Genomic DNA, 113842 nt, shown 5'->3' on the forward strand with positions numbered 1-113842 from the left:
AGGCGGTCGCCCGCCAGGCCCGCAGCACCCTCGCCCTCGCCTGAGCCTCGGTGCGGGGCTGGGGCGGGCGCGGCGTGGATCAGCTGGGTGCACCACCGGCCGTCCTGGCGCGCCGGCGTCGGCGCGCCAGGACGGAGGTGGATCAACCCAGCTGATCCACGCCCAGCAGCGCGACGAAGTGGCCGAACGCCGCGTCGGTGCGGGCCGTGTCGCCGGTGGCGTCGAGGTCGGCCAGCAGCCCGCGGATCACCGCCAACGCCAGGGTGGCGGGCCCGGGTCCGCCGAGGCCCTCGTGCAGCGGGGCGAGCCAGTCCGTGGTGGCCACCTGCCGGAAGCCGGGCCACAGCTCGTCGACCGCGCCCTCGCGCCGCTCGCCGAAGATCCGCAGGTAGGGCCGCCCGGCGGCACCGCTGATCCCGTCCCACGCCCGCTGCAGCGTCACCGGGTACGCCTCGCCCGCGCGCACCCGCAGCAGGTCGCCGAAGACCGCGAGCTGGCGCTCCCGCGCTCGGCGCAGGACGGCCCGGAGCAGGGTGTCCCGGTCGCCGAAGTGGTAGACGAGCATCCTGGTCGAGGTACCGGCCGCGGCGGCCAGCGGGCCCATGCGGTCGGGCAGGCCGTGCTCGAGGGCGTGGTCCGTGCACGCGTCGAGCAAGGCCTCTCGCAGGTGCGGCTGCGGTCGTCGTCCCACGGTCCGCATCTTTTCGCGTAACAACCGTTACGTCTACCGTTCCCGGCAGGGTCGAGGACGGGAGATCGGGATGCGGATCGTGTTCGTGCACGGGGCGTGCGTGCGGGACGGCGACTGGTGGTGGCACCGCACGGCGGCGCTGCTGGCCGAGCGGGGCGTGCTCAGCACGGCTCCGGCGCTGCCCAGCTGCGGGGAGACCGGGCTGGCCGTCGGACCCGGAGGCCCGGGCCTGCCCGAGGACGTCGCCGCCGTGCGGTCGGTGCTCACCGCCTCGGACGAGCCCACCGTGGTGGTCGCGCACAGCTACGGCGGCGTCGTGACCGCGCAGGCCGCAGCCGGGGTGCCGGCGGTGGCCCACCTGTTGCTGATCTCCAGCTACCTGCCCGAGGTGGGCCAGGGCCTGGCCGACTTCGGCGACGACGCCCCCGCGCCGTTCCTGGACGTCGACCCCGACGCCGGCACCCTCGCCGTCCGGCCCGAGCTGCTGGTCGAGACCTTCCTCGCCGACTGCGACCCCGACGTGCAGCAGCAGGGAGTCGACCACCTGGCCCGGCAGTCCCTGCAGGTCGTGGGCCAGACGGTCACCGCCGCGGCGTGGCACGACGTCCCCTCGACCTACCTGGTCTGCGCGGGCGACCGCGGCACCTCCGCCGCCCGCCAGCGGCGCTACGCGGAGCGGGCCGGCACCGTGGTCGAGGTCGACGCCGGTCACCACCCGTTCCTGTCCCGCCCCGAGGTGGTGCGCGACCTGGTCCTCGGGCTCTGACGCCGCGCGGCGTGGATCAGCTGGGTTCACCACCGTGCGTCCTGGCTCACCGGCGTCGACGAGCCAGGACGGAGTTCGATCAACCCAGCTGATCCATGCCGCCCGGGGCGGCGAGGGCGGGCACCCCGGCCATCGCCACCGAGACGTCCCAGATGCGGGCGGCGTCGTCCGGGCTGGTCAGCCGGCCGTACAGCTGCTGCTCGGCCGGGTGGCCGCCCAGGTGACCCGGGCCGGCCGGGCCGAAGAACCGGCCACCGGCGCCCGGGGCCGTGGCGGCCAGCAGTGCCGGCTCGGCCGCGCTCTCGACGGTGCCCACCAGGCCGATCGCCGACAGCGCGCGCACGGCCCGGCGGCCGACGGTGTCGCGGCTGCGGCCGAGCTCGGGCCGGGCGGCCAGCAGGTTGGTGGGGGCGATCCCGGGGTGGGAGAGGGTGCTGGTCAGGCCCCAGCCGTGCGCCCGGCTGCGCCGGTCCAGCTCCAGCCCGAACAGGCCCATGGCGATCTTGGAGGAGCTGTAGGCGCGTCCGCCGCTGTAGTCGCGAACCCAGTCCAGGTCGTCCCAGTGCACCGCCCCCTGGTTCGCGGCCACGCTGATCTGCCACACCACCCGCGCCCGGCCGGCCTGCAGCAGCGGGAGCAGCTGCCCGACCAGGGCGACGTGGCCGAGGTGGTTGGTGCCGAACTGCAGCTCGTGGCCGTCGGCGGTGGTCTGCCGCTGCGGCGGGGTCATGACGCCGGCGTTGTTCACCAGCAGCCCGATCGGCGTCCCCTCGTCCCGCAGTACCCGGCCGAGCTCGGCGACCGAGGCCAGCGACGAGAGGTCCAGCTCGCGCAACGAGACGTCGACACCGGGCACCTGGGCCCGGATGCCGTCCACGGCAGCGCGGCCCTTCGCCGGGTTGCGCACCGGCAGCACCACCTCGGCGCCGGCGGCGGCCAGCCGGGTGGCGATGACCCGGCCGGTGCCGTCGCTGCCGCCGGTGACGACGGCGCGGGTGCCGGTGAGGTCGGGGATCTGGATCGGGGTGCGGGCCACGGGGAGCTCCTCGGTGTCGGGGGACTCCAGGCTGGGTGCGCGCAGGCACCCGCACCACGGCCTCCTCAGCCGGGGATCGGCAGGCCCTGCCTGCGCGGACCCCCGCCCGGTAGAACGGGGGGACACCGACCCGGGGAGCGCAGCGTGGACATGGACCGCAGCGGGCTGGCGGACTTCCTCCGCCGGTGCCGCGAGTCGCTGCAGCCCGAGGACGTCGGCCTGCCGCGCGGGCAACGCCGCCGCACGTCCGGCCTGCGCCGGGAGGAGGTCGCCGCGCTGGCCCACATGTCGGTCGACTACTACGCCCGCATCGAGCGCCAGCGAGGCCCGCAGCCCTCGGGGTCGATGGTGGCCTCGATCGCCCAGGCGCTGCACCTGTCCCTCGACCAGCGCGACCACCTGTACCGGCTGGCCGGCCACCACCCGCCGGTGCGCGGCGGCGCCGGCGAGCACCTGAGCCCCGGCGTGCTGCGCATCCTCGACCGGCTCGACGACACCCCGGCCGAGGTGGTCACCGAGCTGGGGGAGACCCTGCGCCAGACCCGGCCGGGCGTCGCCCTGCTCGGCGACGCGTCGCTGCGCACGGGGCCGGCGCGCAGCCTGGGCTACCGGTGGTTCACCGACCCCACGACCCGCGACCGGTACCACCCCGACGACCACGACCTGCTCGGCCGCGCGTGGGCGTCGGGTCTGCGGCACGTGCTCGCCCTGCGCGGCCCGGGCTCGCGGGCCGCCACCCTGACCGAGGACCTGCTGGCCCGCAGCGCGGAGTTCCGCCGGGTGTGGGAGCTGCACGAGGTCGGCGTGCACCCCGGCGAGCGCAAGCGCCTCGTGCACCCCGAGCTGGGCCTGCTGGAGCTGCAGTGCCAGACGCTGCAGGACCCGCACCAGGGCCACTCCCTGCTGGTCTACACCGCAGCGCCCGGGACCGAGACCTACGAGAAGCTGCAGCTCCTGGCGGCGGTCAGCACCTGACCGCGCTGCTGTGCGGCCGATGGGGCCGCTGGTGCGGGCGGGTCCCCGTGCAGCCGATGGACCCCGGAGACCGCCGATGACCAGGGGGACCAGGCGCCTGCCGGTCGGTGGACCCGAGGGGGAGCGATGCGGCTGCGCAGCATCGGACGCGCTGTGCTGGTCGGCACGCTGACGGCGGTCGTCGTCGGCATGGCCGGCCCCGCCTCCGCGGGTGTGTCGGGCAACGGGCCGGTGGGGTCCGGATCGTTGCTGGTGGACGAGACCTTCACCGGCGCCTCGGTGGACGACCCCGAGCTGCGTGCGCTGGGCGATGCCTGCCTGACCGCCGCCACGGCACCGGCCACCGGCACCGGCCCGGGGTCGTGCACGTCCACGACGCCGGCGGCCGACGGCCGGGGCGGATGGCTGCAGTTGACCCCTGCCGTCGACTTCCGCTCCGGTGCGGTGCTGGCCAACCGTCCGCTGCCGGCTGGCAACGGCCTGGTCGTGCAGTTCGACCAGCTCCAGTACGGCGGGTCGGGCGGCGGCGACGGCATCGGGTTCTTCCTGGTCGACGGTGACACCGAGGTGACGGCCCCGGGCTCGAACGGCTCCGGCCTCGGCTACGCCCAGCGCACCTACGGCGGCGTGCAGTACCCGGGCGTGGCCGGTGGGTACCTGGGCGTCGGCGTCGACGCGGTGGGCAGCTTCGCCGTCGACGACGAGGGCAAGGGCGCGGGCTGCAGCACCCCGTCCCCGGTCGCCTCCCGCATGCCCAGCAGCGTGTCGGTCCGCGGGCCCGGCGACGGCATGACCGGGTACTGCTACCTCGCCAGCGCCGCGATCGGCGCGCCCGGGGTGCGGGGCTCCTCGCCCGCGGATGCCGTGCGCACCATCCGGGTCACCGTGTCCCCCGAGGCGCTCCCGCTGGTCACCGTCGCCGTCGACCAGCACGACGGCACCGGCCTGCACACCGTGCTGTCCGTGCGCACCACGCAGGCGCCCCCGCCCACCTACCGGTTCGGTCTGGCGGCCTCGACCGGCACCTTCAACGACGTGCACCTGGTCCGGGACCTCCGGGTCAGCAGCGTCGACCCCCTGGGGGACCCCGACCTGCTGGGTCAGGTCGTCTCCACCCCGGCCGACGGCAACGCCTACACCGCCGGCGAGACCATCCGCACCCGGTACGTGGTCACCAACACCGCCCCGGCGGCCGTCAGCGGGGTGGGTGTGGCGCTCTCCTCGCCCCGGGGGGCGGCGGCCGACCCGGTCACCTGCCCGCGGACCACGCTCGGCGTCGCCGGTTCCGGCACCGCCTCCATGGTGTGCACCGCCGGCCACGTGGTGACCGCCGACGACCTCGCCCACGGCCCTGCGTGGCGCACCACCGCGACGGCGTCGGCGTCCAGCGGCGGTGGTGCCCCCACCCGCGCCTCCGCCCCTGTCGAGCTGTCCGCGGTCGTGGTGGTGGGGCCACCGGTGCCGCCGGGGTCGACCGGCACCACCGGGACGACCAGCGCCACGGGGACCACGGCTCCCGTGGCGCCACCGGTGCCCCAGCTGGCCGCCACGGGAGCCACCCCGGGGCCGGCGCTCCTCGCGGCGGGGCTCATGCTCGGCGCGGGTGCCGTCCTGCTCGGGGCCGGTCGCCGCTCGGAGGGAGCCAGCCGGCTCCGACCTGGGTCTCGTACCGGTCCGTAGCCTGCGGAGGGTGAGCGAGCGGTCGCAGGGATGGGGACGGCTGCCCGAGCGGGCCCGCCGGGCGGTGTCCGGCTCCGGGCCGCCCACCGAGCCGCTCGCGCTGCGGGCCGCGCCCAGCGGGGTCGACGCCGCCACCGCCCGGTCGGCGCTGTCGCTGGGCCTCCGGGTCGGCGAGGCGATGATGGCCGTGGGCGCCTCCGCCGCCGACGTCACCGCGACCGTGCTGCGGGTGGCCGCCGCCTACGGGCTGACCAGCTGCCAGGTGGACATGACCTTCACCTCGCTGACCATCGGCTACGACCCCGACGACGTGCCGCCGATCGTGCTCATGCGCATCGTGCGGCCCCGCGGGGTCGACTACGAACGGCTGCAGGGCATCACCGACCTCGCTGCCCGGGTCACCGGCGGTCGGCTGGGGCTCGAGGACGCCCACCGCGGTCTGGACGAGGTCCTCTCCGCCCCGCACCCCTACCGGCGGGCCATCCACGCCCTGGGCTGGCCCGGCGTCGCGGCCTGCGTGGCCTTCCTGCTGGGCGGGAGCTGGCTGGTCGCGGTCGTCGCCGGCACCACCACGGCCGTCGTCGAGCGGACCATCCGGCTGCTCAACCGGCGCGGGCTGCCGGTGTTCTTCCAGCAGGCCGCGGGTGCGGCCATCGCCACCGGCACCGCCGTCCTCCTCGTGGTGGCCGGGGCGCAGATCCGCGCCTCGCTGGTGGTCGCCGCCGGCATCGTCGTCCTGCTGGCCGGGCTCTCGCTGGTGGGCGCGGCCGAGGACGCCATCAGCGGGTTCCCCGTCACCGCGGCGGCCCGGGCGTTCGAGGTGGTCACGCTGACCACCGGCATCGTCGTCGGCATCGCCGCGGTGCTCGACGTCGCGCGGCGCTGGGAGGTGCCGCTGCGGGTGATCGACCCGGCCACGGTCACCGTGCCGTTCGCGGTGTCGCTGGCCGCCGCCGCGGCGATGGGCGGCTCGTGGGCGCTGGCCTCGTACGGCCGGCCGCGGGCCATCGGGGTCGCCGTGGCCGCCGGGGCGCTGGCCTGGGCCACCGCGGCCGCCGCCGACCTGGTCGGGGCCGGGCCCGCCGTCGCCGGGGGAGCCGCGGCGGCGGTCGTCGGCTTCTGCGGCGAGGCGCTGGGCGACCGGCTGCGGGTGCCGGCGCTGCTCGTCGCGGTCTGCGGCATCGTCCCGCTGCTGCCGGGTCTGGCGATCTACCGCGGGCTGTTCGCCGTGGTGGTGGACGGCGACGTCGCCGGGGGCACCGCCGGTCTCGTGGGGGCCGCCGCCGTCGGGTTGGCGCTGGCCGCGGGCGTCGTGCTGGGCCGCTACCTCGGCCGACCGCTGGGTGGCGGGCTGGACCGCTTCGAGCGTCGGGTGCGCCGGCGGGCGTCGCTCGTCGACTGATACCGGCCCGGCCGTCTACTGTTCCCGTCGCCGGGGGACCGGCGGGCGACGGGATCCGTAGGGGGAGACATGGGCGAACGGCAGCCGGTGGTCCTGGACGACACCTCACGCGCGATCATCGAGCAGCTGCAGCAGGACGGCCGCCGTCCCTACGCCCGGATCGCCGAGGCCGTGGGCCTGAGCGAGGCCGCCGTCCGGCAGCGCGTGCAGCGGCTGCAGGACGCCGGGGTCATGCAGATCGTCGCGGTGACCGACCCGCGGCAGGTCGGCTTCCCGCGGCAGGCGATGGTCGGCATCCGGGTGCGCGGCGACTCCCGCGTGGTCGCCGACGTGATCGCCACCTTCGACGAGGTCGACTACGTGGTCATCTCCGCCGGCTCGCTGGACCTGCTCGTCGAGGTGGTGTGCACCGACGACACCCAGCTGCTGGACACCGTCAGCCGCATCCGCGCCGTCGAGGGCGTCGAGTCCACCGAGACGTTCCTGTACCTCGGCCTGGCCAAGCAGACCTACGCCTGGGGGACGCGGCGCGTCGAGCCCTGATCCACAGGCTGCGCACACGTGCACATGGGTTGATGGGGGCCACCCGTCACCACGCCCGGAGGACCCTGTGCCCGAGACCCTGTTCGGCCTGCCCGCGCACCCGCTGATCGTGCACGCCACCGTGGTCCTCGTACCGCTGGGCGCGTTGCTCGTGCTGCTGCACGCCCTCTGGCCGGCGGCCCGCCGCCGGCTGGGCATCGTGACCCCGCTGGTCGCGCTCGTCGGCCTCGTGCTCACGCCGTTGTCGACCGCGAGCGGCGAGAACCTCGAGCACGCGCTGGGTCGCAGCGAGCTGATCGAGAAGCACTCCGAGCTGGCCGACGGCCTGCTGCCCTGGATGATCGGCCTGTTCGTCGTGGCGGTGGCCGTCTACGTCCTGGGCCGACGCGCAGTGGGCCCGCGGGCGCTCGGCATCGTCGCGGCCGTGCTCGCGGTGGTCGCCGTCGTCGGGGTGACCCAGCAGGTCGTGCGGATCGGCCACTCCGGGGCCGAGGCCACCTGGTCCGACGTCGACACCAGCGCGCCGGCCCAGGGCGGGGACGGCGACTGACCCCGCTGAGCCCAGGCTCGCCTTCGTGGCAGGGGGCGCGCGGACGCCCTACCGTCGCGCCGTGACCGAGCTGCCCGTGACCCACTCGAACGAGCCGCACGCCGGTGCCCTCGGCACCCGGTTGAACTGGCTGCGGGCCGGTGTCCTCGGCGCGAACGACGGGATCGTGTCCACCGCCGGCCTGGTGGTGGGCGTCGCCGGCGCGACCACGGCGCACGCCCCGGTGCTCACCGCCGGGGTCGCCGGTCTCGTCGCGGGCGCGGTCTCCATGGCGCTGGGCGAGTACGTGTCGGTGAGCAGCCAGCGCGACAGCGAGCAGGCGCTGCTGGAGAAGGAGCGCCGCGAGCTGGTCGAGATGCCCGAGCAGGAGCTCGCCGAGCTGGCCGCGATCTACGAGACCAAGGGGCTCTCGCCGGCCACCGCGCGCACCGTCGCCGAGGAGCTGACCGCCCACGACGCGTTCGCCGCGCACGTCGAGGCCGAGCTGGGCATCGACCCCGACGAGCTGACCAACCCCTGGCACGCCGCGGGCGCCTCGGCGCTGGCGTTCACCGTCGGCTCGCTGCTGCCGCTGGCCGCGATCCTGCTCGCCCCCACCGGCCTGCGGGTGCCGGTGACGTTCGTCGTCGTGCTGCTCGCCCTGGCCCTCACCGGCGCGGTGAGCGCCCGGCTGGGCGGCTCGCGCACCGGCCGCGCCGTCGTCCGGCTGGTGGCGGGCGGTGCGGTGGCCATGGCGGTCACCTACGCCATCGGCGCGCTGGTCGGCGGGGTCGGTCTCTGACCGAGGTGATCACGGACCTGGGGGAGGGACCATGCCGGTGACCGATGACCCGGGGTCCGTGCTCGCCGACGTGGCCCGGCGGTGGCGGCACTTCGCCGAGCTCGAGGCGCCGGTCCGGTCGCCGCACTACGCGCGGCTGGCCGCGGGTCTCGCCGGGGACGACGACCTGCTCGGCTTCCTGGCCGCGCTGCCCCCGCTCAAGTGCCAGCCGAACCTGCTGCTCGGCGTCCTGGCGCTGCTGCACGGTCGCGCCGCCACCGATCCCGACGAGCTGCGCCGGTGGGTGCTGGACGACGCCGACCGGGTGCGCGCCGAGGTGCTGGCCCGGTCCACCCAGACCAACGAGCCGGCCCGCTGCGCCGCGCTGCTGCCGGCGATCGCCGACCTGCCCGGTCCGCTGGCGCTGATCGAGGTTGGCGCCTCGGCGGGGCTGTGCCTGCACCCGGACCGGTACGCCTACGACTACCGGCCGGGCGGGTCGATCGGCGACTCCCCGGTGCGGATCACCTGTGCGGTCACGGGCTCCCCGCCGCTGCCGGCCCGGCTGCCCGAGGTCGCCGTCCGGGTCGGCATCGACCTGAACCCGCTCGACCCCGCCGCGGACGCCGACTGGCTGCGTGCCCTCGTGTGGCCCGGCCCGGGGCACGACGAGCGGGTGCAGCGGCTCGGTGCGGCCGCCGGCATCGCCGCGCAGGAGCCCGCCCGCATGATCGCCGGCGACCTGGTCGACGCGCTGCCCGCGGTCGTCGCCGGGCTGCCCGCCGGGGTCACGCCCGTCGTGCTCCACACCGCCGTGCTCACCTACCTGCCGGCCGACCGGCGCTCGGCGTTCGTCGACCTCGTGCGCGGCCTGCCGGTGCGGTGGGTGTCGCAGGAGGGCCCGGGGGTGCTCGCCGAGATCCCGGTGCCGGACCGGGCGGAGGACGACGAGCGGTTCCTGCTCGCCGTGGACGGCTGCCCGGTGGCGTGGACCGCCCCGCACGGCGGCGCGCTCGACTGGCTGCCCGGCTGATGACCGACGTCGTGCTCGGGGCGGACTCGGGCACCAGCGGGCTGAAGCTGGCCGCGCTGGACACCACCGGCGCGGTGGTGGCCGAGGCGGAGGTCGGCCACGACGTCGACACCCCCGAGGTCGGCTGGGCGCAGACCGACGTCGCCGTCTGGCGGGCCGCGTTCGACGCCGCGCTGGGCCGGCTGGACCTCGCCGGGCACACGGTGCGGGCGCTCGGGCTGGCCGGGCAGATGCACGGCGCCGTGCTGGTCGACGGCGCGGGCGCGGCGCTGGCCCCGGCCCTGCTCTGGCCCGACCAGCGGGCCGCCGCGCAGGTCGAGCGGTGGCGCGGGCTCGCGGACCACGACCGGGCCGCGCTGGCCAACCCGCTGGTGCCCGGGATGACCGGCCCGCTGACCGCCTGGCTCGCCGAGCACCGGCCCGACCTGGTCGCGCGGGCGGCCGGCGTCCTGCTGCCCAAGGACGCGCTGCGCGCCACGCTGCTCCCCGACGCCCACCCGCTGGTCACCGATCGCAGCGACGCCTCGGCCACCCTGCTGTGGGACGTGCCCGCCGACGACTGGTCGGCGCCCGCCCTCGCGCTCGCCCGCGCCCGGGCGCCGGAGGTGCGGCCGTCGGACGAGGTCGTGGGGACGACGGTGCTCCGCGGGGTCGGCGAGGTACCCGTGGTGGTCGGCGGGGCGGACACACCGCTCGCGCTGCTGGCCACCGGCACCGCGTCCGGTCTGCAGGTCAACCTCGGCACCGGCGTCCAGCTGCTCCGCCCGGGTGCCACCCCGGCGCCGGTGCTCGACCCGGTGGTGCACACCTACGCCGACGCCGGCGAGGGCTGGTACGCCATGGCCGCGCTGCAGAACGGCGGCCTGGCCTGGGACTGGGTCCGCCGGGTGCTCGGGTTCGACTGGGCGGAGCTGCTGGCCACCCTGGAGGCTCCCGGCGCCGGCGGGGTGCGGTTCGCGCCGTGGCTGACCGGTGAGCGCGGCGGGGTCGCCGGCCCCGACGACCGCGGCGCCTGGACCGGCCTGCACCCCGGCACGACCCGCGCCGACCTGGGCCGGGCCGCGCTGGAGGGCGTGGCCACCGCCGTCGCGGCGGCGGCCGACCTGCTGGGGACCGCCGACGACGCCCCCGTGGTGCTCACCGGGGGTGGGGCCCGCACGCCGGCGGTGCAGCAGCTGCTGGCCGACGCCCTGGGACGCCCGGTGCAGCACGTGCAGGTGCGCAGCGCCTCGGCCACCGGCGCCGCGCTGCTCGCCGCCCGCGGGGTCGGCCTCGCCGTCGCCCCGCACCGGCAGCTCGGCCCGGTGGTCGACCCCCGGGTCAGCGGTTGAGGGCCAGGACGCTGAGCAGCTCGTAGGCGACGTGCGAGGCGGCGACCGCGGTGAGCTCGGCGTGGTCGTAGGCGGGGGACACCTCGACGACGTCGGCGCCGACCACGTCCAGCCCGACCAGCCCGCGCAGGGTGTTCAGCAGCTCGCGGCTGGTCAGCCCACCGGCCTCGGGCGTGCCGGTGCCCGGGGCGTGCGCGGGGTCCAGCACGTCGATGTCCACCGAGACGTAGACCGGGCCGTCGCCCAGCCGCCGGCGCATGCGCTCGACCACGCTGGCCACGCCGTCCACCTCGTAGTCGTCGCTGCGCACCACCTGGAAGCCGAGCACGGCGTCGTCCTCGAGGTCCTGCTTGGAGTACAGGGGGCCGCGGATGCCCACGTGCATCGACCGCTCGAGGTCGATCAGCCCCTCCTCGCTGGCCCGGCGGAACGGGGTGCCGTGCGTGTACGGGGCGCCGAAGTAGGTGTCCCAGGTGTCGAGGTGGGCGTCGAAGTGCAGGACGGCGACCGGGCCGTGGTCGCGGGCCACCGAGCGCAGGATCGGCAGCGCCACGGTGTGGTCGCCGCCCAGGGTGAGCACCTGGGCGCCGTCGGCCCGCAGGGCCGAGATCCCGGCGTCGATGGTGCCGATCGCCTCCTCGATGTCGAACGGGTTGACCCCGAGGTCGCCGGCGTCGGCGACCTGCTGGGTGCCGAAGGGCATCGCGTCCAGCGCCGGGTTGTAGGGCCGCAGCAGCTTCGACCCCGCCCGCACGTGCCCCGGGCCGAACCGGGCGCCGGGCCGGTAGCTGACGCCGGAGTCGAACGGGATGCCGACCACGGCGACGTCGGCCCGCGACACCTCGTCCAGCCGGGGCAGCCGGGCGAAGGTGGCCGGGCCGCCGTAGCGGGGGACCTGCGTCGCGTCGACGGGGCCGATCGGGGTGCTCACTGCGGGTCTCCTGAGGGTGAGAGGTGCTCGTGCGCGACCAGCCAGCGGTCGCCGTCCCGGGTGAGGACGACGGTCTCCCGCTCCTGCGTGGTGGCCTCGCCCTCGTGGGTGGCCACCGTGGTGGTCACGTGGTGGGTGAGCACCGGAGTCTCCCCGACCCACTGCAGCTGCTGGTCGGTCGAGGTGCAGGCCAGCACCCGGAAGCCGTCGTCGGCCACCCAGCTGCGCCAGGCCGCGCGGTACTCCTCGCGCGAGCCGAACCGCGGGCTGCCGGGCAGCACGAAGGTGGCGTCGGGGTGCAGGCAGGCGAAGTAGGCGTCCTCCTGCGACGACGCGAACGCCGCGACCAGGGCGTCGAGGGCATCCAGCGGGCTCATGCCGGCAGGTCCGCGCCGGGCCGGCGGACCGGGTCGGTGATCGGCGGCGCCTCACCCGGCGCGCTGGGCACCCAGCGCGGGCCCTGCGGGCCGAAGACGTAGCGCGGCTCGGGGAACAGGAACAGCGACCCCAGGTAGATCACCGCGGCCAGCAGCAGCGCCACCGGCAGGCTGACGTCCACCCCGCCGAACGCGTCGGTGAACGGCCCGACGATCAGCGGCGGGTAGTTGGCGAACAGCAGCCCGATGACCGCCGAGGGGATCCAGGCGACCATGCCGCGCCAGTTGACCCCGCCGGAGAACCAGTAGACGCCGCCCTCGCGGCCCTGGTTGAACACCTGCACGGCGGCGGGGTCGTAGAACCCGCGGCGGGTGACGTAGCCCAGCGTCATGATCACCATCCACGGCGTCGTGCAGATGACGATGGCGCCGATGAAGGCGTTCACGCTGCCGACCAGGTCGAACGCCAGCCGGCCGACCACGATGAACACGAAGCTGATCGCCCCGATGACCAGCGAGGCCCGCACCCGCGACAGCCGCGGCAGCACCGAGGAGAAGTCCAGCCCGGTGCCGTAGAGCGAGGTCACACCGGTCGAGAGGCCACCCAGGACGGCGACCACCATCAGCAGCAGCGCGTACCAGAGCGGCGAGGCCTGGACCAGGGCGAACACGTAGTCGGCCTCCCCGGCCACCAGCGTCGCCGTCCCCACGCCGAACAGGAACGGGACCAGCGTGGCCAGCTGGGCCACCACCGTGGCCGACAGTTGCGACCGGCGGGAGGTGTCGGCCGGGATGTAGCGCGACCAGTCGCCGAGGAAGGCGCCGAAGGAGACCGGGTTGCCCATGACGATGAGCACGCTGAGCACGAAGGTCGGGGCGAACGAGCCCAGCGCGTAGGCGTCGGGGCCCGGGTCGTAGGAGAGGTCGAAGACGCTCGCGTAGGCCACCAGCCCGAGCAGGATCAGCACCGTGTTGCCGACCACGACGACCTTGTTGACCAGCAGCATGAACTGGTAGCCGTAGACCACCACCACGATCACCAGCGCGCCGAGCACCGCGTAGACCAGCGCGCGGGTCAGGTCGCCGTCGGGCAGCCCGAACAGCCGGTTGCCGGCCGCGACCAGGGCGTCGCCGGAGACCCAGACCGAGATCGAGTAGAACGCGATCGCGGTGAGCAGCGACAGGAACGAGCCCAGGATCCGGCCGCGGACGCCGAAGTGCGCCGAGGAGGACACCGCGTTGTTCGTGCCGGTCCGCGGCCCGAACAGGCCCATCGGCGAGAGCACCAGCCCGCCCAGCACGACGCCGAGCACCGTGGCGAGCACGGCCTGGCCCAGCGACAGCCCCAGCAGGACGGGGAAGGTGCCCAGGATGATGGTGGCGAAGGTGTTGGCCCCGCCGAACTGGATGCGCAGCAGGTCCAGCGGCCGCGACGTGCGTTCGGCGTCGGGGATGGTGTCGATGCCGTGCTGCTCGACCTCCAGCGCGCGGGGGCGCTTGGTCGGGTCTGCGCTGCGGGCCATGGCGCTCTCCTCGCTCGGGGGTGACGGGGGCCACCCACCGGTACCGTAGAGCCTGGGTTGCACCAGAGGCAACGAATGTTCACCGGGACGAAACGAGGACATGTGCGCGTCACACGGCTGGTCGACCTCTCCGTGCCGGTCGACGCCGGCACGCAGGTGTTCCCGGGCGACCCCGTGGTCGCCTCGCACCCGCACACCACGGTGGCCGCCGACGGCTACAACGTGCAGGCGCTGACGATGGGCTCGCAGTCGGGCACGCACGTCGACGCCCCGTTCCACTTCGTCGAGGGCGGGCTGCGGGTCGACGAGCTGGACCTCACCCGGCTGACCGGCTCCGCCGTGGTGGTCGACGTCCGGGGCCGGGCGCCGCGCAGCCGGCTGACCTGGGCCGACCTCGAGCACGCGACGATCCCGCCCGGCGCGCTCGTCCTGCTGCACACCGGCTGGTCGGCGCACTACGGCACGCCGGCCTACTTCGACCACCCGTTCCTGGACGCCGACGCCTGCCGCCGGCTGCTCGACGACGGGGTGCGCACGATCGGGCTGGACGCCCCCAACATCGACCTCACGCCCACCGCCGACGACCCCGGCGAGGGCTACCCGGTGCACCACCTGGTCGCCGCCGTCGACGGGGTGGTCTGCGAGAACCTGACCAACCTGGCCGCGGTCGACTTCCCCGACCCGTTCGTCTCCCTCCTGCCGCTGCGGCTGACCGGCGCCGACGGCGCCCCGGTGCGCGCGGTGGCGATGCAGGTCCGCCCGTGAGTCGCCCGACCCCGCCCGAGGCGCGGATCGGCGGCCGGCTGCGGGCCGCCCGGCAGGCCCGCGGGCTGACCCTGGACCAGGTGGCGTCGGCCACCGAGCTGACCAAGGGCTTCATCAGCCGGCTCGAGCGCGACGAGGTGTCGCCGTCGGTGGCCTCGCTGGTCGCCGTCGCCGGGGTGCTGGGCCTGGGCATGGGCGAGCTGTTCGACCCGCCCGCGACCCAGCTGGTGCGGGCCGGCACGGGCACGCCGATCGCGTTCGGCGGCCAGCGCGTGCACGAGACGCTGCTGACCCCCGGCCCCCAGCGCGAGCTGCAGGTCATCCACTCCGACCTGGCCCCGGGCGGCACCGGGGGCACCGACCTGTACACGCTGCGGTCGGCCGTGGAGTTCGTCTACGTCGTGGCCGGGGCGCTGGACGTCGTCCTGGGCGACGAGACCGTGTCGCTGTCCGCCGGCGACGCGCTGACCTTCCCGGGCCGGACGCCGCACACCTGGCGCAACGGGTCCGACACCGCACCGGCCGAGGTGCTCTGGGTGCTCAGCCCGGCGCCCTGACCCCCCGTGCGGGTCGGGCCAGGCCGTTCGCCCGGGCGACGGCGCCCGTCGGCTGGTCTACTTGCCGGTACCAGGTCGGGGCGAGGAACGGGGGGTGTGCGTGGCGCTGTCGTTGAACGCCGCCGCGCGCTCGCACACCGGGCCCCGGCCGGACAACCAGGACTCCGGGCTGGTGTCGCCCTGCCTGGTCGCCGTCGCGGACGGCGTCGGCGGCAACGTGGGCGGGGCCGTCGCCTCGTCGCTGGTCATCGGGTGGCTGGCCCCGATGGGCCGCGAGCTGAGCGCCGACGAGCCCGACGGCGATCTGGCCAGCCTGGTCGCCGCGTGCAACGAGCGGATCCGCACCGCGGTGGGTCACCGCCCGCGGCTCGAGGGCATGGCCACCACGCTGTCGGCGATCGGCGTGCTGGGCGACCGGGCCGTGCTGGTGCACATCGGCGACTCCCGCGCCTACCGCTGGCGGGCCCCCGAGCTCGTGCAGCTCACCCGCGACCACACCCTCGTGCAGGCCCTGATCGACGCCGGCTCCATCACCGAGGCCGAGGCGCTGGTGCACCCGCAGCGGTCGGCGGTCTACGCCGCGCTGCACGGCGGCACCGACGACGTCGAGGGCCTCGAGGTGCTGTCGGTCGACCTGCTGCCCGGCGACCGGCTGCTGGTCTGCTCCGACGGCCTGTCGGGGGCGCTCCCGCCGCAGGTCATGGCCGAGCTGCTGGCGGTCGCCGAGAACCCCGACCAGGCCGCGGCCACCCTGCTGGGCGCGGCGCTGGCCGCCCCGGCGTCGGACAACGTGACCGTCGTGGTCGCCGACGTGCTCGACGACATGGTCGACGGCATCCCGCCCACCCGGTACCGCACGGTGGGCGCGGCGTCCTCGGCCCGCGACGAGACCGTCGAGGTGCTCGAGGCGCTGTGGCCGGGGCCCGCCACCGGTGCGTTCCGCCCGGTGACCGCCCCGATCGGCTGAGCCCCGCTACAGCTCGGGCGGGTTCCCGCCGACAGTGCCTGCGTGACCACGCTGCTGGAACGCCCCGCCACGGTGGAGCTCGACGCCATCACCCTGCTGCCCGGTCGGGCCGCGCTGCTCGACGTCCTGGCCCTGCGCCGCCCCGCCGCCGGCCGACCCGCCGACACCGGGGTGGTCGTCGTCGGCCTGCTGTCGGCGACCGTGGTGCCGCTGGGCGCCGCCCTCCTGCTCGACGTCACCGCCGCGCTGTCCGGTGCGCTGGTCGAGGGCGAGTGGCTGGCCCGCTACGGCCCGGCCGCGTTCGCCGTCGTCACCGACGAGCCGCTGCCCGCGGCCGCGGGCCGGCTGCTCGCCGCGCTCGACCTGCCCGCCGCCGTCGGGCAGTGCCCGCTGACCCACGACCTGGACGCCGTCGCCGTCCTGCAGCGGGCCGCCGCCGACCTCGTGGCGACCCGCTCCGCCTGACCCCTAGTGGCAGTGCGGTGCGCCGGAGGCCGACGGGGGCATCGACAGCGTGGGGTTGCGGTCGAAGAAGCCGGTCGGCTTGAGCTCGAACCGCACGACGTCCACCGGCATGACCGGCCAGTCCTCGACCCGCGGCACGTGGTGCAGGCCGAACACGTGCCACAGGACGACGTCGGTCGCCTCGGTGGAGCGGCCGGCCTGCGTCCACTCGGGCAGCCCGGCGTCCCGTGAGCTCTGGTTGCAGAACTCGCCCGAGGGCCAGCGCTCCTCGGCGTCGAACGGCGTGACCCACACCGGGTGCGCCACCACGCCGGCCCGCTGGATGAGCGGGGACTCCGGCCCGGCCAGTGCGGGGATCGCCGCGGTCGGCACCAGCTTGTAGCTCGTCGGCGCACCCCACGCGTTGCGCCGCGAGGCCGAGGTGACCGAGAAGCCGCGCTGCGAGGCCCAGTCCAGGTCGAACCCGCCCTCGGTGGTGATCGGCGCCTTCCGCGGCGTCAGCGCCATGCCGTAGGGGTTGCCCGGCCCGATGGGCGGCACCTCGGTGTGCGACTGCACGACCGTGTTGTCGGGGGTGTCGACCTCCATGTCCAGCCGCGCCACGATGAAGTGCTGGTGCACCGGGGCGTAGGTGTGGTCGTCGACGACGGTGCCGTGCTCGGGCGGCGTGTCCTCGAACGCCGAGGTCACCATGATCCCGGTGGCCCGCACCTCGCACTCGATCTGGCCATCGGGGTAGAAGCGCCAGTAGACGAGGTACTCGTAGTTGGCCACGGTCGCGTGGAAGCTGACCACCAGCCGGCGCGAGCGCCGCACCTCGGCGCCGGCGTGCTCGTCGACGTGCTTCCAGAGGACGCCGTCGTCCTCCTCGTGGATGCAGATCGCGTTGGTGATCGTGTACGGCTCGCCGTGGCTGTCGTGCAGCACGGCGTCGAGGTAGGTGATCTCGCCCAGGCAGTCGCAGCCCAGCTCGAGCGAGGTGGTCATGAAGCCCAGGCCCCACTCGCCGATGTCGAAGGCGGTGCGGCGGTAGTGGTCCTCGCTGGGGTCGCGGTAGGGCACGACCATCTCGGCGAAGCTCATGCGGTGGGCGACCGACCGGCCGTCGATCGAGACCCGGTGCAGCACCAGGCCCTCGCGGTGGTTGAAGCCGATGCGCATCGACCAGTCCAGCCAGCGCAGCTCGTTGCCCTCGACCGACAGCGAGACGCCGTCGGGCTGGGTGAGCTCGAACTTCTTGACGTCCGTTCGCTCGACCAGGCCGGGCACCAGGGCGGGGACGTACTCGCCCATCGCGTTCGCCGGCGCCGGCACCGAGAACGTGTCCTCGACGTCCAGCAGCTCCATGGTGTTGAGGTCGACCACGTGGTGCAGGCCGTTGACCGGGTGCGCGTAGGGGTTGCCGTTCGGGGTCTCGCGGACCCAGACGTCGGTCCAGCCCACCCGGCGGTCGGCGAACTGCTGCGGGATGAGCGAGTGCCCGTAGGCCCAGGTGTCGATGAGCACCAGGTCGAGATCGGTGATGCCGCGGGCGGCCAGCGACTCGATGACCTGCGGGTGCGCGATCAGCGCGACGTGCGCCTCGTGCCACTCGTCGACGGTCATGTTCGGCTGCTCGCCGGGGACCGGCGTCCACTCGAGCACGGCGTCGTCGGTCAGCGACACGACCGCCTTGTACGCCGCGTTCGCGGCGGTCTCGAAGCAGGTCACCCGGGCCTCGCGCGGGTTCGGGTCGCCGGCCGACCAGGTGCGGACGACGTCCTTGGCCGGCTCGCGCAGCTCGATGCTCGCGAACCGCCACCCGTCGCCGACCCCCTTCTCGCGGCGCAGGATCGCCGCCGCGGCGCGGAACTCGTCGGCGGACAGCGGGTCGAGCGGGTGCGCGGTCATGGCAGGTTCCGATCTGCGAGCAGGGGGAGCGAGGGGTCGAACGGGGGGAGCGCCGAGCGGCGCCGGGCGATGGCGCTCAACGCCTCGAGGACGACGCGGTTGGCCAGGGCGGCGGTGATGTCGGCGTGGTCGTAGGGCGGGGAGACCTCGACGACGTCGATGCCCACGACCGGCAGCTCCAGGCAGATCCGGCGGACGGCGTCCAGCAGCTCGCGCGCGGTCAGCCCGCCGGGCTCGGGGGTGCCGGTGCCCGGCGCGTGCCCGGGGTCGCAGACGTCGATGTCGACGGAGAGGAAGACGCCGTCGCAGTCGTCGGTGGCGATGGTGAACGCCTCGGTCAGGCAGGCGGCCAGGCCGCGGTGCCCGATCTCGGTCATCTCGTAGGAGCGCATGCGCTGCTGCGCCATCCAGTCCAGCGTCTCGGGCGGTGGCCAGTAGCCGCGCAGCCCGACCTGCAGGAACCGGTCGCCGCGCAGCGCGCCGCTCTCGATCAGCCGGCGCATCGGCTGGCCGTGGCCCCACAGCGAGCCGAACTCGATGTCGCCGGTGTCGGCGTGCGCGTCGAAGTGGATCATCGACACCCGGCCGTGGCCCAGCACGTCGGCCACCCCGCCGGCGTCGGGGAAGGCGATGGAGTGGTCGCCGCCGAGGACCACCGGCATCGCCCCGGCCCGCACGACGTCGGCCACCGCCGAGCGCAGCGCGGGCAGTGCCACCTCGATGTCGCCGGAGTACATCTCGACGTCCCCGGCGTCCAGCACCTTCAGGTCGCGCAGGCCGTCGGTGCGCAGCGCCAGCGAGGGCCGCGAGCCGTCGTGCGGGAGGTAGTCGGTCATCCGGATCGCCTGCGGCCCGAACCGGGTGCCGGGGCGGTGGCTCGTCCCGCCGTCGAACGGGGCGCCCAGGATCACCACGTCGGCACCGGCCATCGTGGCCGGGTCGGTGTGGTCGCACCGGTCGACCCCGAGGTAGGTGATGTCGGGGCCGAACTGCGAGCCGTAGCGGACCATCTCTCCCCCTCGCGCACGACGGAAACCGTCGATCGGATGTGCTGCGGCGACGCTATCCGTTGTCGGCGGCCGCGTCGAGGTGTGCCCGCATGCCGGCGACCAGGGCGGTCAACCCGAGCTCGAAGGCGGCGTCGGCCCGCTCGCGCCCGCGGGGAGCGGCCCGCACGGCGGCGTCCATGCGCGGGGTGGGGCTCGCCCCGCCCGCCGGGGCCGAGGGCAGCCACACGTCGTCCGGCGCGGCGAGGTCCAGGGCCGAGCCGAGGGTGAAGTTGTCGACCACGCTGAGCCACAGCACGACCTCGTCCTCGGCGAACCCGCCGCGCAGCAGCATCCCGGTGACCTGCTCGTACGAGGCCAGCACGGCGGGGTCGGTGATGGTCTGCCCGGTCAGCATCGGGATGAGGTTGGGGTGGGCGGCGAAGGCGTCGCGGTAGCGGCGCAGCCAGGTGGCCAGCCCGGCGTCCCAGGGCTGGTCGACCGGGATCGGCCCGATGTCCTGGCCGAGCCGGTCGCGCAGCGCCTCGAGGATCGCGTCGCGCCCGGGCAGGTGGTGGTAGATCGACGACGCGCTGCTGCCCAGCCGGGTCGCCAGCTCGGTCATCGTCAGCCGGCCGTTCTCGTCGACCAGGGCCAGGGCCGCGCCGAGGATCGCGTCGACGCTGAGCAGCCGCCTGCGCCGCCGCTTCGGGACGTCGTCGGGATCTGGCACGACGTTCACGTCGTCGCAACCCTTGACGGTGATGCTGCCCACACCCCACAGTAACCGAACGTCATTCGGTTAAGAGTGCCCAGCGTCCCCGGGAGGACCCCGTCCATGGCCACCGATCTCCCTTCGTCCCCCGCCGTCGCGGCGCCCGATGCACCGGGTCTCCGGCGCAACGCCCTCGGCACCGGCGGCATCGTCTTCCTGGTCGTCGCCGCGGCTGCCCCGCTGACCGTGATGGCCGGGGTCGCCCCGCTGGCCCTCCTGGTCGGCGGGATCGGCGCCCCGGTGGGGTACCTCGCCGCCGGCGTCGTGCTGACCATCTTCGCCGTCGCGTTCACCGCCATGACCAAGCACGTCGGCAGCGCCGGCGCGTTCTACTCCTACGTCACCCGCGGGCTGGGGCAGACCGCCGGCCTCGCGGCCGCCGTCCTGGCGCTGGTGTCCTACAGCGGGCTGCAGGTCGGGGTCTACGGGCTGCTCGCCCAGCAGACCCAGGCCACGCTGCTCGACGTCTTCGGCATCTCGCTGCCGTGGCCGGTCATCGCGCTGGTCGGCATCGCGATCGTCACCGCGGTCTGCTGGTTCGGCATCGACGTCGGCGCCAAGGTGCTCGGCGTGCTGCTGGTCGCCGAGACCGCGATCCTCGCCCTCATGGCCGGCGGGGTCATCGCGCGGGGCGGCGCCGAGGGGCTGTCGGCCGGGTCGTTCGCGCCGTCCAGCCTGACCGGGCCCGGCATGGCGGCCATCCTCGCGCTCTGCTTCGCCGCGTTCATGGGCTTCGAGTCCACCGCGATCTACCGCAGCGAGGCCCGACGTCCCGAGCGGACCATCCCGCGGGCCACCTACGTCGCGGTCGGCTTCATGGCGGTCTTCTACTGCGTCGTCGTGTGGTCGGTCGTGCAGGCGTTCGGCGAGGCCGGCGTGCAGGGCGCCGCGGCGGCCGACCTGCCGGGGCTCTTCTTCCAGGTCATCGCCACCTACGTGGGCCCCTGGGCAGCCACGCTCATGCAGCTCCTCGTCGTCACCAGCGTGCTGGCCTCCCAGATCGCCTTCCACAACGCCGTCACCCGCTACGCCCTCGCGCTGTCCGAGGACGGCGTCCTCCCCGCCGGCGCCGGTCGGCTGCACCCCCGCCACCAGTCGCCCACCACCGCGGGCCTGGTGCAGAGCGGCATCGCCGCACTCGCCGTGATCGCCTTCGGCCTGGCCGGCGCGGACCCCTTCCGCGGTCTGCTCGTCTGGATCAACACCCCCGCGGTCGTCGGCGTCCTGCTGCTGCAGGTGCTCACCGCCGTCTCGGTCGTCGTCTTCTTCACCCGGGCCGACCGGCCGACCCGGCACCCCGTCGCCGTCGTCGCCGGCGTCGTGTCCGCGGTGCTGCTGGCCGGTGCCACCGCCCTGCTGGTGGACAACATCGGCCTGCTCACCAACACCGAGTCGGCGGCGAACTGGATCGTGGTGGGGCTCGTGCCGGTGGTGCTGGTCGTCGGGGTCGTGGTGGCCCGCTGGCTGCGGACGGCCCGCCCCGAGGTCTACGCCCGGATCGGCCGCGGCACCGCACCGACCGCCGAGGCGCACTCGTGAACCCCGACCTGGTGGTGCTCGCCGGCACCGTGCACACGATGGACGGCGACTCCGCGGTGCAGGCCGTCGCGGTGACGGACGGGCTCGTCACGGCGGTCGGCTCCGCCGCCGACGTGCAGGACTGGCGCGCACCGCGCACCGAGGTGCTCGACCTCGGGACGGCGACGCTGATGCCCGGCCTCACCGACGGCCACCTGCACCCGGTCAGCGGCCTGCAGATGGCCGCCGGCACCGACCTGTCCGCGGTCACCGACCTCGGCCACCTGCGGTCGGTGCTCGCCGAGGCGGCGCGCGGACGCCGACCCGACGAGTGGGTGCTCGGCTGGGGCCTGGACCCCAACGTCTTCGGCCGCACCCCGGTCGCGGCCGTCGAGGTCGAGGAGGCCCTCGGCGGGCGCCCGGCGCTGCTGCGGCTGTTCGACGCGCACGGCGCGCTGGCCACCGCCGCGGCGCTGCGGATCGCCGGGGTCGACGGCCCGCGGGAGTTCGACCAGCGCGCCCGGGTGGTCTGCGACGCCGACGGCGTGCCCACCGGGCTGCTGCTGGAGTGGGCCGCGATCGAGCTGGTCGCCCAGGTCGCGCCCGTGGCACCGGTGGCCGAGCGGGCCGCCGAGCTCGGCGAGCTGCTGCGCGGCATGGCCGCCAGCGGGCTCACCGGCGGCCACGTCATGGACTTCATCGGTGACAGCGCCGAGGTGCTGGCCGCCGTCGAGGCCGCCGGTGACCTGCCGTTGCGGCTGCGGTTCGCCCCGTGGTGCATGCCCGGGGTGGACGACGACGGCCTGGCCGAGCTGGTGCACCTGCAGGCGACGGCGGGCCGGCGCTGGCAGGTCGGCGGGGTCAAGTTCATGGTCGACGGCACGATCGACGGCGGCACCGCCTGGCTCGCCGAGCCCGATGCCTTCGGCGAGTCCACCGAGTCGTTCTGGCCGGACCCGCAGGCCTACACCCGAGCGGTGCGGCACCTGGCCGAGGCGGGCGTGCCCACCGCCACGCACGCCATCGGCGACGCCGCGGTCGCGCACGTCGTCCGGTCGCTGGCGGGCGTCGCGGGCGGGGCCACCCACCGGGTGGAGCACCTGGAGACCCTGCCGGGCGAGCTGGTGCGCCGGTTCGCCGCCAGCGGCCTGGTGGCGAGCATGCAGCCCAGCCACTGCACGCTGTACTCGAAGGCCGACCACAGCGACAACTGGTCGCACCGGCTGGGCGCCGAGCGGGCCGACCGGGCGTGGCGGTGCGGCGACCTGCGCCGGGCCGGGGTCACCCTGGCGCTGGGCTCGGACTGGCCGGTGGCGCCCTACGACCCCCGGCCGATCATGGCCGACGCCCAGCTGCGCCGGCCGGCGGGCCGACGGGACAGCCCCCCGGTCCAGCCGGGCCAGGCGCTCACCGCCCGGCAGGCGCTGGAGGGGTACACCAGCCACGCCGCGGCGGCGGCCGGCGAGGCCCGCGTCGCCGGGCGGATCGCGGTCGGCATGCGGGCCGACCTCACCGCGCTGGCGCTGGACCCGCTCATCACCCCGCCCGACGAGTCCGCCGAGAGCCCGGTGCTGCTCACCGTCGTCGGCGGGGCGCCGGTGCACCGGGCGGTGACGGTGGGCTGAGGCATGCCGCACGGGAGGCCGGGGACGACGGAAACCGTCGGCTCCGGCTTCCCCGACCACCGGATCCGTCGCTAGTCTCCCCGCACGGACGTCGTCCCCCTGATCGGAGCACAGCCTTGACCGAGTACGTCGTCGTGGACCCAGCCACGGGCGAGACCGTGGCCAGCTACCCCACCGCCACCGACGAGCAGGTCGAGGAGGCGATCGCCGCGGCCACCGCCGCCCACCGGGGGTGGTCCCGCAGCTCCTCGGCGGCCGAGCGCGGGGCGCTGATCCGCCGGGTGGCGGAGCTGCACCGCGAGCGCAAGGACACCCTGGCTGCGCTGATCGTGCGCGAGATGGGCAAGACGATCACCGCTGCCGAGGGCGAGGTCGACTTCGCCGCCGACATCTACGAGTACTACGCCGACAACGCCGAGCGGATCACCGCCGACCAGCCGATCGACCTGGTCGAGGGCTCGGCGGGCACCGCGGTCATCCGCCGCGCCTCGCTGGGGCCGCTGCTGGGCGTCATGCCGTGGAACTTCCCGTACTACCAGGTGGCCCGGTTCGCCGGCCCCAACCTGGCGATCGGCAACACCATCATCCTCAAGCACGCCCCGCAGTGCCCGGAGTCCGCCGCCGCGATCGAGCAGGTGTTCCTCGACGCCGGGTTCCCCGAGGGTGCCTACGTCAACGTCTACGCCAGCAACGACCAGGCCGCCACGATCATCGGCGACCCCCGCGTGCAGGGCGTCTCCCTCACCGGCTCCGAGCGGGCCGGCACCGCGGTGGCCGAGGTGGCCGGCCGGCACCTGAAGAAGGTGGCCCTGGAGCTGGGTGGCTCCGACCCGTTCATCCTGCTGTCGACCGACGACCTCGACGCCGCCGTCTCCGCCGCCGTCGAGGCGCGCATGGACAACAGCGGCCAGTCCTGCAACGCGGCCAAGCGCTTCGTCGTCCACGCCGACCTGTACGACGAGTTCCTGGCCGGGATCACCGCGAAGATGACGGCGATCGTCCCCGCGGACCCGACGAAGGCCGAGACCGAGCTGGGCCCGCTGTCCTCGCTGCGGGCCGCGGAGACCCTCGACCAGCAGGTGCAGCGCGCCGTCGCCGCCGGCGCCACCCTGGTCGCCGGCGGGAAGCGCGAGGGCGCCTACTTCGAGCCCACGGTGCTCACCGGGGTCACCGCCGACAACCCCGCCTACGGCGAGGAGTTCTTCGGCCCGGTCGCCGTCGTCTACTCGGTTCCCGACGAGGACGCCGCGGTCGAGCTGGCCAACGACACCGGCTTCGGCCTGGGCTCCTACGTGTTCACCACCGACCCCGAGCAGGGCGAGCGGGTGGCGAACCGCATCGAGGCCGGCATGGTCTACGTGAACCTGGTGCTCGCCGACTCCCCGGAGCTGCCCTTCGGCGGCATCAAGCGCAGCGGCACCTCGCGCGAGATGGGCCTGCTGGCCGCCGACGAGTTCGTGAACAAGAAGCTGGTCCGCATCGGCTGACGCTGGGCGACTGCTCAGGGAGGGCCGAGCTCCGGCACAGCGCGGGGTCCGATGGTGGTCAGGACGCACCACCGGACCCCGCGCAGGAGCAGACGTGACCGACCCCCAGCACCCCGACCAGTTCCCCTCCACCACCCCGCCGGCGGACCCGCCCACCCAGGCGGAGCCGTACCGCGGGACCGAGCCGCGGGTCGAGGCGCACCCCTACACCGGGGAGCCGACCTGGTCGGCCACCCCGGCCGCGACGCCGACGGAGCCGCGCCCCCGCCGCCGCGGTCGGGCCCGCATAGCCCTGGTGGCCGCTGCGGCGGTCGGGCTGGTCGCCGTGGGCGGGGGCGGGTTCGCCGTGGGCCGGGCCACCGCACCGGAGACGGCGGCCACCACGTCGACCACCGACCAGCAGTTCCCCGGTGGGGGCGGCGGTCCGATGGGCACCCCGCCCGACGGCAGCCAGTTCGGCACCCCGCCCGGCCAGGACGGCACCACGGACGGGACGACGTCGGACGGGACGACGTCGGACGGCACGACGTCGGACGGCACGACGTCCGATCCGACCACCTGATCTCCCGGCCCCGGCGCGTCCCCCGCGCGCCGGCGGCCGGGTCCGGCAGCGATGAGTTCTGGACGGCGTGGTCGTCTTGCTGGTGACGGGGCCGGGAGGGCCGGCCCGACCACCTCAGGGAGCACCCCGTGCGCATGATCTTCGTCAACCTGCCGGTCACCGACATCGAGGCCGCGAAGGCGTTCTACGCCGGACTGGGCTTCGAGCAGAACATGCAGTTCAGCGACGAGAACACCGCGTCGTTCGAGATCGCCGAGAACATCACGGCGATGGTCCTGACCCGGGAGAGGTTCGCCAGCTTCCTGCCCGCGGGTGCGACCACGGGCGACCCGGCGCAGACGGTGTCGGTGATGAACGCCCTGTCGGCCGAGAGCCGTCAGGAGTGCGACGACCTGCTGGCGAAGGCGATCGAGCACGGCGGCAGCAAGTACAACGAGTCCCAGGACCACGGCTTCATGTACGGCACCGCGTTCGCCGACCCGAGCGGCAACGTCTGGGAAGCCGTCTGGATGGACCCGTCGGCCATCGCCGGCTGAGCTGTGGAGTCGCAGCGCTCGGAGAACGATGCGCTGCGACTCCACCAGGCCTCAGCGGCGGGCGAGCTGCCGTTCGCCGTTGGCGCCCGTGGAGTAGGGCAGCTGGTAGTGCGCGAACACCTTCGGCTCCTCGTCGGCGGTGAGCTCGCCGTCGGTGTCGATGTTCGGGGCCGCCTTGGCCAGGTCGCGGGGGTAGGACACCCGGACCTCGCGCGGGCCGACGGTGGAGTCCTTGAGCGGGATGAACACGATGCTCTTGCCGCCGATCTCGACGCCGATGAACGAGGGCTCGTCGGACACGACGTCGACGTAGATCGACTCCAGGGTGCCGATCTTGTGGCCCTCGGGGTCGACGACGTTCTCGCCGCGCCAGTCGCGGATGTTGCCTGCCGGGATCATGCGGTGTCCTCCATGTCGGGGGAGAGCTCCGGGGGCCCGGAGCACGTCGCGGCGAGGATGCCCAGCATCGATCGCGCGCAACCATCCGTCGGCGTGTGACTTACAGCGTCAACTGCGCCTCGACGGCGGCCCGCACCGCGGGGTCGGTGGGCTCGGTGCGGGGGCGGAACCGGGCCACCACCTCACCGGATGCCGAGAGCAGGAACTTCTCGAAGTTCCACTGCACGTCGCCCGCCTCGCCGTCGGCGTCGGGCACCGCGGTCAGGGCCCGGTAGAGCGGGTCGGCGTCGGGGCCGTTGACCTCGACCTTCGCCGTCATCGGGAACGTCACGCCGTAGGTGGCGGAGCAGAACTCCTCGATCTCGGCGGAGGTGCCCGGCTCCTGGCCGGCGAACTGGTTGCACGGCACCCCGACGACGGTGAACCCGCGGTCGCCGTACTCCTGCTGCAGCTGCTCGAGCTGGGTGTACTGCGGCGTCAGCCCGCACCGGCTGGCCACGTTCACCACGAGCGCGGGGCGGCCGCCGGTCAGCTCGCCGAGCGTGCTCGGGTCGCCCTGCAGGGTGGTCACGGGCAGCGTGCGCAGATCGGTCACGCCGGTCACGAACCGGCGACGGGGGGCGGGGATTCCCCCCACCCGGACAGGTCGTCGGGGACGTCGACCGCGTGGGCGCGCAAGAGCTCGAGCGGGACGACGTCCAGGGACTTCACGTTCGTCGCGGCCAGCACGACCCCGGCGGGCGCCCCGGCCTCGGCCGCCTGCCGCCAGCGGGCGGCCACCACGCACCACCGGTCGCCGGGGGTGAGTCCGCGGAAGCCGAACTCGGGGCGCGGGGTGGTCAGGTCGTTGCCCAGGGCGGCCTGCATCGCCAGGAACTCGGCGGACACCACGGCGCAGACGGTGTGGCTGCCGATGTCCTCGGGGCCGGTGCAGCAGTGGCCGTCGCGGTAGAAGCCGGTGACCGGGTCGCTGCCGCACTCCTCGAGCGGGCCACCCAGCACGTTCCGCTCGCCCGGCACGTAGGGGCTCATGCCGGACCGTCGGAGCCGGCGGGGTAGTCGACCAGCGGGATCCGGTCGGCGGCCCAGGCGTCGAGCACCGGCTGCACGATCCGCCAGCCCTGCTCGGCCTCGACGTCCGAGATCGACAGCGTCGGGTCCCCGGCCAGCATCTCGCGCAGCAGCAGGCCGTAGGCCGGGAGGTCCTGCTCGGGCGAGGTCGCCCGCAGCACCTCGCGCTCGAGGTCGAAGGGGTCGCCGGCACCGTTGAGGTTGATCTCCAGCGCGATGCCGTCGGGGCTCAGCTGCAGACGCAGGACGTCGGCCTCGGGCTGCTCGTCGGCGAAGGCCAGGTGCGGCACCGGCTTGAACCGGACCACGATCTCCTTGCGCTGGGTGCCCAGCGCCTTGCCGGTGCGCAGCCGGAACGGCACCCCGCTCCAGCGCCAGTTCTCGATGGTCACGGTGAACTCGGCGTAGGTCTCGGTGCCGCGGGTGGGGTCGACCCCCTCCTCGTCGGCGTACGCGGGCAGCTCGCGGTCGCCGATCGTGCCGGCGGTGTACCGCCCGCGCACGCTGTGCTCGGGGTAGGAGCGGACGGCGCGCAGCACGTCGGCCTTGCGGGCCTGCAGGGTGCCGGAGTCCAGCGACTGCGGGGGTTCCATCGCGACGACGGCGAGCAGCTGCAGCAGGTGGTTCTGCAGCATGTCCCGCAGCGCGCCGGCCTTGTCGTAGTAGCCGGCCCGCCCCTCCAGGCCGAGGTCCTCGTCGAACACGATCTCGACGGAGTCGACGTGCTGGGCGTTCCACACCGGCTCGAACACCCGGTTGGCGAAGCGCAGGCCCAGCACGTTGAGCACGGTCTGCTTGGCCAGGAAGTGGTCGATCCGGAAGACCGCCTCCTCGGGGACCAGCCCGTGCAGCACCTCGTTGAGCTCGCGGGCGTCCTCGATGCCGGTGCCGAACGGCTTCTCCACCACGACGCGGGCGCCCTCGGGCAGCCCCACCTCGCGCAGCGCGGTGAGCGTGGGCAGGAAGACGGTGTTGGGCAGCGCCAGGTAGACCACCGGCACGCCGTCCACCCGGTCGAGCGCGCGGCGCAGGTCGTCGGGGCTGGTGACGTCGCCGTGCTCGTGGCCCAGCTGGGCGACCACGCGCTCGCGGGCGTCCTCGGCCAGGCCCTCGGCGTGGGCGGTGAGCCGCTCCCGCGCCCAGTCCCGGTAGGCCTCGTCGTCCCAGTCCTGCTGGCTGACCGCGAGCACCTCGACGGCCTCGTCGAGCACCCCGCGCTCGTACAGCTCGGCCAGGCTGGGGAGGAGCAGGCGGCCGGTCAGGTCACCGGATCCGCCGAGGACGACGAAGGAACGCTTCACGAGCGGCCTGCCTCTGCGCGTCGGGCACGGGCGATCTTCCACCCCGAGGCGATGACGCCCAGGTGGCTGAAGGCCTGCGGGAAGTTGCCCAGGAACGAGCCGTCCCGGGGGTCGATCTCCTCGCTGAGCAGGCCCAGCGGGGTGGCGCGGGCGCACAGCGAGTCGTACAGGGCCTCGGCCTCGTCCAGCCGGCCCTGGCCGGTGAGGTTGTCCACCAGCCAGAAGCTGCACAGCAGGAACGCGCCCTCCTGCCCGGGCAGCCCGTCGTCGGACTCGCTGTGCAGGTACCGGTAGAGCAGGCCGTCGCCGGCGTCGAGGTGCTCGGTCACCTTCTCGACCGTCGCGACCATGCGCGGGTCGTCGAAGGGGACGACGCCGCGCAGCGGCAGGGCCAGCAGCGAGCCGTCCAGCCCGCCGTCGTTCGCCTGCCCGTCCTCGGCCAGGTGCTCGGTGAAGGTGCCGCGCTCGCCGTCCCACGACCGCTCGAGGACGGCGGCCCGCATCTCGCGCGCGGCCTCGGTCCACCGCTCGCGGGGGTGGTCGAGGCCGCAGCGCTCGGCGATGCGCAGCGCCCGGTCGACGGCGACCTGGCACATGGCCACCGAGTAGGTGAACGGGCGGCCGGCGCCGCGGATCTCCCAGATCCCCTGGTCGGGGGTCCGCCACTGCTCGATCGCCTGCTCGGCGAGCGCGGTGAGCGCCGTCCAGAGGTGCTCGTCGACCTGGCCGCCGTCGGTCGTCCACTGGTGGGCGACGTCCATGAGCTCGCCGTAGACGTCGTGCTGGGTCTGCCCGGCCGCGCCGTTGCCCCAGCGCACGGGGCCGGAGTCGCGCCAGCCGCGCAGGGCCGGGTCCTCCCACTCCTCGGGCGGCTGCCCGCCGTCGAGGGCGTACATGATCTTCGGGCCGCCGTCGCGCTCGGCGTTGGTGAGCGTCCAGGCCAGGAAGGAGTCGGCCTCGGTGGTCAGCCCGATGCGGCGCAGCGCGTAGACGCTGAACGCGGCGTCGCGGACCCAGGTGTAGCGGTAGTCCCAGTTGCGCACCCCGCCCACCTCCTCGGGCAGCGACGAGGTGGCGGCGGCCATGATCGCGCCGGTGGCCGCGTGGTCGAGCAGCTTGAGGGTGATCGCCGAGCGGCGGACCAGCCGGCGCTGCGGGCCCTCGTACCGGATCCGCCCGGCCCAGGCCCGCCAGGCGGTGGCGGTCTGGTGCACCAACGCCGCGGGGTCCTGCCGGTCCTGCAGCCGGGTGTTGCCCGACCAGTGCAGGGCCACGGTCAGCGGGTCGCCGGCGCGCAGGGTCACGGTGCCGCCCAGCGAGCCGTCGTCGGCCACCGCGAGCGGGTGGGAGGACCACACGGTGAGCCGCAGGTCGGGCTGCGCGGGCCAGGACAGCGCCCAGCCGCCGCCCTCCTGCCGCACCTGCACGTCGTCCCGGGGCCTCAACCGCACGGTCAGCTCGGCCGCGCCGGTGACCACGCGGGCCAGCCGCAGCAGCTCCGACCGCCCGGCGGGCACCAGCTCGGTGAGGTCGGCGCCGGCGCGCAGCGTGAGGCAGTCGGTGACCTCGACGACGCCGTCGGGGCCGTGCAGCTCGGTGAGCAGCACCCCGGTGTCGTCGAGGTAGCGCTGGTCGGCGGTCTCCAGCCCGGTCAGCGCCAGGTCGAAGGAGCCGCCGCGCTCGTGGTCCAGCAGCCCGGCCAGGAAGGGCGGGGAGTCGAAGTCGGGCAGGCACAGCCACGGGATGGAGCCGTCGCGGGCCACCAGCGCGCAGGTGGCGCCGTCCCCGATCAGGCCGTGGTCCTCGATGGGCAGCTGACCGCGGTCTCGAGTCAGCGGGCGGGTCGGCACGTGGTTCTCCTCGGTGTCGGCTCGTCGTCCCCCGCCCCCTGCCCGGTGGACGGCCTCCCGAACCCCCGGGCTTCTGGCAGGGTGCGGGGGGTGACGCTGTGGTCCCCGACACCCGAGTCCGTCGCCGCCTCCCAGCTGGGCCGGTTCGCGGCCTGGGCCGCCGGGCGCCGGGGGCTGGACCTGCCCGACTACGACGCGATCTGGGCCTGGTCGACGTCGGAGCTGGACCAGTTCTGGGCCGACGTCGCCACCTGGTTCGAGGTGTTCGAGGGCGAGGCGCCGGTCACCGACGACGAGGTGCTGGGCTCGCGGGCCATGCCGGGTGCCGAGTGGTTCCCGCGCCGCACGGTCAACCTGGCCCAGCTCGCGCTGCGGCACGCCACCGACGAGCGGCCGGCGATCGTCTCGGTGCGCGAGACGCCCGACGGCCTGGCCGAGCCCGAGGAGCTGTCGTGGGCCGACCTGCGCGGGCAGGTCGGCGCGTTCGCCGCCACGCTGCGCCGGCTCGGCGTGCAGCGCGGGGACCGGGTCGCCGGCTACCTGCCCAACGTGCCCGAGGCCGTCGTCGCGTTCCTGGGCTGCGCCGCGATCGGGGCCGTCTGGTCGGCCTGCGCACCGGACTTCGGGCCCCGCGCCGTGCTCGACCGGTTCGCCCAGATCGAGCCGGTGGTGCTGGTCGCCGTCGACGGCTACCGGTTCGGTGGTCGCGAGCACGACCGCCGGGACGTCGTGGCGCAGCTGCGCGCGTCGCTGCCCACCGTGCGGACGACAATCGCCCTGCCCCGCCTGCACGCCGAGGTCCCCGACGGGACGCTGCCGTGGGCCGACGCGGTGGCCGACGTCCAGCCGCCGGTGTTCGAGGCGCTGCCGTTCGACCACCCGCTGTGGATCGTCTACTCCTCGGGCACGACCGGGCTGCCCAAGGGGATCGTGCACGGGCACGGCGGGGTGGCGGTCGAGCAGCTCAAGCAGGCCGGGCTGCACATCGACGTCGGGCCCGGCGACCGGTTCTCCTGGTACGCCTCGACCGCCTGGATCATGTGGAACATCGCGGCCTGCTCGCTGCTCACCGGCGCCACGCTGGTGGTGCACGACGGCGCCCCCGGCTTCCCGACGCTGGACGCCCAGTTCGCCGTCGCCGCGGCCACCGGCCTGACCTACCTGGGCACCAGCGCCGGCTACCTGACCGCCTGCGAGAAGGCCGGGCTGGAGCCGGGTTCCGCGCACGACCTGAGCGCGCTGAAGGGCATCGGGTCGACCGGGTCACCGCTGCCGGCCTCGGCGTTCGAGTGGGTCTACGCGGCGGTGAAGCCCGACGTGTTCCTGGGCTCGCTGTCCGGCGGCACCGACGTCGCCACCGGGTTCATCGGCTCCTCGCTGCTGCTGCCGGTGGTCGCCGGCGAGCTGCAGCGGCCGATGCTCGGGGTGGCCGCGGCGTCGTGGGACGAGCAGGGGCACCCGGTGGTGGGGGAGCTCGGCGAGCTGGTGGTCACCGAGCCGATGCCGACCATGCCGCTGCACTTCTGGGCCGATCCCGACGGCACCCGCTACCGGGAGGCCTACTTCGAGCCGTGGCCCGGGGTGTGGCGGCACGGCGACTGGCTGGAGATCACGCCCACCGGCAGCTGCATCATCACCGGCCGCTCGGACTCCACCCTCAACCGCGGTGGCGTCCGGATGGGGACGGCGGACCTCTACGCCGCGGTCGAGAGCATCCCGGCCATCGCCGACTGCGTGGTGCTGGGCGTCGAGCAGCGCGACGGCGGCTACTGGATGCCGCTGTTCGTGCAGCTCGCCGACGGGTTCGAGCTCACCGACGCCCTGGTCGCCGAGATCCGCGAGGCGGTGAAGCGCGAGGCCAGCCCGCGGCACGTGCCCGACGAGGTGCTCGTCGTCCCCGGGGTGCCGCACACCCGTACCGGCAAGCGCCTGGAGGTCCCGCTCAAGCGGCTGTTCCAGGGCGTGCCGCCGGCCCAGGCGCTGAACCTCGGCGCCGTCGACGACGCCGAGGTGGTCCAGCACTACGTGCAGCTCGCCGCGGAGCGCGGCCCCCGCTGAGACCGCCGAGTGACAGCTGAGCGTGGTCGCCCGGCCCGCATGACCACGCTCAGCTGTCACCCGACGAGGAGTCGGGTCAGCCGCCGGGGCGCTGGCCGCTGCCCCCGCCGGGCCCCCCGCCCATGCCGCCGCCCATCCCGCCGGCGGCGGCCTCGCCCGCGGTCACGGTGGTCGCGGTGCCGCCGTCGACCGAGACCGAGTAGGTCTCGCCGGTGGTGATGTCGGTCGAGGAGACGACGAGGGACTGGATGTCCTTCTCGGCGGTGTAGGTCGCGACCACGGTGCCGTCGGCGGAGGTGACCACGACGGTGGAGCCCGCGGACGCCGTCCCCGACCAGGCCAGCCAGCCCTGGGCGGAATCGGTGTCCGGCGACTCGGCCATGCCGGAGCTGCCGCCGGCGACGAGGGTGCCGCCGCTGACCGCGATGCCGCCGTTGGAGTCCAGCGCGCCGTTGCCGCTGCCGCTGGGACCGTAGACCGTGGTGTCGCCGCCGGTGATCGCGATCGAGCCGTTGGAGTCCAGGCCGTCGCCCTCGGCGCTGACCACCAGGGTGCCGCCGCTGATGGTCAGCGTGCTGCCGTCGTCCTGCATGCCGCCGCCGCCCATGCCGCCGCCGGTGTCGCCGGTGGTGGTCCCGGCCGAGGCGTTGACGCCGTCGTCGGAGGCGGTGACGGAGGTGTCGCCGCCGGCGATGGTGATGGCCGCGCTCTCCAGGCCCTCGTAGGAGTCGGCCACGGTCAGCGTGCCGCCGGAGATCGTGAGGTCGGTGTCGGCGTGCACGCCGTCGTCGCCGGACCGCACCGTCACGTCGCCGCCGGTGAGGCTGATCGCCCCGTTCGAGTGCAGGGCGTCGTCGGCGGCGTCGACGTCGACGGTCCCGCCGCCGACCACCACGGCGACGTCGCCCTTCAGGCCCTTGACCGAGGTGTCGCCGACCGAGGCGTCCGAGCCCCCGCCGGCGGTCACGTCGACCGTCCCGCCGCCGACGAGGACGTCGGTGGAGGCGGCGACCCCGTCGCCCCCGGCGGTCACGGTCACGGTGCCGTCGGCGACGTAGACGTAGCCGCGGGTGACGTCCTCGGTGTCGTCGCTCTTCAGGCCGTCGCCCCCGGCGGTCACCGTGACGGTGCCGTCGAGGACGACCACCGAGTCCTGGCCCCGGATGCCGTCGTCGGCCGCGTCGACGGTGACGGTGCCGGACTCGATCGTCACGCCGTCCGAGCTGTTGATGCCGTCGTTCGAGGCCCCGGTGACCTGCAGGGTGCCGGTCCCGGTGACGACCAGGTCGGCGCTGGAGTCGATCGCCGCGCTGGTGCCGTCGTCGGCGTGGTCGGCGGTGTCGGCGACGGTGTTCGTCGTGCCGTCGGCGAGGGAGAGGACGACGGTCTCGGCGTTCGTCACCGCGATCCCCGCGCTGGTGGGGGAGGTGATGGTCGCGCCGTCGAGCACCAGGACGACGTCCTCGCTGTCCGCGGTGTCCACCACGACCTGGCCGTCGAGGTCGCCCGACAGCACGTAGGTGCCCGCCGCGGTGATCGTCACGGTGTTCCCGTCGACGGTCACCCCGGCGGAGTCGGAGGTCGCGGTGTCGCCCTCGAGCGTGATCGTCGTCCCGGACCCGATCTCGGCAGAGGTCACCCAGCCGTCGTTCGCCGCCAGCGCGGCCTCGACCGTCGTCCCGGTGGCGGCGGCGACCTCCGCGGTGACCTCCCCGGAGGCCGCGGTGGTCGTGGTGCTGGTGGAGGTGGTGCCGCAGGCGGCGATCAGGGTGGCGGCGGCGCCGGCCACGAGGGCGGCGCGGACTCGGCGCAGGTTCACGAGGTCTCCGTGGTGTGGGTGGCGAGGTGGCGGGTGAGGGTGGCGTGCCAGCGGTTGCGCGGCAGCTCGGGGTGCAGGGCGGCGAGGCCGGTGCCGTACTTGGAGATGCGGGCGGGGCGGTGCCCGGCCCGCCAGAGCAGCCGGTCGGCGGTCGAGGGCGCCGAGCCGGACTTGGTCTCGACGACCACGCGGTCGACGAGGGGGAGCAGCCCGCCGGACGGCGAACGCCAGACCAGGTCGGCGTCGACGGTGACCCGGGCGGTGTCCAGCAGCAGGGTGGTGCGGGTGTACCGGGTGCCGAGGACGGGGACGAGGTCGCCGAGCAGGTCGATGCCCGACCGGACCAGGACGTCGTCCACGAACCGGCGGGCGCCGGCCACGTCGTCGCCGGCGACGCGCTCCTTGACCGTCGCCCCGCGCGGGCCGCGGGTCTTCACCTCCACCCAGCTCTCGCCGGCGTCGGTGTAGGTGCGCTGCCGCACCTTGAACCGGCGGCGCCGACCGCGGGCGGCCAGGTGGAAACCGGCCAGTCCGGGGGTGTCCACGTAGACCGAGTCGTAGCCGAAGCCGCGCTGCCCGCCGATGGCCAGCACCCGGGCGCCGGGCAGCCGACCGAGCACCGCGGCGGCCGCGTCGGGGGGGAGCACGTACTTGCGGTCCACCCGGGTGAGCAGCGCCGCGGTGCCGACCAGCTCCTCGAGCGAGACCGGCGGCAGCTCCGCCAGCACGGCGGTGAGCACGGGTGTCACCGCAGGTCCGACCGGTGCAGCTGGCCGGTCATCTGCGGCTCGACCGGGACGGCGGGGCGGTGCGCCGCCGTCCGGGCGCCGAGCTCGAGCCGGACGTCGACGGTGGTGGTGTCGTCGACGAGGTCGACCCGCTGCACGGTCACCTGGTGCACCCGGGCGTCGAACAGGCCCTCCAGGTGCGCGACCAGGGCGGCCTCGTCGGTGAACGCCCGGTCGACGACCACCTGCTGCTGCCGGTAGCGGCGCATCAGCCTCGGGTGCCCGCCGGCCCACATCACCCCGACGACCAGCGCCATCAGGCCGGCCACCAGCACCTCGGCGCCGGTGGTGCCCGCACCCAACCCGCCCAGCAGGCCCAGGGCCAGCGCGGCGAAGTAGAAGGCCACCTCGCTCTGCGCCAGCTCGGTCGAGCGCAGCCGGATGATCGACAGCACCCCGAACAGGCCCAGGCCCAGGCCGACGCCCACAGTGCTGGAGCTGAGCGCCGTCGACACCGCGAGCACGCCGACGTTCACGCCGAGGTAGGCGGCGACCAGGTCGCGCCGGCGGTGCCGGGGGAAGTAGACGCCGAGGACCAGGACGCCGATGGCGACGAGGTCGGCGGCGATGAGCACGAGCTGGGGCATGGCGGTCCGTCCATCCGGGGTTCAGGTCCTGCTCACCATCGGGTCGCCGGCCAGGCGTGGCCCCGGCCGCAGCTGAGTGCTCCCTGTGCGAATCCGGTGCTCATGCGGCGCACAGCTCCCGCAGAGGGACGGCCCCGACCGTCGTCCCCATGACCTCGACGCAGACCCCTCCCGCGCCCCCGGCCGAGCCCCCGCCGTCCCGCCGGATCAGCCGCCGCGGCTTCCTCGGCGGCGCCGCCGGGGTGCTGCTGGCCGCCGGTGGCGGCGGCACCTGGTGGGCCCTGGACCGGTTCGTCGTCGACCACGTGCAGGTCGCGGACGCCTCGGCCTACGAGGCCGCCTCCGGCGTCGACGCCGGCACGACCGCGACCTCGAACGGCTCCGTCAGCGGTGACACCTACAGCTCCGACCAGGCGGCCATCACGATCTCGACGGTCGTGACCGGGAGCGGCGACTCCACGGTCACCTACTTCGTCGCCGACGTCGTCCTCACCGACGCCACCGTGCTCCGCTCGGCGTTCGCGAACGACGAGTTCGGGCTGAACATCACCGAGGACCCCTCCGACATCGCCGCCCGCGTGGGCGCCGTGTGGGCGGTCAACGGCGACTACTACGGGTTCCGCGAGACCGGCATCGTCATCCGCAACGGGGTCGCCTACCGCGACGCCGGCGCCCGCGAGGGCATGGCCTTCTACCGCGACGGCTCGGTGCGCGTCTACGACGAGACGGCGACGACGGCCGCGGACCTGGTGGCCGCCGGGGTGTGGAACACGCTGTCCTTCGGCCCGGCGATCGTCGAGGCCGGCGCCGTGGTGTCGGGGATCGACTCCGTCGAGGTGGACACCAACGTCGGCAACCACTCGATCCAGGGCGACCAGCCGCGCACCGCGGTGGGGGTCATCGACAGCAACCACCTGGTGTTCGTCGTGGTCGACGGGCGCAGCGAGGGCTACAGCGAGGGCGTCACGCTGCCCGAGCTGGCCCAGATCTTCGTGGGGCTGGGCGCGGTCACCGCCTACAACATCGACGGCGGCGGCTCCTCGACGATGGTCTTCGACGGCGCGCTGGTCAACGACCCGCTGGGCAAGGGCCAGGAGCGCGGCACCTCCGACGTCCTCTACATCGCGTGACCGTCGTCCTGGTCCCGGCCTACCGGCCCGACGGCCGGCTGCCCGCGCTGCTGGCCGCGCTGCGCCGACTGGACCCCCGGCTGGACCTGCTGGTGGTGGACGACGGCTCGCCCGGTCCGGTGCTCGAGGAGTGCCGGGCGCTGGGGGCCACGGTGCTGCACCACGGGGTCAACCGGGGCAAGGGCGCCGCGCTGCGCACCGGGTTCGCGCACGTCGCGCTGGTCTCGCCCGGGTCCGCGGTCGTCACCGCCGACGCCGACGGCCAGCACCTGCCCGAGGACGTCGTCCGGGTGGCCGCCGCCGTCGGCGCCGGGGTGGTGCTGGGGGTGCGCTCCTTCGGCGGGGACGACGTCCCGCTGCGGTCGCGGGTGGGCAACCGGGTGTCCGCCGTCCTGGTCCGGGCCGCCACCGGCCGGGCGCTGGTCGACACCCAGACCGGGCTGCGCGGGTTCGCCCCCGACCTGCTGCCCTGGCTGCTCACCGTCACCGGCGACCGGTTCGAGTACGAGCTGCGGGTGCTGCTCGAGGCCGCCCGCCGCGGGACGCCGATCGAGCAGCTGCCGATCGCCACCGTCTACCTGGAGGGGAACGCGTCCTCGCACTTCTCGCCGGTGCGCGACTCGCTGCGGGTCTACCGACCGCTGGCGCTGTTCCTGCTCTCGTCGCTGTCGGCCTTCGTGGTCGACCTCGGTGCGCTGCTGGTGCTGGGGGCGCTCACCGGGTCGCTGTGGGTGTCGGTGGTCGGCGCCCGGTTGCTCAGCGGGACGGTGAACTACCAGGTCAACCGGCGGGTGGTGTTCTCCGCGCGGGGCGGCCGCCGCACGGTGCTCGGCTACGCGGCGCTGGCCGGGTCGCTGCTGGCCGCCAACCTCGCGCTGATCAGCGCGCTGACCTGGCTCGGGGCGTCGTTGCTGGCCGCCAAGCTGACCACCGAGGTGCTCCTGGTGGGCATCAGCTTCACCGTGCAGCGCTGCGCCGTCTTCCGCCGTCGCCGCGCGGCCCGGGCGCCCGACCGGCAGATTGTGATCTCGGGCGGGCCGGGCGCGGATCTGGTTACCCGCCGGTAACTTGGAGCCGACCCCGCCCGACGACGTGCAGGAGACCGTGATGACCGCGACCGACGAGACCACCACCGGCACGGTCGAGATGGAGCCGCGCCGGCCCGACCTGCTGCCGCCGTGGCACACCCCCGAGCGCGAGGCGCTGCAGCTGCAGGCGCGGGCGTTCGCGATGGACGAGGTGCTGCCGGTGGCCGACGAGCTCGACCCGCAGAAGGGCGAGATCCCGCAGCGCATCCTCGAGCGGCTCGGCGAGCTCGGGTACTTCGGCATCACCATCCCCACCGAGGACGGCGGCCTGGGTCTCGGCGTCTTCGAGTACTGCATGGTCAGCGAGGAGCTGGCCCGGGCGTGGATGAGCGTCGCGTCGATCCTGGCCCGCTCGCAGGGCATGGGCACCTCCGTCGCCGACGAGGCCCGCCGGTCGGAGCTGCTGCGCAAGTCCGCCGCCGGTTCGTGGATCGGCGCCGTGGCCCTGAGCGAGCCCGACGCCGGCTCGGACCTGGCCAACGTGCAGACCCGCGCGGTGCGCGACGGCGACGAGTGGGTCATCACCGGGCACAAGCGCTGGTGCGGCAACGCCAAGGCCGCCGACTTCATCCAGGTGCTGGTGCGGGTGGCCGACCCCGAGCCGGGGGAGTCCCGCTCGCGCGGGCTGCGCAACGTGCTGCTGGCCAAGGAGCGCGGCTCGTTCCCGGCGGGCCTGTCCGGCTACCCGATCGACAAGGTCGGCTACCACGGCTTCCTGACCTGGGACCTGCAGTTCGACGGCGTCCGCATCCCGGCCGACGACCTGATCGTGGCCCCGGGCGACGCCGACGGCGACGGGGGCTCGAAGGCCGGGTTCGCCGAGGCGCAGGCCTTCCTCAACACCGCCCGGGTGCACACCGCGGCGCGCGCGGTCGGGCTGGCCCGGGCCGCGGTCGAGGACACCACCACCTACCTGCAGGAGCGCGAGCAGTTCGGCCACCCGATCGGCGACTTCCAGGCGCTGCGGTTCGCCCTGGCCGAGATGGCGGCCGACGTCGAGCAGTCCCGGGCGTTCTACCGCCAGGTCGCGCACCTGCTCGACGTCGGCGTCCCCTGCGAGCGGGAGGCGGCGATGGTGAAGCTGCAGGCCACCGAGATGGCGGTGCGGGTGACCAACCAGGCCATGCAGCTGCACGGCGGCAACGGCTACACCACCGAGCGCCAGGTCGAGCGGCACTGGCGCGACGCCCGGCTGACCACGATCTTCGAGGGCACCAGCGAGATCCAGAAGCGCATCATCAGCGACCGCATGCTGCCCCGGTCACCTCTCACCTGACCGGGGTGGCGCGCGGCGTCAGGCGAGCTGGGCGCGGAGCTGGCGGCAGCGGTGGGCGGCCTCCGCGGCGGCCTCGGCCTGCAGCCGGCAGGTGCGCAGCTCCAGGTTCTGCGCGCCGAGGTGGGCGCTGCGGTCCAGCGCGTGCACCGTCGTGCCCAGGATCGAGCGGACGACGGCGCTGCCGGCCGGGGTGTTGCGGGCCAGGATGCGGCGGGCGACCGCGGCCAGGTCGGCGGCGTCCTGCGTGGCGGCGATGACGCTGCGCAGTGCGCCGACCTCCGCGCTGCCCATGAGGGTGGCGACGCTGGTGAGGGCGACCTGCTCGTAGCCGGCCAGGGCGTCGATGGTGCCGGCGAGCTGGTCGGGAGCGGTGCTCAGCGGGACGACGCGGGCTTCCTCGCGCAGCATGGTGGTGGTCGACTGCATGGCTTCCTCCTGGGTGGGGCGTACGGGTCCCACAGCACGCCCGGAGTCCGGGAAACGGCTGTGAACCTGCTCCCGGGTGGCTGCGGAACCGGTGCGGGATGCCTGTGCGGCTCCACCATGGGCGCGTGGCGGACAGGGTGCGGTTGCACGGGGTGGACGTCGCCCGCGGGCTGGCCGTCGTCGGCATGCTCTTCGTCGACAACCGGGGCAACGGCGAGATCGGCACCCAGTTCGTGCACGCGCCGTGGCACGGGCTGCGGGTCGCCGACGTCGTCTTCCCGGTGTTCCTGCTGGTGGTCGGGGTGTCGATGCCGTTCTCCCGGCGCGGCGACCGGCCGCGGGCCGTGCTGACCAGGGTGCTCAAGCTCGCCCTGCTGGGCTGGCTGATCGTCGTGGCGAAGTACGGCTTCGACTCGGTCGGCGCCGGGGTGCTCGGGCACATCGCCGGGGCGTACCTGCTGTGCTGGCTGCTCCTGCGGCTGCCCCGCCGCGCCCAGGTGCCCACCGCGGCGGGGGTGCTCGCCGTCCTCACGGTGGTCGCGGTGCTGGTGCCGGTGCCCGGCACGGGGCGGACGGCGGTCGACCCCGACCTCTCGTGGGCGCACTGGTTCGACGACCTGCTGGGGCTGGACTTCTCCGCCGAGGCACCGCACTCCTACCTGCCCAGCGCGGTCACCGTGTTCATCGGCGTGCTGGCCGGGCGGGTGCTGCTGGAGTGGGGTGCCCGCGGTGCGCTGCCCCGCATGCTGGCCGCGGCCGGGGTGCTGCTGGCGCTCGGGCTGGTGCTCGCCCCGCTGCTGCCGGTCAACAAGCGGCTCTGGACGCCGTCGTTCGTGCTGGTCACCGGCGGGATCGGGCTGCTGGTGCTGGCTGCGGCGATCTGGCTGGTCGACGTCCGGGGGGTGCGGCGGCCCTTCCGGCCGGCCGAGGTGCTGGGGCTCAACGCGATCGTGGCGTTCGCGCTGTCGGAGCTGCTGTTCCGGGCGGTGCTGCGGTACCGGTTCCAACCCGCGGTCGACGGCTGGCTCACCGACCTGACCAGCGCGACCACGTCGGCCTACCTGTACGCGGCGTTCTCCGTGGTCGTGGTGTGGGCGGTGTGCCAGGTGCTGGCCCGGCGGGGGATCGTCGTGCGCATCTGATCCGCCGCCGGGCCGGACCTCACCAGGTCGAGGGCGTGATGACGTCGAGCGCCCAGGTGACGCCGAACCGGTCGGTCACCATGCCGTACAGCGACGAGAACCCGGCGGGGCCGAGGTCGGCGCGCACCGTGCCGCCCTCGGCCAGGCCGCGGAAGAAGCGGGTGATCTCGTCGGCGTCGTCCCCGCGCACCGAGACGTACAGCGAGTCGAACCCCTGGTCGTACGCCCGGCCGGGCGGCACGTCGAAGGCCATGATCGAGAACCCGGCCGGCGAGGTCACGCCGCCCCAGATGATCTGGTCGTCGACGGCACCGTCGGCGCGGTCCCGGTCGGTGCCGCCCTGGGCGAAGGTGAAGGACCGGACCTCGCCGCCGAACACGGCGGCGTAGTGCTCCAGGGCGGCCCGGGCCTGACCGCGGAAGTTGAGGTGGGTGGTCGTCGTGATGCTCATGGCGACCACTGTGCCGGGGGTAGCGGCCAGTTGCTGACCTATACGTGCGCGATGCTGGGCGGGTGAGCGGAACCCCGGGTCGGTTGCTGTCCCTGCTGTCGTTGCTGCAGTCCCGCCGCGACTGGCCGGGGTCGTTGCTGGCCGCCCGGCTGGAGGTCAGCCCGCGCACCGTGCGCCGGGACGTCGACCGGCTCCGCGAGCTGGGCTACCCGGTGCAGGCCTCGATGGGCCCCGACGGCGGCTACCGCCTGGCCGCCGGCGCCGACCTGCCCCCGCTGCTGTTCGACGACGAGCAGGCCGTCGCGCTCGCGGTCGCCCTGCAGCTGGCACCCGGGGACGCCGCCTACCGCGCCCTGACCACCGTCCGTCAGGTGCTGCCCGCCCGGCTGCGGCACCGGGTGGACGCCGTCCAGGTCGCGCCGCTGCCGGCCGCCCCGGTGCCCGAGGTCGACCCGCAGGTGCTGGTCGCGGTGAGCGGCGCGGTGCGGGCCCGGCAGGAGCTGCGGTTCGACCTCGCGGACGCCGTCCGCCGCACCCAGCCGCACGCCGTCCTGGCCCGGGGTGGCCGCTGGTACCTGCTGGCCTGGGACCTCGACCGGGACGACTGGCGCACCTTCCGGCTGGACCGGATCACCCCGCGCACCCCGCTGGGCGCCCGGTTCACCCCGCGCGCGGTGCCCGGCGGTGACCCCGGAGCCTTCGTGGCCGCGCTGTTCCGGGGTTCCCGCGACCCCGCCGAGGGCTGGCCGTGCCGCGGGTCGGCGGAGCTCGCCGTCCCCGCGGCGGAGCTCGTGCCCTACCTCGGCGACGCCGCCGTCGAGCCGCTGGGCGACGGCCGCTGCCGGGTCTCCGCCGGTGCGTGGTCCTGGACCGGCCTGGCGGCGTCCCTGCTCCGCCTCGACGCCGACGTCTCGCAGGCCGAACCGCCAGAACTGGCGGAGGCCTTCACCAGGCTCGCCGCCCGCTGCGCCGCCGCCGGGACGTCGTCGAGTGGCGCCTGAGGGTCTGGACCGGGCCGGTCGCGAACCCTCAGCCGCCACTCGCCGTCAGTTGCCGGCGACCGCGGGCTGGCCGCCGACCGGCTCGGCCTCGCTCATCGCCAGCAACCGGTTCGCGCTCATCAGGGTGATGCCGCGGTCGGCGATCTGCTGCAGCGCCGACGGCAGCGCCTGCACCTCCAGCTCGCGGCGCTCGGCCAGCGCCTTCGCGAACGAGGCGTCGGGGTCGAAGGTGCCCTGCCCGATGCCGTCGTGCAGGCCCAGCACGTCACCGGCGATCACCGTCTGGCCCATGTAGTCGCCGATGTGCGAGACCGAGCCGGAGTCACCGGGCCCGCGGGTGACCGACCAGATGTAGGTGTCGTAGCCCAGCTCGGCGGCCACCCGCAGCGCGTAGCCGGTGATCTCCCCGCGCGGGGGCCGGAAGCTGGTGAACGGCGCGTCGATGATCGCGGACACCTCGTCGCGGCAGCGCACCAGCTCGTCGCGGGTCTGCGCCGCGGTCAGCGTGGTGAGGTCCTTGTGGGTCCAGGTGTGGTTGCCGATCTCGTGGCCGGCCGCCACCACCTCGCGCAGCAGGTCGGGGTGCTGCACGGCGTTGTAGCCCATGACGTTGAACGTGGCGGTGACCCCGGCGGCGGCGAGGGCCTCGAGGATCCGCGGGGTGAAGTCCGGGGTCGGGCCGTCGTCGAAGCTGATGCAGGCGATCGGCTGGGTCACCGTGGTGTTCCAGACGACCCGGTGCGTGCCCAGCCGGGCCACCGCCTCGCCCTCGTCGGCCGCGCCACCGGCCTCCATGAACTGCTGCTGCGCCGCGGCGCGGGCCGCGTCGCGCACGTCGTCGTCGCTGCGCGTGAGCACGGTGCCCAGCGTGCCGCCCACCGCACCCCCCACGGCCAGACCGCCGAGGCCCAGTCCGGCGCGACCGAGGAACTGCCTCCTGCTGCTGCTCATGCCCCGTTTCTACCGTCCCGGGGCTGGGAGACGGCTGCCAGTTCGGCATCGTGGGCTGTGGGTCACCTGGGAACGGGGCCAGCGGGCGTCGGGCCGACCTACCGTCACCGGACGTGACGGGTGCGGGGACGACGGGACGGCGGCTGGCGGTCGCCGCGGTGGTCGGCGCCGTCGTCCTGGTGGTGGTCTGGACCCAGCGGCGGGACCTGACCGACGTCGCCCACGAGGTGCACCTGGCCGACCCGCGCTGGCTGCTCGCGCTGGCCGGGGCCCTGCTGCTGTGGTGGGCCGCCTGGACGGCGCTGCAGGCGACCGCGCTGGCCGGGGTGACCCGGGTGCGGGTCGCCGACCTGCCCGAGATCGCCCGCGGCGCGGTGACCGCGGTGGCGCTGAACTCCGTGGTCACCTCGGCCGGGCTGGCCGGGCTGGCCCCGATGGCCCGGGCGGGCCGCCGGCGCGGGATGCCGCGGGCCGAGGTCGCCAGCGGCTACCTGCTGGCCGCCACCGTCACCGACCTGGGCTTCGTGCTGGTGCTGGTGGCCGGCTTCGGCGTGCTGGGCGCGCACGGCCGGCTGACCGGGCTGGACCTGCTGGCCGGTGGCCTGTTCCTCGCCCTGACCGCCGGCCGGGTGGTGCTCACGGTGCTGGCGGTCCGCCGACCGGCCGCGCTGCACGGCCTGCTGGCCCGGGCGCTGCGGGTGCGGGCGTGGGTGCTGCGGCGGCCGGTGGCCGAGCCCGACCCGGCCCGCACGCACGAACTGGTCGAGGCCGCCGAGCTGGTCACCCGCCGTCCCGCCCGGGCGGTGCCGCCGCTGCTGGCCGCCACCGTCGTCGACGTCGCCGGGGTGCTCATGCTGTGGGCCGCGCTGGCCGCCGTCGGCGGGCCGGTCGACCTCGGCCTGGCCCTCTCGGCGTACGTGCTGGCGTCGGTCGCGGCGATCCTCGGGCCGATCCCGGGCGGGGTCGGTGCCGCCGAGGTGGGCTCGGTCGCGGCGCTGACCGTCGCGGGGGTGCCGCTGGGCGTCGCAGTCGCCGCCACGCTGCTGTTCCGGGTCGCCGAGTTCTGGGTGCCGCTCGCCGTGGGCGGGCTGGCGTGGATCACCGCACGACGGGAGGTGGCGGCGTGAACGTCGTCCGGCAGGGGCGCTGGGTGCGCCGGGGGAGCGCGCTGGTCGCGGCCGTGGTGGGGGTGGCCGCGCTGGCCGCCGTCGTCGCGGTCGTGCCGCACCCCGACCACCGCCCGGTGCCGGGGCTGCGGCCCTTCCAGGGGGCGGTCGCCGCCGTCGAGGGCGGCCGCTACCTGCTGCTGGGCGCCGGGCTGGTGCTGCTGCTCGTCGTCCGGGCGCTGCTGCGCGGTCGGCGGGCGGCCTGGTTGGCCGCGGTGGCCGCCCTGGCCGCGGCCACCGTCGGGTCGCTGGTCGTGCACCGGCACGTGCCGGTGTCGGCGGTCCTCGCCGTGCTGACCATGGCCGTCGGCCTCGGCGGTCGGGCCTTCGTGGCCCGGGGCGACCCGATGCTGGTCCGGCGGGGGATCGCCGTCCTCGCCGGCGGCTCCGCGCTCGTCGGCACGGTCGCCACCGTGGGGCTGTACCAGCTGGACGACCAGTTCCGCGGCGGGACGACGTTCTGGGGCTCGGCCGGGACGGCGACCCGGCTGCTGCTCATGCTGCCGGTGGACGCCCAGCCGCTCACCCGGCACGCGGAGTGGCTGGTGTCGGCGTCCCGGGGGGCCGCGCTGGTCGTCGTCCTGGTCGGGGCGGCGATGCTGGTGGCCGCGGTGTCCGGCGGCCGGCAGCACCAGGCCGAGCGCGCCGTCGTCGCGGGGCTGCTGGCCCGGTACGCGACCACCTCGCTGGCCCACTTCCAGCTGCTCCCCGACAAGCGCTGGCTGGTCGGCGCCGACGGCGAGGCCTTCGTGGGCTACGGCCTGCACGGCCGGACGGCGGTGGCCCTGGGTGGCCCGATCGGTGCACCCGGGAGCCGGCGGGCGGCGGCGGCGGAGTTCCTGGAGCTGTGCCGGCGCAACGGCTGGACCCCGGGGTTCCACCAGGTCACGGCCGACGAGCTGGACGACCTGGCGCCGCTGGGTCTGCGGGCCTACAAGATCGGCGAGGAGGCGGTGGTCGAGCTGGCCGGCGGGGTCGCCCCCGAGGGCCGGGCGGGCAAGTCGATCCGGTCCGCGGTGCGCCGCTGCGAGCGGGCCGGGTACCGGGTGGTCGAGCTGGCGCACCCGCTCACCGACGCCGACCTGGCGCGGCTGCGCGAGGTCTCCGACGCCTGGTCGGCCGACGGCGAGCACCGCGAGCGCACCTTCACCCTCGGCCAGTTCGACGCCGACCAGCTCCGGCAGACCCCCGTGCTCGCCGTCGTCGACGCCGACGACCGGGTGCAGGCCTTCGCCAACACGCTGCCGGCCTACCGCTCGGGCGACCGGAGCTTCGACCTCATGCGGCGGCGGCCGGGCTCGGTCAACGGCGTGATGGACCAGCTGTTCGTCGGCATGGGCGAGCGGTTCGCCGCCGCCGGCGGCACCGGCATGAACCTGGGCCTGGCCCCGTTCACCGGGCTGGCCGACCAGTCCGGGGTGCCGGCCCGCGTGATGCGCCTGCTGCACGACCACGGCGGGGCGCTGCTGGACTACGCGGGGCTGCGCGCGTTCAAGGACAAGTGGGCCCCGCGCTGGGAGCCCCGCTACCTGGTCACCGCCGGTGAGTCGGCGCTGCCGCGCGTGGCGGTGGCCGTGGCCCGGCTGGGGGAGCTGCCCGACCCCCGCCGGTGGTCCACCCGGCTGGCGTCCGCCGTCCGCCGGTTCCCCGTGACGACGACGTTCGCCGCGGTCCAGCTGTGGTTGATGCTCTCCAGCGCCTACGACCCGCGGGTGCACGACGAGCTGATCGCGGCCGCCGGGTCGTCCTGGGAGCTGCTCGCCCACGGCCAGCTGTGGCGGCTGCTCACCTCGCCGGTCGTGCAGGCCAGCCCCGGGCTGGTGTGGGTCAACGTGCTGCTCGCGGTGGTCTTCCCGGTGGCCGAGGCCCGGCTGGGCAGCCGCTGGACCGCGGTCGGGTTCTTCGCCGGGGACCTCCTCGGGTCGGTGCCCGTCCTGCTGGGCACCCGGGTGGCCGCGGCCGTCGGGTCGGGTGCGGCCCTGGGTCAGCTGCGCGAGGTCGACGGCGGCACCTCGGCGGGCTGCTGGGCGCTCATCGCCGCGGTGGTCGTCACCCTCCCGGCGGGCCGCTGGCGGCGGTGGGCCGGCGCGACCCTGGCCGCGGTGATGGTCGGCGGGCTGCTGCTGGACCGGGGCATCGCCGACGTCCAGCACGCGGTGTCGGTGGCCGGCGTCGTCCTGGTGCTCACCGTGGGCCGCCGGGCTCTCGCCCGGGCGCGGCGTGGATCAGCCGGGTTCACCGACGTCCGTCCTGGCTCGCCGACGCCGGTGACCCAGGACGCACGGTGATCAGCCCAGCTGATCCACGCCGGGCGCGGGGGTCAGCCGGCGCCGACCAGCAGCGAGACCGCCAGGGCGGCCATGACCACCGCGATCACGCCGTCGAGCACCCGCCAGGCCGCGGGCCGGGCGAACACCGGACGCAGTGCGCGGGCGCCGAAGCCCAGGCCGGTGAACCACACCAGGCTGGCCGTGCAGGCGCCGACGGCGAACCACCAGCGGTCCGCGCCGCGGGCACCGGCGACCGAGCCCAGCAGCAGCACGGTGTCCAGGTAGACGTGCGGGTTCAACCACGTCAGCGCCAGGGCGGTGCCGACGACCGCGCCCAGCCCCGCCCGGGAGCCCCCGGCCTGCGCCGCCAGGGCGGTGGGGCGCAGGGCCCGGCGTGCGGCGAGCACCGCGTAGCCGGCCAGGAAGACCGCGCCGGCCACCCGGACGGCGGTCACCAGCCACGGCACCCGCTCGAGCACCGCGCCGGTCCCGCCCACCCCGGCCAGGACCAGGACGACGTCGGAGGCGGCGCACACCGCGACGACGGCCGCCACGTGCTCCCGCCGCAGCCCCTGGCGCAGCACGAAGGCGTTCTGCGCCCCGATGGCGACGATCAGCGACAGGCCCAGGCCCAGCCCGGCCAGCACGGCAGCTCCCACACCCCGACGCTAGGCAACCAGCACCGACAGCGGCACGACGGATCCTGCGGCACCGTAAGCTGCGCTGTCGATGGACCTCCCCCAGCTCCGGGCCCTGGTGGCCGCCGTCGAGACCGGCACGCTCGACGGCGCGGCGCGGGCCCTGCACGTGACGCCGTCCGCGGTCAGCCAGCGGATCCGCGCCCTGGAGTCCGCGACCGGTCAGGTGCTGCTGGTGCGCAGCCGGCCCGTCGTCCCCACCGGGGCGGGCACGGCGGTGCTGCGGCTGGCCCGGCAGGTCGACCTGCTGGTCGCCGACACCACCGCCCAGCTGGGCGGGTCGCCCGCGGCCGGCCCCCCGGTGCTCCCGCTCGCGGTCAACGCCGACTCGCTGGCCACCTGGTTCCTGCCCGGGGTGGCGCCGCTGGCGGCCGAGGTCCAGCTCGACGTCCGGGTGGCCGACCAGACGATGACCTCGGCCCTGCTCCGCGACGGCACGGTGATGGCGGCGGTCACCGCCGACCCCGAGCCGGTGCCGGGGTGCTCGGTGGCCCGGTTGGGCGCGATGACCTACCGGCCGATGGCCACCGGGGCGTTCGCCGACCGATGGTTCGCCGACGGGGTCACCCCGGCCGCCCTGCGCCGCGCCCCGGTCGTCGTCTTCGACCGCACCGACGACCTGCAGTACGCCTACCTGCGCCGGCGCACCCACGACCGGCCCGCCCCGCCGGTGCACCACGTGCCGGCCAGCGCCGACCACCTGGTCGCCGTCCGGCTGGGCATGGGCTGGGGGATGGTGCCCGACCTGCAGACCGGCCCGGACGACGGCCTGGTCCCCCTCGACCCGGCCGGCGCGGTGGACGTCGTCCTCTGGTGGCAGCAGTGGAAGCTGCGGTCGCCCAGCCTGGACCTCGTCGCGGCGGCCGTCGCCGCGACCGCCCGGGCGGCCCTGGACGGCGCGGCATGAGCAACGCTGGCACCAGCGCCCCGCACCTGATTCGCTGTGCCGTGCGGGCGAGGTGGGGGAGAACATGAGCGACAAGGCCGACACGTTGGTCATCCGGGACGTCGCCCAGCTGCGCGTGCTGTCCTCCTCGACCCGGTTCATCGCGTTCGAGGAGCTCTTCGCCACCCAGCGACCGATGACCCCGACGCAGCTGGCCGCCTTCACCCGGGTCAGCCCTGCCTCGATGAGCTACCACCTGCGCGAGCTCGAGCGGGTGGGCCTGGTCCGCCGGGCCGAGCCCGGCCCCGACGCCCGCGAACGGCGGTGGGAGGCCCCGGCGCACGTCTACGACATCGTGCTCAGCGCCTTCGACGACCCCGCCGGGCGGCTGGCCCTGGTCGACACCTACCTCTCGCCGCTGCGGTCGCGGGTGGTGACCACCCTCGAGCGCCGGGCCGAAAGCGGCGGCGGCGCCGGGGACGACAGCGAGATGGCCCTGGGCATGGGCCGGCTGCGGCTCACCCTCGACGAGCAGCGTGCCCTCCGCGCCGAGGTGGCGGCGGTGTGGGCACGCTACGAGCAGGTGTCCCGCGACCACGACGCCCAGGACGACGGCCTGCGCACGGCGCACTACGTCTGGTCGCTGCTGGCCGACCCCTGAGCCTCAGATGCCGGTCTGCGGCAGGTCGACCGCGTGCTCCTCGAACCCGGTGGGCGGCAGGTGGTGGGACCCGGTGTCCAGCATGGTCTGCAGCCGGTCCAGCAGGCTCTCCAGCGACTCCTCGAACTCCGTGAGGGTCTCGTCCAGCGACAGCAGTGGCTGCAGCTCGACGATCAGCGGGAACTCCACGAGGTCCAGCGGGTCACCCGAGGGCGAGCCGTCGGGGTCGTCGATGGCGTTGATCGCCACCCCGCGCTGGGCGACCTCGAGCAGCAGGTGGCCGAGCAGGAAGCTGGTGTAGGCCCGGTAGGCGACCACGGCCTGCACGCTGGTGAACCCGTTGGTGTGCAGGGCCCGCAGCAGGGACTCCACCCACTTCAGGCTGCGCAGCGGCGGGCGCACCCACGGCGCCGCCGGGGGCCGGGTGGCGACCAGCGGGAACAGCGCCGGGTGCGCCAGCGCGATCCGCCGCACCCCGTGCGCCAGGCGTTGCAGGTAGTCCTGCCACCCGTGACGGGGCTCGAAGTGGACGTCGGGGTCGGCGAACAGCTCGTCGACCACGGTGTCGACCACGCCGTCGAGGAGGTCGTCGCGACCGGGCACGTAGCGGTAGAGGCTCATCGCCTCGACACCCAGCGCGGCCCCCAACCGGCGCATGGTCAGCATGGGCAGCCCGTGGGCGTCGACGTACTCGATGGCGCCCTCGATGATCCGGGCGCGGTCCAGCGGTACCCGCGTGCCGAGGTCGGGCGGACCGACGGCGTCCTGGGCGGCCCGCAGTCCGCGGTTCTCGGGCAGGTCGGGGTCGTCGGGGTGGTCGGGGGGTTCGACCCCGCCCTCGACGACGGCCCCGACGTCCTGCTGGACGACCGCTGCGACGTCCCGCTCGGCGTCGTCGTGGGGTCCTGGGGTGGGCGGTGTCACGGTCCTCCTGCCGGTCGTGGGAACGGGTCGGTCGAGCTTGGCACCGCGTGCCGGCCCCGGCACGTCGGCCGCCCGACCGGGTGGTCGGGGAGATCGGATGTTTGACGGGGCCGCTTACGGCGTAATGAGGGATGGTCCGGGCCGCCTTACACCGTAGGAACGGTTGTGGCGGACCGGATGCCGGGCGACATGTCGCCGGGCGACCCCGCGAAGCGGCACCGACCCCGGTGCCCGACAGACAGGAGCTCGACACATGAGCGGCATCGACAAGATCAAGAACAAGGCCGAGGAGCTCGTCGGCGACGCCAAGGAGGCCATCGGCAAGGCCACCGGCAACGAGGAGCTGCAGGCCGAGGGTCAGCGCGACCAGGCCGCCGGCAACACCAAGCAGGCCGGCGAGAAGGTCAAGGACGTCTTCAAGTGACCTCCGGGGTCGGGGGACGCAGCTGCGTCCCCCGACCCGACCGCTCCACCGCCCCACCTCCCCCCTGACCCTGCCCCCGCTCGACGCGGGGAACTCCCGAGGAGACCCCGTGTCCATCGACCCCGACGCCCGCCCCGCGCGTGCCCACGCCTCCGAGCCCGCTGTCGTCACCCCGAACCGCCACGACGTCGTCGCCGCCGAGAAGGCCAGCGCCGGTGGCGTCAAGATCGGCTCCGCCTTCTTCGGCTGGCTGACCGCGACCGGCATGTCCGTCCTGCTCGTCGCCCTCGTGGCCGCCGCCGGCACGGCCGTCGGCCTGGCCACCGACACCTCGCTGTCCGAGGCGGCGGACCAGGCGTCCACCGACCCCTCGACGGTCGGCTGGACCGGCGGCATCGCGCTGCTGGTGATCCTCTTCCTGTCCTACTGCAGCGGTGGCTACGTGGCCGGCCGCATGGCTCGCTTCCACGGCATGCGCCAGGGCATCGCGGTCTGGGGCGTCGCCGTCGTCGTCGCCGTCGTGGTGGCCGTGCTCGCCGCCGTCGCCGGTGACCAGTACGACGTCCTGGGCCAGCTCAACGCCTTCCCGCGGCTGCCCGTCAACGAGGGCGACCTGACCACGACCGCCGTCCTGGTGGCCCTGCTCGTCGCCGCCGTGGCGCTGGTCGGCTCGGTCCTCGGCGGCCTGGCCGGCATGCGCTTCCACCGCAAGGTGGACCGCGCAGGACTTGGCGCCTGAGCCGCGCAGGACTCGGCGCCTGAGCGCAGCCGGTCTCGGCGCCCGACCACCGGCCCGGCCCCCCTCGTGGGGCCGGGCCGGTGGCGTGCTCAGGCCCGGAAGTTGGCCCGGATGCGCTGCAGCAGGAACTCCCCGGCGGTGATCGGCTCGTGGCTCCCGCCCGGCGGCTGGATGACGGCGTCCTTGTCCGCCTCGGCGAAGAAGGCGATGGAGTACCGGGGGTCCAGCGACTCGCCGCGGGCCGGGGCGGCGACCCGGTGGAAGTTCGAGGGCAGCCGGTCGTCGCTCCAGCGCATGAGCATGTCGCCGACGTTGCAGGTGATGGCGTCGTCGGTGGCCGGCACCGGGGTCCAGGCGTAGCCCTCGGCCGAGGGGGTCGCCGCCTCCGCGCCGGGCAGCACCTGCAGCCCCGCCTGGCCCTCGCGCTGGAAGAGCAGCATGAGGCAGTCGAAGTCGGTGTGCGCCCCGGCCCGCCAGGTGCCGGGGACGTCGAGCATCTCGGGCGGGAACGCCATGTAGTGGATCAGGCGCAGCGTGGACTGGTACTGCGGGTCGGCCGGGTCGTGCACCGAGGCGAAGAAGTCGCGCGGGAACCCCAGCACGTCGGCGAAGCAGGACAGCACCGCCATGGCCACCTCGCGGCAGTGCGCCTCGAAGGACAGCACCGTCTCGCGGAAACCCGCCACCTCGTCCTCGGCCGGCCACAGCCCGGCCATGTGCGGCCGGGTGAGCTGGAAGGACTCCTTCTGGTCCGCCGTCCCGACGGAGGGCCGGACCTGCGACTTGAACTCGTAGCCGCTGTTGAGCCCCTTCTTCAGCGGGTACTGGGCCTTGACCTCGGCCGGCAGGGCGAAGAAGGCCTGCGAGGCGGCGAAGGCGGCGTCGACCTCGGCGGGGGAGATGCCGTGGTCGACCACCTGGAAGAAGCCGATGTCGGTGGCTGCCGCCCACAGCTGCGCGGTGATCTCGGCCCGGCGGGCGCCGAAGTCGGCCAGCGAGATCCGCCGGATCTCGCGATCGGTGGTGAGCGTGCCGGGTGCGCCCATGCGGGCCTCGCGGTCGAGCTCGGTCAGGGTGGTGGTCATCGGAGGTCCCCCGGAGGGTGGCCGCACGGCAGCTGCCGCGGCTCTGAACCGATCAGAACCCGGCGGGCGGCCCCGGGCAAGGGGGCCGCGCGAGACGTAACGCAGGGTTCACGGGCCGCGCGCCCGCGGGTCGCCGCTGCCCCACGACGACCCGCGGGCCGATGAGCCGCCCGGGCCGGGGGTCGGCACGGCCCGGGCGGCGGTCACGAGGGCCCGAGCACCTGCGCCCGGACGTCGGTCTTGAGCACCTTGCCCACCGTCGACCGGGGCAGGTCGGGCCACACGTGCAGCTCCTTGGGCGCCTTCACGCTGCCGATCCGGTCCTTGACGAAGGCGATCACCGCGGCGGTGTCCACCTCCGCACCGGGCCGGGGCTGGACCACGGCGACCACCCGCTCGCCCCACTTCTCGTCGGGCACCCCGACCACCGCGCAGTCGGCGACGTCCGGGTGGGCGGTCAGGGCGTTCTCCACCTCGGCCGAGTACACGTTGAACCCGCCGGTGATGATCATGTCCTTCGCCCGGTCCACGACGTACAACCAGTTCTCGTCGTCGAGGTAGCCGATGTCGCCGGTGTGGTGCCAGCCGTGCGCCGAGGCCGCGGCCGTGGCGGCCGGGTCGCCCAGGTAGCCGGCCATGACCAGCGGGCTGCGGACCACGATCTCGCCCCGCTCGCCGGCCGGCAGCAGGGCGCCGTCCTCGGCCATGACCGCCACGGTGACCAGCGGCGACGGCCGCCCCGCGGAGCCCAGCCGCTCGACGGCGATGCTGCCGTCGGGCCGGCGGTGGTCGGCGGGGGACATCGTCGAGATCATCATGGGTGCCTCGGACTGGCCGAACAGCTGCGCCATCGGCCCGATCCGCGCCAGCGCGTCGGTCAACCGGGCCACCGACATCGGGGCGGCGCCGTACCAGAAGCACTGCAGCGACGAGAGGTCCGTCGCGTCCAGCCGCGGGTGGTCCAGCAGCATGTAGACCAGCGTCGGCGGCAGGAACGTGTGCGTGACCCGGTGCCGCGGGACGGCGTCCAGGAAGTCGTCGAGCGAGGGCTTCGGCAGGACGACGACGTGGCCGCCCAGCGCCATGACCGGGAAGCAGAGCACCCCGGCGGCGTGGGTGAGCGGCGCGAGCGCCAGGTACACCGGCCGGCCCGCGAACGGGTAGCTCATCAGCGTGGTCGCCGACATCGTCCCGATCGACCGGTCGGTCAGCAGCACCCCCTTGGGGCGGCCCGTCGTCCCGCCGGTGCCCACCACCATGACGACGTCGTCGGCCGGGTCGACCTCGACCGGCTCGGCGGGGACGCCGGCCAGCCACTGCGCCAGCGAGGGGACGTCGACGTCGGGGGCGTCCAGGCAGACCAGGGTGGTCAGCGCGGGCAGCCGGTGGCGGATCTGCTCGACCAGCGGGGCGAACGCCGCCTGGTACAGCAGTGCGGTGCAGCCGAAGAGCTCCAGCAGCTCCTGGTTCTCGGCGGCCTGGTTGCGCGGGTTGACCGGGGCCCACACCGCGCCGGCCCGGGCGATGCCGAACACGCAGGCGAAGGCGACCGGGTCGTTGGCCGAGAGGACGGCGACCGACTGGCCGGGCAGGACGCCCGAGCGCACCAGCGCCCGGGCGACCTGCCAGCTGACCTCCTGGACCTGTCCGTAGCTCCAGGTGGTGTCCCCGGCGGTCAGGCAGGGGGCGTCGCGGCCCAGCGACGCGCCCTTGTCCAACCAGGAGGTCAGCGCCACGTCAGCGGTGCTCGGTGACGACGGGCTCGAGCACCAGGCCGAACTGGCGCAGCACCCCCAGCAGCTGCCGGTGCCCGAAGGCCTGGCAACCCGAGGCGAACCCCGCCCGCAGCGGCTTCTGCTGCAGCAGCGACATCGCGGCCCAGGCCTGCATGAGCCCGGTCTGCTTGTAGTTGCTGTTGCCGTGGATGACGACGTGCTTGCGCCCCAGCGGACCCGAGGCGTGCACCGAGTCGATGGAGGTGTTCAGCCGCGGGTTCTCGCGCGGCGGCATCCCGGCGCTCCACTGCTTCGCGATCTCGGCCAGCTTCTCGTCCCACTGGTCGCGCGGCAGGGTCTTGATGTCGGTCTCGACCATCGCGGTGGTGGCCACGACGGCCTGCATGACCGGCTTGTTCATCACGCCGCCGGCGACCTTGACGGTGGACACCCGCGGGTCGTCCTTGAACCAGACCGGGTGGGAGGTGCCGCCCCACGGCACGGCGAGGGCCAGCTCGTGGCTGCCGGGCACGACGACGTCGAACGTCGTGGTGGGCTCGAACTGCACGTACTGGTTCTCCTGGAGGTGGAACCAGTCCGCCTTGAGGATGGTGAAGATCGTCTCGGTGGAGGCGGTGGTCGGGAAGCCCTTCCACAGCACCAGGACGTCGAGGGTGTCCAGGCCCGGGGTCTCCAGCGCGATGTTGATGGCGATCTCGCCGGTCGTGTACATCTGCGCGATGCCGGGTGAGAGCAGCAGCCCGGCGTCGGCGAACTGCGCGCCCCACCGTCGCTGGCACTCGAGCACCCAGTCCTGCTCACCGGTGGTGTCCAGGTAGTGCGCCCCGGTGGCCAGGCACGCCTCGACCACCTCGGGGCCGAGGTTGATGAACGGGCCGACCATGTTGCAGACGACCTGGGCGCCGGTGAACAGCTCGGTGAGCGCCTCGACGGTGTGCTCGACCTCGACCACCTCGTACTGCGCGGTCTCGATGCCGGGGATCCTCTCGACCACCTCGCGCACGCGGGCGGCGTCGCGGCCGGCGGCCACGAAGGGCACACCCAGCTCGCGGAGGTACTCGCAGACCAGGCGGCCGGTGTACCCGGAGGCGCCGTAGACGACGACCGGCTTGTCGGTCACGAGCCCATCCCCCCGTCCACCGGCAGGCCGGCGCCGGTGATGAAGCGGGCGGCGTCGGAGGCCAGGAAGACCACGGCGTCGGCCATGTCGGCCACCTCGCCGAGCCGGCCGGACGGCGTCAGGGCGACGACGGTGCCGACGGCCTCCTCGACCGAGGGGAACAGCCCGAGCTCGGCCATGTCCACGGCGAGCTGGTTGCCCATCGTCGTGGGCACCAGGCCGGGGTAGACGCAGTTGACCCGCACGCCGTAGCCGAGCTTGCCGGCCTCGGCGGCCGCCACCCGGGTGAGCCGGTCGACGGCGGACTTTGTCGCCGAGTACCCGGAGATGCCCGGGAAGGCGATGGTGGCCGCGACCGAGGAGATGTTCACGATCGAGCCGCCGGCCCCGGCGACGCCGCCCGGGCGCATGGCGCGCAGCCCGTGCTTGATGCCCAGCGCGGTGCCCAGCACGTTGACCTCGAGCATCGTGCGGAGGTCCTCGGGGCGGAACTCGCTGATCAGCGCCGAGATCTCGACGCCGGCGTTGTTGACCAGCACGTCCAGGCCGCCGAGGAGCTCGGCGGCCTCCGCGATGCCGGCCTCCCAGCTGGCCTCGTCGGTGACGTCCAGGTGCACGAACCCGGCGGTCACCCCCTCCTTCGCCAGCTGCTCGGCGACGGCGGCGCCCTCGACGTCGAGGAGGTCGGCCACCACCACCGAGGCACCGTTGCGGGCCAGGGCCTCGGCCATGCCCTGCCCCAGGCCCCGCGCCCCTCCCGTGACCAGCGCCTTGCGTCCTGCCAGGTCGAACACGGACATCGACCAACCTCCGGGTCGTCGCGCCACCGCCGCCGCCGGCCCACGCTGGCCGGCGGTCGTCGTGTGACGCGGGCCATGCTCGCCAGGTTTCTTGACGACTGTCAAGACTTTCTTGGACGATCGTCAAGAAGACGACCGGGCGGCTACCCTCGTCGGCGGACCAGGGGAGGAGGGCCGGGTGCCCGAGCGGGTGGACAAGTTCGCGGCGCGGCGGGCCGAGCTGGCCGCGGCGACGCTGAGGACGCTGGCCGAGCTGGGCTACGCCCGCACGAGCCTGCGCGAGATCGCGCAGAACTCCGAGTTCAGCCACGGCGTCCTGCACTACTACTTCCAGGACAAGGTCGATCTGATCACGCACTGCGTGCGCGAGTACAAGGCCGTCTGCGTGACGCGCTACGACCAGGTGGTGGCCACCGCCGCCACCCCCGACGAGCTGCGCCAGGGCTTCCTGGACAAGCTGGCGCAGACGCTGGTCGACGAGGCGCACATGCACCGCCTCTGGTACGACCTGCGCAACCAGTCGATGTTCGAGGAGTCCTTCCGCGCCGACGTCGCGGCCATCGACGCCAGCCTCGAGCGCATGGTCTGGCGGGTGGTGTCGCGGTTCGCCGAGCTGGCCGGTGCGCGGCTGCAGGTGACCCCCGGGGTCATGTACGCGCTGTTCGACGGGCTCTTCCAGCAGGCCCTGCTGCGTCGGCTGGCCGGCGACCCCGGTGCCGCCGACGACCTCCGCGCCGCGGTGACCGCCGTCGTCGCGCAGGTGGTCGTGCTCGACCGCGAGCCCGCGCTCGGCTGACCGGTCTGGTTGGCTGGGCGCGAGCGCCGGGACCCGCCCGGCCACCGCACCGAGGAGGCCCCCGTGGCCGAGCTGACCCGCCCCGACGTCGAGCCCCCGACCGGTCCGGCCCCCGCCGACCTGGTCGTCGAGGAGATCACCGTCGGCGACGGCCCCGAGGCCACCGCCGGCAGCACCGTCGTCGCCCACTACGTCGGGGTCACCCACGACACCGGCGAGCAGTTCGACGCCTCCTGGGACCGCGGCGACCCGTTGCAGTTCCGCCTCGGGGTCGGCCAGGTCATCGCCGGCTGGGACGAGGGCATCGCCGGCATGAAGGTCGGCGGTCGCCGCCGGCTCACCATCCCCGCGCACAAGGCCTACGGCGACCGCGGCGCCGGCGGCGTCATCAAGCCCGGTGCCACCCTGGTGTTCGTCGTCGACCTGGTCGGCGTCCGCTGACCGGTCCCACCCCGGCTCGGCCCTAGCCGGACGTGTGGTGCACGGCCTCGGCGTTGTTGCCGTCGGGGTCGCGCAGGAACGTGCCGTAGTAGCCGGGGTGGTACTCCGGGAACACCCGGGGTGCGTGCAGCACCTCGTACCCGGCCGCGGTGGCGGCGGCGTGCACGGCGTCCACCGCGGCCCGGTCGGGGGCGGTGAACGCCACGTGCACCTCGCCGACGGTGCTCCCGTCGTGCGGCGCGAGCCAGAAGTGCGGGAAGCCGTCGGCCCCGGCCAGGCCGATCACCGGCCCGGCCGGGGTGTCGTACCGCATCGCCTCCCGGAACCCGAGCGGCGCGAACGCCGTGGTGTAGAAGGCCGCGGCGGCCTCGGGGTCGGCGCAGGGGATGCCCAGGTGGTCCAGCACGACCGGCAGTCTGGCCCCGCCGGGAGCCACCGGGCAATCCCCGGTCAGCCGGTGACCGGCGGACCGCCGCCGTCGAACTCGGCGACGATGTCGGCGGCCAGGTCGCGCACCTTGCGGTTGGCGTGCTGGGAGCGGGCCGACAGCACCTGGAAGGCCTCCTCGGCGTCGATGCGGTGGCGGGCCATGAGGATGCCCTTGGCCTGCTCGATGGTCGCCCGGGAGGCCATCGCCTCCTGCAGCTTCGCCGCCGTCCGCTGCACCTGGTCGTAGCTGTGCATGTTGCCGATGGCGACGGCGGCGACGCCGGCCAGGTCGCGCACCAGGGCCTGCTGCTGCTCGCCGTAGGCGTCGGGCTCGGGGGAGTACAGGTTCAGGGCGGCCCGCAGTCCGTGCTGGATCGGGATCGGGGTGGACAGCGAGCTGAGCGCGCCCTGCCGGACCGCGAGGTCGGCGAACCCGGGCCACCGCTTCTCGGTGCGCATGTCGCCCACCACCAGGGCCCGGCCGGACACCGCGGCCTCGAGGCCCGGGCCGTGGTCCAGGCCGAACTGGGCCTCGTCGAGCTCGAAGGCCAGCAGGCCGGTCCACGACGCCGAGGTCGGCCGCCCGCGCTCGACGAGGGTGACCGACGCCTCGCTGCTGTCGGCGAGGGTCTGCACCGCCACCTCGGCGACCCGGAGCAGCACCGAGCGCATGGACTCGTCGGCGACGAGGAGGCCCGCCAGTGCGTCGGCCGCGCGCGGTGATCTGCGGTCGCCGTCCGCCGCCTGGTCGTCTGACCGCATCGGGGAGCACTCCTGCGGGCCGTTCACCGCCGTCGTGGCGGGTCCCCTGGGTGCCCGGTCTTGGACACCGTCCGGGACGATCTGTACCGCCGAGACTACCGGGGCCCGGTGATCCGGGCCCGGAACAGATCCCCGCACGGGGACGTTCCCGGGCCCGTGGAGATCGAGATCTGGTCCGACGTCGTCTGCCCGTGGTGCTACATCGGCAAGCGCCGGTTGGAGACCGCGCTGTCCCGGTTCGAGCACGCCGACGAGGTCGTGGTGACCTGGCGCAGCTTCCAGCTCGACCCGTCCGTCGCCGAGGGCGACGTGCACCCGACGCTGCCCGCGCTGGCCCGCAAGTACGGCCGCAGCGAGGAGCAGATGCGGGAGCAGATGACCTCCCTGGACGCCCTCGCCCTGCGCGAGGGCCTGCACTACGACCTGGCGAACGGCGTCAGCGGCAACACCCTGCTCGCCCACCAGCTCATCCACCTGGCCGCCGAGCACGGGCTGCAGGGCGCGATGAAGGAGCGGCTGCTGCACGCCCACTTCGAGCAGTCGACGTCGGTGTTCGACCTCGAGTCGCTGGTGGCGCTGGGCGTCGAGGTGGGCCTGGACGCCGACGAGGTCCGGGCCGCGCTGACCGACCGCCGCTTCCTGCCCGCCGTGCAGGAGGACATCGCCACCGCCCGTGCGCTGGGTGCCACCGGCGTGCCGTTCTTCGTCGTCGACCGCACCTACGGCGCCGCCGGCGCCCAGGACCCCGACGTCCTGCTGCAGCTGCTCGAGCGGGCCTGGGTCGACAGCCACCCGCTGACCACCGTCCCGCCGGCCGCCGGCTGCGAGGGCGACAGCTGCACCGTGTGACCTAGGGTCGCCGGCATGGAGGAGCCGCGCCGGTACCGCATCTCCGACGCCGACCGCGAGCACGCCGCGCAACGCCTGCACACGGCGATGGCCGAGGGCCGGATCACCTTCGCCGAGCTCGACGAGCGGCTGGCGCAGGTCTACGCCGCGCTGTACGCCGCCGACCTCGAACCCCCGCTGGCCGACCTCCCGCCCGAGCACCCCGCGCCCTCGGGCCTCGCGGTCGCCCCGCCGGCGTCCCCCACCGCCTGGCAGCCCGCGCCGCCGGCCGGCCCGGCGCCGGTGGTGCTCCGGTCCACCGTGGGCGACCTCAAGCGCACCGGGGCCTGGCAGGTGCCGCCGGTGCTCGAGGTGCAGAGCACGATGGGCGACGCGGTGCTGGACTTCACCCGGGCGGTGCTGCCCCAGCAGGTGGTCGAGGTGCGGATCAAGCTCGGCGCCGGCGACGCGAAGCTGATCCTCCCCGACGGCGCCACCGCCGACGTCGACGGCGTCTCGGCCGGTCTGGGCAGCGTCACGAGCAAGGTGCCCGGTGGCCCGCGGCCCGGTCAGCTGCACGTCGTGGTGCGGGGCAAGGTGTCCATGGGCGACGTCGTCGTCCGCTACCCCTACGAGATCGGCCGCTTCCGCTTCTGACCGCCGGGTAGGGGAGGGCGGTGCTGAACCACGCCGACCCCTTCCCCGACCGCACCGGCCCGGTCGTCGTCCTGCTGCCGGCCTTCCCGCTGGACCACCACCTGTGGGACGACGTCGCCGCCCTGCTGCCGCACCCGCTGCGGCCGGTCGCCGTCGACCTGCCGGGCCTCGGCTCGCCGGTCGCCGGCGCCCCGTCGCTGGAGCTGGCCGTCGACGGGGTGCTTGCCCTCCTCGACCACCTCGGTGCCGACCGCGCGGTCGTCGCCGGGCTCTCCACCGGGGGGTACGTGGCGGCGATGCTGGCCGGGCGGTCGCCCGGGCGGGTGGCCGCGCTCGCGCTGTGCGACACCACCACGCAGGTCGGCCCGCCGGACGTGCCGGCCGACCGGCTGGCCGTCGCCGACGACCTGGAGCAGCACGGGATCGAGGCGGTGCTGGACTCGGTGGCCGAGGGGCTGGGTCCGCACGCCGGCCCCGAGCTGGCCGGCCGGGTCGAGGCGATGATCCGCGCGCAGGACCCGGGGGACGTCGCCTGGGTGTGCCGGGCCCTCGCCGCCCGCCCGGACACCTCCGCCGCGGTGCGGGACCTCCCGGCGCCGGTCCTGCTGCTGTTCGGCGAGCTCGACGCGCCGACCCCGCCGGCCGACCGGCTCCCGGCCCTGCAGGCGCTGCGCCCCGACGCGACCACCGTCGTCGTCCCCGGGTCGGGTCACCTCACCGCGCTGGAGGCCCCGGCCGAGGTGGCCGCCGCGCTGACCGCCCTGGCGGGCCGGGGCGACTGATGGTGACCAGACGTCCTGGACGTCTGGTCACGTGGTAGACGTCATGTACGTCTCGCCTGTCGGACTGCCCCGCGCGGCGCTAGCCTCTCCAGATCGCACCCGCCCAGCGGGTCCGAGCACCACCGCCGGCGCGAACTCCGCGTCCGCGGGAACAGAGGATGGAGACGCCCTGTGACGTCCGTGGCCACCCCCGGTCTGGAGAACGCCCCCACCACCCACACCCGGCTGCTGGCCTGGGTGGCCGAGATGGCGGAGCTGACCACCCCGGACCGCGTGGTGTGGGTGGACGGCAGCGACGAGGAGTACACCAGGCTCACCGAGCAGCTGGTCGAGGCCGGCACCTTCACCCGGCTGGCCGCCAAGCCCAACTCCTTCCTGGCCCAGTCCGACCCCAGCGACGTCGCCCGGGTCGAGGACCGCACCTACATCTGCTCGGTCGACGAGGCCGACGCCGGTCCCACCAACAACTGGATGGAACCGGCCGAGATGAAGGCCGTCATGACCGAGCTGTACCGCGGGTGCATGCGCGGTCGCACGATGTACGTCATCCCGTTCTGCATGGGCCCGATCGAGGCCGAGGCGCCGATGTTCGGGGTCGAGCTCACCGACTCCGAGTACGTCGTGGTCTCCATGCGGGTCATGGCCCGCATCGGCACCGCCGCGCTGACCGCCATGGGCGAGGACCGCCCGTTCGTGCCGGCGATGCACTCCCTCGGCGCCCCGCTGGCCGAGGGCCAGGCCGACGTGCCGTGGCCGTGCAGCGAGACCAAGTACATCGTCCAGTTCCCCGAGGAGCGGATGATCTGGTCCTACGGCTCGGGCTACGGCGGCAACGCGCTGCTGGGCAAGAAGTGCTACTCGCTGCGCATCGCCTCGGCGATGGCCCGCGACGAGGGCTGGCTCGCCGAGCACATGCTGATCCTCAAGCTGACCAACCCCGAGGGCAAGGTCCACTACATCGCGGCGGCGTTCCCGAGCGCCTGCGGCAAGACGAACCTGGCGATGCTCGAGCCCACCATCCCGGGCTGGAAGGTCGAGACCCTCGGCGACGACATCGCCTGGATGCGGTTCGGCGAGGACGGCCGGCTCTACGCCCTCAACCCGGAGTACGGCCTGTTCGGCGTCGCCCCGGGCACCGGCTGGGACACCAACCCCAACGCCATGCGGGCCATCGACCAGGGCAACTCGGTGTTCACCAACGTCGCGCTCACCGACGACGGCGACGTCTGGTGGGAGGGCATGACCGACGAGCCGCCGGCCCACCTGACCGACTGGAAGGGCCGCGACTGGACGCCGGGGTCCGACGACCCCAGCAGCCACCCCAACAGCCGGTTCTGCACCCCGATCACCCAGTGCCCGATCCTCGCGCCGGAGTACGACGACCCGAAGGGCGTGCCGATCTCGGCGATCCTCTTCGGCGGGCGCCGCAAGACCACGATCCCGCTGGTCAGCCAGGCGCGGGACTGGAACCACGGCGTGTTCATGGGCGCCACGCTGTCCTCGGAGACGACGGCCGCGGCCACCGGCGCCGTCGGCGTCGTCCGCCGCGACCCGTTCGCGATGCTGCCGTTCATCGGCTACAACGCCGCCGACTACTTCAGCCACTGGGTCGAGACCGGCAAGTCCGCCGACGCGGCCAAGCTGCCGTCGATCTTCTACGTCAACTGGTTCCGCCGGGACGACGAGGGCGGCTTCCTGTGGCCCGGCTTCGGCGAGAACTCCCGGGTGCTCAAGTGGGTCGTCGAGCGGCTCGAGGGCACCGCGGCGGCCGTCGAGACCCCGGTGGGCCACGTGCCCACCCCCGACTCCCTCGACGTCGAGGGCCTGGACATGAGCCGCGAGCAGGTCGAGGCCGCGCTCGCGGTCAAGTCCGACGAGTGGCGCGAGGAGATCCCGCAGATCACCGAGTGGTTCGAGAAGTTCGGCGACAAGCTGCCCACGACGATGTGGGACGAGCTGTCGATCCTCGAGAGCCGCCTGGCGTAGGGCGCCGCGCCGCGGCCCCTCGTCAGCGTCGACGAGGGGCTGCGGTACGGCTAATTTGTGCGCATGAGGCACCTGTTCGGTTTCGTCCTGGGCGTCGTGCTGGTCGCGGTGGCCTCGGTCGTCCTCGTGTTCGGCCTGGGTGAGGTCGCCGGGCGCGAGGGCCGGGTGAGCACCACCGGGTTCGTGCTGGTGTGCGCGGCCGGCGTGCTGTTCGGCCTGCTGGTCGTCCTGCGCCGCATGTCCCCGCTCGCCCCGCTGGGCGGCGGGTTGCTGCTGCTGGCGGCCGGCATCGCGGCCTGGGTGCGCCCTTCCTACTACACCGACGTGCGCACGGGTGTGGACCAGCTGCAGGCCGGGCTCCCGGTCGTGCTCCAGCTCGGCCTGGCCCTGCTCCTGGGCTCGGCGCTGGTCGTCGTCGGCCTGCTGCCCGGCGGCCGCCGGAGGGTGCGCGATGCCGGCGACGACGACCGGGACGACGACGGGTACACCGCCCTGCCGCGGTCCGAGCCCGAGGCCTGGCGGTCGCCGTCCGGGCCCAGCACGAACGCCTACCCGGCCGCCACGCCCTACCAGCGCCCCCCGCTGGACCGGCCCTCCTCCTGACCTCTCGGTACCGTCGCACGGGTCGTCCTCGACCCCCACCGCCGCCGGAGGCCCGCCACCCGTGCCCAACCCGTACCTGCACGTGCTGCGCACGCCGCACGCGCTGCCGATGGTGTCGGCGGCGTTCATCGGTCGGCTGCCGCTGTCGATGATCGGGCTGGGCAGCGTGCTGCTCGTGCAGGACTACACCGGTTCCTACGCCCTCGGCGGCGGGGTGGCCGCGGCCGGCGCGGTCGCCACGGCGATCAGCGGGCCGGTCCTGGGCCGGCTGGCCGACACGCTGGGCCAGCGACGCGTGCTGCTGCCGCTGCTGGTCGTCTTCGTGCTCGCCGGCTTCGGCTTCCTGTTCTCGGTGCGCGAGGGCTGGCCGCTGTGGGTCGTGTTCGCCACCGGGGCGCTGGCCGGGGCCTGCATCCCCCCGGTGGGCTCGATGATCCGGGTGCGCTGGACCCACCTGCTGCGCGGCACGCCACGGCTGCCCACCGCGCTGGCCATGGAGTCGGTGGTCGACGAGTTCGTGTTCATCGTCGGCCCGGTGCTGGTCACCTTCCTGTCCACCACGGGGCACACCACCTCCGGGGTGGTCACCGCGTTCAGCCTCGCCGTCGTGGGCAGCCTCGCCTTCGCGGCCCAGGCGCGCACCGAGCCACCGGCGCACGGGCACGAGAGCCGTCAGGGCCCCTCGGCCATGCGCACGGCGGGCCTGCGGGTGCTGTTCGTCGTCGGCCTCGCCGTCGGCACGATCCTGGGCACCCTGGAGATCGCGCTGGTCGCCTTCGCCGACGAGGTGGGCAGCAAGTCCTGGTCGGGGCTGCTGATCGCCGCGCTGGCCATCGGCTCGATGGTCTCGGGCATCGGCTGGGGCACGGTGCACTTCCGCGCGCCGGTCCGGCACCGCCTGCTCGCCGTCCTCCCCGTGTTCGTGCTGCTCAGCCTGCCGCTGGCGCTGGTGGGCGACCTCTGGGTGATGATCCCGTTCGTCGTCCTCGCCGGGCTGGCCGTCTCGCCCTCGTTGATCAGCGCGTTCACCCTGGCCGAGGTGCTGGTGCCGCGGGCGGTGGTCACCGAGGCCTTCACCTGGATCGGCACCGCCCTGGCCATCGGGGTCGCGCTGGGCGCCTCGGTGTCGGGCAAGGTGGTCGACGTCGCCGGGGCCAACCGGGCGTTCCTGGTCGCCACGGCGGCGGCGGCCCTGGCCGGCCTGGTGGTGGCGGCGTTCCAGCGGCTGCTCGTCGTCCCCGCCGAGCACGTCACCGACCCCGCCCTCGCCCGCTGAGCGAGGCCTGATCCCGGGAACCGCGGTTTCCGGGACTGAGTGGTGCACAACCGGTTCCTGGTGGTCCGACGAGAAAGTGCACCAAGTCGGTGTGGTTGGTTGCACCGGCATCCTCCGTGTGGTTGCCTCTGCGGCGTGACGTACTCGCTCGAGCTGCACCGGAGGTCCGCCGTGGACCTGCTGCGTGTCGCCAGCGCGCTCTGTCCGGCCTGCTGACCGACCCCAGGCCCCGACACCCGTCACCCCGTCGCGCGACCTCCTGCGTCCGCGCGCCCGCACCCCCGAGGACCCCTCCGTGACCAGCACTGCGCTGTCCCCGCTCGCCCCTGCCCGCACCGACGCCGCCGCCTCCACAGCCCCGGCCGGGGCGGCCGCCCTGGCCGTCGCCCTCGCCATCCGGACCGACCTGTGGGCCGACCGGGTCGAGTACCGCGAGGAGTCGCGGTGGACCTCCCTGCTCGACCCGGCCGAGCTCGCGCCGGCGCTGGACCCGTCCTTGCACGCCGAGCTGCACGACGCCCAGATCTGGTTGCTGTCCTGGCTGCCGGGGCAGGGCACCCCGCTGCACGACCACGGCAGCTCCGCCGGCGCCTTCGCCGTCGCCCGGGGCACGCTGACCGAGCGGGTGGTCTCCCGCGGCACCGGCAGCACGCCGCACCAGAGCACCGCGGACCTCGCGGCCGGGCGGGTGCGCTTCTTCGGACCGCACTACGTGCACCAGGTGGTCAACACGCTGCACGACCCGGCGGTGAGCGTGCACGTCTACGCGCCCCGGCTGTCGCTCATGAACACCTACCGCATCGACGACAGCGGTCTGGTCCGCATCGGCACCGAGCGCGCCGGGGTGGACTGGTGACCGCCGTCCTCCCCGCGCCCGCCGCCGTCGTCGCGCCGGTCGTCACCCGGCGGCCCGTGCCGGTGCGCCCGGCCGGTGCGCTGTCCATCGACGACCTCCTGGCCTCGGCCCGGTCCCGGATCGAGCGGGTGACCCCGCTCGAGGCCGCCGCGCGGATCGCCGCCGGCGGGCTGCTGGTCGACATCCGCCCGGCCGCGCAGCGGTACCGCGAGGGCTGGGTGGCCGGGGCGCTCGTGGTCGAGCGCAACGTGCTCGAGTGGCGCTTCGACCCGACCAGCGACGCCCGGTTGCCCGAGGCGACCGGGTACGACGTCGACGTCCTGGTGCTCTGCTCCGAGGGGTACACCTCCAGCCTGGCCGCCGACGCGCTGCGCTCGATCGGGCTGGCCACCGCCACCGACGTGGTCGGCGGGTTCCACGCCTGGGTCGCGGCCGGACTCCCGCACGTGGCCGGCCACGGGGTCGAGCCCCGCTGAGACCCGCCCGGTCCGCCCGCTCGACGGAGGGGCGGGTGGACCGGGCGTCACCCCCGTCCGGGGGGAATCGGCATCTCGGACTGCAGTTGCAGACGATCTCGTTCGACAATGCACGCATGGGGACCCCGGAGCTGGTGCGCGCACTGCGTGCCGTGCTGGCCGGACGACCTGGGCAGGGCGCGCTCGAGGTGCACTACCAACCGGTGGTCGGGGTGGCCGACGGTGCCCCGCTGGGCGCCGAGGCGCTCGTCCGCTGGTGCCACCCGCGGCTGGGCATGCTCTCGCCGGACACCTTCATCCCGGTGGCCGAGTGCGCGGGCCTCGGGCAGCGGCTGGACGACCACGTCCTGCGGACCGCGCTGGCCCAGTTGGCCAGGTGGGACGCCGAGGGCCTCCGGCTGCACCGGATCGGGGTCAACCTCGGCCGCTCCAGCCTGCACGCGGCCGGTCTCGTCGACAGCGTGCACCGGGCCGGGGAGCTCGCCGGCACCACGCCCGACCGGCTGATGCTCGAGGTGGTCGAGCACGACGAGCTGGAGCTGACCCCGGGCCGGTTGGCCGCCCTGCAGGCGTTGGCCGACGCCGACGTGACCCTCGCCCTCGACGACTTCGGGGCCGGCCACGCCGGGGTGGGGCTGCTGTCGCGGTTGCCGTTCGGCGTCCTCAAGCTGGACAGGTCGCTGCTGCCGGGGCCGCACCGCGTCGTGGCGCCGGCCGCGCCCGACAGCCGCGCGGTGCTGCGCGGGGTGGTCGCCCTGGCGGAGTCCGTCGGCGTGGAGATCACCGCTGAGGGCATCGAGACCCCGGTGCACCGCGAGCTCGTCGCCGGCCTGGGCGTCCCGCACGCCCAGGGCTGGCTCTACGCCCCGGCCATGCCCGCCGCAGCGTTCGCCGCCTGGTGGCAGGTCCGGGTCGCGGCGGTGGCCGCGGCGACCTGACCGCGGTCGGGCCTGGCAGGGTGGGGTGGTGAATCGATCCCGACCGGCCTCGGGCGGGGGGCGGTCCGTGCTGGTGCCCCCGGAGCGGGTCGAGCGCTGGTTGGACAACGCCGCGGGCCGGCACGGCGCGTTCGTCGACGTGGCCGCCGACGCCGCCGGGGTCACGGTCACCTGCGCGGACGGCGCCGTCCTGCGCCTGGACCCGCCCTTCGGGTGGGACGGCACCGGCCCGGCCGCGCTGACCCGGCTCGGCGCGGCCGCGCGTTCACGGCACCGGGTGGCGGTGCTGCTGGTCCGGCGCGGCCGCTGGGCCGTGGGGGTGTTCGACGGCCCCGACCTGGTGGTCTCCAAGGTGGACAGCCGCCTGGTGCAGGGCCGGACGGCGGCCGGGGGGTGGTCGCAGCAGCGGTTCGCCCGGCGCCGCGGCAACCAGACCGACGCCGTCGTGGACCACGCGGTCGAGACCGCCGTCCGGGTGCTCGGGCCGCACGTCGCCGGCTGCGCTGCGCTGGCCACCGGCGGGGACCGCGGGCTGGTCGACGAGGTGCTCGCCGACCGCGGGCTGTCGGCGCTCGCGGCGCTGCGGAGGCTGCCCGCGGTGGAGGTCGGCGAGCCGTCGAAGGACGTGCTCCTGGCTACACCGGCGCTGTTCCGCGCCGTGCGGGTGCTGGTCACGGACCCGGTCTGAGCCCTGCCTGGAGTCGTTCCACCGTTCGGCTCCACCCCGCCCTCCCCCTGCCGACGGTGGAGGGGGCATCCGGCGGACGGCCGGGCGGGGAGCGGAGGACATCGGTGCAGGTGGGCGGGAACGGGACGGCGGGTCGTGGGCCCGTGCTGGTGGGCGCGGGGGCGCCGGTGGTCGTGGCGGTGGCCGCGGTGGTCGGTGCGCCGGTCGCGGTGGTGCTCGTGCTGGCGGTGCTCGCCGCCGTCGCGGTGGTCGTCGTCGGTCGGTCGGGCAGCGGTGGGGACGACGTCCCGGGTGACCGCACCGTGGCCGCCGCGCTGGCCCGCGGTGACCTGTCCGCCGCGGTCGGCACCCCGGTCGGCGACGCCATGGGCGAGCTCGGCGAGCGGCTGCGGCCGCTGACCGCGGAGGCGGCGCTGCTCGGGGTGGCAGGGCAGATCATGGCCGACGCCGGCAGCACCATCGCCGCGGGCACCCGGGAGACCTCCGCCGCGGTGGCCGGCATCACCGGCTCGGCGCACGACGTGTCGGCCAAGGTCGCCATGATGGCCGCCGCGGGCGAGGAGATGCAGGCCGCCATCGGCGAGATCTCCCGCAACGCGCAGGAGGCCGCGCGGTCGGCGGGCGTGGGGGTGGCGGCCGTGACCCGCGCCGAGGAGCTCATGGCAGCCCTGGACCGGTCCAGCGTGAGCATCGGCGACGTCGTCAAGACGATCTCGGCCATCGCCGAGCAGACCAACCTGCTGGCCCTCAACGCCACCATCGAGGCGGCCCGCGCCGGGGACGCCGGCAAGGGCTTCGCCGTGGTCGCCACCGAGGTCAAGGACCTGGCGCAGGAGTCGGCCCGGGCCACCGAGGAGATCGCGAGCACGGTCGAGCGGATCCGCGAGGAGACCGCCGCGGCGGCCGCGGCGGTCGCCCAGGTGCGGGACGTCGTGGCGCGGATGAGCGAGTACCAGCAGTCCATCGCGACCGCGGTCGAGCAGCAGACCGCCACCACCGGGGAGCTCACCTCGGCGACCGCGGCGGTGTCCTCGCAGACCGTCAGCATCGTCACCGCGATCGAGACCATCGCCGCGCGCGCCGAGGACACCTCGGTCGCCGCCGGGCGCAACGAGGCCGCGGTGGGCGAGCTGCGGCAGATCGCCCGGCGGGTGGACGGCGTGGTCGGCGGGGTGCGGCTGCGCGAGGTCCCGGCGGAGCCCGCGTCCTGGCCGATGGCCTGGGACCGGGCCGCCAACCGGTTCGACTTCGCCCAGGTGGGCAGCTTCACCCTCGCCGACGCGCAGGCGTTCGAGCGCGACTTCGGCGTGGCGATGCAGAACCCGCGGCCGGGGTTCACGGTCATGGCCGACATGCGCCGGCTGAACCCGTCGCCGCCGGAGGTCCAGGAGATCCAGCAGGCCACGATGGCCCTGGCGCTGGAGAAGGGGCTGACGTACTCCGTCATCGTGCTGGACAACCCGCTGCTGGCCATGCAGATGCAGCAGTCCTCGGAGGCGGCCGGGGCACCGATCGCCTACGCCACCTCGCCCGAGGAGGCGCTGCGGATGTTCGCCGCCCGACCGGCGGTCCGTGCATAGGGTCGGGCCATGACCGAGGACCAGTCGAGCGCGATCGGCCGTCGCCGGGCCGCAGCCCGCGACGACGGGCGGACCGCCTACCAGGACCGGCGGCAGGAGATCATCGCGGCCGCGGCCGGGTTGTTCAAGACGCACGGCTTCCGGGGGACCAGCCTGGCCCAGATCGCCGAGGCCCTGGGCACCGACCGGGCGACGCTCTACTACTACGTGGGCAGCAAGGAGGAGCTCTTCGACGAGGTGGTCAGCGACGCCGTGCGGGCCAACGTCGCCCGCGCCGAGGCGATCCGCGACGGCACCGGCCCCGCCCCCGAGAAGCTGCGCCGGTTGGTCACCGAGCTCATGGACTCCTACGCGGCCACCTATCCCTTCCTGTACGTCTTCATCCAGGAGAACCTCTCCCACGTAGGGGAGAAGCGCAGCGCCTGGTCGACCGAGATGCGCGCGCTCAACCGGGCGTACGAGGAGTGCGTCACCTCGGTCATCGAGGCCGGCGTCGCCGAGGGCACCGTGCGCCCGGTGGCCGAGCCCTGGGTGCTGGCCTACGGGCTCATCGGCATGGTCGGGTGGACCAACCGGTGGTTCAACCCCGAGAGGTCGACGGTCGACGCCGCCACCGTCGGGCGGGCCTACGCCGACGTCCTGCTGGACGGGCTGACCCAGCGCTGATCCTCGCGCCACCTCGCGTCAACGTGTACGTTGACGCGCCATGGTGGACAGCGTCGGGGTGGTCGGTGCCGGCACGATGGGCGTGGGCATCGCCTACGTCGTGGCGGTCACGGGAGCCCGCACCGTCGTCGTCGAACCCGACGACGCCCGCATGTCCGCCGTCCGCCGCGAGGTCGCCGGTGCTGCCGAGGCCGGGGTGCGGCGCGGCAAGCTGACCGCCGCCGTGGCCGACGGGCTGGCCGGCCGGCTCGAGCACGTGACCTCGGCCGACCAGCTGCCCGAGGGCCTGGACCTGGTCGTCGAGACCGTGCCCGAGGACCTCGACCTCAAGCGCCGGGTGCTGGCCGCGTGCGAGGCGCGCCGTCCGGCCGTGCTGGCCAGCAACACCAGCGCGCTGTCGATCGACACCCTGGCCGCGGGCCTGGCCCGGCCCGAGGACTTCCTGGGTCTGCACTTCTTCAACCCGGTGTGGTCGATCCCCGTCGTCGAGGTGGTCCGCGGCGCCCGCACCGGCGCGGCGACGCTGGAGACCGCGTTGGCCGCCGTGGCCGCGATCGGCAAGGAGTCCGCGGTCGTCGCCGACGCGCCGGGCTTCGCCACCAGCCGGCTGGACGTCGTCGCCGCGCTGGAGGCCATCCGCATGGTCGAGCAGGGCGTCGGCGAGCCCGCGGACATCGACCGGGCGATCCAGCTGGCCTACCGGCACCCGGTCGGACCGCTGCGGCTGACCGACATCGTCGGGCTCGACGTCCGGCTGCACATCGCCCGCAACCTCGAGGTCGCCCTCGGTCCGCAGTTCGCCCCGCCACAGCTGCTGGTCGACAAGGTGGCCGCCGGCGAGCTGGGCGCGAAGTCGGGCCGCGGGTTCTACGACTGGCATTGACGTGGTCGGGGTCACTCCCTACCGTCAACGGTAGCGTTGACGAAACGGAGGCCACGTGGACAACACCCCGGTCGGGCTGCCCGGCAAGGGCTCGCGGATCAGCGACACCACCCAGGAACGGCGCGACCTCCGCGAGGCCGTGCGGCAGCTGGTCGGCGGCTACGGGCGCTCGTACTTCCAGGACGTCGTGGCCAGGGGCGAGAAGGCCGACGCGCTGTGGTCGGACATGGGCAAGGCCGGGTTCCTCGGCGTGCACCTGCCCGAGGAGCACGGCGGGGGCGGGGGCGGCCTGGCCGACCTCGCGGTGGTCATCGAGGAGATGGCCAGCCAGGGCTGCCCGATGTTCATGGTGGTCATCAGCCCGGCCATCGCCGGCACCGTGCTCAGCGCCCACGGCACCCCCGAGCAGAAGCAGAAGTACCTGCCCGGCATCGCCGACGGCACCTTCCGCATGGCCTTCGCCATCACCGAGCCCGACGCCGGCTCCAACACCCACAAGATCACCACGACGGCGCACCGGGACGGCGACGGCGGCTGGCGGCTGCGCGGGCAGAAGTACTGGACGTCGGGGGTCGACGAGTGCCAGGCGCTGCTGGTCGTGGCCCGCGACGCCGAGCCCGGCCCCGACGGCCGGCACACCCTGTCGCTGTTCATCTGCGACACCGACGCCCCGGGGCTCACCTTCCAGCAGCTGGACTCCGCGCTGCAGCTGCCCGAGAAGCAGTTCATGACCTTCTTCGACGACGTCCCGGTCGAGCGGGCCGGGCTGGTCGGCACCGAGGGCGAGGGCCTCAAGCAGGTGTTCGCCGGGCTGAACCCCGAGCGGGTGGCCGCGGCCTGCATGGCCAACGGCATCGCCCGGTACGCGCTGGCCCGGGGCGCGCAGTACGCGAACGAGCGCACCGTCTGGAAGACCCCGATCGGCGCCCACCAGGGCGTGGCGCACCCGCTGGCCGAGGCCTACATCGCCGTCGAGCTGGCCCGGCTGATGGCCATGCGGGCCGCCGAGATGAGCGACGCCGGGCTCGACGCCGCCGAGGCGTCGAACATCGCCAAGTTCGCCGCCGGCGACGCCGCGGTCAAGGCGCTGGACCAGGCCATCCAGGTGCACGGCGGCAACGGGCTGAGCAACGAGTACGGCCTCGCCGACCTCTGGTTCGTCGCCCGCATGTTCAAGACGGCGCCGGTCAGCCGCGAGATGGTGCTCAACCACGTCGCCCAGCACAGCCTGGGCCTGCCCAAGAGCTACTGAGCCGTGGCCGACACCCTCGCGGGGCTGGTGCGCGAGCTCGCCGCGCAGCGCCCCGACGCCCCGGCGGTGACGCTGGGGGAGCTCACCCGCACCTTCGGCGAGCTCGACGCGCGCAGCAACCGGGTCGCCCGGGCGCTGCAGGGCGCCGGCGTCGTCGCGGGCGACCGGGTGGGCGTGCTGGACAAGAACGCGCCGACCTTCTTCGAGGTGGTCGTCGGCGCGGCCAAGATCGGTGCGGTCACGGTCGGGCTGAACTTCCGGCTGGCCGCCGCCGAGGTCGCCGACGTCGTGGCCGACTGCGCGCCGGTGCTCGTCGTCGTCGACCCGGGGTTCGCCGACCTGCTGCCCGCCGGCGTGCGCCGGGTGGAGCTCGGGCCGGACTACGAGGCCTGGCTGGGTGGACCCGCGGAGGACCCCGGCGGCGGGGACGACCCGGACGCCGTCGTCCTGCAGCTGTACAGCTCCGGCACCACCGGGCGGCCGAAGGGGGCGATGCTCACCTCGGCGAACCTGCTGTGGACCCCGCGCATGGGCCGGGAGTTCTACGGCATGGACGCCGACACCGTGAACCTGGTGCCCTCGCCGCTGTTCCACATCGGCGGCGCCGGCTACTCCCTGACCGCGCTGGGCCAGGGCGGGCACACCGTGCTGGTGCGCGACATGGACCCGGTCGCCGTGCTCGGGCTGATGGAGCGGCACCGGGTCACCCACACCTTCCTGGTGCCGTCGGTGGTGCAGATGCTGGCCGAGAGCCCGGCGCTGCCCGGCACCGACCTGTCGGCGCTGCGGCGGATCGCCTACGGGGCGGCGCCGATGGGCGAGACCCAGCTGCTGAAGGCGATCGCGCTGTTCGGCTGCGACTTCATGGGCGTCTACGGCATGACCGAGACCGCGGGCAGCGTGGTCTCGCTGCAGCCCGAGGACCACGACCCGGGCGGCCCGCGGGCCGGTCTGCTGCGCTCGGTCGGGACGCCGCTGCCCTGGCTGGAGCTGCGGGTCGTCGACCCGGCCACCGGCGAGGACGCCCCGGTCGGCGGGGTCGGCGAGATCTGGGTGCGCTCGGGCCAGAACACCGTCGGCTACTGGGGGCAGCCGCAGCTCACCGCCGAGACGATCACCGCCAACGGCTGGCTGCGCACCGGCGACGCCGCCTACCTCGACGCCGAGGGCCACGTCTTCCTGCACGACCGGATGAAGGACATGGTGGTCTCCGGCGGGGAGAACGTGTACCCCGCCGAGGTGGAGAACGTGCTCTACGCCCACCCGGACGTCCTCGAGGCCGCCGTGATCGGGGTGCCGTCGGACCGGTGGGGCGAGACGGTCAAGGCGGTCGTCGTCCGGCGTCCCGGGGCCGGCGTGGACGCCGCCGGGCTGATCGCCTTCGCCCGCGAGCGGCTGGCGCACTACAAGTGCCCGACCAGCGTCGACTTCGCCGACGAGCTGCCGCGCAACGCCTCGGGCAAGGTGCTCAAGAAGGTGCTGCGCGCCCCGTTCTGGGCCTCGTGATGCATCCCCTCGCCCGGCTGGCGCAGCGGTTCACGGTCGACTGGCTGGACCGGGCCGACCCGGCGGTGCCGCCGGAGATCATGGTGCCGGGCTACCGGGTGCACATCGGCGACGTCGAGCTGGTCGGCCTGGAGCAGTACGTGCCGGCCACCGTCGGCCAGCTCGAGCAGTTCCCCGGCCTGCAGCTCACCGTGCACGGCCTCGTGCTCACCGACGACCGGTTGGCGCTGCACTTCACCGAGCACGGCGCCTCGGTCCGGCACGACCTGCGGGCGGCGGCCTGGACAGGCGTCGCGCTGTTCGCCCGGGACGGCGACCGGCTGGCCGAGAACTGGACCCAGGAGGACTACGCGGCCCGTCGCCGGCAGCTGGCCGACGGGGTGCCCGACACGATCGGCCCGCCGGCGGTCGCACCGTGGACGACGGCGCCGGCGGCACCCGACCCGGCCGCGGAGGACGTCGTCCGCCGCTGGCTGGGGTCGGCGCAGCCCGGGTTCGACGACGTGACCTGGGACGACGGCCTCACCGCCGCGCTCGTCCGGCCCCGCGGTGTCGAGGTGGCCGAGCTGTTCTCCGCCGGCCCGACCGTGGCGTTCGCGGCCACCCAGACCGGGGATTTCCTGGGCACCGACGAGCTGCCGGCCGCGGACGGACCGGTCCGGCTCGGACTGGCCGGGCTCGTGCAGGTGCGGGACGGTGTGGTGGCCGGCGGCGTCGTGGTCAGCGACCGGCACGGCCTGCTGAGGTCCCGCGCCCGCCGCTGACCCCCGGAGGTCATCCCCGCTCGGCGCGCTCCGCGGCCCGGCCGGCCTGGTAGGCCTCCCAGTAGGTGCGGTGGTGGCTGAACGGCTCGTCCCGGTCCTCCACCGCGGCCCGCACGCCGTCGGCGCGCTGGATGCGCTCGAAGTCGGCCATCGCCGGCCCGGCGATCGCCATCGCGTCGGCGTCGTTGGCCGCGGCGATCGCCGAGGCGATGCCCATGGCGTCCCACCAGCGGTTGGTGGCCTCCTTGTGGCTGTAGAGCATCTCCAGCGGCACGTGGGAGATCCGCTCGGCGTACGCGCGGGCCACCGCCATCACCTCGTCGGCCGGCACCGCCTTGTTCACCAGGCCGTACTGCTCGGCCTCGGTGCCGGTCATCGAGTCGCCGGTGAACAGCCACTCCTTGGTCTTGCGCATGCCCAGGTGCACCGGCCACATGCCGAACGTGTGGATCTCGCCCATCGAGCGCGCCTCGGGCTGGCCGAAGGTCGCGTCGTCGGCGGCGAAGACGACGTCCAGCACGCCGGCGAGGTCGAGCCCACCGGCCACGCACGCGCCGCGGACCACGCCGACGGTGGCCTGCCGGATCCGCCACAGCCGCATCCAGCGCTCGCGGGACTCGTGGAACTCGCGGCGGCTGAAGATCGGGGCGCGGCGGTGCGGGCGGCTGTCCTCGGGGCGGGACGGCTCACCGGTGCCCCAGAGGTAGCCCCACTCGGAGAGGTCGTAGCCGGTGCAGAAGTTCTTGCCGTTGCTGGCGACGATCAGCACCCGGGTGTCGTCGTCGGAGTCCAGGTCGTCGAGGACGTCGTCCATCTCGTCGCGCAGCTGCCGGCAGAGCGCGTTGCCGCGCTCGGGCCGGTTCAGCGTCATCGTGGCGATCCGGCCCTCCTTCTCGTAGGTCAGCATCTCCGGGTTCGGCACCCTGCGGCCCATGGCGGTCTCCTCTGTCCTCGTCGTCGAAGCGCTGTCAACGTATGCGTTGACAGCTCCTGTGTCCACGGCCACAGTGGAGGCATGACCGACGTCGACGTCGTGGTGGTGGGAGCCGGGTTCGCCGGCCTGCGGGCGCTGCACACCCTCCGGGAGCGCGGGTACGCCGTCGCCGTGCTGGAGGCCGGCGACGGGATCGGCGGGGTCTGGCACTGGAACCGCTACCCCGGTGCCCGGTGCGACGTGCGCAGCCACGACTACTCCTACGGGTTCGACCCCGACCTCGAGCAGGAGTGGCGCTGGACCGAGCGGTACGCCACCCAGCCCGAGATCCTGCGGTACGTCGACCACGTGGTGGAGCGCTTCGACCTGGCCCGCGACGTGCACCTGCGCACCCGGGTCACCCGCATGGTCTTCCGCGACGCCGGCTGGGACGTCGAGACGACGAACGGCGCGTGGCGGGCCCGGTTCGTGGTGATGGCGACCGGTCAGCTGAGCATCCCCAAGGACCCCGAGCTGCCCGGCCAGGCCGACTACGCCGGCACCGTGCTGCACACCGCCCGCTGGCCGCGCGAGGGCATCGACCTCACCGGCAAGCGGGTCGGCGTCATCGGCACCGGCTCCTCGGGCACGCAGCTGGTGCCGGTCGTCGCCGAGCAGGCCGCCCACCTGACGGTCTTCCAGCGCACGCCGAACTTCTCCATCCCGGCCACCAACGGCCCGGTCAGCGACGAGGAGGACGCCGCGGTCAAGGCGGTCTACCGCGAGCGCCGCGAGGCGGCGCGCAACTCCCCGACCGGGCTGAGCTTCCCGGTCAGCCGGGAGTCGGCGCTGGAGGTCGACCCCGAGGAGCGGCGCCGGCACTACGACGTGCAGTGGCCGACCACCGGCTTCGGCTTCCTGCTCGCCTACCGCGACCTGATGCTCGACGAGGCGGCCAACGCCACCGTGGCCGACTTCGTGCGCGAGAAGATCGCCGCCAAGGTCACCAAGCCCGAGCTGCTGCCGCACCTGCTGCCCGAGGGCTACCCGTTCGGCGCCAAGCGCCCGCCGGTCGACTCCGGCTACTTCGAGACGTTCAACCGGGACGACGTCGAGCTGGTCGACGTCCGGGACACCCCCATCACCGGGTTCACCGAGCACGGCCTGCAGACCACGGAGCGCGAGGTCGAGCTGGACGTCGTGGTCTTCGCCACCGGCTTCGACGCGATGACCGGGGCCCTGCTCAAGCCCGAGATCGTCGGCCGCGACGGCCGGACGCTGCGCGAGGCGTGGGACGCCGGGCCGCGCACCTACCTGGGCCTGCAGGTGGCCGGGTTCCCCAACCTGTTCGTGGTCGCCGGCCCGGGCAGCCCGTCGCTGCTGAGCAACGTGCTGCTGAGCATCGAGCAGCACGTCGACTGGATCGCCGACCTGCTCGACGCCGCCGGGGCCCGGGGCGCCGAGGTCGTCGAGGTCACCGCCGAGGCCGAGGCCGGCTGGGTGGCCCACGTCAACGAGCGGGCCGAGGCCACGCTCTACCCGCAGGCCCGCAGCTACTACATGGGCGACGACGTGCCCGGCAAGCCGCGGGTGTTCACCCCGTACGTGGGCGGGGTGCGCGGCTACAAGCGGATCCTCGAGCGCGTGGTCGCCGACGACTACGACGGGTTCGTGCTCTCCGGGGCGTCCCGGTGACCGCCCACCCGCTGCCGCCGGCCGGCCGCCGGGCGCTGCTGGAGCAGCGGTTCCCGGTGTGGACGCCGCGCACCCTGGCCGGCGCGCTCGACCACGCCGCCGCGGAGTTCGCCGATCGCGACCTGGTGCGCACCGACGCGGTGCGGTGGAGCTATGCCGAGGTCGCCGACCGCTCCCGCCGGCTGGCCGGCGGACTGCGCGAGCTGGGGGTGCAGCCCGGCGACCACGTGGCCGTGGTGCTGGCGAACGTCGCCGAGTTCCCCGTGGTCACCTACGCGCTGAGCCGGCTCGGGGCGACCATGGTGCCGGTCAACTTCCTGGTCCGGGCCGCCGAGCTGGGCTTCATCCTGCGCCGGTCGCACGCCGTCGCCCTGGTGGTGATGGACCACTTCCGCGGCACCGACCACCTGGCGATGCTGGACGAGGTCGCCCCCGGCTGGGAGCACGGCGGCGGCGACGCCCTGCCCGAGCTGCGCTCGGTGGTCGTGCACGAGACCGGCCAGGGTGCGCCCCGCCCGGGGACGACGACGGTGGCTGCCCTCGCCGAGCACGGGCCGGTCGACGACGCCCCCGCCGACCCTGCGGCCCCCGCCGTCCTGCTGTTCACCTCCGGCACCACCGGCGAGCCCAAGGGCGTGCCGCTCACCCACGACATGCTGCTGCGGGCGGCGTACTCCAGCGTGCTGGGCCGGGCGTTCGCCGACGGCCACCGCGTGACGTTCTCGCTGCCGATGTACCACGTGTACGGCTTCGTCGAGGGCCTGCTGACGGTGCCGTTCGTCGGCGGCGCGATCGTGCCGCAGCTGGCCTTCGACCCGGCCGCCACGCTGGCCGCGGTCGCCGAGCACCGCTGCACCGACGCGCTGCTGATCCCCACGATGACCCTCGGCGTGCTGGCCGAGCTGCGCGCCCGCGAGCACGACATCTCCTCGCTGACCCACCTGTTCTCCTCGGGCGGGGTCTCCCCGGCCGGCATCTGGGACGCGATCGACGAGGCGTTCGGCGACGTCGAGGTGGTCACCGGCTACGGGCAGAGCGAGACCACGGCGTCGACCACCTGCACCCGCCCCGAGGACGGACCCGACAAGCGGCGGACGACGAACGGCCGGGTCCGCGACGCCGGGGTCGCCGGCGACCCCGCGCTGGACCGGCGGCTCGTGGTCTACCGGACCGCCGACCCGGTGACCGGCGAGGTCCTCGAGCCCGGCGCCGTCGGCGAGCTGCTGGCCCGCGGGCCCGGGGTGATCGACGCGTACTTCGAGAACCCGGACGCCGACGCCGCCACGTTCACAGCCGACGGCTGGCTGCGCACCGGCGACCTGGGGTCGGTGGACGCCGAGGGCTGGCTGCGGCTGGCCGGCCGGGTCAAGGACTGCTACCGCTGCGGCGGCGAGCAGGTGGTGCCCGGGGACGTCGAGGCCGTGCTGGCCGCGCACCCGTCGATCGCGCAGGCGCACGTGGTGCCGCTGCCCGACGAGCGGATGGGCGAGGTGGGGGTGGCCTGGGTGGTGCTCGAGCCCGGCGCCGAGCTGGACGCCGCCGACGTGCTGGCCTGGGCCGCGCCGCAGCTGGCCCGCTTCAAGGTGCCCCGCCACGTGCTGGCCATCGGTGCGGCCGAGATCCCGCTGACGCCGTCCGGCCGGCCGCGCACGTTCCTGCTCGCCGAGCGGGCCCGGCAGACCCTGCTGCCCGCGTGAGCACGTTCCCGCGGTCCCCGGACGCCGTGCGGGAGCGGTGGACGGCGGCCGGCGCCTGGGACGGTGCGCTGCTCGATGCCTGGGTGGACGCCGCCGACCCCGCCCGGCTCGCGGTGGTCGACGGCGACGTCCGGCTGACCTACGCCGAGCTGGCCGACCGTGTGGTGCGCTGCACCGCGGGCCTGCGCCGGCTGGGGATCGGGCCCGGGGACGTCGTGGCCCAGCAGCTGCCCAACTGGTGGGAGGCGCTGGTCGTGCACCTGGCCGCGATCCGGCTGGGCGCGGTGAGCAACCCGCTCATGCCGATCCTGCGCGAGGCCGAGATGCGGTTCGCGCTGCGCTCGGGCGGCGCGCGGGTGCTCGTCGTCCCCGGGGCGTTCCGCGGGTACGACCACGCGGCGCTGGCCGAGCGGCTGCGCCCGGACTGCCCGGCGCTGGAGCACGTCGTCGTCGCCCGGCCCACGGATCCCGGAAACCGCGGTTTCCGGGATCTGCTGGCCACCGCCGAGGGCGGGCACGCCGAGCCCGGGCGGACCAGCGGCGACCCGGTCTGCCTGCTCTACACGTCGGGCACCGAGAGCGACCCCAAGGGCGCGGTGCACAGCCACGACACCCTCGGCCACGAGGACCGCAGCATGGTGACCCACCTGCAGCTCACGCCGGAGGACGTCGTGCTCTCGGCCTCGCCGGTCGCGCACGTCACCGGCGTGCTCTACGGCTTCCACCTCGCCTCGCTGCTGGGCACCGCGGTGGTGTTCTGCGACGTCTGGTCGCCCGAGCGCGGCTGGGAGCTGATCGTGGGGGAGGGCTGCACCGTCACGGTCGCCGCCACCCCGTTCCTGCACGGGCTCACCCACGCCCCGGCCCGGCCGGCGTCCTCGACCCTGCGGGTGTTCGGCTGCGGCGGCGCCGACGTCCCGCCCGAGCTGGTCCGGGAGGCGGCCCGGGACCTGGACTGCACGGTGGTGCGGGTCTACGGCTCCACCGAGATCCCCACGGTCACCGCAGGGCACGCCGACGACCCCGCCGACCTGCGCGCCGACACCGACGGCCGGGTGGTGGGCCTGGGCGAGCTGCGGGTGGTCGACGACGACGAGCGCGAGGTCCCGCCCGGCACGGTCGGCCACCTGCGGGCCCGGGCGCCGGAGATGTTCCTGGGCTACCACGGGCTGGACCGGCAGGTCGTCGACGCCGAGGGCTGGTTCGCCACCGGCGACCTCGGCCGGGTCGACGACGCCGGGTACCTGAGCGTCACCGGGCGCAGCAAGGACCTGATCCTGCGCGGCGGGGAAAACATCAGCGCCAAGGAGGTCGAGGACCACCTCTACCGGCACCCGGACGTCGCCGACGTGGCGGTGGTCGCCGTCCCCGACCCGGTGCTCACCGAGCGGGGGTGCGCCGTCGTCGTCCCCCGGCCCGGTGCGACGGTGACGCTGGATTCGCTCACCGCGTTCCTGGACGGGCTGGGCATCGCGAAGCAGAAGTACCCCGAGTCGCTGGTGGTCGTCGACTGCCTGCCGCGGACGCCGACCGGCAAGGTGCAGAAGAACGTGCTGCGGCAGCAGGCGCGGCTGCGGACCGACGTCCGGGCGCTGCTGGCCACGTTCGCCCGGGCCGGGGTGCAGACCTACGACCGGGTCGGCCTGGCCGCCGCGCGGGAGCAGGTGCGCGGGGCGGTGCGGCTGCAGAAGCCCGTCGCCGAGGTCGCCGGGACCCACGACGTCGACCCCGGCGTGCCGGTGCGGGTGTACCCGGGGACGACGGGCACCGTGCTGGTGTACCTGCACGGCGGCGGCTTCGTGCTCGGCGACCTCGACGTGGTCGACCGGCCGTGCCGGGCGCTGGCCGCGGCGTCGGGCGCCACCGTGGTGTCGGTGGACTACCGGCTCGCCCCGGAGTCGCCGTTCCCGGGGCCGGTGCTCGACTGCCTGGCCGCCGTCCGGTGGGCCCGGGGGCTGGGCGAACGGCTGGTGCTGCTCGGCGACTCCGCCGGCGGTGCGCTGGTCGCGGCCGTGTCGACGGCGCTGCGCGACGCCGGGGAACCGCTGCCCGACCGGCAGCTGCTCGTCTACCCGACCCTGGCCCCGCCCACCGACACCCCGTCGATGCGGGCGCAGGCCGACGGCCCGCTGATGACCCGCCGCGAGCTCGACTGGTTCTGGGGGCTCTACGCCCCGGACGGCGACCCCGCCGCTGCGCCGCTGCTGGCCGCGGACCTGGCCGGGCTGCCGCCGACGACGGTGGTGGTGGCCGAGCTGGACCCGCTGCGCGACGAGGGCCGGGCCTACGCCGCGCGGCTGGAGGAGGCGGGCGTGCCGGTGGAGCTGGTGGAGTACCCGGGCGCCGTGCACGGCTTCTGGTGGCTGGACAAGGCGCTGACCCAGGCCGACGAGCTCACCGCCGACCTCGCCCGCCGGGTGCAGCGATGATCAGGGGGGTGCACCGAAGTTCGTCCTCCTCCACCAGATCTGGTGGAGGAGGACGGAGTTTCGTGCGCCCCCCTGATCGAAGCTGGAGGCGTCAGAGGAGCTCGAGGATGGTGGCGTTGGCCTGGCCGCCGCCCTCGCACATCGTCTGCAGGCCGTAGCGGATCCCGTTGTCCCGCATGTGGTGGACCATCGTGGTCATGATCCGGGCGCCCGAGGCGCCGAGCGGGTGACCCAGGGCGATGGCGCCGCCGACCGGGTTGAGCACCTTCTCGTCGGCGCCGATGTCGGCCAGCCAGGCCAGCGGCACCGAGGCGAAGGCCTCGTTGACCTCGAAGACGCCGATCTCGTCCAGCCGCAGGCCCGAGCGCTCGAGCACCTTCTTCGTGGCCGGGATGGGCGCGGTGAGCATGATGACCGGGTCGTCCGCGGCCAGCGCCACGCTGTGCACCCGGACGATCGGGGTCATGCCCAGCTGGGCGGCCTTCTCGCTGGTCATCATCAGCAGTGCGGCGGAGCCGTCGGAGATCTGGCTGGCGTTGCCGGCGGAGACCACGCCGTCGGCCTGGAACGGGGTCTTCAGCCCGGCGAGGGCCTCGACGGTGCCGCCGCGGCGGATGCCCTCGTCCTGGGCGACCTTGCCCTCGGGGGCGTCGACCGGGGCGATCTGGGCGTCGAAGCGGCCCTCGTCCTGCGCGGCGGCGGCGCGCTCGTGCGAGCGGAGGGCGAACTCGTCGAGCTGGGTGCGGGACAGGCCCCAGCGCTGGGCGATCATCTCGGCGCCGATGCCCTGGTTCGGGCTCACGCCGTCGTAGCGGGCCATGAACTGCGGGCCCATCGGGTCCTGCCCGCTGCGCGAGGAGCCCATGGGCACCCGGGACATCGACTCGATGCCACCGGCCACGACGACGTCGTAGTGCCCGGCGACCAGGCCGGCCGCGGCGAAGTGGACGGCCTGCTGGGAGGAGCCGCACTGCCGGTCGACGGTGGTGCCGGGCACCGACTCGGGCCAGCCCGCGGCGAGCACGGCCGTGCGGGCGATGTCGAAGGTCTGCTCGCCCGACTGGGAGACGCAGCCCCACACCACGTCGTCGACCAGGGCGGGGTCGAGGCCCGAGCGGCTGGCCAGGGACGCGAGCACGTGGGCCGACAGGTCGGCCGGGTGGACGCCGGACAGGCCTCCGTTGCGCTTGCCCACGGGCGTGCGCACGGCCTCGACGATGACTGCGTCGCGCATCGGGCGACTCCTCTCGCTCTGCGCCGGCGGCGGTGCCGACGCGATGACGGTCAGGACTGACTGTATCGCGGATCAGGCGATGCAGGTGAGCCGTCGGCCACCGTTGTAGGTGACCATGTCGGCCAGGGCGGCGGGGACGTCGATCGGGCAGCCACGCGCCCCACCGGCGAGCTCGGCGTGCGCCCGGTGCAGGTTCCCCACGATCCGCTCGGCGTCGCTCCAGCCGGCGTACTCCCCGAGGTCGACGCTGCGGGCCGCCTCCAGCGGTGCGACGCCGGCGGCGTGGGAGTCGCGGGCCACGCCGTCCAGCCAGCGGAGGTAGCCGAGGACCTCGTCGACCAGCGCCGGGCCGGACACCGGACCGTGACCCGGGACGATCGTCTCGGCGCCCAGCGGGGCGACCACCTGCTCCAGCACCTCGATCGCCCCGGCCAGCGAGCCCATGACGAGGAACGGGGTGCCGCCGGCGAACAGCAGGTCGCCGGCGAAGAGCGTCCTCTGCTCGGGCAGCCACACGATCGAGTCGTTGGTGGTGTGCGCGGGGGTGCCGACGTGGGTGACCTCGCAGCGCCGGTCGTCGACCCACAGCGTGACGCCCTCGGTGTAGGTGAGGAACGGCGGCTCGAGCACGACCTCGCCGATGTCGAACGGCGTCCAGAACGGCTGGTCCCCGGGGACGCCGGCGGCGATGACGCCCGCGCGGGTGGCCTCGTGGCCGACCACGGTGGCGCCGCCGAACAGCCAGTTGCCGTGCGTGTGGTCGCCGTGGTGGTGGGTGTTCACCAGGGTGCGCACCGGCTGGTCGGTGACCGTGGCGACGGTGTCCCGGAACGCCCGGGTGCGCTTCTCGGTGGAGCAGGTGTCCACGACCGCGGCGCCGCGGCGACCCACCAGCAGACCGGAGTTGTTCACCCACCAGGTGCCGTCGGGCTGCACGTAGGCGAACACGCCGTCGGCGACCTCCTGCAGCACCGGTGGCGGCAGGACGGGGTCGGTCGTCGTGGAGCTCATCGGGTCCCTCTCTGCAGGGCGGCGGTCAGGTCGGCGCGGGCGGTTGCCAGGGACGGGCCGTACCAGGTGAGCAGTCGACCGCTCACCAGGGCGGTCGGGGTGCCGGGGAAGGCCTCGGGGCCGTCGTCGGCGGTGAACACGTAGGGCTCGTCGGGCAGCAGCACCAGCTCGGCGTCCACCTCGGCCGGCTCGGCCTTCGGGTACCGCTCGGTGGTGACCGCGTTGGTGCAGCCGAGCCGGGTGAGCAGGTCACCGGTGAAGGTGCGCGCGCCCACCCACATCCACGGGTCGCGCCAGATCGCCACGGCTACCTGCGGGCCCGGCTCGGGCTCCGGCGCCCACTCCTGCTCGGCGGTCACCAACCAGTCGGGGGTGCCGACCTGCAGGACGTCGGAGAACAGCCGGTGCATCGAGGCGAAGGCGTCGTCCAGGGTCTCGATCCGGGTCACCCACACCGGGACGCCGGCCTCCCGCAGCCGCCGGACGTCGAGCTCGCGGTTCTCCTCCTGGTTGGCCACCACCACGTCCGGGGCGAGTTCGCCGATCGCCGCCAGCGAGGGGTTCTTCGTGCCGCGCACCCGGGCGACGTCGAGGTCGGCCGGGTGGGTGCACCAGTCGGTCGCGCCCACCAGCCGCTCGGGGACGGTGACGGCGAGCGCCTCGGTCAGGGACGGCACCAGCGACACCACCCGCCGCGGCGGGCGGGGCAGGTCGACCGGGTGCCCCAGGTCGTCGTTCACGCCGAGTGACAGCTGCGTGCGGTCGGACCGGCCCGGGGAGGACGGTGAGCTGTCACTCGATGTCCCCGGCGTCGGCACGCAGCTCGCGGAGCACGTCGACCAGGTCCTGCACGCGGTCCGGGGCCAGGCCGGGGCGGGTGAACACCTCGGCGTTGAGGGCGTCGGTGGCCTTGGCCGCCACCCGCCGTCCCTCGTCGGTGATCGAGACGACCACCACCCGGCCGTCGGACGGCGATGGCCGCCGCACCACCAGCTCCGCGGCCTCCAGGCGCTGCGCGGCGTTGGTGACCGACGCCGGGTGCACCTGCAGCAGCGCGCCGGCCCGGGTCATGGGCAGCGAGCCCTCGCGGGTGAACGACAGCAGCTGGAGCAGCTCGTAGCGGGCGAAGGTCAGGCCGAGCGGACGCAGGACGGCGTCCACCCGGGCCTGCACGATCGCCTGGGCCCGCATGATCGAGGTGACCGCGAGCATGCCGGGGGTGGCGTCGTCCCACCCCCGGGCCGACCACTGCCGCCCGGCCTCCTCGATGGGGTCCATCAGACGTTCCGCCGGTACTGGCCGCCGACCTCGAAGAAGGCGTCGCTGATCTGGCCCAGGGAGCAGACCCGGACAGCGTCCATGAGCGCGCCGAACACGTTGCCGCCGTGCATGGCGGCGTCCTGCAGGGCGGCGATCGCGGCCGGGGCCTCGGCGGCGTGCCGGGCGTGGAAGTCGGCCAGGCGGTCCAGCTGCGACTGCTTCTCGCTCTCCGTGCCGCGGGCCAGCTCGACGGTGGCCGGTGCCTCCTCGCCCGCGTGCGGGTCCAGGAAGGTGTTCACCCCGACGATGGGCAGCGAGCCGTCGTGCTTGCGGTGCTCGTAGAGCATCGACTCGTCCTGGATCCGGCCCCGCTGGTAACCGGTCTCCATGGCGCCGAGGACACCGCCGCGCTCGGCGATCCGGTCGAACTCGGCCAGCACGGCCTCCTCGACCAGGTCGGTGAGCTCGTCGACGACGAAGGAACCCTGCAGCGGGTTCTCGTTCATCGCCAGGCCCCACTCGCGGTCGATGATCATCTGGATCGCCAGCGCGCGGCGGACCGAGTGCGCCGAGGGCGTGGTCACCGCCTCGTCGTAGGCGTTGGTGTGCAGCGAGTTGGCGTTGTCGTAGATCGCGCACAGCGCCTGCAGCGAGGTGCGGATGTCGTTGAAGTCCATCTCCTGCGCGTGCAGCGACCGCCCCGACGTCTGCACGTGGTACTTCAGCTGCTGGGCGCGGGCGTTGGCGCCGTAGCGCTCCTTCATCGCGACGGCCCAGATCCGGCGGGCCACCCGGCCGATGACGGTGTACTCGGCGTCCATGCCGTTGGAGAAGAAGAAGCTGAGGTTGGGCGCGAAGTCGTCGATGTCCATGCCGCGGGCCAGGTACGCCTCGACGTAGGTGAACCCGTTGGCGAGGGTGAACGCCAGCTGGCTGATCGGGTTCGCCCCGGCCTCGGCGATGTGGTAGCCGGAGATCGAGACCGAGTAGAAGTTGCGCACCTGGTGGTCGATGAACCACTCCTGGATGTCGGCCATGCACCGCAGCGCGAACTCCGTGGAGAAGATGCAGGTGTTCTGGCCCTGGTCCTCCTTGAGGATGTCGGCCTGCACGGTGCCGCGGACGTTGGCCAGCACCCAGGCACGCACCTCGTCGGGGTCCTCGTCGGGGTGGTCGGCCAGCCGCTGGTCGATCGCGGTGGTCAGGAACATCGCCAGGATCGCCGGGGCCGGCCCGTTGATGGTCATGGACACCGAGGTGGTCGGCGAGCACAGGTCGAAGCCGCCGTAGAGCACCTTCATGTCGTCGACGGTGGCGATCGAGACACCCGAGGTGCCGACCTTGCCGTAGACGTCCGGGCGCGGGTCGGGGTCGCGGCCGTAGAGGGTCACCGAGTCGAACGCGGTCGACAGGCGGGTGGCCGGCTGGCCCTCGCTGAGCAGCTGGAAGCGCCGGTTGGTCCGGAACGCGTCGCCCTCGCCGGCGAACATGCGGGCCGGGGCCTCGCCCTGGCGCTTGAACGGGAAGGTGCCCGCGGTGTACGGGAAGCGGCCGGGCACGTTCTCCGCGCGCAGCCAGCCGACGAGCTGGCCGTGGTCCTCGGTGCGCGGCAGCGAGACCCGGCGGACGTGGTTGCCCGACAGCGTCTCCCGGGTCAGCGGGACGGCGATCTCCTTGCCGCGGACGGTGTAGGTGTAGTCCTCGCCGGAGTAGTCCTCGACCAGCTGCGGCCAGTCCTCGAGCAGGTGGCCGACCGCCGGCAGCAGGTCGATCGAGTCCGCCTTCGCGCGTGCGGCGTCCGCGGCGTCCCCGTCCAGCAGGCCGGCCGCGGTGGTGAGGTGCTGGCGGTCCCGGGCGAGGGCGGCCTGCTCGGCGGTCGTCCGGTGGTAGCCGCGCACGGTGTCGGCCACGTCGGCCAGGTACCGCGCCCGGGCGGTCGGGACGACGCTGGTCAGCCCGGACGACGCCCGGACGTCGACGTGCGGCAGCACGCCGGAGCCCAGGGCCAGCCCCTTGTCCGACAGCAGCGTCTTGAGCTCTTGGAACAGGGCGGTGACGCCGTCGTCGTTGAACCGGGCGGCGCTGGTGCCGAAGACCGGCATGGTCTCCCAGCTCTGCCCGAACGCCTCGCGGTTGCGGACCATCTGCCGGGCGACGTCGCGGCGGGCGTCCTCGGCGCCGCGGCGCTCGAACTTGTTCACCGCGACGACGTCGGCGAAGTCGAGCATGTCGATCTTCTCCAGCTGCGAGGCGGCGCCGAACTCCGGCGTCATCACGTACAGGCTGACGTCGCTGTAGGGCAGGATCGCCGCGTCGCCCTGGCCGATGCCGGGGGTCTCGACGACCACCAGGTCGTAGCCGGCGGCCTTGACCGCGGTGATGACGTCGTCCAGGTGCTCGGGCACCTGCGCCCCGGCGGTGCGGGTGGCCAGGGAGCGGAAGAACGTGGCGCCCCGGTCGCCGGTCTCCAGGGCGTTCATGCGGATCCGGTCGCCCAGCAGCGCACCGCCGCCGCGGCGGCGCGAGGGGTCGACGGCGAGGACGGCGATCCGCAGCTTGTCCTCCTGGTCCAGCCGCAGCCGGCGGAGCAGCTCGTCGGTGAGCGAGGACTTGCCCGACCCACCGGTGCCGGTGATGCCCAGGACCGGCACGTGCCGCTGCGCGGCCTCGGCGGTCAGCCGCTCCGCGAGCTCGGGGGAGCGGCCGGCCTCCAGCACGGTGATCGCCCGGGCCAGCGCGGCCGGGTCGCCGGTGAGCAGCGCCTCGACGTCCGGGCCCTCGGCGGCGAGGTCGACGTCGCAGGCGGCGATGAGCTCGTTGATCATGCCGGGCAGACCGAGGCGCTGGCCGTCCTCGGGGGCGAAGATCCGCACCCCGCGCGACCGCAGGAGCTCGATCTCCTCGGGCACGATCACCCCGCCGCCCCCGCCGAAGACCTGCACGTGGCCGGCGCCGTGCCGCTCGAGCTCCTCGCGCAGGTAGCTGAAGTACTCGACGTGCCCGCCCTGGTAGGAGCTCAGTGCGATGCCCTGCGCGTCCTCCTCCAGCGCCGCCCGGACGACGGTGGCCACGCTGCGGTCGTGCCCGAGGTGGACCACCTCGGCGCCCTGGCTCTGCAGCAGCCGGCGCATGACGTTGATCGCGGCGTCGTGCCCGTCGAACAGGCTCGCGGCGGTGACGAACCGGACGGGGTTGCTGGGCACGTGCAGATCGGTCACGAGGACTCCCGGCGCTGGGTACGTGGACGTCCAAGCAACCTACGCGCCAATTGCTTGGACGTCCACACATCTACCGCCCGACGACCTCCGCGACGAAGGCGGCCGACCGGGTGCGCAGCGCCTCGATCCGTTCGGCCACCACCTGGTCGGCGACGGCCTCGATGCCGTCGCCGGCCTCGCTGCTGGTCGGGGGGCGCCGGACGTTGGTCGAGCAGGCCAGGTCCTCGCAGAGCAGGGCGCCCAGGGTGTTGCCGGCCCGCCCGGAGGCGCCGCCGCGGCGGGCGACGAACAGCGCGGCCCGCACGGTGACCAGGTCGCGGCACCAGGCGCACATCGCCTTCTTCCGACGACCGCCGGGATCGGGCGCCCGCAGCAACAGGCCGGTGGGTCCGCCGTCCAGCTCGAGGACGACGTAGGCGCTCAGCGGGGCCTTGGGGTCGCGCCAGCCCAGGAGGTCGAGCGAGTCCCAGGGCTGGGTGGCCAGGTCGGGGAGGACGGCGCGGTCGACCTCGCGGCGTGAGGCGTTGACGAACGACGAGCGGATCTGCTTCTCGGTGAGGGGGTGCACAGCTGACTCCGGTGCGGGAGGAGGGGTGGGTGGTCGCTGCATCCCGCCCCCGGGCACGCGGCCGCACCGGCTCCCGCGGGAGTCGTCGGTGGTGCGGTCAGCGGCGCCGGACGCGGGTCCGGCTCGGGGTCGACCAGGCCATCGTGGCCACCTGCCTCCCCGCGGGTCCCCCCGCACACCTCGTCGCTCGGTCCGCGCCGACGCTACGCCCGGCGTCCACCCGTTTCCAGTCCATGATCACCCCGGGTGAGCTGCGGTCTGACAGCTCGCGGGGCCGCAGTGGACCCGGGGTGATCATGGGGACCCGGGTGCCGGGGGCGGTGTGGCACCGTGGGTGGCTCACGTTCGAGCGAGGAGTTCCAGTGCAGCGGATCGCGGTCATCGGTGGCGGGACGATGGGGGCCGGCATCGCCGAGGTCAGCGCCCGGGCGGGGTGCGACGTCGTCGTCGTCGAGGCCGACGAGGCCGGTGCGGAGCGGTTCCGCGCCCGGATCGAGAAGTCCCTGCAGCGGGCGGCGTCGTCCGGCCGGATCTTGACCGAGGACGCCGACGCCGCGTTCGCCCGGGTCGAGGTGGCGACGAGCCTGCAGGCCACGGTGCACGCCGACCTGGTGGTCGAGGCCGCACCCGAGGTCGAGGCGCTCAAGCTGGACCTGTTCCGCAAGCTCGACGAGATCCTGCAGCCCGACGCGATCCTGGCCTCGAACACCTCGTCGATCCCGCTGGTGAAGATGGCCAGCGTCACGAAGCGGCCGGACAAGGTCGTCGGCGTCCACTTCTTCAACCCCGCGCCCGTGCTGCCGCTCGTGGAGATCGTGGCCAGCCTGCTGACCAGCGACGAGACCCTGGCCGCGGTCACGACCTTCGCCGAGGACCAGCTGGGGAAGACCACCATCCGGTCCAAGGACCGCGCGGGCTTCATCGTGAACGCCCTGCTGATCCCCTACGTGCTGAGCGCGATCCGCATGATGGAGAGCGGGTTCGCCTCGGCCGAGGACATCGACGCCGGCATGGTGCAGGGCTGCGCCCACCCGCAGGGGCCCCTGGCACTCGCCGACCTGATCGGCCTGGACACCACCGCCGCGGTGGCCCAGTCGATGTACGAGGAGTTCAAGGAGCCCCTGTACGCCCCGCCGCCGCTGCTGCTGCGCATGGTCGACGCCGGGCTGCTGGGTCGCAAGACCGGCCGGGGGTTCTTCCCCTACGCGCGCTGAGGGACCTTCGCCAGCAGGGCGAAGAGGTCCTTGGGGTCGGCCGGGTCGGCGACCAGGTCGAGCTCCTGGCCCCACGGGGTGCCGCGGACGGCGTCGCGCAGCCAGCACAGCACGCTGAAGTCCTCGACCGCGAAGCCGACCGAGTCGAACAGGGTGACCTGGTCGGCCGACGTCCGGCCCGGGCGTGAGCCGGCCAGCACCTGCCACAGCTCGGTGACGGGGGAGTCGGCGGGCAGCACCTGGATCTCGCCCTCGATGCGCGTCTGCGGCGGGTACTCCACGAACACGCTCGCGGCCTCGACGAGCGAGCGGGGCAGCTCGGTCTTGCCCGGGCAGTCGCCGCCGATCGCGTTCAGGTGCGTGCCAGGGGCGACCGCGTCGGCGTCCAGCACGGTGGCGCGGCTCTTGTCCGCGGTGCAGGTGGTGACGACGTCCGCGCCGGTCACCGCCTCGCGCGAGCTGGAAGCCACGTGCACGTCGAAGCCCAGCGGGGTCAGGTTCGCGACCAGCTTGGCGGTGGCGGCCGGGTCCGGGTCGTAGACGCTCAGCGACGAGATGCCCAGCGCCCACCGCATGCCCAGCGCCTGGAACTCGGCCTGGCTGCCGGCGCCGACCAGGGCCAGCCGGGTGGCACCGGACCGGGCCAGCGCGCGGGCGGCGACGGCGGAGGTGGCCGCCGTCCGGATCGCGGTCAGCAGGGTCATCTCGGCCAGCAGCAGCGGGTAGCCGGTGTCCACGTCGGCCAGCGCGCCGAACGCCGTGACGGTCTGGAACCCGCGCTCGGGGTTGGTCGGGTGGCCGTTGACGTACTTGAAGGCGTAGGTCTCGCGGTCGGCGGCCGGCATCAGCTCGATGACGCCGACGGAGGAGTGGCTGGCCACCCGCGGGGTCTTGTCGAACTGCTCCCAGCGCAGGAAGTCGGCGTGCACCCGCTCGGCCACCTGGCCGATGGCCCGCTCGACCCCGATCTCGCCCAGCACGGCGGCCGTGTCGGCCACCCCCACGAACGTCGTCACGACTGCTCCTCCTCGGTGATCCGGATCTCGGCGGTGCAGCACTTGACGCCGCCCCCGCCCTTGGCCAGCTCGGACAGGTCCACGAGGACCGGCTCGTACCCCCGCGCCGCGAGCTGGGCGGCCAGGCCGGTCGCGGCGACCGGCAGCACCACGTGCCGGCCGTCGGAGACCCCGTTCAGCCCCAGCACGAGCGCGTCGGCCAGGTCGGCCTCGACGGCGTCGGGGAACAGCGTGCGGACGACGTCCTGGCCGGCCGCCGAGAACGCGCCCGGGAACCAGGCCACCGTGTGGTCGTCCAGGGCCATCAGGCAGGTGTCCAGGTGGTAGAAGCGCGGGTCGACCAGCTCGAGGGTGACCACCGGCCGGTCGAGGAGGACCGCGAGCTCCGCGTGCGCGGCCCGCGTCGTCCGGAAGCCGGTGCCGGCCAGCACGACGGCGCCCACGACGACCAGGTCGCCCTCGCCCTCGGCGACGTGCTCGGCCACGTGCACCGGGATGCCCAGCTCGGCGAGCAGGGCACGGTGGTGGCCGGCCTCGGCGGCCCGCTGCGGGTGCGCGAACCGGGACCCGTAGGCCACCCCGTCCACCACCAGGGCCCCGTTGGCGGCGAACACCATGTCCGGCAGGCCCGGGACGGCGGGCAGGACGTCGACCCGGTGACCCAGCGCGCGGTAGGTCTCGACCAGGTCCGCCCACTGCTGCAGCGCCCGGTCGGCGTCGACCGGCGTGCTGGGGTCCATCCACGCGTTGATGGCGTAGACGACGTCGAAGTAGGTCGGCGCGCACACGACGTAGTGCCGCGTGCGCGCCGTGCGGACGGCGGCTCCGCTGGTCGGGGCGGCGGGCAGGGCGGTGGGCGCGGACACGCAGGGTGCTCCTCGGGATCGGGTGCATCCATCGTCCGGCGTGCGCAGGGCGCAGGCGATACCCACCGATTGCGTGTCGGCGGCGATCCGTTGCGTCTTGCGGACACTTGGTGCAACGTTCCGCCGGTGGAGACCTTCGACGACATCGACCGGGGCATCGTGAACCACCTCCGCCGCGACGGGCGGGCCACGTTCGCCGAGGTCGGCGAGGCGGTGGGGCTGTCCGCACCGGCCGCCAAGCGCCGGGTCGACCGGCTCGTCGGGTCCGGGGCGATCAGCGGGTTCGCGGCCATCGTCGACCCGGGCGCGCTGGGCTGGTCGACCGAGGCCTACGTCGAGGTGCAGTACTCCGGCGTGGTCTCCCCGGCCCGGCTGCGGGCCGACTTCGGCGACATCCCCGAGGTGGTCAGCGCCTGGACCGTGTCGGGGGTCGCCGACGCGGTGCTGCACGTGCTGGCCCGCGACATCGCGCACCTGGACGCGACCATCCAGCGGCTGCGCGCCCTGCGCGGCGTGACCGGCACCCGCACCGAGATCGTGCTGGCCCGGCTGTTCCAGCGCAGCCCCGACTAGCGCGCGGCGGGTTGGAAGGCGGCCGCCGGTCCGGTGGCCCGCTCGGCCCGGGCCAGTGACCGCAGCGCGGCCGTCGCCCCGTGCTGCTGGGCCGACAGCACCGCCAGCAGCGCCAGCGCGGGGTGGGTGAGCTCGTCGTCCAGGTCCGGGGCGGGCAGCTGCACGCTGGCGGCGAGGTCGTCGGCGTGCACCAGCACCTCCATCGCGCGCACCACCAGGAAGTCGTCGGTGGGCACCGAGCAGTCCTGCCAGGGCACGTAGGTGGTGGGTCCCGCCGCGGCCACGGCGTCGGGCAGCCAGGCCGTGCTGCGCTCGAGCACGGCGACCGAGTCCTGCTGCCCACCGGCGGCCATGGCGTCGAAGTCGTCGCGGATCGAGGTGTTCTCGGGAGCGTCGACCGTGGCGGTGAACCAGTCGGTGCGGCGGTACAGCTCCGCGAGCGTGACCACCGGCGCGTGCGGCGGCGGGGGCAGGATGCCCAGGAACTCGACGGCGGCCTCGAACTGGCCGACCAGGTGCCGGGTCACGCCGCCCACCGTCATGCCGGGCAGGGCCGACTCGCGCTCCCAGGCCGCGCCGACCTCGGGGGACCCGACCAGCGGGGCCAGGGCCAGGGCGGCGCGGTGCAGCGCGGTGCGGTCGAGGGTCCCGGCGAAGGTGAGCGGCACGGGTCCGACCCTAGGGATCCACGGCCCCGGCCATAACCCGCTGGGCTCGTCCGCCCATCGGGCGTAGCGTCCTCCGACCGTGCCCGATGACGCCGTCCTGACCGCCGAGCGCGCGCACCTCGACCTCGCCGCGGCCTGCCTGCACTCGATGCGCACCGCCACGATCGCCACCGTCGACGCCGGCGTGGACGCCTGGGCCTCGGAGCGGCTCGGTGCCGCCCGCGCCGAGCGGCTGCGCTCGCTGGCCGCCGATCCCGGGGCGCCGCCCTTCTTCGGCCGCACCGACACCCCCGACGAGACCTTCCACGTCGGCCGCCGGCACGTGCGCGACGCCGCCGGCGACCCGGTGGTCATCGACTGGCGGGCGCCGATGAGCCGGCCGTTCTACCAGGCCAGCGCCGCCGACCCGCAGGGCCTGACCCGCCGGCGACGGTTCGGCTTCGCCGAGGGCCGGCTGACCTCCTACGAGGACGAGTCGCTCACCGGGGACGACGGCCCCTCCGAGCTGCTCAAGGAGGAGATCGAGCGGCCGCGGTCGGGGCCGATGCGCGACATCGTGGCCACCATCCAGCCCGACCAGGACGACATCGTGCGCGCCCCGCTGGCCGAGTCGATCTGCGTGCAGGGGGCACCGGGCACCGGCAAGACCGCCGTCGGCCTGCACCGCGCGGCCTACCTGCTCTACACGCACGGCGAGCAGCTGGCCCGCACCGGCGTGCTCGTCGTCGGCCCGAACCGGGCCTTCCTGCGCTACATCGAGCAGGTGCTCCCCGCGCTCGGCGAGGTGGAGGTCGACCAGGCGACCGTCGCCGACCTGACCGGTCGGGTGCCGGTGCGCGCCCAGGACCCCGACGACGTCGCCGTGCTCAAGGGCGACGCGCGGCTGGCCGACGTGCTGCACCGGGCGCTGTGGCGCGGGGTGGCCAAGCCGACCGACTCCGTGCAGGTGCCGCTGAGCGGCCGGCGGTACCGGATCCCGGTCGAGCGGCTGCGGCGCTGTGTCGACGACCTGCGGCGGGCCGACATCTCCTACGGAGCCGGCCGTGAGCGGCTCGCGCTGTCGCTGGCCGAGGACGCCCGCCGGCAGAAGGAGGAGGCCGGCGGCAGCCCGACGGACGCCGAGACGCGGCGCTGCGCCCGGTCGGCCGAGGTGCGCGCGTTCTGCGACGAGCACTGGCCGGCGGTGGACGCCGCTGCCCTCGTGGCCGCGGTGCTCGCCGACCCGTCCGTGGCCGGTTCCGCGCTGACCGCCGCCGAGCAGGACCTGCTGCGTCGGGCGCCGGCCCGGTCGGTACGGGCCACCCGGTGGACGGCGGCCGACGCCGTGCTGGTCGACGAGGTGGCCGGCCTGCTGGAGCGGACACCGGGCTACGGGCACGTGGTGGTGGACGAGGCGCAGGACCTCTCGCCCATGCAGTGCCGGGCGGTGGCCCGCCGGCTGGCCGCCGGGTCGCTGACCGTGCTCGGCGACCTCGCGCAGGCCACCAGCCCGTGGTCGGTGGCCGACTGGACGCAGACCCTGGTCGCGCTGGGCCGGCCCGACACCGTCGTCCGCCCGCTGACCCGCGGGTACCGGGTGCCGGCCGAGGTGCTCGAGTTCGCCAACCGGCTGCTGCCCACGCTGGTGCCGGGGCTGGCGCCGGCCACCGCGGTGCGCTCCGAGCCGGGCTCGCTGCAGCTGCGGTCGGTGCCGTCGATGGCGGGGCCGGTGGCCGAGGTGGTGCAGCAGGTCGCCGAGGGGTCGGTCGGCATCGTCTGCGCGGACGCCGACGTCCCCGGGTTGGTCGCCGCGCTGGCCGCCGAAGGGCTGGCCGTCGCCGCGCTGGCCGACGACGGCGACGAGCCCGCGCGGGTGGTCGTGGTCCCGGCGACGCTGGTGAAGGGCCTGGAGTTCGACGTCGTGGTGGTCGTCGAGCCCGCCGCGATCGTGGCCGCGGAGGCGCGCGGTCTGCACCGGCTGTACGTGGCGCTCACCCGGGCGGTGAGCAGCCTGGTCGTGCTGCACCGCGGCGAGCTGCCCGAGCTGCTCGCCGGTTGATCACCGCGCCGGGCGGCGGGTGACCAGCGGGACGCCGTCCGGCGAGCGGCGCACGGTCCAGACGGCGCCCGCACCGCGCACGGTGCCGTCGTCCGGGTCGGCGGCGCCGGGCTCGAGCGCCAGGCAGGTGCCCTCGTCGACGCCGACCGCGACCGGCCGCCCCGCCGCCACCAGTGCCGTCGTCCGGCCGAGGGTCCCGGCCTGCGCGGTGTGCACGTCGACGGCGAACCGGACCAGGCCCAGACCCGGCCGGCTGGTCAGCTCGTCCAGCCCCTCCGACCAGGCCCGCGGCGCCACCGGTCGACCCTGCGACCGCCACCCGCCGGCCAGCGCCAGGTCGGGCGCCACCATCGCCCCGGCGGAGAACCCGAGGTAGGGCAGGCCCGACCGCACCGCCGCGCCGACGGCGTCGGCCGCGCCGGCGAGGCCGGCCAGGTACCGGGGGGTCCGACCCCCGCCGACCACCAGGCCGTCCAGCGCGGCCAGGAGCTGCGGGTCGACCGGTCTGCCCGGCCGCAGGGGCACCGCGACGTGGTCGACCGACCGGCCGCCGAGCAGGCGTGCGTACCCCGGCCGGGCCAGCCGCTCGGCCACCCGGGTGCCGGCGAGGACGACGCCGATCCGTGGACGCCCGCCCCGCCCGCGGACCTCGGCGAGGAAGGGGGCGACCAGGGCGGCGTCCGTGGTGCCCGGGCCACCGCCGACCAGGTGGATCGTCACGGGGGCCAGGCTAGGGCGCGAACTAGGCTGCCGATCATGGCCACGACGAGGACGTCCCTGCGTGAGCAGCTGCGTGCACCGGCCGGTCCGGTGTCCCTGGCCGACATCGACCCGCGCGGCACCCCGGACGCCCCCGGGGACAAGGACGCCACGAAGGCGCAGATGACCGCCGACGGGGCCGAGCTCGCGTCGCTGCAGGAGCGGCTGTACGCCGAGGGGGTCTCCGGCGGCCCCCGGCGAGTGCTGCTCGTGCTGCAGGGCATGGACACCAGCGGCAAGGGCGGGGTCATCGAGCACGTCGTGGGCGCGGTCAACCCCCAGGGCGTGTCGATCACCAGCTTCAAGAAGCCCACCCCGGAGGAGCTGCGGCACGGGTTCCTCTGGCGGGTGCGCCGGGCGGTGCCCGGGCCGGGGCTGCTCGGCGTCTTCGACCGGTCGCACTACGAGGACGTGCTCATCGGCCGGGTCCGCGAGCTGGCCACCCCGGCGGTGGTCGAGCGGCGGTACAAGGAGATCGTCCGGTTCGAGGACCAGCTCACCGAATCCGGTGTGACGATCGTGAAGTGCATGCTGCACATCTCCCGGTGGGAGCAGAAGCAGCGGCTGCTGGCCCGGCTCGACGACTCGACCAAGCGCTGGAAGTTCAACCCCGGCGACATCGACGAGCGCGCGCTGTGGGACGACTACCAGCGGGCCTACGAGACCTCGATCGAGCGGACGTCCACCCAGACCAACCCCTGGCACGTCGTCCCCGCCGACCGGAAGTGGTACCGCAACTGGGCCGTCGGCCGCCTGCTGCTGGAGGCCGTCACCGACCTGGCGCCCAGGTTCCCGCAGGCCGACTACGACGTGGCGGCCCAACGCGACCGCCTGATCGACGAAGCCGACTAGCCCCTGATGCGGTCGCCGTCGACCCAGACGGCGGCCACGTCGGCCGGGCCGCCCAGGGCGAAGGCCTTGGCCAGGGCGTCGTCCGTCCCGGCTGCCGACCTGAGGACGACGTCCAGCGTGCTGCCCTCGGGCGGGCGCAGCCAGACGGCGTCGAAGCGCTTGCCCACCGACAGGTCGCCGACGTCGTCCAGCCCCAGGGCGTCCGCCCCGGCGGCGGTGGCCAGGTGCAGCAGGTCCGCCGGGGTCAGCGGCTCGCCCTCGGCGCCCTGCAGCTGCTGGCCGAAGTAGGCCTGCAACCCCTCCTTGAGCAGCGAGAACCCGGTGCCGGCGCCGACGTCGGAGCCCAGCGCCACCCGCACCCCGGCCGCCCGGTGCCGGCGCAGCGGGAACAGCCCGCTGCCCAGCGCCGCGTTCGAGGTCGGGCAGTGCGCCACCGCCGTCCCGCGCATCCCCAGGACGTCGAGCTCGTCGTCGGTCGGGTGCACGTCGTGCGCGAGCACCGACCGCGGGCCGAGCAGCTTCCGCTCGTCGTAGCTGTCGACGTAGCCGCCGTGCAGCTGCGCGACCGCGGCCACCTCGGCCAGGTTCTCGTTCACGTGCGAGGTGAAGTACGCACCGTCCAGCTCGCCCAGCAGCTCCGCGCAGGACTCCAGCAGCTCCGCGCTGCAGGACAGCGAGAACCGCGGGGTCACCGCGTACCGCGACCGCCGCACCCCGTGCCACCGCTGCGCCAGCGCACGCCCCTCCTCCAGTGCTCGGGACGGCGTGGTCCACAGCGCCTCGGGCAGCAGCCGGTCGCTCACGACCAGCCCCGAGGTCACCCGCAGCCCGACCCGGTCGGCCTCGGTGAACAACGCGTCCACGGCCGGGGCGAAGTGCGACCCGAACACCAGGGCGGACGTCGTCCCCGCGCGGGCCAGGCCGTCGACGAACTCGACGGCCACCTGCTGGGCGTAGGCCACGTCGGCCAGCCGGCACTCCTCGGGCAGCGCGCACTCGTCCAGCCAGTCCAGCAGCGGCCTGCCGAGCCCGCCGATGGCCCGCACCTGCGGGTAGTGCACGTGGGTGTCGATGAACCCGGGCAGCACCAGGCCGCCGCGCAGGTCGACGTCCGCCGCCGGGAAGTCCTCGACCGGCCCGCGGGCGACGACCGCGCCGTCCTCGACCTGCAGGACGCCGTCGAGCGCGCGCAGCTCCCCGGCCACCGGGGTGTCCAGGAACGTGCCGCGGTAGAGCGTCACGGCGTCGGCACCCGGGTCGTGCGCAGCAGCAGGTCGGCGGCGACGCTGAGCGCGATCACCGCCGGCTCCTTGCCGGTGAGCTCGGGCAGCCCGATCGGCGTGGTGATCCGGTCGGGGTCCGGGGCGCCGTCGGCGACCAGGGTGCGGCGGAACCGGGCCCACTTGCCGGCCGACCCGATCAGCCCGATCGAGCCCAGCCCGGGGGTGCGCAGCGCGGCGTCGCAGAGGGCGGCGTCCTCGGCGTGGTCGTGCGTCATCACCAGCACGTGGGCCCCGGCGGGCAGCTCGGCGAGCACCAGCTCGGGCAGCACCGGCACCTGGTGCACGTGCACCACGGCCAGGGCGTCGTCGAGCACCGCCAGCCGCTCGGGCGTCAGCTGGACCGGGCGGGAGTCGACCAGGTGCAGGTCCAGGTCGTGCCGGGCCAGGATCCGGGCCAGCTCGAGCCCGACGTGCCCGATGCCGAACACCGCCACCGCCGGGACGACGGGCAGCGGCTCCAGCAGCAGCCCGACCTCGCCGCCGCAGCACTGCACGCCGTGCTGGTAGGGCGCCTTGTCCGACAGGGCCACGTCGACGACCTGGGTCCCCCCGCCGGACACCAGCAGCTCGCGGGCCCGCTCGACGGCGACCGCCTCGAGGTTGCCGCCGCCGACGGTGCCGAACTGGGCGTCGGCGCTGACCACCATCTTGGCGCCGGCCGCGCGCGGGGAGTGCCCGCGCACGGTCGCCACCGTGACGAGCACCCCCGGCTCCCGGCGGGTGCGCAGCTCGCGCACCGCGGTGTCCCAGCGCATCAGGACTCGCTCAGCACGCGCTCGGAGTTCGGCCGGATCGGCGGCCCGGTCGGCTGGTCGGGCTCCTGCCCGCCGTCGGCGACGTGCGCGCCCTCACCGGCCCGGGCCGACTCGACCGCCCAGAACACCGCCTCGGGGGTGGCGGGGGAGGCCAGGTCCACCGTGGTGCCGGCCGGGCCGAACGCGGCCGCGGCCTGGCGCAGCGCCTCGCGGACGCAGAACGCCAGCATCAGCGGGGGCTCGCCGACGGCCTTCGAGCCGAACACCGCGCCCTCCTCGTGGGCGCTCTCCAGCAGCGAGACCCGGAAGTCCTCGGGCATCTCGGAGAAGCTGGGCAGCTTGTAGGTGCTGGCCGACTGCGTGCTGATGCGGCCCCGGTTCGGGCCCTCGCGGTCCTCCCAGCGCAGGTCCTCCAGGGTCAGCCAGCCCACGCCTTGCACGAACCCGCCCTCGACCTGGCCGATGTCCACCAGCGGCGAGAGCGAGTCGCCGACGTCGTGCACGATGTCCACCCGGCGCACCCGGTAGGCCCCGGTGAACCCGTCGACCTCGACCTCGGCGGCGGCCACCCCGTGCGCGAAGTACTTGAACGGCTCGCCGCGCATCGCCGCGGAGTCCCAGTGCAGGCCCTCGGTCCGGTAGTAGCCGGCCGCCCACAGCTGCACCCGGGAGAAGTAGGCCAGCCGGACGACGTCCTCCCACGGCACGGTCGGCCCGCCCGGCGCGAGACCACGCACCACGCCGCCGGAGAACCGGACGTCGGCGGCCGGCACGTGCAGCTGCTCGGCCGCGACCTGGGAGAGCCGGGCGATGATCTGCTCGCAGGCGTTCTTCACCGCGCCGCCGTTGAGGTCGGCGCCCGAGCTGGCCGCGGTCGCCGAGGTGTTGGGCACCTTGTCCGTGCGGGTCGGGGCCAGCCGGACGCGCTCCAGCGGGACGCCGAGGGCGGTGGCCGCGACCTGCAGCATCTTGGTGTGCAGGCCCTGGCCCATCTCGGTGCCGCCGTGGGTGATCAGCACCGAGCCGTCCTTGTAGACGTGCACCAGCGCACCGCCCTGGTTGAACGCGGTGAAGTTGAACGAGATGCCGAACTTCACCGGCGTGATCGCCAGGGCCCGCTTGGCGTGCGGCGAGCCGGCGTTGAACGCCTCGAGCTCCGCCGTGCGGGCCGCGAAGTCGCTGGTGTCGAGCACCTGGGCCCAGGTGCGGGCCAGCCGATCGGCCTGCCGCACCGGCTGGCCGTACGGGGTCTCCTGGCCGGCCGTGTAGAAGTTCCGCCGCCGGAGCTCGTGCGGCTCGATGCCCAGAGCGGGGGCGCAGCGGCCCAGCACGTCCTCGATCACGAGCATGCCCTGCGGCCCGCCGAAGCCGCGGAACGCGGTCTGCGAGGTCTTGTTCGTCTGCGCGATGCGGCCGTTCACCCGCACGGCGGGGATCCAGTACGCGTTGTCGATGTGGCACAGCGCGCGGGCCAGCACCGGCTCGGAGAGGTCCAGGCTCCAGCCGCCGTCCGAGGTCAGCGTGGCGTCCAGCGCGGTCAGCCGGCCGTCGTCGTCGAACCCGACCTGCCACTGGGCGTGGAAGCCGTGCCGCTTGCCGGTCATCGTGATGTCCTGGCTGCGGTTCAGGCGCAGCCGCACCGGCCGGCCGGTGAGCCGGGCACCGAGCGCGGCGATCGCGGCCAGCCCGTGCGGCTGCATCTCCTTGCCGCCGAACCCGCCGCCCATCCGCAGGCACTGCACCGTGACCTCGCTGCTGGTCAGGCCCAGCACGTGCGCCACGATCTCCTGGGTCTCCGACGGGTGCTGGGTGCTCGACTGCACGAACACCTGGCCGTTCTCGTCCACCAGGGCCAGCGCGCAGTGCGTCTCGAGGTAGAAGTGCTCCTGGCCGGCGAACTCGAACTCGCCGTGGAACACGTGGGCCGACGCCTCGAGCGCGCTCTCGACGTCCCCGCGCACCAGCTTCGGCTGCCCGCCCTGGAACGCCTGCGCGGCGATCGCCTCGCGCACGGTGACCAGCGCCGGCAGCGGCTCGACCTCGACCTCGACGGCCTCGGCGCCCAGCCGGGCGGCCTCCAGCGTCTCGCCGAGCACCCAGCAGACCGCGTGGCCGAAGAACATGACCTCGTCGGGGAACAGCGGCTCGTCGTGCTTCACCCCGGCGTCGTTCACGCCCGGGACGTCGGCGGCGGTGAGCACCCGCACCACCCCGGGGACGGCGAGCGCCGGCTCGGTGCGCAGCGCGGTGACCCGGGCGTGCGCGTGCATGACCTGCACCGGCCAGGCGTGCAGCACGTCCTTGGTGCGGCCGACCAGGTCGTCGGTGTACAGCGCCTGCCCGGTGACGTGCAGGGCGGCGGCCTCGTGCGGGATCGCGGTGCCGACGACGGCGCCGGCGGGGCGCTCGGACAGGGCGCTCATCGTGCGACCTCCAGCGTGTTCTCGGTGGCGAACTTCACCAGGGCCTGGCGGAGCATCGCCCGGCGGTAGGCGGCGCTGGCCCGGTGGTCGTCGAGCGGGGTGCCCTCGGCGCCCAGCACGTCGGCGGCCGCGGCGACATCACCCCACGGCCGGCCGACCAGGGCCTGCTCCGTCGCCAGCGCGCGGATCGGCGTCGCCGCCACCCCGCCCAGCCCGATCCGGGCCGAGGCGACGACGCCGTCGACGACGTCGAGCCCGAAGGCCACGGCGACGCTGGAGATGTCGTCGAACCGCCGCTTGGCGATCTTGGTGAACCCGACCAGCCCGGGCTGGGGCTGCGGGATGCGGACGGCGCGGATCAGCTCGCCCGCCGTGCGCACGCTGCGCCGGTAGCCGGTGAAGTAGTCGGCCAGCGGCACCTCGCGCTCGCCCTCGGCCGAGACCAGCACCAGCGAGGCGCCCAGGGCCAGCAGGCCGGGCGCGGTGTCGCCGATGGGGGAGCCGGTGCCCAGGTTGCCGCCCAGCGTCGCGCCGTTTCGGATCAGCACCGAGGCGAACTGGGGGAGCAGCAGGTCCAGCAGGGGGACGGCGCCGTCCAGCCGCAGCGCGATCTCGGAGAGCGTGACGGCGGCGCCGATCTCGACGACGTCCGGGCCCACGGTGAGCCCGCGCAGCTCGGGCAGCCGGTCGATGGCCACCACCAGCGGTGCGCGCACGCCGCGCAGGTTGACCTCGACGCCCCAGTCGGTGGAGCCGGCGACCACCACGGCGTCGGGCCGCTCGCCGAGCAGCTGCAGCGCCGCGGGCAGGTCGGCGGGCCGGACGAACGCCGGGGTGCGGGTCTCGCGCGCGGCCGGCACGGGCTGCTGCTGGCGGGCGGCCAGCGGGTCGCCGTCGGCCGGGGTGTCCAGGGCGTAGGCGGCGTCCCGGATCGGCCGGTAGCCGGTGCACCGGCACAGGTTGCCGCTCAACGCGTGCAGGTCGAAGCCGTTCGGCCCGTGCTCGTGCGCGTCCTCCGGGGGGTGCTCGGTGCTGCCGACGACGTCCACCGGGGCGGCAGAACCCCGGTCGGGCCGGTAGAACTCCGCCGCCATGCTGCACACGAACCCCGGGGTGCAGTACCCGCACTGCGAGCCCCCGCGCACCGCCATCTCGCGCTGCACCGGGTGCAGGTCGGCGGGGGTGCCCAGGCCCTCGGCGGTCACGACCTCCTGGCCGTCGAGGGCCAGCACCGGCACCAGGCAGGCGTTCAGCGCCGTCCAACGGGTGGGGGTCGTCGTCCCCGGGCGGGCGACGAGCACCGAGCAGGCGCCGCACTCGCCCTCGGCGCAGCCCTCCTTGGCCCCGACCAGTCCGCGGCTGCGCAACCAGTCGAGCGCCGTGGTGTGGGCGGGCACGCCGTCGAGCGGGGCGGCCTGCCCGTTCACGGTGACGCTGGGGGACTGCATGGGGTGCTCCTCGTCGATCGGGTCTGTCCAGGGTGCACGTGCGGTGTTGCGCTCAGAAGTCCGCTCTGCCGAAATCCTGGCTGCCGTACTTCTGGGTGCGCGCGCTGTGCACGGGGTTGGCGTCGGCCACCAGCGCGTCGAACCGGTGGCCGGCGATCTTGGCGATCTCCAGCAGCGCGGCCGCCTTCTCCTGGCTGGGGCAGTTCTGCAGGCGGGCCGCGCCCTGCTCCAGGATGCGCTCCCGGCTGGGGGCGTCGCGGACGCACACGATCAGCGGGAAGCCGAACTTCTCCCGGTAGGCCGTGGTGACCTCGCGCAGCGCGGTGTGGTCGTCCTCGGTCAACCGGTCCAGCCCGGCGGCGGCCTGGTCGAGCACGGTCTGCTCGCCGGCGGTGCCGTCACCGACGCCGTCGGCACCCAGCGCCGGGTACGCGGCGACCAGCTGCGCCTGCTGCTCCGGCGGTGCGGCGAACAGCGACTCCTGCAGCGCGGCCCGCAGCTGGGCGGTCGAGGAGAAGGGGCGCTGGGCGTAGGCGTTCTCGACCACGTCGGTGGGGCCCTGGAACAGCCGGCCGAAGGTGGCTACGAAGGTGTCGCGGTCCATCGCGTTGACGTCGTCCAGCCGGACCTGGTCGGTGCCGGGGGCCCCGCTCAGGGCGGGCCCGCGGCCGCCGCCGACGTGGTGGAAGACCGCGTTGAGCACGATCGCGGTGATGCTGCCCAGCGTGATGCCGCTGCCGAAGATGATCTCGGCCCAACCGGGCACGGCCTGCACGATGCCCGGCTGCACGGTGACCAGCAGGGCCAGGCCCAGGCTGGTGGCCACGATGACCACGTTGCGGTGGTCGTTGAAGTCCACCCGGCCCAGGGTCTGGATGCCGACGACGGCGACGGTGGCGAACATGGCCAGGGCCGCGCCGCCGAGCACCGGGTGCGGGATGCCGGCCACGACCGCGCCGGCCTTGGGCACCAGCCCGATCAGGATCATGAACCCACCGGCGGCGGCGACCACCCAGCGGCTGCGCACCTGGGTCAGCCGCACGAGGCCGACGTTCTCGGCGAAGCAGGTGTAGGGGAAGGAGTTGAGGACGCCGCCCAGCGTGGTGGCCAGCCCGTCGGCGCGCAGGGCCGCGGCGATGTCCGCACGGCCGATCCGCTTGCCGACGATCTCGCCGGTGGCGAAGACGTCGCCGGTGGTCTCGACCGCGGTGATCAGCATGACCACGACCATCGAGATGATCGCGGCGATGCTGAACTTCGGGAGGCCGAAGAAGAACGGCGTGGTCACCCCGACCCACGAGGAGTCGCCGACCGCGGAGAAGGTGGCGTCGCCCAGCGCCCAGGCGACCAGCGTGCCGGCGACCAGCCCGACGAGCACCGCGACGGTGGCCAGGAACCCGCGGAAGAACCGCTGCATGAGCACGATCAGCGCCAGCGTGCCCGCGGCGTAGGCCAGGTTGCGCCCGCTGCCCGGGTCGGCCGAGGCCGCGCCGCCCACGACGTCGCCGGCGGCGACGGGCAGCAGCGCGATGCCGATGATCGTGATGACCGACCCGGTCACCACCGGCGGGAAGAAGCGGATCAGCCGGCTGAAGAACGGCGCGATCGCGAAGGTGAACAACCCGGCCACGATCACCGAGCCGTAGATGACCAGCAGCCCGTCGGTGCCGCCGCCGGCGGCCAGCCCGATCGCGATCATCGGCGAGACGGCGGTGAACGTGACGCCCTGCAGCAGCGGCAGCTTCACCCCCACCTTCCAGAAGCCCACCGACTGGATGATCGAGGCGATGCCGCAGGTGAACAGGTCGGCGTTGATCAGGTGGATGAGCTCGCGCTCGGACAGGCCTATCGCGCTGGCCAGCAGGATCGGGACGACGACCGCCCCGGCGTAGAAGGCGAGCACGTGCTGGATGCCGTAGACGGCGAGCTTTCCGGGGGGCGGCACCTCGTCGACGGGGTGCTTGCGGCGCTTCGTGGCCGGAGCGGCGGGCGCGGGGGATGCGTGCTGGGTCATCTGGATCCTCGGTGAGCCAGGAGGACGGCGTCCGCCGGACGGGCGGAGCAGCCGGGACGCAGGGAACGTATGTGGCCCGGACCACAACGTCAACAGTTTGTTGAAACTGGGTGGTGGCTAGGGTGCGGCGCATGCGACTGGTCGCGGAGTTCACCACCGAGCCCTTCGTCGGCGAGGGGGCCGCCCCGGCGCACGCCGCGGAGACCCTGCGGGTGGTCGAGGAGTCGGGCCTGGACTGCGACTTCGGCCCGCTGGGCACGTCGGTGACCGGGACGGACGACGTCCTGCTGCCGTTGCTGGAGAAGGTGCTGTCCACCGCGCTCGCGCACGGGGCCACCCGGGTGTCGCTGCAGGTCGAGCGCGATGACCGCTGACCCGGTGCAGGTCGAGCACCCGCTGCTGACCGCGGTCGCCCCGCTGCTGGCCCGGGTGGGCGGCGAGCTGGTCGACCCCGGCGCGCTGGCCGCCGACGACGTCCCGCTGGTGTGGGAGGGCCAGACGGTCGCGGGGGTGCGGTTCGGGGGTGCCGTCGAGACCGCGGCCGAACCGGCCGGCGACCTGGCCGGGCTGCTCGCCGCGCTGGCCGCCGAGCTGGGTGCGCCGCTGGCCGACCTGCCGCGCCCGCAGAAGCAGCGGGCGGTGCGCCTGCTCGAGGAGCGCGGGGCCTTCGCCTACCGCCGATCGGCCGAGACCGTGGCCGAGGCGCTGGGGGTCAGCCGGTTCACCGTCTACAACTACCTGAACCGCGAACGCTCCTGACCAGCTGTTTCAACAAACTGTTGACGTAACGCCGATCGGCCTGCCACAGTCTGCCGCGACGGGGAGTTGCCCCCGTCACACCCCAGACGAACGGAGGCCGGTGTGGACCTGCACGCCTTCGACACCGCCCCCGCGGCCGAGCTGACCCCGCTGCTGCTGGCCTGCTGCGACGTCCCCGCGTGGGCCGCCGCGGTCGCCGCCGGCCGGCCCTACGGCGACCTCGACGCCCTGCTGTCCGCCGCCGGCGCCGCCGCCGCGGGGTGGACCGCGGACGACGTCGACCGCGCCCTGGCCGCCCACCCGCGGATCGGCGAGACCGCCCACCGGGGCGGCCCCGAGGCCGCCTGGTCGGCCGCCGAGCAGGCCGCCGTCGACCCCGACGCCGCGGCCGCCGCCCGGCTGGCCGCCGGCAACCGGGCCTACGAGCAGCGCTTCGGCCGGGTGTTCCTGGTCTGCGCCACCGGCCGCACGGCACCCGAGGTGCTCGCCGAGCTCGACCGTCGGCTCACCGCCGACGACGAGACGGAGGCCGCGACCGTGGCCGCCGAGCTCACCGCCATCGCCCGCCTCCGGCTGACCCGGCTGGTGACGGCATGAGCCGGGTGACCACGCACGTGCTGGACGCCGAGTGCGGCCGGCCGGCCGCGGGGATGCCGGTGCGGCTGGAGCGCCTGGACGGCGGGCGGGTGGCCGACCTGGTCACCGACGCCGACGGCCGGGCCGAGGTCCGCGACGTCGGGCCCGGTGACCTCCGGCTGGTCTTCGACACCCGCAGCTGGCGCGGCCCGCGCTTCCACCCCGAGGTCGCCGTGGCGTTCTCGGTCACCGACCCGGCAGCGCACACCCACGTGCCGCTGCTGCTGAGCCCGTTCGCCTACACCACCTACCGAGGGAGCTGACACCGTGGCCATCACCCTGGGCCCCAACCAGTACGGCAAGGCCGAGAACCGGCTGGTGCGCATCCACCGCGACACCGCCCGGCACTCGATCCGCGACCTCAACGTCTCCTCGGCGCTGCGCGGCCGGTTCGACGCCGCGCACGTGCACGGCGACCAGCGCGACGTGCTGCCGACCGACACGCAGAAGAACACGGTGTTCGCGCTCGCCAAGCAGGTCGGGGTCGGTGCGCTGGAGGAGTACGGCACGGTGCTGGCCGACCACTTCCTCGCCCACGCCCCGGCCGCCGACGGTGCCCGGATCTCGATCGAGGAGTACGGCTGGGAGCGGATCCCGGTCGACGGCGCCGGGCACGACCACTCGTTCGTCCGCGCCGGTCAGGGCATCCGCACCACGGTCGTGGACGTCGAGGGCCGCGGCGCCGACCGCCGGGCCACCGTGACCTCGGGCATCCGCGACCTGACCCTGCTCAAGTCCACCGGCTCCGAGTTCGCCGGCTTCCTGGTCGACGAGTACACGACGCTGGCCGAGACCCACGACCGGATCCTGGCCACCTCGCTGGTCGCCACCTGGCGCTACGCGCACACCGACGTCGACTGGGACAAGACCCACGGCGCGGTGGTCGCCCTGCTGCTGCAGCGGTTCGCCGAGATCCACAGCCTCGCCCTCCAGCAGACCCTGTACGGGATGGGCACCGCGGTGCTCGAGGCGCACGACGAGATCGCCGAGATCAGCTTCTCCGCCCCCAACAAGCACCACTTCCTGGTCGACCTGTCGCCCTTCGGCATGGAGAACCCCGGTGAGGTGTTCGTCGCCGCCGACCGGCCCTACGGGCTGATCGAGGCCACCGTCACCCGCGACTGACCCACCCCGCCCGGCACCCGGGGGACCACCGCGCGTGGTCCCGCGGCGATGCCGCACGCCCTGATGAGGAGGAGATTCCCCATGCGCTACGCCGTCAACTGCTCGCTGCTGTTCACCGAGGTCCCGCTGCTCGAGCGCCCGGCCGCGGCCGCCGACGCCGGGTTCACCGCCGTCGAGTTCTGGTGGCCGTTCGCCACGTCCGTGCCCTCCGACGCCGAGGTGGACCGGTTCGTCACCGCCGTCGGCGACGCCGGCGTGCAGCTGGTCGGGCTGAACGTCGCCGCCGGCGACATGCCGGCCGGCGACCGCGGCCTGGTCTCCTGGCCCGGTCGGGAGACCGAGTTCGCCGACACCGTCGCGGTGATCGTCGGCATCGGCGAGCGCACGGGCTGCCGGGCGTTCAACGCCCTCTACGGCAACCGGCTCGACGGCGTCGACCCCCAGGCGCAGGACGACCTCGGCGCGGCCAACCTCGCGCTCGTCGCGGAGGCGGTCGCCGCGATCGACGGCACCGTGCTGCTGGAGCCGGTCAGCGGCGCCCCGGCCTACCCGCTGTGCACGGCGGCCGACGTGCTCGCCGTCCTCGACCGGGTGGGCGCCCCGAACACGGGGCTGCTCGCCGACCTCTACCACCTGGCCGTCAACGGGGACGACGTCGACGCCGTCCTCGCCGCTCACGCCGACCGGATCGCGCACGTGCAGGTCGCCGACGCCCCCGGCCGCGGCGAGCCCGGCACCGGCGAGCTGCCGCTGGCCCGGCAGCTCGACGCGCTCGCCGACCGCGGCTACGCCGGCTGGGTCGCGCTCGAGTACAAGCCCGCCACCACCACGACCGAGGGCCTGGCCTGGCTGCCGCGCGAGCAGCGCGCCGCCGTCCAGCCCGCCTGACCACCCCCAGAAGAGAGGCACCTCCATGACCACCATCGCGTTCATCGGGCTCGGCATCATGGGCAGCCCGATGTCGGTGCACCTGGCCACGGCCGGGCACGACGTCGTCGGGTTCAACCTGACCCCCGACCGGTACGGCCCGCTGCTGGCCGCCGGCGGCCAAGTCGCCGGCTCGATCGGCGAGGCCGTCGCGGAGGCCGAGGTGGTCTGCGTGATGGTGCCGGACTCCCCCGACGTGCAGGCCGTCCTGCTCGGCGACGGCGGGGTGTTCGACGCAGCCAAGCCCGGCACGCTGGTCGTCGACTTCTCCAGCATCCGGCCCGACGTCGCCGCGGCCCTGCACGCCGACGCCACCGAGCGCGGGTTCCGGCTGGTCGACGCCCCGGTCTCCGGCGGCGAGGCCGGTGCGGTCGCCGCGACCCTGTCGATCATGGTCGGCGGCACGACGGAGGACGTCGCCGCCGCGCAGCCGCTGCTGGACGTCGTGGGCGGCACCGTCGTGCACGTGGGCCCGCCCGGCTCGGGCCAGACCGTGAAGGCCGCGAACCAGCTGATCGTGGCCGCGCACCTTCAGGTGCTGGCCGAGGCCGTGGTCTTCCTGGAGGCCTACGGCGTCGACCTCGAGGCCGCGCTCACCGTGCTCGGCGGCGGGCTGGCCGGCTCGGCGGTGCTGCAGCAGAAGCGCACCAAGGTGCTGACCGGCGACTTCGCCCCCGGCTTCCGGATCGACCTGCACCACAAGGACCTCGGCATCGTCACCGCCGCTGCCCGCGAGGCCGGCGTCGTCGTCCCGCTCGGCGGCCAGCTCGCCCAGCTCATGGCCGCCGCCCGGGCCAACGGGGACGGGGGCCTGGACCACTCCGCGCTGCTCCGCGGCGTCCAGCGGCTGTCCGGCCGCCCCGTCAGCTGACCCACCCCAGCCTCATCCGTCGCCACAGAGGAGACCTGCCATGCCGAAGATGACCGCCGCCCGCGCCGCCGTCGAGATCCTGCTCAAGGAGGGCACGAGCCACGTGTTCGGCCTGCCCGGCGCCGCGATCAACCCCTTCTACGCCGCCATGCGCGCCTCGGGGGAGCTCACCCACGTGCTCGCCCGGCACGTCGAGGGCGCCTCGCACATGGCCGAGGGCTACACCCGGGCCGTCGCCGGCAACATCGGCGTCTGCGTCGGCACCTCCGGCCCAGCCGGCACCGACATGGTCACCGGCCTGTACTCGGCGATCGCCGACTCCATCCCGATCCTGTGCATCACCGGCCAGGCCCCGGTCGCCCGGCTGCACAAGGAGGACTTCCAGGCGGTCGACATCACCTCCGTCGTGGGTCCGGTGACGAAATGGGCGACCACGGTGCTGGAGGCCGCCCAGGTGCCCGGCGCGTTCCAGAAGGCCTTCCAGGTCATGCGCTCGGGCCGGCCGGGGCCGGTGCTGGTCGACCTGCCGATCGACGTCCAGCTGACCGAGATCGAGTTCGACCCCGACCTCTACGAGCCGCTGCCGGTGGTGGCCCCGGCCGCCACCCGCGCCCAGGCGGAGCGGGCGCTGGCGATGCTGTGCGCCGCCGAGCGCCCGCTGCTGGTGGCCGGCGGCGGCATCATCAACGCCGACGCCGCCGACCTGCTGGTCGAGTTCGCCGAGCTGACCGGGGTGCCCGTCGTCCCGACGCTGATGGGCTGGGGCACGATCCCCGACGACCACCCGCTCATGGCCGGCATGGTCGGCCTGCAGACCAGCCACCGGTACGGCAACGCCACGATGCTCGAGTCGGACTTCGTGCTCGGCATCGGCAACCGGTGGGCCAACCGGCACACCGGCGGGCTGGACACCTACACCCGCGGCCGCACCTTCGTGCACGTCGACATCGAGCCCACCCAGATCGGCCGGGTGTTCGCCCCCGACTACGGCATCGTCTCCGACGCCGGGGCCGCGCTGCGCATGTTCGTCGAGGTGGCCCGCGACCTGGCCGCGGCCGGGCAGCTGCCCGACCGCGGGGAGTGGGCCGAGTCCTGCCGGCACCGCCGCCGCACCATGCAGCGGCGCACCGACTTCGACGCCGTCCCGGTCAAGCCGCAGCGGGTCTACCAGGAGATGAACCGGACCTTCGGGCCGGACACCACCTACGTGTCGACCATCGGGCTCTCGCAGATCCAGGGCGCGCAGCTGCTGCACGTCTACGGCCCGCGGCAGTGGATCAACGCCGGCCAGGCCGGCCCGCTGGGCTGGACCGTGCCGGCCACCCTCGGGGTCGCCACCGCCCGGCCGGACGCCACCGTGGTCGCGCTCAGCGGCGACTACGACTTCCAGTTCATGGTCGAGGAGCTGGCCGTGGGCGCGCAGTTCCAGATCCCCTACGTGCACGTGCTGGTCAACAACGCCTACCTCGGGTTGATCCGGCAGGCCCAGCGCGGGTTCGACATGGACTTCTGCGTGCAGCTCTCGTTCGAGAACATCAACAGCCCCGAGGTCGGCGGCTACGGCGTCGACCACGTCAAGGTCGTCGAGGGCCTGGGCTGCAAGGCGCTGCGGGTCACCGAACCCGACGAGATCGGCCCTGCGCTGGAGCAGGCGCAGAAGCTGGCCGTCGAGTTCCGGGTGCCGGTCGTGGTCGAGGTCGTGCTGGAGCGGGTCACCAACGTCTCCATGGGCACCGAGATCGACAACGTGGTCGAGTTCGAGGAGCTGGCCTCGCGCGGGGATCACGCCCCCACCGCGGTGCTCTCCCTGGACGACCTCGCCGAGCTCCAGCCCCTGGACTGACGGTGAAGGTCGTCCTGGCGCCGGACAAGTTCAAGGGCACGTTGACCGCGGCGGAGGTCGCGGCGGCGGTGGTGGCCGGGCTGCCGGCCAGCACCGACGTGGTGCAGCTGCCGGTCGCCGACGGCGGCGAGGGGACGGCGGCCGCCGCACTGGCCGCCGGGGCGGTGGCCCGCACCGTGCGGGTCACCGGCCCGACCGGCGAACCGGTGGACGCCGTGCTGGCCCTGCTCGGCGACACCGCGGTGGTGGAGCTGGCCGGCGCCTCCGGGCTGGCCGTGCTGCCCGGCGGCGTGCCCGCCGCGCAGACGGCGACCTCGGCCGGCACCGGCGAGCTCGTCCGGGCCGCCCTGGACGCCGGGTGCACCCGCATCGTGCTCGGCGTCGGCGGCAGCGCCTGCACCGACGGCGGCGCGGGCCTGCTCACCGCCCTCGGCGCCCGGCTGACCGACGCGGCCGGCGCCGACCTCCCCCCGGGCGGTGCGGCGCTGGTCCGGCTGCACGCGGTCGACCTCGCCGGCCTGGACCCCCGGCTGGCCGGCACCGAGGTGGTGCTGGCCACCGACGTGGACAACCCGCTGCTCGGCCCCACCGGCGCGGCCGCGGTCTACGGGCCGCAGAAGGGCGCCGACCCGGACGACGTCGTCGCGCTGGAGGCCGGGCTGGCGCGGTGGGCGGCGGTGCTGGGCGGTGACCCGGACGTCCCCGGTGCGGGCGCGGCGGGCGGGGTCGGGTTCGGCGCGCTGGCCGTGCTCGGCGCCGTCCGCCGGCCCGGCATCGACGTCGTCCTCGACCTGGTCGGCTTCGACGCCGCGTTGGCCGGGGCCGACCTGGTGGTCACCGGCGAGGGCTCGCTGGACGAGCAGACCCTCCACGGCAAGGCCCCCGCCGGGGTGGCTGCCCGGGCGCGCGCGGCCGGCGTCCCCGTGGTCGCCGTCGCCGGGCGATGCCTGCTCGATGCCGAGCAGCTGCGCGCCGCCGGGTTCCGGGCCGTGTTCGCCCTGGCCGACCTCGACCCCGACCGCTGCACCACCCACCCCGCCGAGCTGCTGGCCCGGCTGGCTCCCCGACTGATCCGAGAGGCAGGACCGATGAGCACCATCCCGCTGTTCGTCAACGGCGAGGGCATGCGCGGCGGCTCGGTGCACCCGAGCATCGCCGGCCACCCCTTCCTGGGCGAGGCCGCCACCGCGCCGCGCTACCGCTTCTACTCCGTCGGCGACCGGTTCCCCGCGCTGTGGCCGGTCGAGGAGGGCGGGGTCGGCGTCCCCGGCGAGCTGTACGACGTGCCGCTCACCGTCATCCGGGACGCGTTCATCCCGGCCGAGCCCCCCGAGCTGGAGCTCAGCGTGATCGAGCTGGCCGACGGCTCGGCGGCGCTGGCCGTCGTGCTGCGGGAGGCCGAGCTGGGCTCGCCGGAGCTGGTCGACATCTCGGCCGCCGGCGGCTGGCGGGAGCACCGCGGGGCGGCGGGGTGAGCGGGTTCGAGGTCGTCGTCCGGGCGGCCCGGGCGATCACGCCCGAGGGGGAGCGGTCCGTGGACGTGGGCATCCGGGACGGCCGGATCGCCGCCGTCGAACCGGGTGGGCTGACCGGTGACCGGCTGGTCGTGCTGGCCGCCGACGAGGTGCTGCTGCCCGGCCTGGTCGACACCCACGTGCACGTCGACGAACCCGGCCGCACCGAGTGGGAGGGCTTCGCCTCGGCCACCCGGGCCGCCGCGGCCGGCGGGGTCACGACCGTGCTGGACATGCCGCTCAACAGCATCCCGCCGACCGTCGACGTGCCGGCGCTCCGGGTCAAGCAGGCGTCGGCGGGGAGCCGGTGCGCCGTCGACGTCGGCTTCTGGGGCGGCGCGGTGCCGGGCAACCTGGCCGACGTCGAGCCGCTGCACGCGGCCGGGGTGTTCGGGTTCAAGTGCTTCCTGCTCGACAGCGGGGTGCCGGAGTTCCCGCCGCTGACGGTCGCGGGGCTGACCGCCCAGCTGCGGACGGCGGCCCGGTTCGGCGGGCTGACCATCGTGCACGCCGAGGACGCCGACACCATCGCCGGTGCGCCCGCGGCGTCCGGTCCGGACCACGCCGGGTTCCTGCGGTCCCGGCCCGACGCGGCCGAGGCGCGTGCGGTCGCCGCGGTGGTGGCCGCCGTGCGGGAGACCGGGGCGCGGGCGCACGTGCTGCACGTGTCCAGCGCCGACGTGCTGCCGCTGCTGCGGGACGCCCGCGCCGAGGGCCTGCCGATCACCGCCGAGACCTGCCCGCACTACCTGTTCTTCGACGCCGCGGAGGTGCCGGCCGGCGACACCGCGGTCAAGTGCTGCCCGCCGGTCCGCGGCGCCGCCAACCGCGAGCAGCTGTGGGCCGCGCTGGCCGAGGGCGTGCTGGACTGCGTGGTCACCGACCACTCGCCGAGCACCCCCGAGCTCAAGGGCACCGGCGACTTCGGGACGGCGTGGGGCGGCATCAGCTCGCTGCAGCTGGGCCTGCCCGCCGTCTGGACCCGGGCCCGCGAGCGGGGCCACGACCTGGCCGACGTCGTGGGCTGGATGGCCACCGCCACCGCCGGGCTGGTCGGCCTGGACACCAAGGGTGCGCTGGCCGTGGGCAAGGACGCCGACCTGTGCGTGCTGGCCCCCGACGCGACCTTCGTCGTCGACCCCGGCGCCCTGCACCACCGGCACCCGGTGACCCCCTACGCCGGGCACGAGCTCACCGGCGTCGTGCGCAGCACCTGGCTGCGCGGCGCACCGATCGACCTGGCCGCCCCGCCCCGGGGCCGGCTGCTGACCCGAGGAGAGGCATGACCGCCACCCTGCCCGCACCCACCGCCACCTTCCTGGCCCTGCCCGACCTGGCTTCGCGCGCCCTTGCCGGCAGCGTGGTGAGCGCCAACGACGAGCTGTTCGCGCAGCGGGAGAACCTGATCAGCCCCGGCCGGGCGGTGTTCTCCACCGAGGACTTCGGCCACAAGGGCAAGGTCTACGACGGCTGGGAGACCCGCCGGCGGCGCGAGCCGGGCCACGACCACGCGGTCGTGCGGCTCGGGGTGCCCGGGGTGGTGCGCGGCGTCGTCGTCGACACCTCGTGGTTCACCGGCAACTACCCGCCGGCCGCCTCGGTCGAGGCGACCAGCCTGCCCGGCCACCCCTCGCCGGCCGAGCTCGCGGACGCCGGGTGGGAGACCCTCGTGCCGCGTTCGGGGATCGCCGGGGACACCGACAACGTGTTCGAGGTGTCCGACGAGCGGCGCTGGACCCACGTGCGGCTGTCGATCTACCCCGACGGCGGGGTGGCCCGGTTCCGGGTGCACGGCGAGCCGGTACCCGACCCCCGGCTGCTCACCGGGACGATCGACCTCGCGGCGCTGGAGCACGGCGGCGCGGTGCTGGACTGCTCGAACACCTTCTACAGCTCGCCGCGCCAGCTGCTCGAGCCCGGCCGCGCCCGGATCATGGGCGAGGGCTGGGAGAACGCCCGGCGCCGGGACGGCGGCAACGACCACGTCGCCGTGCAGCTGTGCGGGCAGGCGACGGTGCGCCGGGTCGAGGTGGACACCTCGTACTTCGTCGGCAACGCCCCCGGCGAGGTGTCGCTGACCGGCTCCGACGGCCCGGACGGCGCCCCCGTGCCGCTGGTGCCGCGGTGCCGCGTGCAGCCCGACACCCGGCACCGGTTCCGCGTCGGCGGTGCTGCAGTCGGCGGCGCGACGCCGGTGGACCGGGTGCGGCTGGACGTCTTCCCCGACGGGGGCCTGGCCCGGCTGCGCGTGGAGGGCGAGCTCACGCCCGCCGCGCTGACCGCGGCCACGCAGCGCTGGCTGGGCCTGCTGCCGACCGCCCACGCCCGGGCGGTGCTGGTCGACGACGCCGGGCTGACCGGCGCCGAGGCCGAGGCCGTGCTGGCCGACCGGTCGTCCCTGCCCGCCGGGGTGGTGGCCCGCCTGCTGGGGTGATGGGTTCAGGCGGGGAGCCGGTGCCGGTCCCGGGTCGCGGTGACCGCACAGG

Annotated in this window: 111 protein-coding genes (2 of these 111 only partly in view); 67 read left to right on the plus strand and 44 right to left on the minus strand. The window is 74.7% G+C overall.

Going from position 1 to position 113842, the window contains the following annotated elements; genetic code table 11:
* On the plus strand, window positions 1–44 hold the end of the coding sequence (locus tag BLS67_RS04240; RefSeq protein ID WP_091240243.1) for an HpcH/HpaI aldolase/citrate lyase family protein. 793 nt of this gene lie to the left of the window's left edge; only the last 44 of its 837 coding nucleotides appear in the window; its start codon lies off the left edge, out of view; the stop codon is at window positions 42–44.
* A 98-nt stretch (window positions 45–142) separates the two neighbouring features.
* On the opposite strand, the gene BLS67_RS04245 is transcribed toward BLS67_RS04240, so the two are convergent.
* Complete coding sequence (locus BLS67_RS04245) at window positions 143–691, minus strand: TetR/AcrR family transcriptional regulator (protein WP_091240694.1); 549 nt, start codon at window positions 689–691, stop codon at window positions 143–145.
* Between the two features lie 70 nt (window positions 692–761).
* On the opposite strand from BLS67_RS04245, the gene BLS67_RS04250 reads away from it, so the two are divergent.
* Window positions 762–1457, plus strand: a complete 696-nt coding sequence (locus BLS67_RS04250) for an alpha/beta fold hydrolase (protein WP_091240247.1) — start codon at window positions 762–764, stop codon at window positions 1455–1457.
* 79 nt (window positions 1458–1536) lie between these two features.
* Here BLS67_RS04250 and BLS67_RS04255 read toward each other — a convergent pair whose 3' ends face one another.
* Window positions 1537–2493: an SDR family oxidoreductase gene (locus BLS67_RS04255; RefSeq protein WP_091240250.1), complete on the minus strand. Its 957-nt coding sequence runs from the start codon at window positions 2491–2493 to the stop codon at window positions 1537–1539.
* 150 nt (window positions 2494–2643) lie between these two features.
* Here BLS67_RS04255 and BLS67_RS04260 point away from each other — a divergent pair, with 150 nt between their 5' ends.
* The 8 genes from BLS67_RS04260 to BLS67_RS04295 all read left to right on the plus strand — a co-directional run bounded on the left by BLS67_RS04260 (window position 2644) and on the right by BLS67_RS04295 (window position 10767).
* The gene (locus tag BLS67_RS04260; RefSeq protein ID WP_091240254.1) at window positions 2644–3468 is read left to right on the plus strand and encodes a helix-turn-helix transcriptional regulator; all 825 of its coding nucleotides are present in this window, start codon (window positions 2644–2646) and stop codon (window positions 3466–3468) included.
* A gap of 126 nt (window positions 3469–3594) precedes the next feature.
* Window positions 3595–5148, plus strand: coding sequence for a lectin-like domain-containing protein (locus BLS67_RS04265; protein ID WP_091240256.1), 1554 nt, complete (start codon window positions 3595–3597; stop codon window positions 5146–5148).
* Between the two features lie 10 nt (window positions 5149–5158).
* Entirely contained in the window at window positions 5159–6550 is a 1392-nt protein-coding gene (locus tag BLS67_RS04270) for a threonine/serine exporter family protein (protein WP_242653818.1), read from the plus strand.
* A 69-nt stretch (window positions 6551–6619) separates the two neighbouring features.
* Complete coding sequence (locus BLS67_RS04275; protein ID WP_091240258.1) at window positions 6620–7093, plus strand: Lrp/AsnC family transcriptional regulator; 474 nt, start codon at window positions 6620–6622, stop codon at window positions 7091–7093.
* A 67-nt stretch (window positions 7094–7160) separates the two neighbouring features.
* Window positions 7161–7643: a DUF2231 domain-containing protein gene (locus BLS67_RS04280; protein ID WP_091240261.1), complete on the plus strand. Its 483-nt coding sequence runs from the start codon at window positions 7161–7163 to the stop codon at window positions 7641–7643.
* Between the two features lie 61 nt (window positions 7644–7704).
* On the plus strand, window positions 7705–8424 hold the full coding sequence (locus BLS67_RS04285) for a VIT1/CCC1 transporter family protein (protein ID WP_091240264.1): 720 nt from the start codon (window positions 7705–7707) through the stop codon (window positions 8422–8424).
* Window positions 8425–8461: 37 nt separating this feature from the next.
* A complete protein-coding gene (locus tag BLS67_RS04290; protein WP_242653819.1) occupies window positions 8462–9436 on the plus strand; it encodes a DUF2332 domain-containing protein in 975 nt (324 codons plus the stop codon).
* Window positions 9391–10767 (plus strand): FGGY family carbohydrate kinase, encoded by a 1377-nt coding sequence (locus tag BLS67_RS04295; protein WP_242653820.1) that lies wholly within the window; start codon window positions 9391–9393, stop codon window positions 10765–10767. The genes BLS67_RS04290 and BLS67_RS04295 overlap by 46 nt, the downstream gene beginning before the upstream one ends.
* On the opposite strand, the gene speB (BLS67_RS04300) is transcribed toward BLS67_RS04295, so the two are convergent.
* Genes speB (BLS67_RS04300) through BLS67_RS04310 form a run of 3 tightly spaced genes read right to left on the minus strand, consistent with a single transcriptional unit; the run spans window position 10757 to window position 13598 of the window.
* On the minus strand, window positions 10757–11698 hold the full coding sequence (gene speB / locus BLS67_RS04300; protein WP_091240270.1) for an agmatinase: 942 nt from the start codon (window positions 11696–11698) through the stop codon (window positions 10757–10759). The genes BLS67_RS04295 and speB (BLS67_RS04300) overlap by 11 nt on opposite strands.
* Window positions 11695–12075, minus strand: coding sequence for a YybH family protein (locus tag BLS67_RS04305; protein ID WP_091240273.1), 381 nt, complete (start codon window positions 12073–12075; stop codon window positions 11695–11697). Before BLS67_RS04305 ends, speB (BLS67_RS04300) begins: the two co-directional genes overlap by 4 nt.
* Entirely contained in the window at window positions 12072–13598 is a 1527-nt protein-coding gene (locus tag BLS67_RS04310; protein WP_091240276.1) for a purine-cytosine permease family protein, read from the minus strand. The genes BLS67_RS04305 and BLS67_RS04310 overlap by 4 nt, the downstream gene beginning before the upstream one ends.
* A gap of 102 nt (window positions 13599–13700) precedes the next feature.
* Here BLS67_RS04310 and BLS67_RS04315 point away from each other — a divergent pair, with 102 nt between their 5' ends.
* From BLS67_RS04315 to BLS67_RS04330, 4 genes are all read left to right on the plus strand, one after another.
* Window positions 13701–14363, plus strand: coding sequence for a cyclase family protein (locus BLS67_RS04315; protein ID WP_091240279.1), 663 nt, complete (start codon window positions 13701–13703; stop codon window positions 14361–14363).
* Window positions 14360–14920 (plus strand): helix-turn-helix domain-containing protein, encoded by a 561-nt coding sequence (locus BLS67_RS04320; RefSeq protein WP_091240282.1) that lies wholly within the window; start codon window positions 14360–14362, stop codon window positions 14918–14920. The genes BLS67_RS04315 and BLS67_RS04320 overlap by 4 nt, the downstream gene beginning before the upstream one ends.
* 100 nt (window positions 14921–15020) lie before the next feature.
* Entirely contained in the window at window positions 15021–15887 is an 867-nt protein-coding gene (locus tag BLS67_RS04325) for a PP2C family protein-serine/threonine phosphatase (RefSeq protein ID WP_165617461.1), read from the plus strand.
* Window positions 15888–15929: 42 nt separating this feature from the next.
* The gene (locus BLS67_RS04330; RefSeq protein ID WP_091240287.1) at window positions 15930–16352 is read left to right on the plus strand and encodes a hypothetical protein; all 423 of its coding nucleotides are present in this window, start codon (window positions 15930–15932) and stop codon (window positions 16350–16352) included.
* A 3-nt stretch (window positions 16353–16355) separates the two neighbouring features.
* Here BLS67_RS04330 and BLS67_RS04335 read toward each other — a convergent pair whose 3' ends face one another.
* Genes BLS67_RS04335 through BLS67_RS04345 form a run of 3 tightly spaced genes read right to left on the minus strand, consistent with a single transcriptional unit; the run spans window position 16356 to window position 20003 of the window.
* Window positions 16356–18242 carry a primary-amine oxidase gene (locus BLS67_RS04335; protein ID WP_091240290.1) on the minus strand — a complete coding sequence of 629 codons (1887 nt, stop codon included), beginning with the start codon at window positions 18240–18242 and terminating at the stop codon, window positions 16356–16358.
* Window positions 18239–19252 (minus strand): agmatinase, encoded by a 1014-nt coding sequence (gene speB / locus BLS67_RS04340; RefSeq protein ID WP_091240293.1) that lies wholly within the window; start codon window positions 19250–19252, stop codon window positions 18239–18241. Before speB (BLS67_RS04340) ends, BLS67_RS04335 begins: the two co-directional genes overlap by 4 nt.
* A 52-nt stretch (window positions 19253–19304) precedes the next feature.
* On the minus strand, window positions 19305–20003 hold the full coding sequence (locus tag BLS67_RS04345) for a TetR/AcrR family transcriptional regulator (protein WP_091240296.1): 699 nt from the start codon (window positions 20001–20003) through the stop codon (window positions 19305–19307).
* 63 nt (window positions 20004–20066) lie between these two features.
* On the opposite strand from BLS67_RS04345, the gene BLS67_RS04350 reads away from it, so the two are divergent.
* The 5 genes from BLS67_RS04350 (at window position 20067) to BLS67_RS04370 (ending at window position 25731) form a co-directional block, all read left to right on the plus strand.
* Window positions 20067–21542 (plus strand): APC family permease, encoded by a 1476-nt coding sequence (locus BLS67_RS04350; protein WP_091240300.1) that lies wholly within the window; start codon window positions 20067–20069, stop codon window positions 21540–21542.
* Window positions 21539–23146: an amidohydrolase gene (locus BLS67_RS04355; protein ID WP_207500261.1), complete on the plus strand. Its 1608-nt coding sequence runs from the start codon at window positions 21539–21541 to the stop codon at window positions 23144–23146. Before BLS67_RS04350 ends, BLS67_RS04355 begins: the two co-directional genes overlap by 4 nt.
* Before the next feature lie 116 nt (window positions 23147–23262).
* Window positions 23263–24633, plus strand: a complete 1371-nt coding sequence (locus BLS67_RS04360) for an NAD-dependent succinate-semialdehyde dehydrogenase (RefSeq protein WP_091240304.1) — start codon at window positions 23263–23265, stop codon at window positions 24631–24633.
* A 94-nt stretch (window positions 24634–24727) separates the two neighbouring features.
* Window positions 24728–25195, plus strand: a complete 468-nt coding sequence (locus tag BLS67_RS04365; protein ID WP_091240307.1) for a hypothetical protein — start codon at window positions 24728–24730, stop codon at window positions 25193–25195.
* Window positions 25196–25329: 134 nt separating this feature from the next.
* The gene (locus tag BLS67_RS04370) at window positions 25330–25731 is read left to right on the plus strand and encodes a VOC family protein (RefSeq protein WP_165617469.1); all 402 of its coding nucleotides are present in this window, start codon (window positions 25330–25332) and stop codon (window positions 25729–25731) included.
* 51 nt (window positions 25732–25782) lie between these two features.
* Here BLS67_RS04370 and BLS67_RS04375 read toward each other — a convergent pair whose 3' ends face one another.
* The 5 genes from BLS67_RS04375 to BLS67_RS04395 form a co-directional block, all read right to left on the minus strand.
* Entirely contained in the window at window positions 25783–26130 is a 348-nt protein-coding gene (locus tag BLS67_RS04375) for a PRC-barrel domain-containing protein (protein ID WP_091240314.1), read from the minus strand.
* 100 nt (window positions 26131–26230) lie between these two features.
* On the minus strand, window positions 26231–26725 hold the full coding sequence (locus BLS67_RS04380) for a glutathione peroxidase (RefSeq protein WP_091240712.1): 495 nt from the start codon (window positions 26723–26725) through the stop codon (window positions 26231–26233).
* A 5-nt stretch (window positions 26726–26730) separates the two neighbouring features.
* Window positions 26731–27162, minus strand: a complete 432-nt coding sequence (locus tag BLS67_RS04385) for a DUF2237 family protein (RefSeq protein ID WP_091240318.1) — start codon at window positions 27160–27162, stop codon at window positions 26731–26733.
* Entirely contained in the window at window positions 27159–28502 is a 1344-nt protein-coding gene (locus BLS67_RS04390; RefSeq protein WP_091240321.1) for a glucose-6-phosphate dehydrogenase, read from the minus strand. Before BLS67_RS04390 ends, BLS67_RS04385 begins: the two co-directional genes overlap by 4 nt.
* Window positions 28499–30352, minus strand: coding sequence for a glycoside hydrolase family 15 protein (locus BLS67_RS04395; RefSeq protein ID WP_091240324.1), 1854 nt, complete (start codon window positions 30350–30352; stop codon window positions 28499–28501). Before BLS67_RS04395 ends, BLS67_RS04390 begins: the two co-directional genes overlap by 4 nt.
* Window positions 30353–30442: 90 nt before the next feature.
* Here BLS67_RS04395 and BLS67_RS04400 point away from each other — a divergent pair, with 90 nt between their 5' ends.
* Window positions 30443–32410, plus strand: a complete 1968-nt coding sequence (locus BLS67_RS04400; protein ID WP_242653821.1) for an acetoacetate--CoA ligase — start codon at window positions 30443–30445, stop codon at window positions 32408–32410.
* A gap of 76 nt (window positions 32411–32486) precedes the next feature.
* Here BLS67_RS04400 and BLS67_RS04405 read toward each other — a convergent pair whose 3' ends face one another.
* Genes BLS67_RS04405 through BLS67_RS24040 form a run of 3 tightly spaced genes read right to left on the minus strand, consistent with a single transcriptional unit; the run spans window position 32487 to window position 35604 of the window.
* Window positions 32487–34229: a carbohydrate-binding domain-containing protein gene (locus BLS67_RS04405; protein ID WP_091240331.1), complete on the minus strand. Its 1743-nt coding sequence runs from the start codon at window positions 34227–34229 to the stop codon at window positions 32487–32489.
* Window positions 34226–34969 carry a polyphosphate polymerase domain-containing protein gene (locus BLS67_RS24035; protein WP_242653822.1) on the minus strand — a complete coding sequence of 248 codons (744 nt, stop codon included), beginning with the start codon at window positions 34967–34969 and terminating at the stop codon, window positions 34226–34228. Before BLS67_RS24035 ends, BLS67_RS04405 begins: the two co-directional genes overlap by 4 nt.
* 5 nt (window positions 34970–34974) lie before the next feature.
* A complete protein-coding gene (locus tag BLS67_RS24040; protein ID WP_207500264.1) occupies window positions 34975–35604 on the minus strand; it encodes a DUF4956 domain-containing protein in 630 nt (209 codons plus the stop codon).
* A 149-nt stretch (window positions 35605–35753) separates the two neighbouring features.
* Here BLS67_RS24040 and BLS67_RS04415 point away from each other — a divergent pair, with 149 nt between their 5' ends.
* Genes BLS67_RS04415 through BLS67_RS04425 form a run of 3 tightly spaced genes read left to right on the plus strand, consistent with a single transcriptional unit; the run spans window position 35754 to window position 39098 of the window.
* Window positions 35754–36734, plus strand: coding sequence for a phosphodiester glycosidase family protein (locus BLS67_RS04415; RefSeq protein WP_091240335.1), 981 nt, complete (start codon window positions 35754–35756; stop codon window positions 36732–36734).
* Complete coding sequence (locus BLS67_RS04420) at window positions 36731–37801, plus strand: glycosyltransferase family 2 protein (protein WP_091240339.1); 1071 nt, start codon at window positions 36731–36733, stop codon at window positions 37799–37801. The genes BLS67_RS04415 and BLS67_RS04420 overlap by 4 nt, the downstream gene beginning before the upstream one ends.
* Before the next feature lie 40 nt (window positions 37802–37841).
* Window positions 37842–39098: an acyl-CoA dehydrogenase family protein gene (locus tag BLS67_RS04425; protein ID WP_091240715.1), complete on the plus strand. Its 1257-nt coding sequence runs from the start codon at window positions 37842–37844 to the stop codon at window positions 39096–39098.
* Window positions 39099–39116: 18 nt separating this feature from the next.
* On the opposite strand, the gene BLS67_RS04430 is transcribed toward BLS67_RS04425, so the two are convergent.
* On the minus strand, window positions 39117–39524 hold the full coding sequence (locus tag BLS67_RS04430) for a four-helix bundle copper-binding protein (protein WP_091240344.1): 408 nt from the start codon (window positions 39522–39524) through the stop codon (window positions 39117–39119).
* 125 nt (window positions 39525–39649) lie between these two features.
* Here BLS67_RS04430 and BLS67_RS04435 point away from each other — a divergent pair, with 125 nt between their 5' ends.
* Window positions 39650–40666, plus strand: a complete 1017-nt coding sequence (locus BLS67_RS04435) for a heparan-alpha-glucosaminide N-acetyltransferase domain-containing protein (RefSeq protein WP_165617462.1) — start codon at window positions 39650–39652, stop codon at window positions 40664–40666.
* Window positions 40667–40685: 19 nt separating this feature from the next.
* Here the strand turns inward: BLS67_RS04435 and BLS67_RS04440 are convergent, their stop codons facing one another.
* Window positions 40686–41117, minus strand: coding sequence for a VOC family protein (locus tag BLS67_RS04440; protein ID WP_091240351.1), 432 nt, complete (start codon window positions 41115–41117; stop codon window positions 40686–40688).
* Window positions 41118–41179: 62 nt separating this feature from the next.
* Here BLS67_RS04440 and BLS67_RS04445 point away from each other — a divergent pair, with 62 nt between their 5' ends.
* Window positions 41180–42118: a helix-turn-helix transcriptional regulator gene (locus BLS67_RS04445; protein ID WP_091240355.1), complete on the plus strand. Its 939-nt coding sequence runs from the start codon at window positions 41180–41182 to the stop codon at window positions 42116–42118.
* Window positions 42119–42163: 45 nt separating this feature from the next.
* On the opposite strand, the gene BLS67_RS04450 is transcribed toward BLS67_RS04445, so the two are convergent.
* A complete protein-coding gene (locus BLS67_RS04450) occupies window positions 42164–43069 on the minus strand; it encodes a polysaccharide deacetylase family protein (protein WP_091240359.1) in 906 nt (301 codons plus the stop codon).
* Window positions 43070–43182: 113 nt separating this feature from the next.
* Here BLS67_RS04450 and BLS67_RS04455 point away from each other — a divergent pair, with 113 nt between their 5' ends.
* Entirely contained in the window at window positions 43183–44196 is a 1014-nt protein-coding gene (locus BLS67_RS04455) for a lysylphosphatidylglycerol synthase transmembrane domain-containing protein (RefSeq protein ID WP_165617463.1), read from the plus strand.
* On the plus strand, window positions 44193–46523 hold the full coding sequence (locus BLS67_RS04460) for a phosphatidylglycerol lysyltransferase domain-containing protein (protein WP_091240365.1): 2331 nt from the start codon (window positions 44193–44195) through the stop codon (window positions 46521–46523). Before BLS67_RS04455 ends, BLS67_RS04460 begins: the two co-directional genes overlap by 4 nt.
* A 32-nt stretch (window positions 46524–46555) precedes the next feature.
* Here the strand turns inward: BLS67_RS04460 and BLS67_RS04465 are convergent, their stop codons facing one another.
* Window positions 46556–47164, minus strand: coding sequence for a LysE/ArgO family amino acid transporter (locus BLS67_RS04465; protein WP_242653823.1), 609 nt, complete (start codon window positions 47162–47164; stop codon window positions 46556–46558).
* Window positions 47165–47234: 70 nt separating this feature from the next.
* Here BLS67_RS04465 and BLS67_RS04470 point away from each other — a divergent pair, with 70 nt between their 5' ends.
* Together BLS67_RS04470 and BLS67_RS04475 are read left to right on the plus strand one after the other, a co-directional pair.
* Window positions 47235–48110 carry a LysR family transcriptional regulator ArgP gene (locus tag BLS67_RS04470; RefSeq protein ID WP_242653824.1) on the plus strand — a complete coding sequence of 292 codons (876 nt, stop codon included), beginning with the start codon at window positions 47235–47237 and terminating at the stop codon, window positions 48108–48110.
* A 64-nt stretch (window positions 48111–48174) separates the two neighbouring features.
* Entirely contained in the window at window positions 48175–48750 is a 576-nt protein-coding gene (locus tag BLS67_RS04475) for a winged helix-turn-helix domain-containing protein (RefSeq protein ID WP_091240379.1), read from the plus strand.
* Window positions 48751–48753: 3 nt separating this feature from the next.
* On the opposite strand, the gene BLS67_RS04480 is transcribed toward BLS67_RS04475, so the two are convergent.
* Complete coding sequence (locus BLS67_RS04480) at window positions 48754–49674, minus strand: TetR/AcrR family transcriptional regulator (protein ID WP_242653825.1); 921 nt, start codon at window positions 49672–49674, stop codon at window positions 48754–48756.
* Window positions 49675–49927: 253 nt separating this feature from the next.
* Between BLS67_RS04480 and BLS67_RS04485 the strand changes: the two genes are divergently transcribed.
* Complete coding sequence (locus tag BLS67_RS04485) at window positions 49928–50098, plus strand: CsbD family protein (RefSeq protein WP_091240382.1); 171 nt, start codon at window positions 49928–49930, stop codon at window positions 50096–50098.
* A 109-nt stretch (window positions 50099–50207) separates the two neighbouring features.
* Window positions 50208–50837: a hypothetical protein gene (locus BLS67_RS04490; RefSeq protein ID WP_207500265.1), complete on the plus strand. Its 630-nt coding sequence runs from the start codon at window positions 50208–50210 to the stop codon at window positions 50835–50837.
* A gap of 89 nt (window positions 50838–50926) precedes the next feature.
* Here the strand turns inward: BLS67_RS04490 and BLS67_RS04495 are convergent, their stop codons facing one another.
* The 4 genes from BLS67_RS04495 to BLS67_RS04510 all read right to left on the minus strand — a co-directional run bounded on the left by BLS67_RS04495 (window position 50927) and on the right by BLS67_RS04510 (window position 55578).
* Window positions 50927–51922 carry an isopenicillin N synthase family dioxygenase gene (locus BLS67_RS04495; RefSeq protein ID WP_091240385.1) on the minus strand — a complete coding sequence of 332 codons (996 nt, stop codon included), beginning with the start codon at window positions 51920–51922 and terminating at the stop codon, window positions 50927–50929.
* Window positions 51923–52125: 203 nt separating this feature from the next.
* Window positions 52126–53658, minus strand: coding sequence for an AMP-binding protein (locus BLS67_RS04500; protein ID WP_091240387.1), 1533 nt, complete (start codon window positions 53656–53658; stop codon window positions 52126–52128).
* A 1-nt stretch (window position 53659) separates the two neighbouring features.
* On the minus strand, window positions 53660–54778 hold the full coding sequence (locus tag BLS67_RS04505) for a DUF5938 domain-containing protein (protein WP_091240392.1): 1119 nt from the start codon (window positions 54776–54778) through the stop codon (window positions 53660–53662).
* The gene (locus BLS67_RS04510; protein ID WP_091240395.1) at window positions 54775–55578 is read right to left on the minus strand and encodes an SDR family NAD(P)-dependent oxidoreductase; all 804 of its coding nucleotides are present in this window, start codon (window positions 55576–55578) and stop codon (window positions 54775–54777) included. The genes BLS67_RS04505 and BLS67_RS04510 overlap by 4 nt, the downstream gene beginning before the upstream one ends.
* A gap of 178 nt (window positions 55579–55756) precedes the next feature.
* Between BLS67_RS04510 and BLS67_RS04515 the strand changes: the two genes are divergently transcribed.
* A complete protein-coding gene (locus BLS67_RS04515; protein WP_091240398.1) occupies window positions 55757–56374 on the plus strand; it encodes a TetR/AcrR family transcriptional regulator in 618 nt (205 codons plus the stop codon).
* Window positions 56375–56437: 63 nt separating this feature from the next.
* The gene (locus tag BLS67_RS04520) at window positions 56438–56815 is read left to right on the plus strand and encodes an FKBP-type peptidyl-prolyl cis-trans isomerase (RefSeq protein ID WP_091240401.1); all 378 of its coding nucleotides are present in this window, start codon (window positions 56438–56440) and stop codon (window positions 56813–56815) included.
* Window positions 56816–56837: 22 nt separating this feature from the next.
* On the opposite strand, the gene BLS67_RS04525 is transcribed toward BLS67_RS04520, so the two are convergent.
* Both BLS67_RS04525 and BLS67_RS04530 read right to left on the minus strand, forming a co-directional pair.
* The gene (locus BLS67_RS04525; RefSeq protein WP_091240726.1) at window positions 56838–57221 is read right to left on the minus strand and encodes a VOC family protein; all 384 of its coding nucleotides are present in this window, start codon (window positions 57219–57221) and stop codon (window positions 56838–56840) included.
* A gap of 44 nt (window positions 57222–57265) precedes the next feature.
* Window positions 57266–58006, minus strand: coding sequence for a GAF and ANTAR domain-containing protein (locus BLS67_RS04530; RefSeq protein WP_091240403.1), 741 nt, complete (start codon window positions 58004–58006; stop codon window positions 57266–57268).
* 156 nt (window positions 58007–58162) lie between these two features.
* Here BLS67_RS04530 and BLS67_RS04535 point away from each other — a divergent pair, with 156 nt between their 5' ends.
* The 16 genes from BLS67_RS04535 to BLS67_RS04610 all read left to right on the plus strand — a co-directional run bounded on the left by BLS67_RS04535 (window position 58163) and on the right by BLS67_RS04610 (window position 73747).
* The gene (locus BLS67_RS04535; protein ID WP_091240406.1) at window positions 58163–58855 is read left to right on the plus strand and encodes a DsbA family oxidoreductase; all 693 of its coding nucleotides are present in this window, start codon (window positions 58163–58165) and stop codon (window positions 58853–58855) included.
* A gap of 15 nt (window positions 58856–58870) precedes the next feature.
* Window positions 58871–59491 carry a DUF1707 SHOCT-like domain-containing protein gene (locus BLS67_RS04540; RefSeq protein ID WP_091240409.1) on the plus strand — a complete coding sequence of 207 codons (621 nt, stop codon included), beginning with the start codon at window positions 58871–58873 and terminating at the stop codon, window positions 59489–59491.
* A gap of 20 nt (window positions 59492–59511) precedes the next feature.
* A complete protein-coding gene (locus BLS67_RS04545; RefSeq protein ID WP_091240412.1) occupies window positions 59512–60273 on the plus strand; it encodes an alpha/beta fold hydrolase in 762 nt (253 codons plus the stop codon).
* A 171-nt stretch (window positions 60274–60444) separates the two neighbouring features.
* On the plus strand, window positions 60445–62259 hold the full coding sequence (locus BLS67_RS04550; RefSeq protein ID WP_091240416.1) for a phosphoenolpyruvate carboxykinase (GTP): 1815 nt from the start codon (window positions 60445–60447) through the stop codon (window positions 62257–62259).
* Between the two features lie 63 nt (window positions 62260–62322).
* On the plus strand, window positions 62323–62862 hold the full coding sequence (locus tag BLS67_RS04555; protein WP_091240419.1) for a hypothetical protein: 540 nt from the start codon (window positions 62323–62325) through the stop codon (window positions 62860–62862).
* A 61-nt stretch (window positions 62863–62923) separates the two neighbouring features.
* A complete protein-coding gene (locus BLS67_RS04560) occupies window positions 62924–64138 on the plus strand; it encodes an MFS transporter (protein ID WP_091240422.1) in 1215 nt (404 codons plus the stop codon).
* A gap of 295 nt (window positions 64139–64433) precedes the next feature.
* On the plus strand, window positions 64434–64994 hold the full coding sequence (locus tag BLS67_RS04565; RefSeq protein ID WP_207500266.1) for a cysteine dioxygenase: 561 nt from the start codon (window positions 64434–64436) through the stop codon (window positions 64992–64994).
* Window positions 64991–65470, plus strand: a complete 480-nt coding sequence (locus tag BLS67_RS04570; RefSeq protein WP_242653826.1) for a rhodanese-like domain-containing protein — start codon at window positions 64991–64993, stop codon at window positions 65468–65470. Before BLS67_RS04565 ends, BLS67_RS04570 begins: the two co-directional genes overlap by 4 nt.
* Window positions 65471–65586: 116 nt before the next feature.
* On the plus strand, window positions 65587–66408 hold the full coding sequence (locus tag BLS67_RS04575) for an EAL domain-containing protein (RefSeq protein ID WP_091240425.1): 822 nt from the start codon (window positions 65587–65589) through the stop codon (window positions 66406–66408).
* Window positions 66409–66475: 67 nt separating this feature from the next.
* Window positions 66476–67096, plus strand: a complete 621-nt coding sequence (locus BLS67_RS04580; RefSeq protein ID WP_242653827.1) for an acVLRF1 family peptidyl-tRNA hydrolase — start codon at window positions 66476–66478, stop codon at window positions 67094–67096.
* 143 nt (window positions 67097–67239) lie between these two features.
* Window positions 67240–68676 carry a methyl-accepting chemotaxis protein gene (locus tag BLS67_RS04585; protein ID WP_091240428.1) on the plus strand — a complete coding sequence of 479 codons (1437 nt, stop codon included), beginning with the start codon at window positions 67240–67242 and terminating at the stop codon, window positions 68674–68676.
* A 9-nt stretch (window positions 68677–68685) separates the two neighbouring features.
* Window positions 68686–69342: a TetR/AcrR family transcriptional regulator gene (locus BLS67_RS04590; protein ID WP_091240433.1), complete on the plus strand. Its 657-nt coding sequence runs from the start codon at window positions 68686–68688 to the stop codon at window positions 69340–69342.
* A 40-nt stretch (window positions 69343–69382) separates the two neighbouring features.
* Window positions 69383–70225 (plus strand): 3-hydroxyacyl-CoA dehydrogenase family protein, encoded by an 843-nt coding sequence (locus tag BLS67_RS04595; protein WP_091240437.1) that lies wholly within the window; start codon window positions 69383–69385, stop codon window positions 70223–70225.
* Window positions 70226–70280: 55 nt separating this feature from the next.
* On the plus strand, window positions 70281–71477 hold the full coding sequence (locus BLS67_RS04600) for an acyl-CoA dehydrogenase family protein (RefSeq protein WP_242653828.1): 1197 nt from the start codon (window positions 70281–70283) through the stop codon (window positions 71475–71477).
* Window positions 71478–71480: 3 nt separating this feature from the next.
* A complete protein-coding gene (locus BLS67_RS04605; RefSeq protein ID WP_091240441.1) occupies window positions 71481–72983 on the plus strand; it encodes an AMP-binding protein in 1503 nt (500 codons plus the stop codon).
* Window positions 72983–73747: an ester cyclase gene (locus BLS67_RS04610; RefSeq protein WP_341350141.1), complete on the plus strand. Its 765-nt coding sequence runs from the start codon at window positions 72983–72985 to the stop codon at window positions 73745–73747. Before BLS67_RS04605 ends, BLS67_RS04610 begins: the two co-directional genes overlap by 1 nt.
* 10 nt (window positions 73748–73757) lie before the next feature.
* Here the strand turns inward: BLS67_RS04610 and BLS67_RS04615 are convergent, their stop codons facing one another.
* Window positions 73758–74681: an enoyl-CoA hydratase-related protein gene (locus tag BLS67_RS04615; RefSeq protein ID WP_091240449.1), complete on the minus strand. Its 924-nt coding sequence runs from the start codon at window positions 74679–74681 to the stop codon at window positions 73758–73760.
* 81 nt (window positions 74682–74762) lie between these two features.
* On the opposite strand from BLS67_RS04615, the gene BLS67_RS04620 reads away from it, so the two are divergent.
* From BLS67_RS04620 to BLS67_RS23670, 3 genes are read left to right on the plus strand one after another with little or no spacing between them, the layout of a single operon-like run.
* The gene (locus BLS67_RS04620; RefSeq protein WP_091240454.1) at window positions 74763–76355 is read left to right on the plus strand and encodes a flavin-containing monooxygenase; all 1593 of its coding nucleotides are present in this window, start codon (window positions 74763–74765) and stop codon (window positions 76353–76355) included.
* Window positions 76352–78052, plus strand: coding sequence for a class I adenylate-forming enzyme family protein (locus BLS67_RS04625; protein WP_091240458.1), 1701 nt, complete (start codon window positions 76352–76354; stop codon window positions 78050–78052). The genes BLS67_RS04620 and BLS67_RS04625 overlap by 4 nt, the downstream gene beginning before the upstream one ends.
* Entirely contained in the window at window positions 78049–80481 is a 2433-nt protein-coding gene (locus BLS67_RS23670; protein ID WP_109504720.1) for an AMP-binding protein, read from the plus strand. Before BLS67_RS04625 ends, BLS67_RS23670 begins: the two co-directional genes overlap by 4 nt.
* 91 nt (window positions 80482–80572) lie before the next feature.
* On the opposite strand, the gene BLS67_RS04635 is transcribed toward BLS67_RS23670, so the two are convergent.
* The 6 genes from BLS67_RS04635 to BLS67_RS04660 all read right to left on the minus strand — a co-directional run bounded on the left by BLS67_RS04635 (window position 80573) and on the right by BLS67_RS04660 (window position 87772).
* Window positions 80573–81715: a thiolase family protein gene (locus tag BLS67_RS04635; protein ID WP_091240462.1), complete on the minus strand. Its 1143-nt coding sequence runs from the start codon at window positions 81713–81715 to the stop codon at window positions 80573–80575.
* Window positions 81716–81787: 72 nt separating this feature from the next.
* Window positions 81788–82726, minus strand: coding sequence for an MBL fold metallo-hydrolase (locus tag BLS67_RS04640; protein ID WP_091240465.1), 939 nt, complete (start codon window positions 82724–82726; stop codon window positions 81788–81790).
* A complete protein-coding gene (locus BLS67_RS04645) occupies window positions 82723–83466 on the minus strand; it encodes a helical backbone metal receptor (RefSeq protein ID WP_207500268.1) in 744 nt (247 codons plus the stop codon). The genes BLS67_RS04640 and BLS67_RS04645 overlap by 4 nt, the downstream gene beginning before the upstream one ends.
* Before the next feature lie 52 nt (window positions 83467–83518).
* Window positions 83519–84004 (minus strand): MarR family winged helix-turn-helix transcriptional regulator, encoded by a 486-nt coding sequence (locus BLS67_RS04650; protein WP_091240470.1) that lies wholly within the window; start codon window positions 84002–84004, stop codon window positions 83519–83521.
* The gene (gene icmF, locus BLS67_RS04655) at window positions 84004–87204 is read right to left on the minus strand and encodes a fused isobutyryl-CoA mutase/GTPase IcmF (RefSeq protein WP_091240474.1); all 3201 of its coding nucleotides are present in this window, start codon (window positions 87202–87204) and stop codon (window positions 84004–84006) included. Before icmF ends, BLS67_RS04650 begins: the two co-directional genes overlap by 1 nt.
* A 70-nt stretch (window positions 87205–87274) precedes the next feature.
* Window positions 87275–87772, minus strand: coding sequence for an FBP domain-containing protein (locus BLS67_RS04660; protein WP_091240478.1), 498 nt, complete (start codon window positions 87770–87772; stop codon window positions 87275–87277).
* Between the two features lie 362 nt (window positions 87773–88134).
* On the opposite strand from BLS67_RS04660, the gene BLS67_RS04665 reads away from it, so the two are divergent.
* On the plus strand, window positions 88135–88986 hold the full coding sequence (locus tag BLS67_RS04665; RefSeq protein ID WP_242653829.1) for a 3-hydroxybutyryl-CoA dehydrogenase: 852 nt from the start codon (window positions 88135–88137) through the stop codon (window positions 88984–88986).
* Here the strand turns inward: BLS67_RS04665 and BLS67_RS04670 are convergent.
* Window positions 88974–90002: an ornithine cyclodeaminase gene (locus tag BLS67_RS04670; RefSeq protein WP_091240481.1), complete on the minus strand. Its 1029-nt coding sequence runs from the start codon at window positions 90000–90002 to the stop codon at window positions 88974–88976. The genes BLS67_RS04665 and BLS67_RS04670 overlap by 13 nt on opposite strands.
* Window positions 89999–90868 carry a dimethylargininase gene (gene ddaH / locus BLS67_RS04675; RefSeq protein WP_242653830.1) on the minus strand — a complete coding sequence of 290 codons (870 nt, stop codon included), beginning with the start codon at window positions 90866–90868 and terminating at the stop codon, window positions 89999–90001. Before ddaH ends, BLS67_RS04670 begins: the two co-directional genes overlap by 4 nt.
* Window positions 90869–90994: 126 nt before the next feature.
* On the opposite strand from ddaH, the gene BLS67_RS04680 reads away from it, so the two are divergent.
* Complete coding sequence (locus tag BLS67_RS04680; RefSeq protein ID WP_091240484.1) at window positions 90995–91441, plus strand: Lrp/AsnC family transcriptional regulator; 447 nt, start codon at window positions 90995–90997, stop codon at window positions 91439–91441.
* Here the strand turns inward: BLS67_RS04680 and BLS67_RS04685 are convergent.
* Window positions 91438–92109: a maleylpyruvate isomerase N-terminal domain-containing protein gene (locus tag BLS67_RS04685; protein ID WP_165617464.1), complete on the minus strand. Its 672-nt coding sequence runs from the start codon at window positions 92107–92109 to the stop codon at window positions 91438–91440. The genes BLS67_RS04680 and BLS67_RS04685 overlap by 4 nt on opposite strands.
* 79 nt (window positions 92110–92188) lie before the next feature.
* Here BLS67_RS04685 and BLS67_RS04690 point away from each other — a divergent pair, with 79 nt between their 5' ends.
* A complete protein-coding gene (locus BLS67_RS04690) occupies window positions 92189–94147 on the plus strand; it encodes a HelD family protein (RefSeq protein ID WP_242653831.1) in 1959 nt (652 codons plus the stop codon).
* Here the strand turns inward: BLS67_RS04690 and BLS67_RS04695 are convergent, their stop codons facing one another.
* On the minus strand, window positions 94148–94867 hold the full coding sequence (locus BLS67_RS04695; protein ID WP_091240493.1) for a Type 1 glutamine amidotransferase-like domain-containing protein: 720 nt from the start codon (window positions 94865–94867) through the stop codon (window positions 94148–94150).
* A 36-nt stretch (window positions 94868–94903) separates the two neighbouring features.
* Between BLS67_RS04695 and BLS67_RS04700 the strand changes: the two genes are divergently transcribed.
* Window positions 94904–95758: a PPK2 family polyphosphate kinase gene (locus BLS67_RS04700; protein ID WP_091240497.1), complete on the plus strand. Its 855-nt coding sequence runs from the start codon at window positions 94904–94906 to the stop codon at window positions 95756–95758.
* Here BLS67_RS04700 and BLS67_RS04705 read toward each other — a convergent pair.
* The 5 genes from BLS67_RS04705 to uraD (BLS67_RS04725) are packed head-to-tail and all read right to left on the minus strand — an operon-like array spanning window position 95755 to window position 103681.
* A complete protein-coding gene (locus BLS67_RS04705) occupies window positions 95755–96999 on the minus strand; it encodes a guanine deaminase (RefSeq protein ID WP_091240501.1) in 1245 nt (414 codons plus the stop codon). The two genes, BLS67_RS04700 and BLS67_RS04705, sit on opposite strands and share 4 nt — an antisense overlap.
* Window positions 96996–97796 carry a xanthine dehydrogenase accessory protein XdhC gene (gene xdhC, locus BLS67_RS04710; protein WP_091240505.1) on the minus strand — a complete coding sequence of 267 codons (801 nt, stop codon included), beginning with the start codon at window positions 97794–97796 and terminating at the stop codon, window positions 96996–96998. Before xdhC ends, BLS67_RS04705 begins: the two co-directional genes overlap by 4 nt.
* Window positions 97796–100219 carry a xanthine dehydrogenase molybdopterin binding subunit gene (gene xdhB / locus BLS67_RS04715; RefSeq protein ID WP_091240508.1) on the minus strand — a complete coding sequence of 808 codons (2424 nt, stop codon included), beginning with the start codon at window positions 100217–100219 and terminating at the stop codon, window positions 97796–97798. The genes xdhC and xdhB overlap by 1 nt, the downstream gene beginning before the upstream one ends.
* Window positions 100216–101667 (minus strand): xanthine dehydrogenase small subunit, encoded by a 1452-nt coding sequence (locus BLS67_RS04720; protein WP_091240513.1) that lies wholly within the window; start codon window positions 101665–101667, stop codon window positions 100216–100218. Before BLS67_RS04720 ends, xdhB begins: the two co-directional genes overlap by 4 nt.
* Window positions 101668–101719: 52 nt before the next feature.
* Entirely contained in the window at window positions 101720–103681 is a 1962-nt protein-coding gene (gene uraD, locus BLS67_RS04725; RefSeq protein WP_091240516.1) for a 2-oxo-4-hydroxy-4-carboxy-5-ureidoimidazoline decarboxylase, read from the minus strand.
* 131 nt (window positions 103682–103812) lie between these two features.
* On the opposite strand from uraD (BLS67_RS04725), the gene BLS67_RS04730 reads away from it, so the two are divergent.
* The 11 genes from BLS67_RS04730 to alc all read left to right on the plus strand — a co-directional run bounded on the left by BLS67_RS04730 (window position 103813) and on the right by alc (window position 113790).
* A complete protein-coding gene (locus BLS67_RS04730; protein ID WP_091240753.1) occupies window positions 103813–104055 on the plus strand; it encodes a thiamine-binding protein in 243 nt (80 codons plus the stop codon).
* Entirely contained in the window at window positions 104045–104440 is a 396-nt protein-coding gene (locus BLS67_RS04735; protein WP_091240520.1) for a helix-turn-helix domain-containing protein, read from the plus strand. The genes BLS67_RS04730 and BLS67_RS04735 overlap by 11 nt, the downstream gene beginning before the upstream one ends.
* A 102-nt stretch (window positions 104441–104542) precedes the next feature.
* Window positions 104543–105037: a 2-oxo-4-hydroxy-4-carboxy-5-ureidoimidazoline decarboxylase gene (uraD, locus tag BLS67_RS04740; protein ID WP_091240523.1), complete on the plus strand. Its 495-nt coding sequence runs from the start codon at window positions 104543–104545 to the stop codon at window positions 105035–105037.
* Window positions 105034–105339, plus strand: a complete 306-nt coding sequence (gene uraH / locus BLS67_RS04745) for a hydroxyisourate hydrolase (RefSeq protein WP_091240526.1) — start codon at window positions 105034–105036, stop codon at window positions 105337–105339. The genes uraD (BLS67_RS04740) and uraH overlap by 4 nt, the downstream gene beginning before the upstream one ends.
* Window positions 105340–105343: 4 nt before the next feature.
* On the plus strand, window positions 105344–106201 hold the full coding sequence (gene pucL / locus BLS67_RS04750) for a factor-independent urate hydroxylase (RefSeq protein ID WP_091240529.1): 858 nt from the start codon (window positions 105344–105346) through the stop codon (window positions 106199–106201).
* Between the two features lie 81 nt (window positions 106202–106282).
* Window positions 106283–107089 (plus strand): hydroxypyruvate isomerase family protein, encoded by an 807-nt coding sequence (locus tag BLS67_RS04755; RefSeq protein ID WP_207500269.1) that lies wholly within the window; start codon window positions 106283–106285, stop codon window positions 107087–107089.
* 25 nt (window positions 107090–107114) lie between these two features.
* Window positions 107115–107999, plus strand: coding sequence for an NAD(P)-dependent oxidoreductase (locus BLS67_RS04760; RefSeq protein WP_091240533.1), 885 nt, complete (start codon window positions 107115–107117; stop codon window positions 107997–107999).
* Between the two features lie 40 nt (window positions 108000–108039).
* Window positions 108040–109842, plus strand: coding sequence for a glyoxylate carboligase (gene gcl / locus BLS67_RS04765; RefSeq protein ID WP_091240536.1), 1803 nt, complete (start codon window positions 108040–108042; stop codon window positions 109840–109842).
* Window positions 109843–109844: 2 nt separating this feature from the next.
* The gene (locus BLS67_RS04770) at window positions 109845–111317 is read left to right on the plus strand and encodes a glycerate kinase family protein (protein ID WP_091240540.1); all 1473 of its coding nucleotides are present in this window, start codon (window positions 109845–109847) and stop codon (window positions 111315–111317) included.
* The gene (gene allB, locus BLS67_RS04775; protein ID WP_091240543.1) at window positions 111314–112642 is read left to right on the plus strand and encodes an allantoinase AllB; all 1329 of its coding nucleotides are present in this window, start codon (window positions 111314–111316) and stop codon (window positions 112640–112642) included. Before BLS67_RS04770 ends, allB begins: the two co-directional genes overlap by 4 nt.
* Window positions 112639–113790: an allantoicase gene (alc, locus tag BLS67_RS04780; protein ID WP_091240546.1), complete on the plus strand. Its 1152-nt coding sequence runs from the start codon at window positions 112639–112641 to the stop codon at window positions 113788–113790. The genes allB and alc overlap by 4 nt, the downstream gene beginning before the upstream one ends.
* Before the next feature lie 5 nt (window positions 113791–113795).
* On the opposite strand, the gene BLS67_RS04785 is transcribed toward alc, so the two are convergent.
* On the minus strand, window positions 113796–113842 hold the 3' end of the coding sequence (locus BLS67_RS04785) for a hypothetical protein (RefSeq protein WP_091240550.1). 868 nt of this gene lie beyond the right edge of the window; 47 of the gene's 915 nt are visible here — the last part of the coding sequence; its start codon lies off the right edge, out of view; the stop codon is at window positions 113796–113798.

Source organism: Klenkia soli (assembly GCF_900103975.1).
Taxonomy (GTDB): Bacteria; Actinomycetota; Actinomycetes; order Mycobacteriales; family Geodermatophilaceae; genus Klenkia; species Klenkia soli.

Bases quoted from the DNA above. Each gene is read 5' to 3' on its own strand.
- BLS67_RS04250 (WP_091240247.1), top strand. From the start codon at position 762: ATGCGGATCGTGTTCGTGCACGGGGCGTGCGTGCGGGACGGCGACTGG.
- BLS67_RS04260 (WP_091240254.1), top strand. From the start codon at position 2,644: ATGGACCGCAGCGGGCTGGCGGACTTCCTCCGCCGGTGCCGCGAGTCG.
- BLS67_RS04265 (WP_091240256.1), top strand. From the start codon at position 3,595: ATGCGGCTGCGCAGCATCGGACGCGCTGTGCTGGTCGGCACGCTGACG.
- BLS67_RS04275 (WP_091240258.1), top strand. From the start codon at position 6,620: ATGGGCGAACGGCAGCCGGTGGTCCTGGACGACACCTCACGCGCGATC.
- BLS67_RS04305 (WP_091240273.1), bottom strand. From the start codon at position 12,075: ATGAGCCCGCTGGATGCCCTCGACGCCCTGGTCGCGGCGTTCGCGTCG.
- BLS67_RS04310 (WP_091240276.1), bottom strand. From the start codon at position 13,598: ATGGCCCGCAGCGCAGACCCGACCAAGCGCCCCCGCGCGCTGGAGGTC.
- BLS67_RS04335 (WP_091240290.1), bottom strand. From the start codon at position 18,242: ATGACCGCGCACCCGCTCGACCCGCTGTCCGCCGACGAGTTCCGCGCC.
- speB (WP_091240293.1), bottom strand. From the start codon at position 19,252: ATGGTCCGCTACGGCTCGCAGTTCGGCCCCGACATCACCTACCTCGGG.
- BLS67_RS04350 (WP_091240300.1), top strand. From the start codon at position 20,067: ATGGCCACCGATCTCCCTTCGTCCCCCGCCGTCGCGGCGCCCGATGCA.
- BLS67_RS04370 (WP_165617469.1), top strand. From the start codon at position 25,330: ATGATCTTCGTCAACCTGCCGGTCACCGACATCGAGGCCGCGAAGGCG.
- BLS67_RS04375 (WP_091240314.1), bottom strand. From the start codon at position 26,130: ATGATCCCGGCAGGCAACATCCGCGACTGGCGCGGCGAGAACGTCGTC.
- BLS67_RS04385 (WP_091240318.1), bottom strand. From the start codon at position 27,162: ATGAGCCCCTACGTGCCGGGCGAGCGGAACGTGCTGGGTGGCCCGCTC.
- BLS67_RS24040 (WP_207500264.1), bottom strand. From the start codon at position 35,604: ATGCCCCAGCTCGTGCTCATCGCCGCCGACCTCGTCGCCATCGGCGTC.
- BLS67_RS04415 (WP_091240335.1), top strand. From the start codon at position 35,754: ATGACCTCGACGCAGACCCCTCCCGCGCCCCCGGCCGAGCCCCCGCCG.
- BLS67_RS04425 (WP_091240715.1), top strand. From the start codon at position 37,842: ATGACCGCGACCGACGAGACCACCACCGGCACGGTCGAGATGGAGCCG.
- BLS67_RS04430 (WP_091240344.1), bottom strand. From the start codon at position 39,524: ATGCAGTCGACCACCACCATGCTGCGCGAGGAAGCCCGCGTCGTCCCG.
- BLS67_RS04440 (WP_091240351.1), bottom strand. From the start codon at position 41,117: ATGAGCATCACGACGACCACCCACCTCAACTTCCGCGGTCAGGCCCGG.
- BLS67_RS04450 (WP_091240359.1), bottom strand. From the start codon at position 43,069: ATGAGCAGCAGCAGGAGGCAGTTCCTCGGTCGCGCCGGACTGGGCCTC.
- BLS67_RS04470 (WP_242653824.1), top strand. From the start codon at position 47,235: ATGGACCTCCCCCAGCTCCGGGCCCTGGTGGCCGCCGTCGAGACCGGC.
- BLS67_RS04475 (WP_091240379.1), top strand. From the start codon at position 48,175: ATGAGCGACAAGGCCGACACGTTGGTCATCCGGGACGTCGCCCAGCTG.
- BLS67_RS04485 (WP_091240382.1), top strand. From the start codon at position 49,928: ATGAGCGGCATCGACAAGATCAAGAACAAGGCCGAGGAGCTCGTCGGC.
- BLS67_RS04495 (WP_091240385.1), bottom strand. From the start codon at position 51,922: ATGACCACCACCCTGACCGAGCTCGACCGCGAGGCCCGCATGGGCGCA.
- BLS67_RS04510 (WP_091240395.1), bottom strand. From the start codon at position 55,578: ATGTCCGTGTTCGACCTGGCAGGACGCAAGGCGCTGGTCACGGGAGGG.
- BLS67_RS04530 (WP_091240403.1), bottom strand. From the start codon at position 58,006: ATGCGGTCAGACGACCAGGCGGCGGACGGCGACCGCAGATCACCGCGC.
- BLS67_RS04540 (WP_091240409.1), top strand. From the start codon at position 58,871: ATGGAGGAGCCGCGCCGGTACCGCATCTCCGACGCCGACCGCGAGCAC.
- BLS67_RS04555 (WP_091240419.1), top strand. From the start codon at position 62,323: ATGAGGCACCTGTTCGGTTTCGTCCTGGGCGTCGTGCTGGTCGCGGTG.
- BLS67_RS04575 (WP_091240425.1), top strand. From the start codon at position 65,587: ATGGGGACCCCGGAGCTGGTGCGCGCACTGCGTGCCGTGCTGGCCGGA.
- BLS67_RS04590 (WP_091240433.1), top strand. From the start codon at position 68,686: ATGACCGAGGACCAGTCGAGCGCGATCGGCCGTCGCCGGGCCGCAGCC.
- BLS67_RS04595 (WP_091240437.1), top strand. From the start codon at position 69,383: ATGGTGGACAGCGTCGGGGTGGTCGGTGCCGGCACGATGGGCGTGGGC.
- BLS67_RS04610 (WP_341350141.1), top strand. From the start codon at position 72,983: ATGCATCCCCTCGCCCGGCTGGCGCAGCGGTTCACGGTCGACTGGCTG.
- BLS67_RS04615 (WP_091240449.1), bottom strand. From the start codon at position 74,681: ATGGGCCGCAGGGTGCCGAACCCGGAGATGCTGACCTACGAGAAGGAG.
- BLS67_RS04620 (WP_091240454.1), top strand. From the start codon at position 74,763: ATGACCGACGTCGACGTCGTGGTGGTGGGAGCCGGGTTCGCCGGCCTG.
- BLS67_RS04635 (WP_091240462.1), bottom strand. From the start codon at position 81,715: ATGCGCGACGCAGTCATCGTCGAGGCCGTGCGCACGCCCGTGGGCAAG.
- BLS67_RS04640 (WP_091240465.1), bottom strand. From the start codon at position 82,726: ATGAGCTCCACGACGACCGACCCCGTCCTGCCGCCACCGGTGCTGCAG.
- BLS67_RS04650 (WP_091240470.1), bottom strand. From the start codon at position 84,004: ATGGACCCCATCGAGGAGGCCGGGCGGCAGTGGTCGGCCCGGGGGTGG.
- BLS67_RS04700 (WP_091240497.1), top strand. From the start codon at position 94,904: ATGGCCACGACGAGGACGTCCCTGCGTGAGCAGCTGCGTGCACCGGCC.
- xdhC (WP_091240505.1), bottom strand. From the start codon at position 97,796: ATGCGCTGGGACACCGCGGTGCGCGAGCTGCGCACCCGCCGGGAGCCG.
- xdhB (WP_091240508.1), bottom strand. From the start codon at position 100,219: ATGAGCGCCCTGTCCGAGCGCCCCGCCGGCGCCGTCGTCGGCACCGCG.
- BLS67_RS04720 (WP_091240513.1), bottom strand. From the start codon at position 101,667: ATGCAGTCCCCCAGCGTCACCGTGAACGGGCAGGCCGCCCCGCTCGAC.
- uraD (WP_091240516.1), bottom strand. From the start codon at position 103,681: ATGACCCAGCACGCATCCCCCGCGCCCGCCGCTCCGGCCACGAAGCGC.
- BLS67_RS04730 (WP_091240753.1), top strand. From the start codon at position 103,813: ATGCGACTGGTCGCGGAGTTCACCACCGAGCCCTTCGTCGGCGAGGGG.
- BLS67_RS04735 (WP_091240520.1), top strand. From the start codon at position 104,045: ATGACCGCTGACCCGGTGCAGGTCGAGCACCCGCTGCTGACCGCGGTC.
- uraH (WP_091240526.1), top strand. From the start codon at position 105,034: ATGAGCCGGGTGACCACGCACGTGCTGGACGCCGAGTGCGGCCGGCCG.
- BLS67_RS04755 (WP_207500269.1), top strand. From the start codon at position 106,283: ATGCGCTACGCCGTCAACTGCTCGCTGCTGTTCACCGAGGTCCCGCTG.
- BLS67_RS04760 (WP_091240533.1), top strand. From the start codon at position 107,115: ATGACCACCATCGCGTTCATCGGGCTCGGCATCATGGGCAGCCCGATG.
- gcl (WP_091240536.1), top strand. From the start codon at position 108,040: ATGCCGAAGATGACCGCCGCCCGCGCCGCCGTCGAGATCCTGCTCAAG.
- alc (WP_091240546.1), top strand. From the start codon at position 112,639: ATGACCGCCACCCTGCCCGCACCCACCGCCACCTTCCTGGCCCTGCCC.